At 49.9% G+C, this 115,343-nt stretch carries 112 protein-coding genes, 1 tRNA gene and 2 pseudogenes (2 of these 115 only partly in view); 71 read left to right on the forward strand and 44 right to left on the reverse strand.

Features of this window, described 5'->3' with window-relative positions; genetic code table 11:
- The 3 genes in view from MTP43_RS02200 to MTP43_RS02210 are tightly spaced (each overlapping or abutting the next) and all read right to left on the reverse strand, a layout consistent with a single transcriptional unit that may run on beyond the window.
- Nucleotides 1–258, reverse strand: the 5' end (the start) of a protein-coding gene (locus MTP43_RS02200; RefSeq protein WP_082419129.1) for a sigma-70 family RNA polymerase sigma factor. It extends 384 nt beyond the left edge of the window; the window shows 258 of its 642 coding nt (coding positions 1–258); the start codon lies at nt 256–258; its stop codon lies off the left edge, out of view.
- Nucleotides 239–1,066, reverse strand: coding sequence for a helix-turn-helix domain-containing protein (locus MTP43_RS02205; RefSeq protein ID WP_055149782.1), 828 nt, complete (start codon nt 1,064–1,066; stop codon nt 239–241). The genes MTP43_RS02200 and MTP43_RS02205 overlap by 20 nt, the downstream gene beginning before the upstream one ends.
- Nucleotides 1,066–1,275 carry a helix-turn-helix domain-containing protein gene (locus MTP43_RS02210; RefSeq protein ID WP_015538080.1) on the reverse strand — a complete coding sequence of 70 codons (210 nt, stop codon included), beginning with the start codon at nt 1,273–1,275 and terminating at the stop codon, nt 1,066–1,068. Before MTP43_RS02210 ends, MTP43_RS02205 begins: the two co-directional genes overlap by 1 nt.
- Nucleotides 1,276–1,506: 231 nt before the next feature.
- Here MTP43_RS02210 and MTP43_RS02215 point away from each other — a divergent pair, with 231 nt between their 5' ends.
- The 4 genes from MTP43_RS02215 (at nt 1,507) to MTP43_RS02230 (ending at nt 5,244) form a co-directional block, all read left to right on the forward strand.
- Nucleotides 1,507–2,124 (forward strand): CHC2 zinc finger domain-containing protein, encoded by a 618-nt coding sequence (locus MTP43_RS02215; protein ID WP_015538079.1) that lies wholly within the window; start codon nt 1,507–1,509, stop codon nt 2,122–2,124.
- The gene (locus tag MTP43_RS02220; RefSeq protein ID WP_015538078.1) at nt 2,099–3,472 is read left to right on the forward strand and encodes a DNA primase family protein; all 1,374 of its coding nucleotides are present in this window, start codon (nt 2,099–2,101) and stop codon (nt 3,470–3,472) included. Before MTP43_RS02215 ends, MTP43_RS02220 begins: the two co-directional genes overlap by 26 nt.
- Nucleotides 3,473–3,821: 349 nt before the next feature.
- The gene (locus MTP43_RS02225) at nt 3,822–5,090 is read left to right on the forward strand and encodes a plasmid recombination protein (RefSeq protein WP_249235031.1); all 1,269 of its coding nucleotides are present in this window, start codon (nt 3,822–3,824) and stop codon (nt 5,088–5,090) included.
- Complete coding sequence (locus MTP43_RS02230) at nt 5,080–5,244, forward strand: hypothetical protein (protein WP_165852585.1); 165 nt, start codon at nt 5,080–5,082, stop codon at nt 5,242–5,244. The genes MTP43_RS02225 and MTP43_RS02230 overlap by 11 nt, the downstream gene beginning before the upstream one ends.
- A gap of 237 nt (nt 5,245–5,481) precedes the next feature.
- On the opposite strand, the gene MTP43_RS02235 is transcribed toward MTP43_RS02230, so the two are convergent.
- The gene (locus MTP43_RS02235; protein ID WP_118626809.1) at nt 5,482–6,708 is read right to left on the reverse strand and encodes an IS110 family transposase; all 1,227 of its coding nucleotides are present in this window, start codon (nt 6,706–6,708) and stop codon (nt 5,482–5,484) included.
- 296 nt (nt 6,709–7,004) lie between these two features.
- Here MTP43_RS02235 and MTP43_RS02240 point away from each other — a divergent pair, with 296 nt between their 5' ends.
- The 17 genes from MTP43_RS02240 to MTP43_RS02320 all read left to right on the forward strand — a co-directional run bounded on the left by MTP43_RS02240 (nt 7,005) and on the right by MTP43_RS02320 (nt 27,654).
- On the forward strand, nt 7,005–7,994 hold the full coding sequence (locus MTP43_RS02240; protein WP_155220044.1) for a virulence RhuM family protein: 990 nt from the start codon (nt 7,005–7,007) through the stop codon (nt 7,992–7,994).
- A gap of 55 nt (nt 7,995–8,049) precedes the next feature.
- Nucleotides 8,050–9,726, forward strand: a complete 1,677-nt coding sequence (locus MTP43_RS02245; protein WP_156071538.1) for a recombinase family protein — start codon at nt 8,050–8,052, stop codon at nt 9,724–9,726.
- A 227-nt stretch (nt 9,727–9,953) separates the two neighbouring features.
- Nucleotides 9,954–10,862, forward strand: coding sequence for a DUF6017 domain-containing protein (locus tag MTP43_RS02250; protein ID WP_249235032.1), 909 nt, complete (start codon nt 9,954–9,956; stop codon nt 10,860–10,862).
- Between the two features lie 100 nt (nt 10,863–10,962).
- Nucleotides 10,963–11,433, forward strand: coding sequence for a PcfB family protein (locus MTP43_RS02255; RefSeq protein WP_249235033.1), 471 nt, complete (start codon nt 10,963–10,965; stop codon nt 11,431–11,433).
- Complete coding sequence (locus MTP43_RS02260; protein WP_249235034.1) at nt 11,430–13,238, forward strand: VirD4-like conjugal transfer protein, CD1115 family; 1,809 nt, start codon at nt 11,430–11,432, stop codon at nt 13,236–13,238. The genes MTP43_RS02255 and MTP43_RS02260 overlap by 4 nt, the downstream gene beginning before the upstream one ends.
- 62 nt (nt 13,239–13,300) lie before the next feature.
- A complete protein-coding gene (locus tag MTP43_RS02265; RefSeq protein ID WP_005922889.1) occupies nt 13,301–13,516 on the forward strand; it encodes a Maff2 family mobile element protein in 216 nt (71 codons plus the stop codon).
- 86 nt (nt 13,517–13,602) lie between these two features.
- Complete coding sequence (locus MTP43_RS02270; protein ID WP_112116565.1) at nt 13,603–14,466, forward strand: VirB6/TrbL-like conjugal transfer protein, CD1112 family; 864 nt, start codon at nt 13,603–13,605, stop codon at nt 14,464–14,466.
- A gap of 15 nt (nt 14,467–14,481) precedes the next feature.
- Nucleotides 14,482–14,907 carry a PrgI family protein gene (locus MTP43_RS02275; protein ID WP_249235035.1) on the forward strand — a complete coding sequence of 142 codons (426 nt, stop codon included), beginning with the start codon at nt 14,482–14,484 and terminating at the stop codon, nt 14,905–14,907.
- A complete protein-coding gene (locus tag MTP43_RS02280) occupies nt 14,834–17,236 on the forward strand; it encodes a VirB4-like conjugal transfer ATPase, CD1110 family (RefSeq protein ID WP_249235036.1) in 2,403 nt (800 codons plus the stop codon). Before MTP43_RS02275 ends, MTP43_RS02280 begins: the two co-directional genes overlap by 74 nt.
- Nucleotides 17,233–18,129, forward strand: coding sequence for a DNA cytosine methyltransferase (locus tag MTP43_RS02285; protein WP_249235037.1), 897 nt, complete (start codon nt 17,233–17,235; stop codon nt 18,127–18,129). Before MTP43_RS02280 ends, MTP43_RS02285 begins: the two co-directional genes overlap by 4 nt.
- Nucleotides 18,126–20,111: a C40 family peptidase gene (locus tag MTP43_RS02290; protein ID WP_249235038.1), complete on the forward strand. Its 1,986-nt coding sequence runs from the start codon at nt 18,126–18,128 to the stop codon at nt 20,109–20,111. Before MTP43_RS02285 ends, MTP43_RS02290 begins: the two co-directional genes overlap by 4 nt.
- 18 nt (nt 20,112–20,129) lie before the next feature.
- On the forward strand, nt 20,130–20,381 hold the full coding sequence (locus MTP43_RS02295) for a DUF4315 family protein (RefSeq protein WP_005935081.1): 252 nt from the start codon (nt 20,130–20,132) through the stop codon (nt 20,379–20,381).
- Nucleotides 20,371–21,093 carry a DUF4366 domain-containing protein gene (locus MTP43_RS02300; RefSeq protein ID WP_249235039.1) on the forward strand — a complete coding sequence of 241 codons (723 nt, stop codon included), beginning with the start codon at nt 20,371–20,373 and terminating at the stop codon, nt 21,091–21,093. The genes MTP43_RS02295 and MTP43_RS02300 overlap by 11 nt, the downstream gene beginning before the upstream one ends.
- Nucleotides 21,090–23,213 carry a DNA topoisomerase 3 gene (locus tag MTP43_RS02305; protein ID WP_249235040.1) on the forward strand — a complete coding sequence of 708 codons (2,124 nt, stop codon included), beginning with the start codon at nt 21,090–21,092 and terminating at the stop codon, nt 23,211–23,213. The genes MTP43_RS02300 and MTP43_RS02305 overlap by 4 nt, the downstream gene beginning before the upstream one ends.
- A gap of 94 nt (nt 23,214–23,307) precedes the next feature.
- Entirely contained in the window at nt 23,308–26,502 is a 3,195-nt protein-coding gene (locus MTP43_RS02310; RefSeq protein ID WP_249235041.1) for a YodL domain-containing protein, read from the forward strand.
- A gap of 3 nt (nt 26,503–26,505) precedes the next feature.
- On the forward strand, nt 26,506–27,450 hold the full coding sequence (locus MTP43_RS02315; RefSeq protein ID WP_442900581.1) for a hypothetical protein: 945 nt from the start codon (nt 26,506–26,508) through the stop codon (nt 27,448–27,450).
- A 3-nt stretch (nt 27,451–27,453) separates the two neighbouring features.
- Complete coding sequence (locus MTP43_RS02320) at nt 27,454–27,654, forward strand: transposon-transfer assisting family protein (RefSeq protein ID WP_249235042.1); 201 nt, start codon at nt 27,454–27,456, stop codon at nt 27,652–27,654.
- Nucleotides 27,655–27,772: 118 nt separating this feature from the next.
- On the opposite strand, the gene MTP43_RS02325 is transcribed toward MTP43_RS02320, so the two are convergent.
- From MTP43_RS02325 to MTP43_RS02350, 6 genes are all read right to left on the reverse strand, one after another.
- Nucleotides 27,773–28,747 carry a hypothetical protein gene (locus tag MTP43_RS02325; protein ID WP_129873279.1) on the reverse strand — a complete coding sequence of 325 codons (975 nt, stop codon included), beginning with the start codon at nt 28,745–28,747 and terminating at the stop codon, nt 27,773–27,775.
- Nucleotides 28,748–28,765: 18 nt separating this feature from the next.
- Nucleotides 28,766–29,611: a nucleotidyl transferase AbiEii/AbiGii toxin family protein gene (locus MTP43_RS02330; RefSeq protein ID WP_249235043.1), complete on the reverse strand. Its 846-nt coding sequence runs from the start codon at nt 29,609–29,611 to the stop codon at nt 28,766–28,768.
- A complete protein-coding gene (locus MTP43_RS02335; RefSeq protein WP_129873283.1) occupies nt 29,608–30,201 on the reverse strand; it encodes a type IV toxin-antitoxin system AbiEi family antitoxin domain-containing protein in 594 nt (197 codons plus the stop codon). The genes MTP43_RS02330 and MTP43_RS02335 overlap by 4 nt, the downstream gene beginning before the upstream one ends.
- 121 nt (nt 30,202–30,322) lie before the next feature.
- Nucleotides 30,323–31,651 (reverse strand): relaxase/mobilization nuclease domain-containing protein, encoded by a 1,329-nt coding sequence (locus MTP43_RS02340; protein ID WP_249235044.1) that lies wholly within the window; start codon nt 31,649–31,651, stop codon nt 30,323–30,325.
- Nucleotides 31,612–31,941, reverse strand: coding sequence for a plasmid mobilization protein (locus MTP43_RS02345; RefSeq protein ID WP_097793304.1), 330 nt, complete (start codon nt 31,939–31,941; stop codon nt 31,612–31,614). The genes MTP43_RS02340 and MTP43_RS02345 overlap by 40 nt, the downstream gene beginning before the upstream one ends.
- Before the next feature lie 191 nt (nt 31,942–32,132).
- Nucleotides 32,133–32,501, reverse strand: coding sequence for a helix-turn-helix transcriptional regulator (locus MTP43_RS02350; protein ID WP_097793305.1), 369 nt, complete (start codon nt 32,499–32,501; stop codon nt 32,133–32,135).
- Nucleotides 32,502–32,749: 248 nt separating this feature from the next.
- On the opposite strand from MTP43_RS02350, the gene MTP43_RS02355 reads away from it, so the two are divergent.
- The 4 genes from MTP43_RS02355 (at nt 32,750) to MTP43_RS02370 (ending at nt 37,794) form a co-directional block, all read left to right on the forward strand.
- A complete protein-coding gene (locus MTP43_RS02355) occupies nt 32,750–33,433 on the forward strand; it encodes a response regulator transcription factor (RefSeq protein WP_097785029.1) in 684 nt (227 codons plus the stop codon).
- Nucleotides 33,430–34,461 (forward strand): sensor histidine kinase, encoded by a 1,032-nt coding sequence (locus MTP43_RS02360; RefSeq protein ID WP_156071501.1) that lies wholly within the window; start codon nt 33,430–33,432, stop codon nt 34,459–34,461. Before MTP43_RS02355 ends, MTP43_RS02360 begins: the two co-directional genes overlap by 4 nt.
- Before the next feature lie 141 nt (nt 34,462–34,602).
- Entirely contained in the window at nt 34,603–35,265 is a 663-nt protein-coding gene (locus MTP43_RS02365) for an ABC transporter ATP-binding protein (RefSeq protein WP_156071499.1), read from the forward strand.
- A gap of 18 nt (nt 35,266–35,283) precedes the next feature.
- Entirely contained in the window at nt 35,284–37,794 is a 2,511-nt protein-coding gene (locus MTP43_RS02370; protein WP_156071496.1) for an ABC transporter permease, read from the forward strand.
- A 124-nt stretch (nt 37,795–37,918) separates the two neighbouring features.
- Here MTP43_RS02370 and MTP43_RS02375 read toward each other — a convergent pair whose 3' ends face one another.
- Nucleotides 37,919–38,083, reverse strand: coding sequence for a hypothetical protein (locus MTP43_RS02375; RefSeq protein WP_227618672.1), 165 nt, complete (start codon nt 38,081–38,083; stop codon nt 37,919–37,921).
- A 139-nt stretch (nt 38,084–38,222) separates the two neighbouring features.
- Nucleotides 38,223–38,372 carry a hypothetical protein gene (locus MTP43_RS02380; RefSeq protein WP_156071490.1) on the reverse strand — a complete coding sequence of 50 codons (150 nt, stop codon included), beginning with the start codon at nt 38,370–38,372 and terminating at the stop codon, nt 38,223–38,225.
- A 30-nt stretch (nt 38,373–38,402) separates the two neighbouring features.
- Here MTP43_RS02380 and MTP43_RS02385 point away from each other — a divergent pair, with 30 nt between their 5' ends.
- The 6 genes from MTP43_RS02385 (at nt 38,403) to MTP43_RS02410 (ending at nt 43,316) form a co-directional block, all read left to right on the forward strand.
- On the forward strand, nt 38,403–38,834 hold the full coding sequence (locus tag MTP43_RS02385; RefSeq protein ID WP_117506282.1) for a sigma-70 family RNA polymerase sigma factor: 432 nt from the start codon (nt 38,403–38,405) through the stop codon (nt 38,832–38,834).
- A 6-nt stretch (nt 38,835–38,840) separates the two neighbouring features.
- Nucleotides 38,841–39,086, forward strand: a complete 246-nt coding sequence (locus MTP43_RS02390) for a helix-turn-helix domain-containing protein (protein ID WP_117506283.1) — start codon at nt 38,841–38,843, stop codon at nt 39,084–39,086.
- A gap of 264 nt (nt 39,087–39,350) precedes the next feature.
- On the forward strand, nt 39,351–39,587 hold the full coding sequence (locus MTP43_RS14460) for an SHOCT domain-containing protein (RefSeq protein WP_015536580.1): 237 nt from the start codon (nt 39,351–39,353) through the stop codon (nt 39,585–39,587).
- A gap of 65 nt (nt 39,588–39,652) precedes the next feature.
- On the forward strand, nt 39,653–41,473 hold the full coding sequence (locus MTP43_RS02400; protein WP_249235045.1) for a recombinase family protein: 1,821 nt from the start codon (nt 39,653–39,655) through the stop codon (nt 41,471–41,473).
- A gap of 177 nt (nt 41,474–41,650) precedes the next feature.
- Nucleotides 41,651–42,769, forward strand: coding sequence for a GGDEF domain-containing protein (locus MTP43_RS02405; RefSeq protein ID WP_113620755.1), 1,119 nt, complete (start codon nt 41,651–41,653; stop codon nt 42,767–42,769).
- Nucleotides 42,770–42,806: 37 nt separating this feature from the next.
- Nucleotides 42,807–43,316, forward strand: a complete 510-nt coding sequence (locus tag MTP43_RS02410; protein WP_113620756.1) for a hypothetical protein — start codon at nt 42,807–42,809, stop codon at nt 43,314–43,316.
- A 172-nt stretch (nt 43,317–43,488) separates the two neighbouring features.
- Here MTP43_RS02410 and MTP43_RS02415 read toward each other — a convergent pair whose 3' ends face one another.
- Complete coding sequence (locus MTP43_RS02415) at nt 43,489–44,025, reverse strand: phosphatase PAP2 family protein (protein WP_113620757.1); 537 nt, start codon at nt 44,023–44,025, stop codon at nt 43,489–43,491.
- Between the two features lie 92 nt (nt 44,026–44,117).
- Complete coding sequence (locus MTP43_RS02420) at nt 44,118–45,104, reverse strand: carbohydrate kinase family protein (protein WP_113620758.1); 987 nt, start codon at nt 45,102–45,104, stop codon at nt 44,118–44,120.
- 185 nt (nt 45,105–45,289) lie between these two features.
- Here MTP43_RS02420 and MTP43_RS02425 point away from each other — a divergent pair, with 185 nt between their 5' ends.
- Nucleotides 45,290–46,591 carry an MATE family efflux transporter gene (locus MTP43_RS02425; protein WP_113620759.1) on the forward strand — a complete coding sequence of 434 codons (1,302 nt, stop codon included), beginning with the start codon at nt 45,290–45,292 and terminating at the stop codon, nt 46,589–46,591.
- Here MTP43_RS02425 and MTP43_RS02430 read toward each other — a convergent pair.
- Nucleotides 46,588–47,433 carry a helix-turn-helix domain-containing protein gene (locus tag MTP43_RS02430; protein WP_113620760.1) on the reverse strand — a complete coding sequence of 282 codons (846 nt, stop codon included), beginning with the start codon at nt 47,431–47,433 and terminating at the stop codon, nt 46,588–46,590. The genes MTP43_RS02425 and MTP43_RS02430 overlap by 4 nt on opposite strands.
- Before the next feature lie 124 nt (nt 47,434–47,557).
- On the opposite strand from MTP43_RS02430, the gene MTP43_RS02435 reads away from it, so the two are divergent.
- Nucleotides 47,558–48,673: an ABC transporter ATP-binding protein gene (locus MTP43_RS02435; RefSeq protein ID WP_015536587.1), complete on the forward strand. Its 1,116-nt coding sequence runs from the start codon at nt 47,558–47,560 to the stop codon at nt 48,671–48,673.
- A 192-nt stretch (nt 48,674–48,865) separates the two neighbouring features.
- Here the strand turns inward: MTP43_RS02435 and MTP43_RS02440 are convergent, their stop codons facing one another.
- The 4 genes from MTP43_RS02440 to MTP43_RS02455 are packed head-to-tail and all read right to left on the reverse strand — an operon-like array spanning nt 48,866 to nt 51,345.
- Entirely contained in the window at nt 48,866–49,756 is an 891-nt protein-coding gene (locus MTP43_RS02440) for a LysR family transcriptional regulator (protein ID WP_015536588.1), read from the reverse strand.
- Between the two features lie 12 nt (nt 49,757–49,768).
- Nucleotides 49,769–50,467 (reverse strand): tRNA (N6-threonylcarbamoyladenosine(37)-N6)-methyltransferase TrmO, encoded by a 699-nt coding sequence (gene tsaA / locus MTP43_RS02445; protein WP_113620761.1) that lies wholly within the window; start codon nt 50,465–50,467, stop codon nt 49,769–49,771.
- Between the two features lie 14 nt (nt 50,468–50,481).
- Entirely contained in the window at nt 50,482–50,700 is a 219-nt protein-coding gene (locus MTP43_RS02450; RefSeq protein ID WP_223450768.1) for an aspartate dehydrogenase, read from the reverse strand.
- A gap of 24 nt (nt 50,701–50,724) precedes the next feature.
- Nucleotides 50,725–51,345: a LexA family protein gene (locus MTP43_RS02455; RefSeq protein ID WP_005923114.1), complete on the reverse strand. Its 621-nt coding sequence runs from the start codon at nt 51,343–51,345 to the stop codon at nt 50,725–50,727.
- 192 nt (nt 51,346–51,537) lie between these two features.
- Between MTP43_RS02455 and MTP43_RS02460 the strand changes: the two genes are divergently transcribed.
- A complete protein-coding gene (locus MTP43_RS02460) occupies nt 51,538–51,801 on the forward strand; it encodes a hypothetical protein (protein ID WP_015536590.1) in 264 nt (87 codons plus the stop codon).
- Nucleotides 51,798–52,091: a hypothetical protein gene (locus MTP43_RS02465; protein ID WP_005923120.1), complete on the forward strand. Its 294-nt coding sequence runs from the start codon at nt 51,798–51,800 to the stop codon at nt 52,089–52,091. The genes MTP43_RS02460 and MTP43_RS02465 overlap by 4 nt, the downstream gene beginning before the upstream one ends.
- 105 nt (nt 52,092–52,196) lie before the next feature.
- Here the strand turns inward: MTP43_RS02465 and MTP43_RS02470 are convergent, their stop codons facing one another.
- The gene (locus MTP43_RS02470; RefSeq protein ID WP_015536591.1) at nt 52,197–52,364 is read right to left on the reverse strand and encodes a FeoB-associated Cys-rich membrane protein; all 168 of its coding nucleotides are present in this window, start codon (nt 52,362–52,364) and stop codon (nt 52,197–52,199) included.
- Between the two features lie 270 nt (nt 52,365–52,634).
- On the opposite strand from MTP43_RS02470, the gene MTP43_RS02475 reads away from it, so the two are divergent.
- The 4 genes from MTP43_RS02475 to MTP43_RS02490 all read left to right on the forward strand — a co-directional run bounded on the left by MTP43_RS02475 (nt 52,635) and on the right by MTP43_RS02490 (nt 56,694).
- Nucleotides 52,635–52,711: transfer RNA gene (locus MTP43_RS02475), tRNA-Val, on the forward strand.
- A 455-nt stretch (nt 52,712–53,166) separates the two neighbouring features.
- Nucleotides 53,167–53,484: a hypothetical protein gene (locus tag MTP43_RS02480; protein WP_117553755.1), complete on the forward strand. Its 318-nt coding sequence runs from the start codon at nt 53,167–53,169 to the stop codon at nt 53,482–53,484.
- Between the two features lie 275 nt (nt 53,485–53,759).
- Complete coding sequence (locus MTP43_RS02485) at nt 53,760–55,247, forward strand: recombinase family protein (RefSeq protein ID WP_249235046.1); 1,488 nt, start codon at nt 53,760–53,762, stop codon at nt 55,245–55,247.
- 289 nt (nt 55,248–55,536) lie between these two features.
- Nucleotides 55,537–56,694, forward strand: coding sequence for an XRE family transcriptional regulator (locus MTP43_RS02490; protein ID WP_113621524.1), 1,158 nt, complete (start codon nt 55,537–55,539; stop codon nt 56,692–56,694).
- A 142-nt stretch (nt 56,695–56,836) separates the two neighbouring features.
- Here the strand turns inward: MTP43_RS02490 and MTP43_RS02495 are convergent, their stop codons facing one another.
- A complete protein-coding gene (locus MTP43_RS02495) occupies nt 56,837–58,429 on the reverse strand; it encodes an AAA family ATPase (RefSeq protein ID WP_113621523.1) in 1,593 nt (530 codons plus the stop codon).
- Between the two features lie 181 nt (nt 58,430–58,610).
- Here MTP43_RS02495 and MTP43_RS02500 point away from each other — a divergent pair, with 181 nt between their 5' ends.
- Nucleotides 58,611–59,288 carry a DUF3990 domain-containing protein gene (locus MTP43_RS02500; RefSeq protein ID WP_181967373.1) on the forward strand — a complete coding sequence of 226 codons (678 nt, stop codon included), beginning with the start codon at nt 58,611–58,613 and terminating at the stop codon, nt 59,286–59,288.
- The gene (locus MTP43_RS02505; protein WP_113621522.1) at nt 59,269–59,928 is read left to right on the forward strand and encodes a helix-turn-helix domain-containing protein; all 660 of its coding nucleotides are present in this window, start codon (nt 59,269–59,271) and stop codon (nt 59,926–59,928) included. Before MTP43_RS02500 ends, MTP43_RS02505 begins: the two co-directional genes overlap by 20 nt.
- A gap of 105 nt (nt 59,929–60,033) precedes the next feature.
- On the opposite strand, the gene MTP43_RS02510 is transcribed toward MTP43_RS02505, so the two are convergent.
- The 4 genes from MTP43_RS02510 to MTP43_RS02525 form a co-directional block, all read right to left on the reverse strand.
- Nucleotides 60,034–61,314, reverse strand: coding sequence for a zinc-ribbon domain-containing protein (locus tag MTP43_RS02510; protein WP_113621521.1), 1,281 nt, complete (start codon nt 61,312–61,314; stop codon nt 60,034–60,036).
- Between the two features lie 79 nt (nt 61,315–61,393).
- A complete protein-coding gene (locus MTP43_RS02515) occupies nt 61,394–61,630 on the reverse strand; it encodes a hypothetical protein (RefSeq protein WP_113621520.1) in 237 nt (78 codons plus the stop codon).
- A gap of 84 nt (nt 61,631–61,714) precedes the next feature.
- Nucleotides 61,715–63,190: an ATP-binding protein gene (locus MTP43_RS02520; RefSeq protein ID WP_113621519.1), complete on the reverse strand. Its 1,476-nt coding sequence runs from the start codon at nt 63,188–63,190 to the stop codon at nt 61,715–61,717.
- A gap of 18 nt (nt 63,191–63,208) precedes the next feature.
- On the reverse strand, nt 63,209–64,924 hold the full coding sequence (locus tag MTP43_RS02525; RefSeq protein WP_113621518.1) for a hypothetical protein: 1,716 nt from the start codon (nt 64,922–64,924) through the stop codon (nt 63,209–63,211).
- 236 nt (nt 64,925–65,160) lie between these two features.
- Here MTP43_RS02525 and MTP43_RS02530 point away from each other — a divergent pair, with 236 nt between their 5' ends.
- The 12 genes and pseudogenes from MTP43_RS02530 (at nt 65,161) to MTP43_RS02585 (ending at nt 76,397) form a co-directional block, all read left to right on the forward strand.
- Nucleotides 65,161–66,546, forward strand: coding sequence for a hypothetical protein (locus MTP43_RS02530; protein ID WP_113621517.1), 1,386 nt, complete (start codon nt 65,161–65,163; stop codon nt 66,544–66,546).
- 245 nt (nt 66,547–66,791) lie between these two features.
- Nucleotides 66,792–66,989 carry a helix-turn-helix domain-containing protein gene (locus MTP43_RS02535; RefSeq protein WP_005924090.1) on the forward strand — a complete coding sequence of 66 codons (198 nt, stop codon included), beginning with the start codon at nt 66,792–66,794 and terminating at the stop codon, nt 66,987–66,989.
- A gap of 460 nt (nt 66,990–67,449) precedes the next feature.
- Entirely contained in the window at nt 67,450–67,704 is a 255-nt protein-coding gene (locus MTP43_RS02540) for a hypothetical protein (RefSeq protein ID WP_147321751.1), read from the forward strand.
- Nucleotides 67,673–68,299 (forward strand): relaxase/mobilization nuclease domain-containing protein, encoded by a 627-nt coding sequence (locus MTP43_RS02545; RefSeq protein ID WP_113621516.1) that lies wholly within the window; start codon nt 67,673–67,675, stop codon nt 68,297–68,299. Before MTP43_RS02540 ends, MTP43_RS02545 begins: the two co-directional genes overlap by 32 nt.
- A 27-nt stretch (nt 68,300–68,326) precedes the next feature.
- Nucleotides 68,327–68,830 (forward strand): AAA family ATPase, encoded by a 504-nt coding sequence (locus tag MTP43_RS02550; protein WP_242983847.1) that lies wholly within the window; start codon nt 68,327–68,329, stop codon nt 68,828–68,830.
- 226 nt (nt 68,831–69,056) lie between these two features.
- Nucleotides 69,057–70,232 (forward strand): IS110 family transposase, encoded by a 1,176-nt coding sequence (locus tag MTP43_RS02555; RefSeq protein ID WP_113620654.1) that lies wholly within the window; start codon nt 69,057–69,059, stop codon nt 70,230–70,232.
- A 242-nt stretch (nt 70,233–70,474) separates the two neighbouring features.
- A pseudogene (locus MTP43_RS02560) lies at nt 70,475–73,069 on the forward strand (DUF3427 domain-containing protein); the annotation flags it as partial.
- 6 nt (nt 73,070–73,075) lie between these two features.
- On the forward strand, nt 73,076–73,444 hold the full coding sequence (locus tag MTP43_RS02565; RefSeq protein WP_147323237.1) for a hypothetical protein: 369 nt from the start codon (nt 73,076–73,078) through the stop codon (nt 73,442–73,444).
- A gap of 14 nt (nt 73,445–73,458) precedes the next feature.
- Entirely contained in the window at nt 73,459–73,857 is a 399-nt protein-coding gene (locus tag MTP43_RS02570; protein ID WP_113621515.1) for a (deoxy)nucleoside triphosphate pyrophosphohydrolase, read from the forward strand.
- A 325-nt stretch (nt 73,858–74,182) separates the two neighbouring features.
- Nucleotides 74,183–75,118, forward strand: coding sequence for a DUF932 domain-containing protein (locus MTP43_RS02575; protein ID WP_249235047.1), 936 nt, complete (start codon nt 74,183–74,185; stop codon nt 75,116–75,118).
- A gap of 11 nt (nt 75,119–75,129) precedes the next feature.
- On the forward strand, nt 75,130–75,468 hold the full coding sequence (locus MTP43_RS02580; RefSeq protein WP_005924138.1) for a hypothetical protein: 339 nt from the start codon (nt 75,130–75,132) through the stop codon (nt 75,466–75,468).
- Entirely contained in the window at nt 75,465–76,397 is a 933-nt protein-coding gene (locus tag MTP43_RS02585; protein ID WP_015536603.1) for a YqaJ viral recombinase family nuclease, read from the forward strand. Before MTP43_RS02580 ends, MTP43_RS02585 begins: the two co-directional genes overlap by 4 nt.
- 239 nt (nt 76,398–76,636) lie before the next feature.
- On the opposite strand, the gene tnpA is transcribed toward MTP43_RS02585, so the two are convergent.
- The gene (gene tnpA, locus MTP43_RS02590) at nt 76,637–77,116 is read right to left on the reverse strand and encodes an IS200/IS605 family transposase (protein WP_055185423.1); all 480 of its coding nucleotides are present in this window, start codon (nt 77,114–77,116) and stop codon (nt 76,637–76,639) included.
- Nucleotides 77,117–77,320: 204 nt separating this feature from the next.
- On the opposite strand from tnpA, the gene MTP43_RS02595 reads away from it, so the two are divergent.
- The 7 genes from MTP43_RS02595 (at nt 77,321) to MTP43_RS14405 (ending at nt 81,807) form a co-directional block, all read left to right on the forward strand.
- The gene (locus tag MTP43_RS02595; RefSeq protein WP_249235048.1) at nt 77,321–78,031 is read left to right on the forward strand and encodes a Sak single strand annealing protein; all 711 of its coding nucleotides are present in this window, start codon (nt 77,321–77,323) and stop codon (nt 78,029–78,031) included.
- 112 nt (nt 78,032–78,143) lie between these two features.
- Nucleotides 78,144–79,817, forward strand: coding sequence for an AAA family ATPase (locus MTP43_RS02600; RefSeq protein ID WP_249235049.1), 1,674 nt, complete (start codon nt 78,144–78,146; stop codon nt 79,815–79,817).
- 25 nt (nt 79,818–79,842) lie between these two features.
- A complete protein-coding gene (locus tag MTP43_RS02605) occupies nt 79,843–80,025 on the forward strand; it encodes a hypothetical protein (RefSeq protein WP_005938715.1) in 183 nt (60 codons plus the stop codon).
- A gap of 104 nt (nt 80,026–80,129) precedes the next feature.
- The gene (locus MTP43_RS02610; protein ID WP_215675174.1) at nt 80,130–80,468 is read left to right on the forward strand and encodes a DUF3846 domain-containing protein; all 339 of its coding nucleotides are present in this window, start codon (nt 80,130–80,132) and stop codon (nt 80,466–80,468) included.
- 12 nt (nt 80,469–80,480) lie between these two features.
- Nucleotides 80,481–80,831, forward strand: coding sequence for an LPD28 domain-containing protein (locus MTP43_RS02615; protein WP_112145919.1), 351 nt, complete (start codon nt 80,481–80,483; stop codon nt 80,829–80,831).
- A 123-nt stretch (nt 80,832–80,954) separates the two neighbouring features.
- The gene (locus tag MTP43_RS02620; protein WP_249235050.1) at nt 80,955–81,695 is read left to right on the forward strand and encodes a recombinase family protein; all 741 of its coding nucleotides are present in this window, start codon (nt 80,955–80,957) and stop codon (nt 81,693–81,695) included.
- On the forward strand, nt 81,673–81,807 hold the full coding sequence (locus tag MTP43_RS14405; RefSeq protein ID WP_256466396.1) for a hypothetical protein: 135 nt from the start codon (nt 81,673–81,675) through the stop codon (nt 81,805–81,807). The genes MTP43_RS02620 and MTP43_RS14405 overlap by 23 nt, the downstream gene beginning before the upstream one ends.
- A 69-nt stretch (nt 81,808–81,876) precedes the next feature.
- Here the strand turns inward: MTP43_RS14405 and MTP43_RS02625 are convergent, their stop codons facing one another.
- Genes MTP43_RS02625 through MTP43_RS02650 form a run of 6 tightly spaced genes read right to left on the reverse strand, consistent with a single transcriptional unit; the run spans nt 81,877 to nt 87,753 of the window.
- Entirely contained in the window at nt 81,877–82,236 is a 360-nt protein-coding gene (locus MTP43_RS02625; RefSeq protein WP_113621505.1) for an SMI1/KNR4 family protein, read from the reverse strand.
- Between the two features lie 9 nt (nt 82,237–82,245).
- The gene (locus MTP43_RS02630; protein WP_173016319.1) at nt 82,246–83,382 is read right to left on the reverse strand and encodes a hypothetical protein; all 1,137 of its coding nucleotides are present in this window, start codon (nt 83,380–83,382) and stop codon (nt 82,246–82,248) included.
- A 35-nt stretch (nt 83,383–83,417) separates the two neighbouring features.
- Entirely contained in the window at nt 83,418–84,245 is an 828-nt protein-coding gene (locus MTP43_RS02635; protein WP_113621503.1) for a hypothetical protein, read from the reverse strand.
- A 53-nt stretch (nt 84,246–84,298) separates the two neighbouring features.
- Nucleotides 84,299–86,455 carry a dynamin family protein gene (locus tag MTP43_RS02640; protein WP_113621502.1) on the reverse strand — a complete coding sequence of 719 codons (2,157 nt, stop codon included), beginning with the start codon at nt 86,453–86,455 and terminating at the stop codon, nt 84,299–84,301.
- A gap of 17 nt (nt 86,456–86,472) precedes the next feature.
- Nucleotides 86,473–86,733, reverse strand: coding sequence for a hypothetical protein (locus MTP43_RS02645; RefSeq protein ID WP_113621501.1), 261 nt, complete (start codon nt 86,731–86,733; stop codon nt 86,473–86,475).
- Nucleotides 86,734–86,745: 12 nt separating this feature from the next.
- Nucleotides 86,746–87,753, reverse strand: a complete 1,008-nt coding sequence (locus MTP43_RS02650; protein ID WP_113621500.1) for a helix-turn-helix transcriptional regulator — start codon at nt 87,751–87,753, stop codon at nt 86,746–86,748.
- A 238-nt stretch (nt 87,754–87,991) separates the two neighbouring features.
- Here MTP43_RS02650 and MTP43_RS02655 point away from each other — a divergent pair, with 238 nt between their 5' ends.
- Nucleotides 87,992–88,333 carry a helix-turn-helix domain-containing protein gene (locus MTP43_RS02655; RefSeq protein WP_113621499.1) on the forward strand — a complete coding sequence of 114 codons (342 nt, stop codon included), beginning with the start codon at nt 87,992–87,994 and terminating at the stop codon, nt 88,331–88,333.
- A gap of 78 nt (nt 88,334–88,411) precedes the next feature.
- Here MTP43_RS02655 and MTP43_RS02660 read toward each other — a convergent pair whose 3' ends face one another.
- The 10 genes and pseudogenes from MTP43_RS02660 to MTP43_RS02705 form a co-directional block, all read right to left on the reverse strand.
- Nucleotides 88,412–88,597, reverse strand: a complete 186-nt coding sequence (locus tag MTP43_RS02660) for a hypothetical protein (RefSeq protein WP_242993163.1) — start codon at nt 88,595–88,597, stop codon at nt 88,412–88,414.
- 275 nt (nt 88,598–88,872) lie between these two features.
- Nucleotides 88,873–90,048 carry an IS110 family transposase gene (locus MTP43_RS02665; protein WP_113620654.1) on the reverse strand — a complete coding sequence of 392 codons (1,176 nt, stop codon included), beginning with the start codon at nt 90,046–90,048 and terminating at the stop codon, nt 88,873–88,875.
- Nucleotides 90,049–90,287: 239 nt separating this feature from the next.
- Nucleotides 90,288–90,857, reverse strand: a pseudogene (locus MTP43_RS02670) (NgoFVII family restriction endonuclease); the annotation flags it as partial.
- A gap of 222 nt (nt 90,858–91,079) precedes the next feature.
- Nucleotides 91,080–91,835 (reverse strand): CRISPR system precrRNA processing endoribonuclease RAMP protein Cas6, encoded by a 756-nt coding sequence (cas6, locus tag MTP43_RS02675; protein ID WP_113621498.1) that lies wholly within the window; start codon nt 91,833–91,835, stop codon nt 91,080–91,082.
- The gene (gene csm5, locus MTP43_RS02680) at nt 91,832–92,935 is read right to left on the reverse strand and encodes a type III-A CRISPR-associated RAMP protein Csm5 (protein WP_113621497.1); all 1,104 of its coding nucleotides are present in this window, start codon (nt 92,933–92,935) and stop codon (nt 91,832–91,834) included. Before csm5 ends, cas6 begins: the two co-directional genes overlap by 4 nt.
- On the reverse strand, nt 92,932–93,897 hold the full coding sequence (gene csm4 / locus MTP43_RS02685; RefSeq protein ID WP_249235051.1) for a type III-A CRISPR-associated RAMP protein Csm4: 966 nt from the start codon (nt 93,895–93,897) through the stop codon (nt 92,932–92,934). The genes csm5 and csm4 overlap by 4 nt, the downstream gene beginning before the upstream one ends.
- Complete coding sequence (csm3, locus tag MTP43_RS02690; RefSeq protein ID WP_113621495.1) at nt 93,878–94,552, reverse strand: type III-A CRISPR-associated RAMP protein Csm3; 675 nt, start codon at nt 94,550–94,552, stop codon at nt 93,878–93,880. Before csm3 ends, csm4 begins: the two co-directional genes overlap by 20 nt.
- Before the next feature lie 4 nt (nt 94,553–94,556).
- A complete protein-coding gene (gene csm2, locus MTP43_RS02695; RefSeq protein ID WP_113621494.1) occupies nt 94,557–95,099 on the reverse strand; it encodes a type III-A CRISPR-associated protein Csm2 in 543 nt (180 codons plus the stop codon).
- Nucleotides 95,083–97,473 (reverse strand): type III-A CRISPR-associated protein Cas10/Csm1, encoded by a 2,391-nt coding sequence (gene cas10, locus MTP43_RS02700; RefSeq protein WP_181967336.1) that lies wholly within the window; start codon nt 97,471–97,473, stop codon nt 95,083–95,085. Before cas10 ends, csm2 begins: the two co-directional genes overlap by 17 nt.
- A gap of 675 nt (nt 97,474–98,148) precedes the next feature.
- Nucleotides 98,149–98,517 carry a CRISPR-associated protein gene (locus MTP43_RS02705; RefSeq protein WP_117527099.1) on the reverse strand — a complete coding sequence of 123 codons (369 nt, stop codon included), beginning with the start codon at nt 98,515–98,517 and terminating at the stop codon, nt 98,149–98,151.
- A gap of 901 nt (nt 98,518–99,418) precedes the next feature.
- Here MTP43_RS02705 and MTP43_RS02710 point away from each other — a divergent pair.
- From MTP43_RS02710 to MTP43_RS02720, 3 genes are read left to right on the forward strand one after another with little or no spacing between them, the layout of a single operon-like run.
- Nucleotides 99,419–100,027 carry a TM1812 family CRISPR-associated protein gene (locus MTP43_RS02710; protein ID WP_117527101.1) on the forward strand — a complete coding sequence of 203 codons (609 nt, stop codon included), beginning with the start codon at nt 99,419–99,421 and terminating at the stop codon, nt 100,025–100,027.
- A gap of 6 nt (nt 100,028–100,033) precedes the next feature.
- A complete protein-coding gene (locus tag MTP43_RS02715) occupies nt 100,034–101,047 on the forward strand; it encodes a hypothetical protein (protein WP_117527103.1) in 1,014 nt (337 codons plus the stop codon).
- Between the two features lies 1 nt (nt 101,048).
- Nucleotides 101,049–102,494, forward strand: a complete 1,446-nt coding sequence (locus MTP43_RS02720) for a TM1812 family CRISPR-associated protein (protein WP_117527105.1) — start codon at nt 101,049–101,051, stop codon at nt 102,492–102,494.
- Between the two features lie 501 nt (nt 102,495–102,995).
- Here MTP43_RS02720 and MTP43_RS02725 read toward each other — a convergent pair.
- Nucleotides 102,996–106,151: a DEAD/DEAH box helicase gene (locus MTP43_RS02725; RefSeq protein ID WP_162789061.1), complete on the reverse strand. Its 3,156-nt coding sequence runs from the start codon at nt 106,149–106,151 to the stop codon at nt 102,996–102,998.
- A 27-nt stretch (nt 106,152–106,178) separates the two neighbouring features.
- Nucleotides 106,179–107,213 (reverse strand): sigma-70 family RNA polymerase sigma factor, encoded by a 1,035-nt coding sequence (locus MTP43_RS02730; RefSeq protein WP_113621487.1) that lies wholly within the window; start codon nt 107,211–107,213, stop codon nt 106,179–106,181.
- 270 nt (nt 107,214–107,483) lie between these two features.
- On the opposite strand from MTP43_RS02730, the gene MTP43_RS02735 reads away from it, so the two are divergent.
- From MTP43_RS02735 to MTP43_RS02760, 7 genes are all read left to right on the forward strand, one after another.
- Nucleotides 107,484–109,739: a DEAD/DEAH box helicase gene (locus MTP43_RS02735; RefSeq protein ID WP_113621486.1), complete on the forward strand. Its 2,256-nt coding sequence runs from the start codon at nt 107,484–107,486 to the stop codon at nt 109,737–109,739.
- 37 nt (nt 109,740–109,776) lie between these two features.
- Complete coding sequence (locus MTP43_RS14465) at nt 109,777–109,965, forward strand: DUF7695 domain-containing protein (protein WP_113621485.1); 189 nt, start codon at nt 109,777–109,779, stop codon at nt 109,963–109,965.
- Between the two features lie 382 nt (nt 109,966–110,347).
- Nucleotides 110,348–112,213, forward strand: a complete 1,866-nt coding sequence (locus MTP43_RS02740; protein WP_113621484.1) for a KAP family P-loop NTPase fold protein — start codon at nt 110,348–110,350, stop codon at nt 112,211–112,213.
- Between the two features lie 3 nt (nt 112,214–112,216).
- Nucleotides 112,217–112,906, forward strand: a complete 690-nt coding sequence (locus MTP43_RS02745; protein ID WP_113621483.1) for a hypothetical protein — start codon at nt 112,217–112,219, stop codon at nt 112,904–112,906.
- Nucleotides 112,906–114,261: a Qat anti-phage system QueC-like protein QatC gene (qatC, locus tag MTP43_RS02750; protein ID WP_147323026.1), complete on the forward strand. Its 1,356-nt coding sequence runs from the start codon at nt 112,906–112,908 to the stop codon at nt 114,259–114,261. The genes MTP43_RS02745 and qatC overlap by 1 nt, the downstream gene beginning before the upstream one ends.
- Nucleotides 114,261–114,983, forward strand: a complete 723-nt coding sequence (locus MTP43_RS02755; protein WP_113621481.1) for a TatD family hydrolase — start codon at nt 114,261–114,263, stop codon at nt 114,981–114,983. The genes qatC and MTP43_RS02755 overlap by 1 nt, the downstream gene beginning before the upstream one ends.
- Before the next feature lie 101 nt (nt 114,984–115,084).
- Nucleotides 115,085–115,343, forward strand: partial view of a hypothetical protein gene (locus MTP43_RS02760; protein WP_238057035.1) — the 5' end (the start) only. It continues 776 nt past the right edge of the window; only the first 259 of its 1,035 coding nucleotides appear in the window; it begins with the start codon at nt 115,085–115,087; its stop codon lies beyond the right edge, outside the window.

Below are 115,343 nucleotides of genomic sequence, written 5' to 3' on the forward strand. Positions count from 1 at the left end.
GGCAGCATAGGTCAAAAACTTGTTCCCGTAGTCGGGTTGAAAGCTGCTTATGCAGCCCAGAAGCCCCAATGAACCCTCCTGCACCAAATCGTTCAGTTCAATGCCGAGGGCAACGTTCAGCTCCCGCTGTGCGCTCCATATCTCGTATGCCGTCTTTCGGATAAACCGCAGATTGTTCTCTACAAGGGCGTTTTCTGCCCATTTGTCACCGCTCTGCGCCGCAATACAGAGCTGCTCGTTAGTTATCTTGTCCATCATCTTCCGGCAGCACCATCGTCTGCATCAGCCCCAGCAAGGCTTTGTTAAAGTTGTCCAGAGCTTCCTGATTGACTCCATCGACACCGGAAATGCTGCCTGTAATAGCATCAACAACTGCTTCCGGCGTGATGGTCGGATTCTGCATATCCTGCCCCTTGGTCAGCTCGGCAAACATCTTTTCGGTGGCTTCCTTGCTGATTGCCTTGGCTGCGACCAAATCGCTGCCTGCTTCTTTCTTGATTTCCTTAACCACCGTCATAAAGGTGTTTTGAATCGTGGTCTGGTCTGCCTGATAAGCGGGAATTTTCATGGCATTAGCGGTTCGGGCTGCCTGTACTGCTTCGGGAGCTTGGTTCTGTCCCAACAGCAGAGAGCCAACGGTAGCAAACATCTGGTTTTGTGCGGCATATCCTCTTGCAAGGGTATCATCCATATACTGTGCAATCATATAAGTAACCATGGCAAAGCGGGGATTTTCCAGCAGACGGTTGACTACATCATTGTTGACCTTTCCGGTATAAAGATTCTTTGCAGCTTCAACAGATAATCCCAGTTCTGAAATATCGTAGTTCTTTTTATCCGGGATTACGGTCGTACCCAAGATAAAGTCCGTGGACACATTGAACACTCTGGCGATGCGGATAACGCTTTCTTCGCTCAGCTTTTCGGTCTTTCCGCTAAGGAAGCGGCTGATGGTGCTTTCATTCACATCAATCCGAAGTGCCAGTTCTCGCTGGGTCATCTTGCGTTCTCTCATTACATCAACGATTCTTTTCCGAACATCGGCGGGTAAATAAGTATCAGCCATTATGCTTCCTCCCCTCTGTCTGTTTTCTGTTTGATATATTTTCCGCTTTTAATGCGGGCATCTGTCGGCTTTTCAGCGTCCTCCGGGATGATCCAGCGGCTTCCTGCCCGCTGTGCGCCCGGTATGCGGTCATTGTTGCAGAGGATACCAACTCTTCGGGGAGAGATACCCCATTTCTCGGCAACTTCAAATGTAGACAGGTATTTCATTTCTGTATCATCCCTCCTGATTCATATTAACTTCAATTATATTCTATTTACGGAACAATATCAACCAACTTTGTGTGAACACTGCCGTCTCGAAACTTGCATTTTTTCAAGTTTTCGGGGCGGCTTTTTGCTTTGCTTGCGGAAGTGCCTGATTTTTCGGTTGAAAGCGTTTTTCTGCGTATATTCAGGCAGATGAAAAAATCATCGAGAAAAATCAAGGAGGTTATGCAAATGAACATTTTTGAAACAGTCAAGGCGGCGGTCACGGTTAGGCAAGCCGCCGAACACTACGGGCTGAAAATCAATCGCTCCGGGATGATTTGCTGCCCTTTCCACGATGACAGACACCCCAGCTTGAAGCTGAACGAGGATTACTTCTATTGCTTCGGCTGCGGTGCCAAGGGAGATGTGATTGACTTTGTGGCAAGGCTGCTTGACCTGTCTGCCTATGAAGCAGCGCAGAGACTGGCTGCGGATTTCGGACTGGACAGGCCGCCGTCCGTGGTGGCACAGGTAAAGAAGTACCGTCCCCGTGTGAATCAGTCGAAACAGGACGAGCTTTTCTGCATGAATGTGCTGTCCGGGTATCTTCATCTTTTGGAGGACTGGAAAGAGCGATATGCTCCCGAAGCACCGGAGGACGAGCCGGATGAGAGGTTCGTGGAAGCTTGCCACAAGCTGGAATATGTGGAGTATCTGAACGATTTGCTCCTTATGAGCGATCAGGAAGAAAGGACTGATACCGTCAAGGAACTTTTGACAGACGGAACGATTGCAAGAATGCAAACACGACTGGACGAGCAGAAAAAGGAGGTGCGCTGCCATGTCAGAGAACAGGAAATTGCTTGAGATGAATGTGCCGATGTGGTTTGACGGCAAGAGTATCAATGAAGCTCTGTTTTGTGAAGATTTTCTGAGAACCCGTCAGATTATCTTTGCAAACGGAGCTTTTTTCACACCTGATGGTCGAGTGACGGACGACCTGCCGCTTCGTGGCGAAATCTTTGAAGAATTGAAATATTGTGCCGTGAACAACATTCCCCGCAAAATCAGCAACATCATTGAGATTATGAAGCTGGCGGCTCATGTGGAGGACTTCCCGCCGGAGCAGGACAGGATTCATCTGGCAAACGGTACGCTCATGCTGGACGGCACTTTTACAGAGGGGAAGCCGGATATTGTGAGAAACAGGCTCCCGGTTTTCTATCGCCCGGATACTCCGAAACCTGTGCTGTGGCTTTCCTTTCTGAATGGTCTGCTTTACCCGGAGGACATCCCTACCTTGCAGGAATTTATCGGCTATTGCCTGATTCCCTCCAATAAAGGACAGAGGATGATGGTCATTAAGGGCAATGGCGGCGAGGGTAAATCCCAAATCGGTGCGGTGCTGGGGCAAATGCTGGGCAGTTCCATGAAGGACGGAAGCATTGGTAAAATCTCTGAGAACCGATTTGCCCGTGCCGATCTGGAGCATATCCTCCTATGCGTGGATGATGATATGCGAATGGAAGCCTTGCGCCAGACCAATTATGTGAAATCCATTGTGACAGCTCAAGGGAAAATGGATTTGGAGCGCAAGGGCAAACAGAGCTATCAGGGCTGGATGTTCGCCCGTCTGCTGGCTTTCTCCAATGGAGATTTACAGGCATTGTATGACCGAAGTGACGGTTTCTACCGCAGACAGCTTGTGCTGACCACAAAGGAAAAGCCTGCCGGAAGAATGGATGACCCTGACCTCGCCCAGAAGATGAAAGCTGAGGTGGAGGGCATTTTCCTCTGGGCGTTTGAGGGATTGCAGCGTCTGGTTGCCAACAATTTCAAATTCACGGAAAGTGAGCGCACCAAAACCAACCGAGAGTCCGTCAAGCGTGACAACAACAATATTTTCGACTTCATGGAGTCTGAGGGCTATATCCGGCTGAAAGCGGATGCTTCCATCAGCTCCAAGGAGCTGTACGAAATTTATCGGATGTGGTGTGAGGAAAATTCTCTGCCGCCCCTGAAATCCCGCAGCTTTAGTGACAGTGTGGTGGCAAATTTAAGTCGCTACAATCTGGAACACACCAACAAAATCACAAACTCTGCCGGGCGCAGGGTGTGGGGATTCATGGGAATTGAAGCCGTAGCCCGTCCGAATATAAATGGGTTTTACGACGTTTCGCCGTGTACGTACGTACCGGAGGAATGGCGGGATTGATTTTTTGGTACGTACGTACACAGCGTACGAGCGTAAATCACTCCTGTATAAAACCTTCGTGACGTACCCAAATGACAGGAAAAAGTCAGTCTTTTTTCTGTCAACGGACGGGGCGGTTTCGCAAAACAGCAGCCGTCCGTGCCGGACATTGGAAAGAGGAGCAGACAACTTTCTGATGTTCGGCAGAGGTCGCCGCAGCGACCGCATTACCCTCGGAGAGCCCCTCGGGAGAGCCCACGGCACTTTGCAGCCAGTATGGATGAAAGTGTCATAGTGGGTTATTACACTTCCGCAGAAGTGCCTTTCCAAAGCTACCTGTCTGCAAATCCCAAAGAAAGGAAGGAAAAATATGGCAAGAAATGACGGAGTTGACCGTACCTGTGCAAGAAATATGGATGTCACAGATAATGACATCGGAGATGCACAGGCACACAATGAGCGTGAAAAAGAAATATACAGTAACGAAGATATTATCCCGGAAAGAAGTTCCCTCAACGTACACTTCAAAGAACCTACCGGGAGCTACGCTGAAATGTTTGAGCAGATGAAAGCTGACAACATCATTTCCACCAGAGGTCTGAAGGCGGATGCCGTCCATTTCAACGAAATGGTCTTTGATGTGAACTCTGCGTACTTCGACAATCACGGCGGTTATGAATACGCCAGACAGTTTTATGAGGAAGCCTATAAATCCGCTGTGGAGATTGTTGGCGGTGAACAGTATATCCTCTCGGCAGTCATGCACGCTGACGAGATTAACCGGGCGATGTCCGAAGCACTTGGCAAGGACGTGTTCCATTATCATCTTCATGTGGTCTATGTCCCTGTGGTGGAGAAACAGATTTTGTGGTCGAAACGCTGCAAGGATGAAGCTCTCAGAGGAACGGTAAAGGAAACCATTATGCAGGTCAGCCGCAGTAAAAAGTGGCTGTCCAAACCTGCTGTGGACAAAGATGGAAAACCAATTCTGCAAGTCAATGGTAAGCCTGTTCTCCGAAAATCCTATTCTGTTTTACAGGATGATTTTTTTCAGCACATGAGAGCTGCCGGATATACCGATGTGGAACGTGGAGAGCGTGACAGCACCGAGGAACATCTGACTGTGACCCAGTTTAAGGTGGCAAAGGAAAAGCAGCGACTGGAAGCTGTGACGGCGGAACTGAACCAGAAAGAAGCACAGCTTGACGATACTACACAGGCTGCGGAGAAGAAAAAGCAGGAGCTTAAATCCCTGCAAGCACAGACTAAGGCGGCAACCGGAATAGCGGTGACGGTTCAGGAGCTGGAGTCGATGGGTAAGAAATCTTTTACCGGGAACATCGTCTTGACACCCGATGAATGCCGTACTCTCAAAAATTATGCTGTCAGCAGCTTTGCTGAAAAAGCGGAGAAATTAAAATACCAGCAGAAATATGAAACAGCCAAGAAAGATGCTGGGGTATGGAAAAAACGATATGAGAAACTTCTGGAACAGGCTCAGCCGTATCTGGATGCTGTCAAGCTCGCACCTGAAAGGGTACGGGCTTTTCTTAATGCCGTTTTGACCAGAGGAAAAGAGAAACAGGACATTCCGCAGGAACGTGGACGAAAAAAAAAGGAGAGCACTATTGACAGATAAATGGAATGGTTTTGCCGATTTACTTGCAAATTTAATAGAAAAATATGCGGCGGTTCTGGATATTGATAATCTTCCAGAGCCGCCGTCTTGTTTGGAGGAAGAAAACACATCTGAAGAACCCAGTGACACTATTGAATTGATGGAAAAGCAATGATATAATAGTCGTGGAATAAGTGTCCAAACTCTATGCGAGAGCTACTGTTCTCAACGCATAGAGCTACATAGAATAAAAGCGCAATACCCCGTTGCACAATTAGAAATGAGTCCTGCAAACAAAAGTCAATAGCCAAAAAGAAAAAAGTCCCGCAAAATTTGCGAGACCGAAAAAGGGCATAACAAAACAGGCTGGAGAAAAGATGTATCGCCAGCCGGGATGGAATTGGCAGTTAGCTTAACTCTGTGCGGAGTTCTGCTGCGCGTCGAAATCCTCAAGGCACTCTTTCACACGAGCATAGTAGATGCGCAGGAACTTGTTCTGCGCGGCTGTCATGTAGACAAAATAAGGCTTGCCCTCCGCGCGTTTCTTATCGAGGAACTGGTACACCGGTTCGTCCTCTGGAGCTTTTCTCAGATATGTACAGACGATTTGGTACAGCGTTTTCCGTAGATGCGGGGAGCCGCGTTTGGTCGTAGGTGTGCTTTGCGCCGCATGCTTGCCAGACTGGTTTACAGCCGGATCGACACCCGCAAATCCCACAATGGAGCTGCGGCGCGGAAAACGGCGCACATCGCCAATCTCGGCCATAAGCTGCGCGGCAGTGATTTCGCCAACGCCGTACATGGCATGCACTGTATCGTACTCTGGCAGTTGCCGCGCAAGGCGTGCCATCTCGGCGCGCAAAGCGGCCAGCGTCATCTTGCCTGCAAGCAACTGCTGGGCAGCAGTCGTAATCAGCAGCTTTGTGTTGTCATTCTTCGGCAGCGTGGTGAAATGGCCACAGCTTCCCGCGTAGATGTCCAACGCCTTCTCTGCGCTGTAATGGTAGCCCTTGCGCTTGCACCACTTCTGATAGCGCTCGGTGAATGCCTTCTCGCTGACGCGGCAGATGCAGTCACAGTGCCAGAAGGTCATGACAAAATCCACCCATTTCTGGTGACCGTCGGCGCGCTCCGGGCTGGAGAACAGTTCGTTCACGCCGGGAAAGGTCTTGTCGGTCAGCGAAATGAGATTGTTTTGCAGCGATACCACCGTTTTCATGTAGAGGTTGTACTGGCGGCTGCACAGCTTCAGTTGTTGTCTTACCGTGTCCATGGGAGTATATTCCCGCAGATCTACCCAATTGTCAAGGCCATACTTGGCGATCTTCATGGCGTCCGCCTTGTCGGTCTTGACCTTGCGGATTGAGCCGCCCCCGCTCTGCTTGATGAACAGCGGATTCAGGACGCAGACATAAATGCCGTATTCGTGCAACGCCGCCGCTACCGGCTCATGGTAGCGACCGGTGGCCTCCATGATGACGCGGGTATCTTCCCCCAGCGCGATGATGGCGTAGGCCATCTGCTCCAGACCGACCTCGGTGTGGAGAAATTCCTGTGGCAGCAATGCCACTTCACCCATTGGCCGCAGGGCAGCCACCATGCTTTTCCCTTTGGAAACATCGATCCCTACTGCGTTCATTTAGTTCCTCCTTGTGATTGGATATGGCTTCCCGCCCTTTCCTCATTGCCTGTTCAATCTCCTGGGTGACACGAGCGCACATGGTGGCTCTACCTGCGCAAATCGAATGCTGCGAACGAGAGAGGCGGCTGACGGACTCATTTACGGGCGTGTTGGCCCAAGGTGAGCTATGTCAGGCCATTTACTCTCCCATTCTAACAGCTTCGGCTTTGAGATGGGAAAAGACGCGGCTGGCTGCCGCGCCTTAAACCGTAATTATTATTGTAGGAGGTGTTCCGGTGAACAATTATGATGATATGAATCAAAAATCCAATATGATTATTTACACAACAGAAGATGGATTGACAAAAATTGAAACCACATTTGATGAGGATACCGTGTGGTTATCCATTGACCAGATGGCAGAGTTGTTCCAGAGAGATAAATCTACTATTTCAAGACATATAAAAAATGTATTTTCCGAAGGCGAGCTGCAGCGAGAGTCAGTTGTTGCAAATTTTGCAACAACTGCGGCAGATGGAAAAACCTATCAGGTTGACTACTATAATCTTGATGTTATCATTTCTGTCGGCTATCGTGTAAAATCCAAGCGTGGCACACAGTTCAGAATCTGGGCAACTAACATTCTCAAAGAATACATGAAAAAAGGTTTTGCTTTGGATGATGAACGATTGAAAAATCTGGGCGGCGGTGGATATTTCAAGGAACTGCTTGAAAGAATCAGAGACATCCGTGCATCGGAAAAGGTGTTTTATCGTCAGGTGCTTGAAATCTATGCCACCAGCATTGACTACGACCCGAAAGCGGAAATCTCTATCCGTTTTTTCAAAAAGGTTCAGAATAAAATTCATTATGCCATTCACGGACAGACTGCGGCAGAAGTGATTTATACAAGAGCGGATGCGGAAAAAGAGTTCATGGGACTTACCACCTTTGCCGGTAATCAGCCGACACTCAAAGAAGCGATTGTTGCGAAAAACTATCTGAATGAGAAAGAGCTTCGTGCTATGGGACAACTTGTATCCGGGTATCTGGATTTTGCGGAACGTCAGGCAGAGCGTGAACAGGCAATGACGATGCAGGACTGGGCAGAGCATCTGGATCGCATTCTTACCATGAGTGGAGAGCAGCTTTTAATTGGAAATGGAAGCATTACTCATAAGCAGGCTGTTGATAAAGCGACTGGAGAATATCGAAAATATAAGACAAGAACGCTCAGCGACGTGGAAAATGATTATTTAAATTCGATAAAGATGTTGGAACAGAAAACTGACGGCAAAAAATAACAGACGATGAAAGCTGAATTATGCCACAGGCTGTGGCACAAATGAGGATGGCGATATGAAAGAAAAAACAAAAGTATATATTTATACGAGAGTATCTACTGCCGTTCAGGTAGACGGTTACTCCTTGGATGCTCAGAAATCAAGAATGAAAGCCTATGCTGAGTTCAACGATTTTGAAATCGTCGGTGAATATGAGGATGCCGGTAAATCGGGAAAGTCCATTGAGGGCAGATTGGAATTTAACCGCATGATGGAGGATATCAAGTCCGGTAAAGATGGCGTGTCCTATGTGCTGGTGTTCAAGTTATCACGTTTTGGCAGAAATGCGGCAGATGTGCTGTCTACCTTACAGGTGATGCAAGATTTCGATGTCAATCTGATTTGTGTGGAGGATGGCATTGATTCTTCCAAAGATGCCGGTAAGCTGATGATTTCCGTGCTTTCTGCGGTTGCCGAGATTGAGCGTGAGAATATCCGTGTTCAGACGATGGAAGGCAGAATCCAGAAAGCTCGTGAGGGTAAATGGAACGGTGGTTTTGCTCCCTACGGATACAAATTGGAAAAAGGTATGCTGTATATCAACGAGGAAGAAGCCGAGGCAATCCGCATTATCTTTGACCAGTATGTGCATACCGATATAGGAGCTAACGGACTTGCGAAATACCTTGCCAATCACGGTATCAACAAAATTCAGCGGCAGAATGGAAAAAATCCTCTGTTTGATGCAGCCCTGATTCGCAGAATTTTGAAAAATCCCGTTTACTGTGGTAAAATTGCTTACGGCAGGAGAAGAACAGAAAAGGTACATGGAACTCGCAATGATTACCGACTTGTGGAGCAGGAAAATTATCTGTTAGTTGACGGTCTGCATGAAGCCATTGTATCAGAAGGACTCTGGCATGAAGCCCAAGTAAAACTTCTTGCTCAGGCGAAGAAGTATGAAAAGGTCAACAACGGTAAAGACAACAAGGTACACCTGCTGACCGGATTACTTAAATGTCCTATTTGCGGAGCCGGAATGTACGGCAACAAAAGCATCAAGCACAAGCCGGACGGCACGAAATATAAGGATTTCTTCTATTATGGCTGCAAACACCGCACTATGACCCGTGGTCATAAGTGTGAATACAAGAAGCAAATCAATGAGGAATTGCTGGACGGTGCTGTTGCAGAGGTTATTATCAAACTGGTCAGCAATCCGAAGTTTGCGGCGATGATGCAGCAAAAAATCAATATGAAGATAGATACATCCGCCATTGAACAGGAGATTGCCAATTATGAAAAACAGCTTCGTCAGAGCTATGCTACGAAGTCCCGTTTGATTGATGAGATTGATACCCTTGACCCAGATGATAAGCACTACATCAAGCGTAAAGCAGACCTTGATGATCGCCTTTATAAAATGTATGATAAGATAGAGGATACGGAGAATCTGTTGATTGAAGCCAGAGCAAAGAAAATGGCAATAGAAGCAGAAAAACTCACTGCTGACAATATCTACAAAGTGCTGATTTATTTTGAAAAGCTGTACGCTGTCATGGACGAGCAGGAGAAGCGACAGATTATGGAATCGCTGATTTCTGAAATCCATATCTATGAGGAACGACAGCCAAACGGTCAGTGGCTCAAATCCATCAAATTCAAGCTTCCGATTATTGAGGAAGATATGGAAATGAGTTTGGACAGTGATACACATGTCGAAGCGATAGTTTCGCTACAAAGAGAAATCTAGTAGAAATCCTCCGTTTTACGTTATTTTCTCGTCACGTTGTGTTCGATGGCGAGGGCGATAAACTCCGCAATAAACGCATTGAAAATCACATCACCGTTTCGGTGGTAATTGATATGGAGTGCGGAAACACAAAGAATTGAATATCTAACAATCGGCATAGCCGCAGACTTTCACAAAAAGCCTGCGGCTTTTTCTTTGCCCAAAAACAGAAAGGAGGCATCCGTGAAATGGCAGTTTTTCGGGTAGAAAAGAACAGCGGCTATACGGTCATGTCGAACCATCACCTGCGGAACCGGGCCTTGTCCCTGAAAGCCAAAGGCTTACTCTCCCAAATGCTCTCCCTGCCGGAAGATTGGGACTACACCCTGCAAGGGCTGGCCCGTATCAACCGGGAAAGCATTGACGCGATACGGCAGGCCATCCGGGAACTGGAACAGGCAGGCTACATCCAGCGTTCCAGAGAACGGGACGAGAAAGGACGGCTGCGCGGTGCAGACTATGTGATCTTCGAGCTGCCGCAGCCTGTTCCTGCATCGGTTTCACCTACATTGGAAAATCCAACGTTGGAGAATCCCACGCAGGAAAACCCTACGTTGGAAAATCCAATGCAATTAAATAAAGATAAACTAATTACAGAAAAACAAAAGAAAGAGGGATTAAATACCGATTCCATTCCTATCCATTCCCCAAACCCCTTGCCTTTGGACGAGGCAGCGGCACCGCCGCCGGAACGGACGGAAAACCGAAAGGAAGCGGCCTATCAAATCTACCGGGACCTGATTTTGGAGAACATCGAGTATGACACCCTCACCCAGAATCCCCGGATAGACCGGGAGCAGCTGGACGAGATCGTGGACATCCTGCTGGAAACGGTCTGCACTTCCCGCAAGTCCATCCGGGTGGCCGGGGACGATTACCCGGCAGAGCTGGTCAAGGCAAAGTTCCTGAAGCTGGACAGCCATCACATCGAGTTCGTCATGGACTGCCTGCGGGACAACACCACCAAAGTCCGCAACATCAAGCAATACCTGCGGGCTATGCTCTTTAACGCACCCAGCACCATCAACAGCTACTATGCGTCCCTTGTGGCGCACGATATGGCGCAGCCCGATTGGGGCCGTCCACCCAACACCTGACCGAAAGGAGCGTCACCCTATGCGCACTACCTACCTGCGGCGACTGGTGGTTCCACCCTAGCTGCCGCTCTGAATTTTCTGCAACAAGGAGGGATTCATCTTGCAGGAAGAAGTCACCCAGAAAACCATTGCCCTGTCCATGAAAACGGGCAAGCTCACCGCCCAAGCGCTGCAAGCTGCACTGAAAAAATACTTGCAGCACCGGGCCAAGGGTCCAAAGCTGCACCACGGCAAGCAAAGCCTGAAACAGCTGAAAGCCCATGGTGCGGCCCTGACCAACATTGAAGTCACGGAGGCGAACATCGGGGCGTTCAAGCCCTGCGCCAAGAAGTACGGCGTGGACTTTACCTTGCGCAAGGACAAGACCACCCAGCCGCCCCACTACATCGTGATCTTCAAGGCCAAGGATGCGGATAATCTGGAACAGGCGTTCCGGGAGTTCACGGCCAAAACGCTCACTAAGGAGCAGCGGCCCTCTATCCGCAAGGTGCTGGCAGTGGCTAAACAGAAAGCGGCCCAGCAGCCGAAACGCGCCAAAGAAAAAATCAAGCAAAGGGGGCTGGAACGATGAAGCCTGAACTGAAAAAGCTGCTGGTGCTGAATCTGCCGTATCTGCTGTTCGTGTACCTGTTCGCCAAATGCGGGCAGGCATACCGTCTGGCGGCGGGCGTGGATGCTTCGGCAAAGCTGCTCCACCTGACAGACGGCATCTCCGCCGCCTTTGCAAACCCGCTACCCAGCCTGCATCTGTTTGACCTCTGTGTTGGCGTTGTTGGTGCGTTGGCCGTCCGGCTCATCGTGTACAGCAAGGGCAAGAACGCCAAGAAGTACCGCAAGGGCGAGGAATACGGTTCTGCCCGGTGGGGCACCGCCAAAGACATTGCCCCGTACATCGACCCCAAGTTTGAAAACAACATCCTACTGACCCAGACCGAACGCCTGACCATGACCGGGCGGCCCAAAGACCCCAAGACGGCCCGGAACAAGAATGTGCTGGTGATCGGCGGCTCCGGCAGTGGCAAGACGCGGTTTTACGTCAAGCCCAACCTCATGCAATGCTTTCCCACTTCCGACTATCCAACTTCATTTGTGGTCACAGACCCGAAAGGCACACTGGTTCTGGAAACAGGCCAAATGTTCCAGCGGGCAGGCTACCGGGTGAAAATCCTGAACACGATAAACTTTTCCAAGTCCATGAAGTACAACCCCTTTGTCTACATCCACTCGGAAAAAGACGTGCTGAAGCTGGTAAATACGCTTATTGCCAACACCAAAGGCGAGGGTGAAAAATCAGCAGAAGATTTTTGGGTGAAGTCGGAACGGCTGTTCTACACGGCTCTGATTGGCTACATCTGGTACGAGGCCCCGGCAGAAGAAATGAACTTCACCACCCTGCTGGAAATGATAAACGCCAGTGAAGCCCGTGAAGATGACCCGGAGTTTCAAAGCCCAGTGGACCTCATGTTTGAGCGGCTGGAACAGAAAGACCCGGACCACTTCGCCGTCCGGCAGTACAAAAAGTTTTTGCTGTCGGCCGGCAAGACCCGTTCCTCCATCCTGATAAGCTGCGGTGCCCGTTTAGCCCCATTTGACATCCGGGAGGTGCGGGAACTGATGGAGGACGATGAAATGGAGCTGGACACCATCGGGGATGAAAAGACCGTGCTGTTTTTGATTATGAGCGACACGGATACCACGTTCAACTTCATTCTCGCCATGCTCCAAAGCCAGCTTATCAACCTGCTGTGTGACCGTGCGGATGATAAATACGGTGGCCGACTGCCTGTCCATGTACGGCTGATTCTGGACGAGTTCGCCAACATTGGGCAGATTCCCAACTTCGACAAGCTGATCGCCACCATCCGCAGCCGGGAAATCTCGGCATCCATCATTTTGCAGAGCCAGTCGCAGCTGAAAGCCATCTACAAAGATGCAGCCGAAATCATTTCAGACAACTGCGATTCTGTTCTCTTTTTGAGTGGGCGGGGCAAGAATGCCAAAGAGATCTCCGATGCGCTGGGGAAAGAAACCATCGACAGCTTCAACACCAGCGAAAACCGGGGTTCTCAAACCTCCCACGGACTGAACTATCAAAAATTAGGAAAGGCGTTGATGTCAGAGGACGAAATCGCAATCATGGACGGCGGCAGATGTATTTTGCAGCTGCGGGGTGTGAGGCCGTTCTTCTCGGAGAAGTTCGACATCACCAAGCACCCGCACTACAAATACCTTGCAGACGCGGACAAGAAAAACACCTTTGATGTGGACAGGTTTTTATCCACTCTGCGCCGGAAGCGGCAGCAGGTGGTCGCACAGGACGAGCCGTTTGACCTGTACGAAATTGACCTGTCGGATGAAGATGCAGCCGCCGAATGAGGCGGCATTTTTTGAAAAAATTTTTGAGTGCCGCAGAACAAGCGGCAGAAAGTGAGGACCTTATGGAATTTTTCAACAGCGCAGTCGATACTTTGCAGACGATCGTGGTCGGTCTGGGCGGTGCCCTGTGTGTCTGGGGCGGCATCAACCTGTTGGAGGGCTACGGACAGGATAACCCCGGCAGCAAGAGCCAGGGCGTGAAGCAACTGGTCGCGGGCGGCGGCGTTGCCCTGATCGGTGTGACCCTTGTCCCGCTGCTGTCCGGGCTGCTGGGCTAACCTCAACTTATCCGAACATCCATCTTTGAGACCCCACCGCGCTCTCCCAGAAAAGTGGGAGGGCGCGGGAAAGGAGGTATCTTTGCTTGATTAGTGAGATCATCGAGAAATGGATAAAAGGCATTTTGATAGATGGCATCACGGGCAACCTCTCCGGCCTGTTCGATAACGTGAACGCCAAGGTGGGCGAAATCGCTTCCGACGTTGGCTCCACTCCGCAGGCATGGAACAGTGGTATCTTCAATATGCTGCGCAACCTTTCCGAAACGGTAGTGCTGCCCATTGCAGCGGCTATCCTTGCCCTTGTGATGTGCCATGAGCTTATCCAGATGATTACCGAAAAGAACAATATGCACGACTTTGACACCTCCATGTTCTTCCGCTGGATTTTCAAGTCTGCTTTTGCCATCCTCATTGTCAGCAACACATGGAATATCGTTATGGGTGTGTTCGATGCCACCCAGAGCGTTGTCAACCAAAGCTCCGGCGTGATCATCGGCGAAACGTCCATCCACTTTGACCGCCTGATACCCGGACTGGAATTTCAGCTGGAAAGCATGACCATTGGCAGTCTGCTCAGCCTGTGGTTCCAGACACTTGTGGTGGGCCTGACCATGAACATCCTGTCCATCTGCATTTTCCTTGTGACCTATGGACGCATGATCGAGATTTATGTTGTGACCGCACTGGGGCCTATCCCGCTTGCCACCATGGGCAGCAGCGAGTGGCGCAGCACCGGGCAGAACTACTTGAAGTCTTTGCTGGCACTGGGTTTCCAAGCGTTCCTGATTATGATTGTCGTGGGCATTTACGCGGTGCTGATACGCAACATTTCGGGCGCGGCGGACATTGCCGGGGCCATCTGGGGCTGCATGGGCTACACCGTGCTACTCTGTTTCTGTCTGTTCAAGACCGGCAGCATCAGCAAGTCCGTATTCGGTGCCCATTGAGAAAGGAGCGTTTGAATGGCGTATGTGACCGTTCCCAAAGATTTGACCCATGTAAAATCCAAAGTCTTATTCGGGCTGACCAAGCGGCAGCTGGTCTGCTTCGGCGGTGCGCTTTTAACGGGCGGACCGCTTTATTTTTTGGCCCGGAACTATCTTTCCAACAGTGTAGCGGCCCTGCTGATGATTTTTGCCATGCTGCCGGGGCTGCTGTTCGCTCTGTTCGAGCGGCACGGCCAGCCCCTTGAAGTAGTGATTCAGCAAATGATTCAGTGCTGCTTTATCCGTCCCAAGGAAAGGCCCTATCAGACCAACAATGCTTACGCCGCCCTTGTGCGGCAATACCAAATGGAACAGGAGGTAAAGGCCATTGTCCAGAAAAACGATACCCCGCGAAACCGAAAAGCCCAAAAAGCTCACCCGCGCCCAGAAAAAAGAAATTGATGCCGTTATCCGCAAGTACAAGGGTGACGGCAAGCCCCGCACGGCGCAGGCCACCATCCCGTATGAGGCCATCTACCCGGACGGTGTGTGCCGCATTGACCGACGCACATTCTCCAAGTGCATTGCCTTTGAGGACATCAGTTATCAGCTGGCCCAGCCGGAAACAAGAACCGCCATCTTTGAACACCTGTGCGACCTCTACAACTATGTGGATGCTTCCATCCATGTGCAGCTTTCGTTTTTGAATCGCAAGGTTGACCCGGTGCAGTACGCAAAAAGTTTTGAGATCGCACCGCAGGGAGATGATTTTGACGACATCCGCGCCGAGTACACCGCCATCCTGCAAAAGCAGCTTGCCAGCGGCAACAACGGCATTGTGAAAACCAAGTACCTGACGTTCACCATTGAGGCCGACAGCCTGAAAACTGCGCGGGCTCGGCTGACCCGCATTGGCCTTGACCTGCTGGGCTATTTCAAGACCATGGGCTGCGTGGCGCACGTTATGGACGGGCAGGAGCGTTTGGAAGTTCTGCACGGCATCTTCCATCCGGACGGCGAACCGTTCCGCTTTGACTGGGACTGGCTGGCACCCTCCGGCCTGTCCACCAAGGACTTTGTGGCTCCATCCTCCCTCTGTTTCGGTACGGCCAAAACCTTTGGTTTGGGCGGCAAGTATGGAGCTGTGAGCTTTTTACAAATCCTTGCGCCGGAACTTTCGGACGAAATGCTGGCCGATTTTCTCAAAACGGAAAGCGGCATTCTCGTCAATCTCCATGTGCAGGCCATCGACCAGACCGAGGCCATCAAAACCATCAAGCGGAAGATCACAGACCTTGACGCCATGAAGATTCAGGAGCAGAAAAAGGCTGTCCGTTCCGGGTACGACATGGACATCCTGCCCAGCGACCTTGCCACTTACGGCGAGGATGCCAAAAAGCTGCTGAACAAATTGCAGACCCGGAACGAACGGCTTTTCATGCTGACTTTTTTAGTGCTGAACGTGGCCGACACCAAGCAAAAGCTGGGCAACGATGTGTTCCAAGCGGCGGGTGTGGCGCAGAAGTACAACTGCTCCCTTGTCCGGCTGGACTACCAGCAGGAGCAGGGCCTTGTGTCCAGCCTTCCGCTGGGCATCAACCAGATAAAGATTCAGCGCAGCCTTACCACCTCCAACGTGGCGGTGTTCGTGCCCTTTGTGACGCAGGAGCTTTTCCAGAGCGGCGCGGCCATGTACTACGGCATCAACGCAAAATCCCACAACATGATCATGCTGGACCGCAAGCAGGCCCGGTGTCCCAACGGCCTAAAGCTGGGTACGCCCGGCAGCGGCAAATCCATGAGCTGCAAGTCTGAAATCGTCAGTGTGTTTTTAACGACTGCTGACGATATTTTTATTTCAGACCCAGAAGCCGAGTATTATCCGCTGGTCAAGCGGCTGCATGGGCAGGTCATCAAACTTTCGCCCACCAGCAAGGACTATGTGAATCCTCTGGACATCAACCTGAACTACTCCGAGGATGATAGTCCGCTTGCCCTGAAATCGGATTTTGTGCTGTCGTTCTGTGAGCTGGTCATGGGCGGTAAAACAGGTCTGGAAGCGATTGAACGCACCGTGATAGACCGTGCCGTGAAAGCCATCTACCGCCCCTATCTGGCGAATCCCTGCCCGGAGAATATGCCGATTTTGTCTGACCTCCACCAAGCCCTGCTCGACCAGCACTTGCCGGAAGCGGACCGGGTAGCGCAGGCATTGGACTTGTATGTGTCCGGCTCGCTGAATGTGTTTAATCACAAAACGAATGTGGACATCCACAACCGGCTTGTGGCCTTTGACATCAAAGAACTGGGCAAACAGTTAAAGAAATTGGGGATGCTCATTATCCAAGACCAGATATGGGGCCGTGTCACCCAGAACCGCAGTCAGGGCCGCGCCACATGGTATTTTGCGGATGAGTTTCATTTGCTCCTGAAAGAAGAACAGACCGCTGCTTATTCCGCAGAAATCTGGAAGCGCTTCCGCAAATGGGGCGGTGTGCCCACGGGCGCCACCCAGAATGTGAAGGACCTTCTTTCTTCCCCGGAGATCGAGAACATTCTGGAAAACAGCGACTTCATCACGCTGCTGAATCAGGCATCCGGCGACCGCAAAATCCTTTCGGAACGGCTGAACCTCTCCGCAGACCAGCAGAAGTACATTGACAATTCCGAACCGGGCGAAGGACTGCTGATTTTTGAAAATGTGGTGCTGCCGTTTTCCAATCCCATTCCGAAAAACACCCAGCTCTATAAGATCATGACCACCCGGCTCAGTGAGGTAGTGGAGCTATGAGCCTAACACATTTCAGCTTGTTTTCCGGCATCGGCGGCATCGACCTTGCCGCAGAAGCAGCGGGTTTCACCTCCGTCTGTCAATGCGAGTGGGCGGCCTTTCCCGCCGCTGTGCTGGCAAGCCACTGGCCGGAGGTGCCCCGTTTTCAGGACATCACCACCGTAACAAAGGAGGCTTTCTTTGAAAAAACAGGACTTCGCACCGTCGCCCTCATTTCAGGTGGCTTCCCGTGCCAGCCGTTCTCCACCGCAGGGCGGCAGCGCGGCTTCCACGATGAACGCTACCTCTGGCCCGAAATGCTGCGGGTCATCCGGGAATTGCGGCCCCGTTGGGTGCTTGGAGAAAATGTTGCTGGCTTCCTCCGTATGGGGCTCGACAAAACGCTCATTGACTTGGAGCAGGCAGGTTACGATGTTCGGGTTTTCGTATTACCTGCTGCTGCCGTTGGCGCGTGGCACGAACGGAAACGGGTATTCATCATCGGCTCCGCTGCTTCCCACACCCCTTGCCAGCGACACCGGGGATGTGGGCAAGGGACTGGACATCCAAATCTCTGCAAATGGCAGCTACCGCAAGATGAACAAGGATGGCAAGGCGTGGACGGCGCGGCTTTCCCATGTGGTCTACCGCATGACCCCCACCACGCTGGAAAAGCCCTACCTCAACCCGGACTGGGTGGAGTGGCTGATGGGTTTCCCGCGCAAATGGACGGGCATTCCCTTTGGGCCAAAGAACCCGCCGACATCCCGCGTTTGACCGAAGAGGTGCCGAACCGCAGCAAGCGGATGAAAACGCTGGGCAATGCAGTTTCGCCGCCGCAGGTATTCCCGATTCTCAAATACATTGCGGACATTGAATCGGGCCGCTGTCCGATGGGAGGTGAAGAGCCTTGAAAGAATTGCAGGCAAAAGCCAAAGTCACCCAGACTATGACCCGTGACGGTCTGGTGGTGGAAAATCAAGCGGACGGCACTGTGGAGAACGTTTCCAGCCGGGAAGCGGAACAGGACTACTCCACGGATGCCGAGGGCAAGGCCGAAAAAATTCTGGAGCGGGCCGAGGACATCAAGGACGGGCATAAAAATAAAAAGAAAGCGAAAAAGGCAGCAGAAACAGCGGCCACCGCCGAAAGTGAAGACGGTCTGCACCGTTCCGCCGCCCGTCTGGAACTGACCGAAGAAGAACGGGCAGACCCGGCGTTGCAGCCGTACATCCAAAAGGCGGAAGCGAAAGCCGACAAGCTGGATGCGGCCCGCGCTGCTCTGCCCAAAAAGCGTGTCCCGGTCAAAGAAAAAGTCTACGATGTCGCCAGCGGCAAGGCGAAATCCACCCTGCACTTTGAACAGCAGGACAAAGGCCCGCCCAGCTTGAAACCAAACCCGGCCAGCCGCCCACTGTCGGAAGCATTGCTGTTTGCTCACGGAAAAATCCATGAAGTCGAACACGAAAATGTGGGTGTGGAGGGCGGCCACAAGGGTGAAGAACTGGTGGAGCATCAGACCGCCAAGGTCATCCGCAGCGGCATCCGGCACCACAAGATGAAACCCTACAAGGCCGTGGAAAGGGCAGAACGGGAATTGCGTTCGGCTAACGCCGAGTATTTCTATCAGAGGTCTTTGCGGGACAATCCGCAAATTGCACAAACGGCCAGCAACCCCATTTCCCGGATGTGGCAGAAACGGCGTATCAAACAGCAGTATGCCAAAGCTGCACGGCAGGCCGGACAAGCCGCCGCGCAGGGTGCAGCCGCCACCGCAGAGAACGGTTTCCGGGTAACAAAGCTGGCGGCCGAGGGCGGCGAACGGGTAGCCGAATTTGCGGCCCGGAACTGGAAAACCATTCTGATCGTGGCGGTGTTCGGTCTGCTGGCTCTGCTCTTGATAACGGGGTTGCAGTCCTGCACCGTGATGGCGGGCACCGCTGGAACCGGCGTGACGGCATCCTCTTACTTTTCCAAGGACAAGGATATGCTGGGTGCGGAAAAAGCCTACGCCAAGCTGGAACAAAAACTGCAACGGTATCTCGACACCTACGAGGCCACCCACAACTACGATGAATACCATTTTTATCTGGACGAAATCGAGCATGACCCCTATGTGCTGATCTCGATTTTGTCCGCGCTCCATGATGGCGTTTTTACATTGGCCGAGGTGCAGGGCGAACTTGAAATGCTCTTTGAAAAGCAATACATCCTGACCGAGACCGTGACCATGCAGATACGTTACCGTACAAAAATGATGGTCATTATTGGCCCGTATGGTGTGCCGCAGGTTATCACCTACCAAGAACCGTATGAATACTACATCTGCACGGTCAAGCTGAAGAACAAGGATTTATCCCACCTGCCCGTGGAAGTGCTGACCGAGGAACAGCTTAGTGCCTATTCGCTCTATATGCGCACGCTGGGCAACCGGCCGGATTTGTTTGGCAAAGCGCAATACCCCAATGCGTCCACCATCAAGCAGCCCTCCTACTACGATATTCCCCCGGAAGCACTAAAGGATGATAGGTTTGCCGCCATGATGGAGGAAGCCACGAAGTACATCGGCTACCCGTATGTGTGGGGCGGCAGTTCGCCCAGCACCAGCTTTGATTGCAGCGGCTACATTTCGTGGGTGCTGAATCACTCCGGCTGGAACGTGGGCCGCCAGACCGCACAGGGTCTTTACAACCTCTGTACTCCTGTTTCGACGGCGCAGGTCAAACCGGGCGACCTTGTGTTTTTCAAGGGGACCTACGATACCCCCGGCGTGAGCCATTGCGGTATCTATGTAGGCAATTCCATCATGCTGCACTGCGGCGACCCGATCTCTTACACAAACCTCAACTCAAAATATTGGCAGGAGCATTTTTACAGCTATGGGCGTTTACCGTGACGCCAGAAAGGATTTTGTATGGCAAAAAGACTTTCCCGCATTGAGCGCGACATCGAACGGCTCAAAGAAAAAATCTCTGAATATCAGCAGCAGTTGAAAGAACTGGAAGCTGCAAAGACCGAACAGGAAAATTTGCAGATCATTCAGCTGGTGCGCAGCATGAACATGAAGCCGGACGAGTTCGCGGCCTTCCTGCGCAGCGGTGCGCTGAACGCCGCGCCTACCGTCACCCCGTACCACAAACAGGAGGATGCCGCCAATGAAACCTGATTGGAACTGCCGTTTTGCAGCTGGGCTGCTGGCTATCCTGCTCTGCCTCTGCGCCTTTTCCATGCCCGCTTTCGCAAGCGGTACTGACCCTGCCCCGGAACCTCTGCCGGAGATTATCGAAGAAGAACCCACTACGGGCGGCATGGAGCCGGAGGGTGTGCCCATCACGCCCAAGGGCAATGCAACACTGGTGGATGACTTTTACGGCGACAAGCAGCTTATCACGGTGACCACCAAGGCCGGGAATTATTTTTACATTCTCATTGACCGTGCCAACGAGGACAAAGAAACCTCTGTCCACTTCCTGAACCAAGTGGACGATGCCGACTTGCTGGCCCTGCTGGACGAAGAACCGCAGGACACTGAGTTCTGCATCTGCACCGTGAAATGTGAGGCCGGGAACGTCAATGAAAACTGCCCCTTGTGTGAAAAGAGCCTGCGCAACTGCACGGCCCCGGAAGCTGTGAAAACCGACACCGAAACGCCGCAGGAAAAGCCCAAGTCCAACATGGGTAGTCTGATAATCCTGCTGGTGCTGGCTCTGGCGGGCGGCGGCGCGGCCCTCTATTATTTCAAGTTCCGCAAACCCAAGGCCGACACCACCGGGCACGATGATCTAGACGAATACGATTTTGGCGAGGACGAAGATGCAGACGAGGAACCGGCTGAAATCGAAATTCATTCAGAGGACGGACAGGAGGACGAAACATGAGCTTTCAGCTGGTGATCGCCGAAAAACCCAGTGTAGCCCGCAGCATTGCCGCCGTGATCGGGGCCGATGAAAAGCAAAACGGCTACTGGCAGGGCGGCGGGTATCTTGTCAGCTGGTGCATCGGGCATCTGGTGTCCTTTGCGGAAGCGGGCCAGTACGATGAAAAATACTGTAAGTGGCGGTATGAGGATTTGCCCATTCTGCCCCAGCCGTGGCAGTTCATTGTCCCGGACGAAAAGAAACAGCAGTTTGAAATTGTGCGCTCTCTGCTCAACCGCCCGGATGTGGACAGTGTGACCGCCGCGACCGACGCAGGCCGGGAGGGAGAACTGATTTTCCGTTTCGTCTACCAAATGGCCGGCTGCACAAAACCTGTGAAGCGGCTCTGGATTTCCAGCATGGAGGATGCCGCTATCCGGGAGGGCTTTGCAAACCTGCGCCCGGATTCGGATTATGATGCTCTGTATCAATCGGCCCTCTGCCGTGCAAAGGCGGATTGGCTGGTGGGCATCAATGCAACTCGACTGTTTTCGGTGCTGTATCACAAAACCCTGACGGTAGGCCGGGTGCAGACCCCGACACTGAAAATGTTGGTGGACCGGGACGCAAAAATCCTGCGCTTCCAGAAAGAAAAGTATTACACGGTCGGCATCCAGTCCGGCAGCCTGAAAGCAGACAGTGGGCGCATTGCGGATGTAGAAACCGCAAATTCTCTCAAAGAAAAATGCACAGGCACAACTACCGTTTGTACTTCTGTCAAACGGGAGAAAAAGACAGAACAGCCGCCCAAGCTCTATGACCTGACCACCTTGCAGCGGGAGGCAAACCGCTTGTTCGGCTTCACGGCAAAGCAGACCCTTGATTATGCCCAGCAGCTTTACGAAAAGAAACTGCTGACCTATCCCCGCACCGACAGCCAATATCTGACCGAGGACATGGGCCAGACGGTACAACATCTTGTGTCTGATCTGCTGGGGCTGCTGCCCTTTGCCCAAGGACTTGCGCTGACTGCGGAAGTGGGCCGGGTGCTGAACAGCAAAAAGGTATCGGACCACCACGCCATCATTCCCACTGCTGAATTTGTAAAACAGGGCTTCGCTGGTCTTGCCGAGAGTGAATGCAAGCTGATGAACCTTGTCTGCTCCAAACTGCTCTGCGCGATAGCCGCACCCCACGAGTACGAAACCGTGACTGCGGTATTTTCCTGTGCAGAAAATGAGTTCACCGCCAAGGGAAAGACCGTGCTTGTCCCCGGCTGGAAAGAGATCGACCAACGGTTCCACTCCACCATGAAAGCAGACGGCGAAGAAGAAGCGGAAAGCCTGAACACCCTGCCAGAACTGGCCGAGGGGCAGAGTTTCCGCGTAACTTCTACCGTATCGGAACACTTCACATCCCCGCCGAAAGCCTACACCGAAGATACGCTCCTGTCAGCAATGGAGCGGGCCGGGGCCGAGGATATGCCGGAGGACAAGGTGAATTGCTCCGCAGGAGCAAGAGAGGGTGGCCTGGGCCATGCGGAACGTAAGGGGCTGGGTACTCCGGCCACCCGTGCGGCGATTCTGGAAAAGCTGGTGCAAATGGGCTTTGTGCAGCGCAAGGGCAAACAGCTTGTCCCCACCAAGGACGGCATCAATCTGGCGGTGGTTCTGCCGGAAAGCCTGACCTCTCCCGTCCTGACCGCCGAATGGGAAAACCGCCTGACCAAGATTGCCAAGGGCAACGCAGACGCGGACGAGTTCATGGCCGAAATTGAAGCGCAGGTGCGCCAGCTGGTCAAGACCTATTCTTGTATCAGTGCAGATAAGCAAAACCTGTTCCAGTCGGAACGGGTTATTATCGGCAAGTGTCCCCGGTGCAGTGAAAACGTCTATGAGGGCAAGAAAAACTTCTACTGCGGGAATCGCAGCTGTCAGTTCGTGATGTGGAAGAATGACCGCTTCTTTGAGCAGCGCAAAAAGGCGTTCACGCCGAAGATCGCCGCTGCTCTGCTCAAAAACGGTAAGGCAAAGGTTAAGGGCCTCTATTCCGAAAAGACAGGCAAAACCTATGATGCAACGGTGCTTCTGGCAGATACGGGAGGCAAGTACGTCAATTACCGGGTAGAGCGTAAGGGATAAAGAAAACGAGGGCCGGTTATGGTAAGGTGAAGCATTCATTTTGCCATAACCGACTCTCTCTATCCGTAGGATAGCAAAAAAGGAGTGTGACCAAATGAGCGAACTATTTTCCATCCAGCTGCAAAATCGACAGCAACAAGGCGGAGATGGCGTCTGGCTGGACCTGCCCACCACAACCGAACAGGTACAAGTGGCCCTGCGGCAAATCGGCATTTCGTCCGATAATCCGCAGGGCCTTTTCATTTCTGGCTACTTTGCCGAGGAAGAAAAACGCTTTGCAATTTCTTATAACATGGTGCTGGCATCCAATGTGGACGAACTGAACTTTCTGGCATCACGACTGGAAACCCTCTCTACCGGGGAACGCGCAGAGCTGAACGCCGCCCTGCAAGCCCCGCAGAGTGAGCTTTTCAGCATCGGGAGAATCACCGACTTTCCCGAAAACGTGGACTACTATGTGCATCTGCCGGATGTGCACGGGCCTGCCCAGCTAGGAGATTACTACCTGAATCGCTCCGGCATGGTGAATATGCCGGAAGAATGGAAAGGCGGCATCGACACGGCACAGTTTGGCCGGTATGTGGCTCAGCAGGAACAGGGTGCGTTCACCCAGTACGGCTACCTTGTCAAAAGCGGGGACGAGTGGCAGAAAGTCCACGAGGGCCAGCCTGTGCCGGAGGAATACCGGGTACTGTCCTTTCCTGCGCCGGAAGTTTTGCGAGATTCGGCCAACATCCCGCCGCCTGTTCAGCCTGAAACGGAACCGCAGAAAGTTATTCCCATTATCCTAAACGGCAAGGACAGCGCGGAACGCATGAAAGAAATCACGGACCGGCTGGAAACAGGCATTCAAGAATTATTCGACAGTGACCGCTACAAGGCCTACCTCACCACGATGGCGAAATTCCACAATTACAGCTTCAACAACACCTTGCTGATCGCCATGCAGGGCGGGCAGCTGGTGGCGGGCTTCAACAAGTGGAAAGACACGTTCCACCGCACCGTAAAGAAAGGCGAAAAAGGCATCAAGATTCTGGCTCCTGCGCCGTACAAGGTCAAGCAGAAGATGGAAAAGCTGGACGAACAGGGCAAGCCGATTCTGGACAAGGACGGCAAGCCGCTGACCGAGGAAAAAACGGTACAGATTCCGGCGTTCAAGGTGGTGTCCGTGTTCGATGTCAGCCAGACCGAGGGCGCACCTCTGCCCTCTATCGCGGTGAATGAACTGTCCGGCAGCGTGCAGGACTACCAAGATTTTTTCAAGGCATTGGAGCAGGCATCCCCGGTACCCATCGGGTTTGAGGACATCGAGGGCGGGGCGCATGGTTACTTTCATCTTCTCGACAACCGCATTGCCATCCAAGAGGGCATGAGCCAGTTACAGACCATCAAGACGGCCATCCACGAGATTGCCCATGCCAAGCTCCACGCCATCGACCCCAACGACCCGGAACAGACCAACCGCCCGGACAGCCGCACCCGCGAGGTGCAGGCCGAAAGCGTGGCCTATACTGTCTGCCAGCACTACGGGCTGGACACATCCGAGTATTCCTTTGGTTATGTGGCCGGGTGGAGTTCGGGCCGGGAACTGGCCGAGTTGAAAGCCTCTCTGGAAATTATCCGCAATACGGCCCATGAACTGATCTCCGCACTGGACGAACATCTGGCAGAACTGCGCCAGCAGCGGGAAACAGAACTTTCCACTGCACAGGAGGCTGCATTTGCGCTGGACAACGGCAATACGCTGTTCATCCAGACCTGCGATTCCGGCTATGACTACACCCTGTATGGCCCGGATAATAAGGCTCTGGACGGCGGCCAACTGGACGCACCCGGTCTGACCCTGCCGGATGCCGGAGAGGAAGCTCTTGCTCTGCTGGGGCAGACAGTCAAGGTGTCGGAAGTTTTGTTGGGCGACAAGCTGGCAGCGTTCCAAGAGGCAGCAGAAAAAGCGAATGAAATTCCCGCACCCGTTAAAATTCCAGACCCCGCCGCAGAGCCCACGGTCACAATTCTGTGGAGTGAAAGTGACAAGCTGCAGGACGACGAAACCATGCCACTGTCCGTGGCAAACCGCGTCTTTGAAGAACTGGACACCACCCAGCACACGGAACGGGAAAAGGACGGCTACACAGGTGGCTGGTACGACAAGACCGCATTCCGCATTGATTTTACCCTGAACGGCCAGCCAGACAACTACGAGGGGCGGCAGGATTTTGGTGACGGAGAGGGTTCTTTGGTTCAACACATCCAGAACTACCACGAATACTACGCCAAAGATGAAAACTGGAAGAATTTTGTTCTGCACAACAAAGGCCCGGAAGCGTGGGAACAGGACAAGGCAGAGCGGGAAATGGTACTGACCGAGTTTATCCCGTACCTCAAACAGCATTGCAATCTTTCCGCTATGGAGCAGACGGCTACCGCCGCTTTGCGAGAGGGACAGAACATTTCGCCGGAACAGGCTGCCTATTATAACACTGTTGTGGCCTATGTGCAGGACTGCCGCCCGCTGCTTAACCAAGGCCAGTATAACTTGCCGGAACCGCCCAAGCTGGCTGACTTTGACCAGAGCTTACAGGATTACAAGGCACAGGTGCAGGCAGAGATCGCGCAGGAAGCGGCCGCTGCTGGAATGACAGTAGAGGAATACGCAGCGGCAGGCTTTGAAGCACCGCAGCAGGACAGCTTTTCCATCTACCAGCTGCGCAATGAGGATTCCACCCGCGATTACCGTTTTGAGCCCTACGACCGCCTGCAGGCTGCCGGTTTGACCGTGGACAAGGCCAACTATACGGAAGTATACACCGCGCCGCTGACTGTTGGCACCACGTTGGAGGACATCTACCGCACATTCAATGTGGACTATCCGGCAGATTTCAAGGGACACTCACTGTCTGTTTCGGATGTGGTGGTGCTGCACCAGAATGGGCAGGACACCGCCCACTACTGCGACAGTGTGGGCTTCCAGCGGGTGCCGGAGTTCTTGCGGGAAAATCCGCTGCGCACCGCAGAACTTTCCACCGAACAAAACGAAAACATGATTGACGGTGTTCTGAACAACGCGCCCTCTCTGGGCGAGTTGGAGGCCAAAGCAAAAGCCGGAGAACAAATCTCTCTGACGGACCTTGCCGTCGCAGTCAACGCCGCAGAAAAGGCACCGAAAGCCAAGAAGTCCCACACGGCCAAGCCGAAAAAGCCATCCATCCGGGCACAGCTGGATGCCGCAAAAAAGGAGCAGAGTAAGCAAACGCAGCCACGAGAAAAGACAAAGGAATTGGAGGTATAAGCCGTGCAAAAATTTGAAAATATGGATGTGATCGCTGCGTTGGAAGCCATTATGCACCAGAACACCGCATACTATCAGAGCGATTTTGCGTATGACATCAAAATGCTGCGGGAGGCCGCCCGCAGCGACCAGCCGGAAGATAAGCTGCTGTTGTGGCTGTCCCGGCCCTCTGGAACATTCTGTTTCCGGGAACGAGACGTGCTGCTCAAAGATACCCAAGCCTACAACACATGGAAATTCTGCGGCGAACAGACCCACGACAGGATTCTTGCCTATGCAGTGGAGTTGACCGGTGCGGCCAACGGAACCGTGCAAGGCAATCTGTATGAACTGGACTACCAGCAGCATTTCCAGCATATCCGGGATGCCGCTCTGCCCGTGGGTGCCAATCGCCTGATCTACGAAAGTGGGATGCGGGAAATTGGCCCCAAAGAGCATTTCAACAGCCGCTCGGACAAATATTTTGGAGAGTTCGTGCGGTATGAAATGCAGCCCCGTGACCCGGAACTTCTACAAGCGGCCATCCGGCAGGAGCAGCGCAGTCGGGAATCTGCACAGCCCGGTGACTTCAAAGAACACCTTGCGGCATTGCACACCGGGCTGATCGAGGCCGAGGCCCAGCGTATCGTAGCCGATATGAAGCGTCTGGCTGCTCCCAACAGCCCGGACAAGAATCATTTCATGGTGGAGGTGTCACCCTACTTCACCAAGCTGGCATCCAGCCGGGACACGGATCAGCTGCTTGCCATGCTGCCGTATAAATCTTTACATCTGTCCAGCGTAAAAGACCGTTTTGGCATCTACGCGCTGGTTGGCAAAAACGAAAACCGGGACAAGGGCATCTGCAAGCCCCGCACTTCCGTCCGCAAGCAGCTTTCCGAAACAAAACAGGCCGCCAGCCCAAAAAAGGCAGCGGCCCGCAGCAAGCAACACGAAATGGAGGTCTGACGCATGAATTTCAGCGTAGAAGAAGAAAATTTGATTTGTATGTACCACGCTTCTGACCGCCGCCGGACGATGGCGCGGATGCTGGCCGCCCTGCCGGATATGGATACCGAAATGCGGCGGCTTGCGAATGGCACCATTGCAAAGTTGGAGCACATGACTGATGCGGACTTTGACGGACAGAGGTTCGATTTTGCGGGTGAGTGATACCGCCAGCTCGACAATGACACATTATTTTTAGAGAAAGTAATGTGCCATTGGCAAAACAGAAATAGCCGGACACGGTAGCCTTGTGGCTGCTGTGTCCGGCTTTCTTGCATCATTATCAGATATTTATGTTGCCTTCAAGGTTACTGTGCTCTACCCGAATAGTTGCCTTTATATCTCCACTGATAGGGCTACTTTCAATTACATCCGTAACCTTTTGCTCAAAATCGCCTGTACACCAAGGACTAAGAACAACTGTCAGTTCTCGAAAAATTTCCTCTTTTAGTCTTAAATCAATATACTTCCATTTATTAAATTCAGGAAGTCCAAGGCTGCACAATATCCGACTTTCGCCTTCATTTTCCCATGCGTTATTTTTTTGTTTACCAAGTTTTCCAAGATAACTAACTGGCACATTTTGTGCAACAGTCGAACTTGCTGAAGCTGCTGCAATTTTTGAAAAATCAACACTTACTGTTGACTTATAACTCTTTGAAAATGCTTCGTCACAAGCTGGTAAATACTCAACATCGAAAAATTCCATTCTACGAATACAGTTATCCCAGTCAGAATCCAAATTTATCGGTGTACATCCAAGATGTTGTCCGATGCCATTCCGATTAACTGTTCTTTCATATTCTGTGCCGGAGAAAAACACTTTTTTCTTGTCAGCAATAAAGGCATAATCTGTATAAAAGGCTCCGCTAAAATTATTAGCAAAATTTTTGAATTTCAGTAATATCTTTGTTGCGCGGTCTGAACCGCCATAGCTTATCCAAAATGGAACTTGCTCATGGTCAATATGAGAAAAACAAACTATAAATTTGCTTCCAGCATAATTAGTAATTCCTACGCGTCGTTGCTCCTGCGGGTCATTTAGATTTGCCGAACACAGACTACTGCTCCGTAGTGTCAAATCGCGCATAATGAAGCAAAATGCCTGAAAGTCAGTTGTGTAGTACATTCTTGGGTATGTTTTCACTTCATCAGAAACATGCATCTGAAAACCTGCAATATTTTTCAATGCATCGGATTCTCTTGAGTTTTCAGTTTCTTCGCTTTTGACTGTGCCATCAGTAAAAATATCAGACATATTTCCTCCTTTGATATTTTATTGCGAAATTTCTTCCATGATTTTTTGAATCGCATTGCAGGTATCATCAAAAGAAATATCCTTTGCATAGTCGTATTCCCTGCTATACTTGTTCCATTGCCTGCGGAGTGTATCGCTATCCCGGATTTCCTGCATGATCTCCGGGTATTGCGTTATAATTTTAGCACTGCCACGTTTTTCCGTTGTCCGTTCCAGTGCCCGCCGCAGGGTTGCCTTGTCGCACTCGGCTCCACGCAGAGCATACAGAATATAGATGTCATAGTAATCTCTCGGACGGGTGTTTGCAATGTTGCGGGACAGCACGGTTTCCAGTTTTTCGGCCAGAACTGTTTCAAGATTGTAGGCCAGAACGCTGATCGTGCGGTCATCGAACAGCATTGAAAAGGTGTACTCAATCTCACGGGGCGTTATCATATCACCGGTGGTGACATCCACCGTCAGCGGGACGCTGATCGGCGGGTAGTTGGCTTTCAGCGATACCCGGATTCCGGGGTAATCGTCCGTTTCCCGGATGTCTGCAACGCCCAGAACTTCAAACTGCACATCATCGTCAATCTGGACTGCGCACACATCTTTGAAAATGGAAAGGATGGCTTCATGGGTCAGCGTAAAGCCCTTGATGGTCGTGTCCAAATCCATAGTGGCCCGTGTGTCCAGACCAACGATAGCCGACACCAGAAAGCCTCCTTTGATGATAAAGTTATGCTTATACGGTGAAAGCGAAATGCGTTCCAGCAGTCTTTCCAGCATATAGTTCTGCATTACAAGCTGTGCGGAAATGTGCTTCTCGGCAGCTTTCTTTTTGATATAGGCTTTTAACTGCATCGGATTTTTTGTAATCATAGTAAAATCTCCATGTAGCGCAGAACCTTGGGCTTCACGCGAAGTCGTTCTGCGTACTGCATCAATTTGTGAATGTCTTTGTCTTTGGATGCGGCATAACGCTTCATAGCCGCGCCCACAATTTGTATATCGCTCCCGCTGCCGCGCAGGATGTCACACAACGTCCGTTCCAAATCGTAAACACGAATCGGGTTGCCGGATGGCGATTGGATTTCAATAATACCAAAGTCATAATTTTCTGGAATGGCACGCTTGACGATCAAATCTTCCTGCTTCAAAGACAGTGCGTTGTAACCCTTGGGAAAGGTCATAGTGTACCTTGCCGGAGTGCGGTCAGAATAGCCCAGCAGATAGAGAGCGGTATCATGTGAATAGATGCCGCGACTATACTTCCGCTGCAACAGGTAAAAATCATCTTCCCATGTGCTGCTCTGCACATACAGGCCGCGTCCAAAACGGTACAGTTCCCCGCTCTCGACAAAATCATGCAGATAGCCCCGATGTAAGCCGGCTTTCGTCAACTGTGCGGCCGTAATGATGCCATTGGGGGCAGACTGCACTATTTTTTCTACTTTGCCCATGTTGTTCATGCTATCACCTCACTTGACATTCACACATTATATTATATAGAAATAATGTGTGCTCGTCAACAGTGAATTGACAATCGCACATTATTTCAGTCAAAAGTAATGTGTCGTTGTCAAGCAATGCTCACAGGGTCTTGTCCCTCTCCTGCCTGTGATTTGGGAATAGGACACCGTCCACATTCTGCTTGATGATGCCATACTCCTGCATCTGGCGTTTGACTTCGGCGTACTGCTGTTGCAGTTGCTTTTTCTGCTCGGCCAATAGCTTATACTCGGTTTTCAGCGCGTAAAGGTCGGGTGGCTTTTGGAGGCCCTTCTCTTTCAGGGCCTTGGCCGCCGCTTCATAGAGAATCAGGGTGCTTTCATGCTTGCGCCGGAACTGCTTTTTGTCAGCGGCCCGCTGGTATTCCTGCACCAGTGGACGCAATTCTTTACAAGTGGTGACATCCTTTATCAGCACGGCCATTTCTGCAAGCCGGCGTTCGGCCGCTTTCAGCGCGGCGGCAGCTTCGGTGTTGGCGGCGGTGATCTCGGCCACACGATTTTCCAAATCCGGGTAACTATCAATTTCATGCTCCGTCAGGAAGTTCAGCGTCCGGGCAGCCTGTTTCAGATTGTGGAGTTTTACCCACTTCTCATACCCTGCGGACTGCTGGGCCTTGATGCTGTTTTCCAAATCAATCCGCAGCGAAATTTTACGGGTTTCTTTGGGCTTCCGCTCCGCGAACCGCCCTTTGATGCGCTCGGTGATGGCTTCTTCGGTGTAGGCTTCGCCCAGCGTTTTGCAGCGGGTAAACCGCCCCTGTCCGGGCGCACGGAACGACACATACTTGCCCCTCTTGACCTCATAGCTTTGCTCCTGCAGGAGCCGTAGAAAATCGTCAAAATCCTTGGCCTGCGGGATGGTGGTATCTATGGTAGCTTTCAGCTTCGCCTTCCAGCTCGTGCCTTTTCGGTGCGCGTCCCACTCGGCATAGCTCTTGCCCCGGTCTTGACCGGGCATTACCACGGATAGGTTATGTTCCTTGCACAGCCGGTCACTGGTGCGCCGGATGTAGGAATAGCTCTGTCGGTTGGAAACATACTTTCGTTGGTTCACCATGTCCACGGCGCAAAAGACGATGTGGTTGTGGACGTGCCCCTTGTCAATGTGGGTGGTCAACACATACGGGTATTTGCCTTGCAGTACTTCATCTGCAAGCTGTCGACCAATCTCGTGGGCCTGCTCCGGCGTGGTTTCGCCCGGCGCAAAAGACTGTATCAAGTGGTGGGCCAGATTGTTGCCTTTCTGCATGGCCTGTGACAGCAGCAGTTCAAATTCGATGTCGGCGGTTTCATAGGAGCAGGCAAAGGAGGACACCAGCATTTTTTCGTCCGTCTTGGCCGGATTCTCGATGTAGTCCAATGCCTTTTTCAGCGTTGACTTGATAGGATGTATCTTTGTAACTGCCATATCTGCGCCAATGCTCCCTTGATGTCCGCAACGTCTTGTGTGTACAGCGGCCCCATGCTGTTCAGCCGCCGCGCGATCTGATTGACGTTGACACCAATCTTTTGCAGTTCGGCGGTTTGCGCCCGGATGTCGGTGGTGTCGATGTGGACAACATAACCGTCTATCAGCATCTTCCGGGCGTATGCAGAAAAGTTCCGGGTATGCAGCAGAGCCATCTTCTGCCGGATAAGTTCCCGTTCCTCCGGCGTCACGGGAACACGCAGAACAATTTTTCGGGTTCGGTTCGTCATAGTTTCACCTCGTTTCTTGGGGGTCTGGGGTACTCCCCAGCAAGCATTTCTGCCGGGAGTGGCTACACTCCCTATGCTTGCTACGTTACCTTTCCCCACTACTATGACACCACAACACCCCCGTTCTGCTCGCAAAATGCAAAAAAATAAGAGGACGCTTTTTGCATCCTCTCAATGACCATGCGTGGCAATCAGACACACGCATGTTCTTTTTCCTGTTCATGGATTCGCAGGGCACCGTCAATGGCACCTTCTACGATGGGCAAGTATTCTTCCGGGCAAAGCTGCAGCTTGTGGCTGACCCGCTGACGCTCTGCACTTTCTTCCCGCATAAGTTCCGGGTTGAAGTACCGTTCCACCGGCAGACCACATATTTTTATCAGCTGAATCACCACCGGCAAGCTGGGCAACGTGCCTTCGTTTTCGATGTTCGCAAGATACCGGCTGTCACAATGTATCATGTCGGCCAGCGCACTGCGGGAAAGCTGTTTTGCCTTTCGTGCTGCCTTGACATCCGCTCCGAACGTTTCAAAGCCGGGACAGTCCTCAATTTTTGCCATTCTGCATCACCCATATACATTTTATAGTTCATGGACGACACATGGAATGTTGTAAAAGCTATTCTGATTACACTTTATATTTCATCCTTCTGCGTTGCTATTATTAGTGCAGCCATATATAATGAGGCTGGACCGTTCTTTGCAAGAGAAAAGGCACGTTTCCCGTTTTAATTATCAGAGAAAATCACTCCATCGTGAGGTTTCTGTGACATTTGGGCGCTACACTGAAAATGAAGGAGTGTTATACCATGCGAATTTTAGTAGTCGAGGATGATCGACTTTTGAATAATACTTTATGCTATAACTTGAATACTGCGGGCTATGCGGTTGATTCTGCACTGACAAAATCAGCGGCCAGTAGTTTCTTGACGAAGCAGGACTATGACCTGATTGTGCTGGATGTAAATTTGCCGGACGGGAACGGTTTTGACTTCTGTCGGGAGGTAAAAGAACGCCGCCCCGATACCGCTATTATTTTTCTGACCGCAAATGATATGGAAAGCGATATGCTCAAAGGGTATGAACTGGGCGCAGAGGATTATGTGACAAAGCCTTTCCCTATGAGCGTCTTTCAAAAGAAACTGGCGGTGGTGCTGGGGCGGCTGACAAAACAATATGGTGGTGATACTTATGAGGATGGCACACTGACCATCAATTTTTCAGAGATGAGTGCTGCCCTGTCAGGAAAGCCACTTACATTCACCCCACTGGAATATCGACTTTTGAAAATCCTGATGAAAAATCCACAGATCGTTTTGACGCGGCAAGTCTTGTTGGAAAAACTGTGGGACGCAGACGGAAATTTTGTGGATGAACACGCTCTGACTGCGGCTATCAGCCGGGTACGAAACAAAATCGAAACACCCGACCGTCAGTACATCAAAACGGTATATGGTATGGGCTATATGTGGATCGGAGGGGCGCTGAAATGAATGTGCGAAAGCTTTCCGTCAACAAAGCCTGTATCTTTTTAGCTGTTCTCCTGCTGGCGGCAATGGTGACGGTTTCAGTGGCTTTATATGCGTTGACCCAAGATATAACCGCTGTTTGGTATGTACTATTGTTCGGCATCTTTGTGCTGTTTTGCTCTATTTGTTTTATGGTGCTGGTTCGCCGCAAATTGGCGATGTTCTCCGATGCTTTTTGCAGTTTGATGGATGATATGTTGTCCGGGAATATGCAGCCGAAACAGACTGTGGAAGAAGAAAGTCTTTTCTATAAAATTGAATATCGGTTGAACCGTTTGTATGAAATCATGCAGGAAAACAAGAACAGCATTGCACAAGAGCGGGCTGACTTGCAAGAACTTATTTCCGATATTTCTCATCAGGTCAAGACCCCGATTGCGAACTTGAAAGTGATTAACAGCACCCTGCTTGAAAATGAAATCCCTGTGCAAAAGCAAAAAGAGTTTCTTACAGCACAGGCCACCCAACTTGATAAACTGGATTTTCTCATGCAGGCTATGATTAAAACCTCGCGTCTGGAAACAGGTGTCATTTCTCTGGAAAAGAAAAGCCAGCCGCTTTATGACACGCTTGCCGCCGCATTGGGAGGTATCCTTCTGAACGCCGAGAAAAAACAGATCAATGTTCAAGTGGACTGCCCGGAGAGCTTGATCGTTTCTCATGACAGAAAATGGACAGGTGAAGCGCTGTTCAACATTTTGGATAATGCGGTGAAATATACGCCGGAGGGCGGTCAAATCCGGGTTTCGGTTGAAAGTTGGGAAATGTATGTGAAAATTGACATTACTGATACAGGCATTGGCATCTCAGAACAGCATCAGGGGGCAATTTTCAAGCGGTTCTATCGGGAGGACATCGTACATGATGTAGATGGAATTGGTATTGGTCTATATCTGGCTCGTGAGATCGTAACCTTGCAAGGCGGTTATATCCGGGTAATATCCGAGGTTGGGAGGGGTTCAACTTTTTCCGTCTTTCTGCCTCGACAATAAAATAAGTACGCTAAAAAACAAAATGTCACAGGCCTATGACATTTGAGATTTAATTAAACAGAGGTATTTTGTTTCCCGTGACATTTCTGTGAGGTTTACCTTTTATGATAGAGCCATCAAAAAGGAAGGGTGGTGTTCTATATGAACATATTACAAACGACAGATTTGAAGAAATATTACGGCACCGAACCGAACATTACAAAAGCATTGGATGGCGTGACCCTATCCATTGAGGAAGGTGAATTTGTTGCCATTGTTGGTACTTCCGGCAGCGGTAAGTCTACTTTGCTGAACATGATGGGCGGGTTAGATACGCCAACTTCCGGCAGTATTAAAGTAAAAGGGAAAGAATTATCGAAACTCAAGGATGAACAGCTTACCATCTTCCGCAGACGTAACATCGGGTTTATCTTTCAGAATTACAATCTTGTTCCTGTGCTAAATGTCTATGAAAATATTGTCCTGCCGGTGGAGCTGGATGGTGATACCGTGGACAAGCGGTTTATGGATGAAGTCGTGAAAATGTTGGCTCTCGATGGGAAGCTGAACAGTATGCCTAACAATCTGTCCGGCGGCCAGCAGCAGCGTGTAGCGATTGCCCGCGCCCTTGTTTCCAAACCAGCTATTATACTTGCAGATGAACCGACAGGCAATTTGGATAGCCGGACAAGTAGTGATGTTCTTGGTTTGCTGAAAGTTACAAGTCAGAAGTTCCATCAAACGCTTGTAATGATTACCCATAACAATGAAATTGCCCAGCTTGCCGACCGAATTATCCGTATTGAGGACGGAAAAATCGCATAGTGACAGGGGGTGACATTGATGGATGATATTTTATTTGGGAACAATAATCAGGCAACAATCAATCGTCTTGCCAAAAGAAGCTACCGCGCTAATAAGCAGAGAAATGTTTTCGTTACCATCGCATTATTCTTGACCGCCTTTATGATTACATCTGTGTTTAGTTTGGGGTGCAGTTATTTTGAAACCTATCAAATGCAGCAAATTCGTGCGATGGGCACGACTGCGGATGTGGCAATTACAAGCCTCTCAGAAGAACAATATGAAGAATTGAGCCAATCCGGCTTGGTATCCGTAGTTGGTGTCAGTCAGAGATTGGGCAGCATTGATACATCTGGAATGGACGATGCCCTGCTGAGTATTACTTGGATAGACGAAACAGAATGGCAAGAACACCGTGTACCAACAATTTCGGATATACACGGAGATTATCCGCAAGCAAAAAATGAAATTATGCTCCCTACATGGGCTTTGCGTGCAATGGGGATTGATGATCCACAGATAGGGATGAATATTTCCCTTTCCTATCAGCTCGGAACAGATTATCAATACAGCTCCGATGAATTTGTTTTGTCAGGCTATTACACAGATTATTCGGCTTCGCGTGCAGGCAACCGTGGTGCTGCTTATGTTTCGGAGCTTTTTGCAACACAAACAGGGCTTCCCTTTGATAGTGTGTCTACCGCAATGATTTCTTTTTCTGATGACAGTAATGCCCTGCGATCCTGTGAAAAACTAAAACGGAAGATTTCGTTTACAGAAAGCCAGTCCTTTGAAATTGTACCTATTGCTCAGAGTAATTCCACCACCATTGTTCTTCCACTGGCTGCTATTATCGTCTTTATCATTATCAGCGGCTATTTGCTGATTTATAACATTCTGTATATCTCAATTTCAAGAGATACACAATTCTATGGACAGCTTAAAACGATAGGCACGACAAAAAGACAAATCAAGCGAATCGTGCGTTCTCAAATATTCAGAACGGCGGTGATCGGTATTCCCAGCGGCCTGATTGTCGGTGGTATTGTTTCGCTTGGACTTGTTCCGTTTGCCATGAATATAATGTACTCAGGCGATACAGACCTTGGGGAGATAGTGTCCTTTTCCCCCATTATTTTTGCGGGTGCCGCAATCTTCACATTTTTTACCGCAATCATCGGCAGCATGAAACCAGCGAAAATAGCTGCAAGTATTTCTCCTGTTGCGGCTTTACGCTATACGGAGGCAAATACAAGGAGTTACCGAGATCATAAGAGCCATAGAACAAAATTATCCAGGATGGCACGAGATAATATTTTTAGAAACCCTAAAAGCGCTGTCCTTACTTTTGCGTCCTTATTTTTAGGCTTAATATTGTTTTTGGTTTCTGCTGGTTTACTATCAAGCCTAAGTCCAGACAATTTTGTAAATCAATGGGGAGAAAGTGATTTCGCATTGACTTACAGCATTTTCGAAGAAGGAAACCTGCTCTCTGATGAAATGTTGCAGCAAGTTGCAACAATGCAGGGAATTGAAAATCTGCGCGTCACTTATTCCGCTTCACCGTGGCCCACTATGGATGTCATTTACAGCGAAAATGTATTCGGGAAATATATTGATTCCTTGGATGGCGTATCGGGTCTTGATTTTTCAAATGCGGAAACACGGAAAAACTATACAGATAATTTTTGGAGCGGCGTTTACGGAATAGATTCCAGATATATCGAAGAACTTAATAAAACGCTTGATAAGCCTATTGACTTAACAGCCTTTGAAAAGGGAGAGTTGGTGGTTTTGTCCGCTATGACGGATGCTGAGGGAAACCCATTGATTCAGCCAGGGCAAGCAATCACCGTTGTCGGTGAGTCCGGAGAACTGGCCTTTACAGTGGCAACTGGCTTTCTGGACGCTGATTTTCAAAGTGGTCGAGGAAATGAGAGAGGTACTGCCCCTGATTTGTATATCAGTGAGCAGGCATTAGAGAAGTTGTCTGGAGAAACTAAAATCTTTCGGATTGCTTTTGATACTATTGATAGCAGTTATGATAAAGGGATTATGGAGCAGCTTCAATCCATTACTGCTTCGTCACCGGGCATTACGATTCTGTCACGATATGAAAAGCAGCAAGAAATGGCCGGATATTTGCTGACCTCAAGGATTATAGCCGCAGGGTTGTCCACTGTATTTTTGCTGATAGGAATTATGAATTTCATTAACACAATGGTTGTTAGTGTAAATACTCGGAAACATGAATTTGCCACACTTGAAAGTATAGGAATGACGAAAAAGCAAATTAGAAATGTATTGCTTTGGGAAGGCGGGTATTATTGGAGTATTTCTTTCCTACTGCTTGCCACACTGGGAACAGCGATATATATTCCGATATACTCAGCCTTTAGAAAAATGGTTCCTTATGCAGCTTTTCACTATCCTGTATTTTCTCTGTTGGTTGTCGCAGCTATTGTTTTACTGGTCTGCTTGGCAACTCCCGTCATAACTTTCATGCAAAATGTTAAGCAAAGCGTTGTAGAGAGACTGCGGCAGAATTAAATATTTGCGATGAAAACCGGGAGATTATTCTCCCGGTTTTTCAAATCTCACAGGTTCGTGAGATTTCAGCCCATTATTCTGTCGAAACAGCGTGTGTCGGTGACATTTCTGTGAGGATTGCTTGTTAAGATAAACGCAAAAGGAACAAGCTGCCGCACGACGGCAAAAGAAAAAAGCCGTCGTACAGCAGCCTATCAACACGCCCATTTGAAGCGGCGGCTTTTGAGAAAATCAAGGCCGCCGGTTCTTTTTGCGTATCAGAGCGTTTCATCGTCTGTATGGCGGCCATAGGAGGATGCCGCCATGCGCCTGATATTCTATCGACCGTTCAATCTTGACCTATCAAAAAAAGCCTTGCTCCCGCACAGGGTCAGCAGGGCTTTTACTATGTACTATACAATGTAGCTGCTACGCGTTTAATACTGCCATTATGCCCGGTTGGCCGTTTTCGGTTTGCTGGGCTTTTCTGTTGCCACCTGAAAATCTGCCTGCTTCAAAAAATATTTTTGGAAATTTTCAAAAAAGCGGGCAGAATCGGGTGTTTCAGGTGTCATATTAGCGGAAAGGGAAAAATCCACCCGACATCCCCACGGAAAGGGGGTGAGAAGATGGAAGCTATCCCTCGCAACGATGGCGAACAGTACCGATTCGATGCGTTCTGCAAAGCGGTACTGCGAAATGAGGCCCGGAACTATCACCGAAATAAGAAACGCTTGCTTGACCGTGAAAAGTCATTCAGCGTTCTTTCGTTGGAAGAACTGGGGCAGCTCACGAGTGTAGACCATTATCCGAGCGAAGAATTTATATTTTCGTCCTACGGCTGTGATCTGCACCTCGACAATGAGCTTGTTGCCAATGCGTTTGCCGCCCTGCCAAAGCAAGAACAAAGCATTCTGATTCTGTTTTGCGTTCTGGAACTGGGCGATGGCGAGATTGGCGACCTCATGGGAATGTCCCGGAGTGCTGTACAGCGCCACCGGACAAAAACGCTGAACGAGCTGCGAAAAAAGCTAAAGGCGCACTTGCCGGAGGGAGGTTAGGCGTAAATGAACTCCTATGAACACACGAGCAGAGATTTTTTGCCGCTCTCGGTGATTCGCTCTGCCTGCGCTGGGGACACCGATGCAGTTGAACAGGTTTTGCAGCATTACAGAGGTTACATCAACAAGCTCTGTACAGGCATTCTCTACGATAAGCACGGCCAGCCCCATGTGTGCATAGACGAGTACATGAAACGCCATCTGGAAATCAAACTGATTTCTTCTATTGTAACCAAAGCCGAAACGGTCTGACCCTTTCCACGTTTCGGGACAGCACCTTGAAAAATATGCCCGCAGGATAATGGTGGTGCATCATAGGGCAAACGGATACGTTGCTGTCTGTATCGAGCCGGACGGCGGGTGCGCCATGATGCTTTTCTTTGAAAAGTGGAGCGATCATCACCATGCCGCAATGCAAGCGCGGCTGCTTGTGGGCCATGACATACAGGCAGGCTGATACTCCCTTACCGTCAAAGTCCGAGCGTTCAGAGCGTCGCAGGCAATGAGTAGGGCTGCATGAGGAATGCAGGGGTGAGATTCCCGTGGGTTGCTGCCAGCAGCCGTCCGTTGGCTCATTTTTTATTTTGTGAAAGGGGGATATTTTTGAAAGAACAAAATTTGATACGTTATAGCATTCAGCTTGCTTTTTTGAAGCAGCTGTTAGAAAGAAAGCTCATAACCGATAGAGAGTATTCCCTTATCAAGCAGCGCTTAATGAAAGATTATCGTGTGGTTTCCGAACTATCCTCTTGATTTTGTGTTGCATTGGCGTTATGATTAACGCAATGAAAGGAACACATTCAACAAGGAGGTCAAGCATGAAAGATGTTGAAGTCATTAAAGCGCGAAACACGCTCTCTCCACGAGCGCGCACAAACTTTGAAAAAAGGCTGCGCGTAGCCGCCTATTGTCGTGTCAGCACCGATACCGAAGATCAGCTGAACAGCTACAAGTCGCAGGTCGAATACTATACCGAACTTATAAAAAGTAAGCCGGAATGGTCTTTGGCAGGCATCTATGCTGATGAAGCTATCACAGGTACGCAGGTGAAAAAGCGCGAGGATTTCCAGCGGTTAATCAACGACTGTATGAACGGTGACGTGGACATGGTGATTACCAAATCCATTTCGCGGTTTGCACGAAACACGCTTGACACTCTGAAATATGTTCGGATGCTCAAAGATAAAGGTGTGGCTGTGTTTTTTGAAGAAGAAAACATCAACACCCTTACTATGGACGGTGAACTGCTCCTTGTAATTTTAAGCTCTGTTGCACAGCAAGAAGTCGAAAATATTTCTGCAAATGTCAAAAAGGGCTTGAAGATGAAGATGCAGCGCGGTGAGCTGGTCGGGTTTCAGGGCTGTTTAGGTTATGACTACAATCCAGCGGACAAAACCATCACCATCAACGAAGAAGAAGCGGCTGTTGTCCGTTACATTTTTCAGCGATACACGGAGGGTGCCGGTGGTTCGGTTATTGCCAAAGAACTTGAAAACTTAGGCTATAAAACCAAACGCGGCAGTCCCAAATGGGCAGACAGTACCGTAATCGGCATTATCAAAAACGAAAAATACAAAGGCGACATTTTGTTAGGAAAGACATTTACCGTTGACCCTATTTCAAAACGGCGTCTGTACAACTTCGGCGAGGAAGATCAATTTTATATTCGTGAGCACCACGAGCCCATTATTTCGGAAGAAGTCTTTGAAGCCGCACAGGAAATTTTGCGGCGGCGTGCAAAGCCCCGCAGCCTTAACGTGGACGGCAAACGTGAAAAGTTCAGTCGGAAATACGCTTTTAGCTGCATGATAGAATGTGGTTTCTGTGGTGGCACCCTGACAAGGAGGAGTTGGCATAGCAGTTCACAGTATAATAAAGCTATCTGGCAATGTGTTGTTTCCACCAAAAAAGGAAAAAAGTTCTGCCCGGAGAGCAAGGGCGTTGACGAAAGAACGATTGAGCGGGCTTTTGTAGAATCTTATCGCCTCTTGTGCCAGAATAACAAGGATGTTCTGGACGAGTTTATGAAACGGACAGAAGAAACTCTTTCTGAAAGCAACGCGGGCAAGCGTCTTGCGAAAGCCGAAAGAGATATTCACGCTCTGGAAGTCAAGAAAAACAAGCTGGTTGATATGCGTCTTGAAGATACCATCGACAAGGAGACCTACGACCGAAAGTATTTGGACCTGTCCAGCCAGATTGAGCAGTTGCAGAAAGAGTGTGAAAGCCTGCAAGATGCAGCCGAAACCGAATCTACAATGCGCAAGCGTGTTGCCACGTTTCGGCAGACCCTTGAACAGAATGAGGTTCTGGACACCTTTGACCGACATATTTTTGAAAGTATAGTTGAAAAAGTAATCGTGGGCGGTTATGATAGTAATGGGAACAAAGACCCCTACATGATTGTCTTTGTTTACAAGACCGGGTTCAAAAACAGTGTGGACGGCAAGAATTTCAAGCCGCTTCGCAAGAATAGCAAGGAGAACCACTCCCCTGCTGTTTTGTGTTCCCATGCTTCTAACGAGGCTGAATCCATGTGTTCCGATTCTAGCGACGACACACGTCGAGACGGTATGTGCATTGTCCAAACTGGAGATCCACCGCAAAAAGCCGTCCGGGAAGCGCTGAAGCATTTTTAGCGTGTCCTCTCTGCCGAGGACTTTTATGCAGAGAAAAGAACGTTTTGCAATTTTCCCTGCAAATGGACTGCGAAGGTAAATCCGCAGCTCCCGGTTGAGAAAAGCTTTGTGGAGTGATACAATAATATTGTATGTGCCCTGTCCGGGGCATCAGTTCACAGAACGGAATAACTTGCAATGGATAGATATTTTTTTATTTTAACGACCATTGATCTTTTTGTGCTCGGCTTTATGTGTCTTCTTACAAGGCTGAGCGAATCTTTAAATAAAAAGCAGAAGCGCGGGTTCCTTCTGGCCTTTGCGCTCATTGCGTGCATCTCGGTGCTGGAGGTCATCACCATCGTGGTGGACGGCGCACCGCCGGGCTACCGCTGGCTGAATATTTTGTCCAACTATCTTGGCTTTGGACTGACACCGGCGGTGCCGCTGTGTCTGGTATATGTGCTGGATAAAAAATCCATCATCCGGCGTGTATTCAAGGCGGCGGTATGCTGCGAGGGTGCGTATCTGCTTTTTCTGGCGGCAACGCTGCCCTATGGGCTGGTGTTCTCGGTGAGCAGGGAAAACCTCTACGCCCGGGGCGCGTACTTCTATATTTATGTGGCCATGTACTATGCCGCCATGCTGTACCTTATGGTGGCTACGGTGCGCACGGCGGCGGCCTTTCAGAACCGCAGCCGCACGCTGATCTATCCGTTGACCCTGTTTCTGGGCGCGGAGACCGTGATCCAGCTCGCGCTGCCGGAGCTGCACGTTACATGGCTGTGCGTCACCTTGCTGTCGGTGCTGTACTATATTTATTGCAGCGAAATGTGGAACCAGCTGGACGCGCTGACCGGGCTTTTGAACCAGAACAGCTACCTGAACCGCACCGCCGAGATGCGCCGCAGCGGCGGGGTGCTGGTGGTGTTTGATGTGGATGACTTCAAGCAGATCAACGACCGCTACGGCCATTTGCAGGGAGATGTCTGCCTTGCCGAGATCGCGGACTGCATCAAAAAAGCCTATGCCCGCTGCGGCTACTGCTACCGCATCGGCGGCGATGAATTCTGCGTGCTGCTGAAGGACGAGGAAAGCGAAGCCCGCTGCGCAAAAACGCTGCAAGCTTTGCTGGCAGAGCGGCGCAAGGTGTTTGCCATTTTGCCGACGGTCTCCCTTGGCTCTGCCGCCTTTTCCGGGGAGGACGTGGTTGCAGTGAAGGACCGCGCCGACCGCGCGCTCTACTGCGCCAAAAAGGAACAGAAGGCCCGCGCCGCAGCGGAAAAGCACGGAGACGACAGCGAGCGGACAGTTTGAAATTCTGCCCGCACAACGGATAAACGGAGGAACACCGATGAACACAGATTGGAACAGCCCGCAGGGCGATTTTGATACCGCTGAAAAGCAGGGAGAACTGCTGATGCTGCTCAGCCGGCAGCAAGTCACCGTGCACACATGGGATGACCCGGACTTTGACTATATGGAGGAGCAGGATCTGGCACTGGTGGTGCAAAGCCCCTCCGGCACAGAGGATCTGCTCATTGAACTGTGCGGAGAGTTCTCGGTGTTTTTTGAAAAGTGGCACGGCGAGTACGCCGCCACCGCCGAGGGCTACACGCAGCTGCAGCAGGACATCACCGCCATTCTGGATGGCAAGGCGGGCGCACTGAGCCTGTACACGGAAAACGGCTGGCAGGGCACGGTGCTGTGCACCGAACTGCCCGGCGCAGAGGATGCCGCTGCGGCGCTCAAGCGCTGCTGGCAGGCGGCAAAGCCGGACGCCGCCCTGCCTGCGGGCAGTCGGCTGGAGCTGGTGTGCTGGGATCCGGCACAGAACCGGAAAGTGCAGCTCCCGGAGGAATAATTTTAAGCGGGACGATTTGGAATATCCGCCGCTTGTGCTCTGGATATTTTCAGCGGAAAAATTATTTTAAATAGAGCAATGCCGGAGCGTCTGCGGACGCTCCGGCATTGCATTTTCACGGGAGGGGTCGTAGAGGGGAACGGCAGCTGGAATAAAAAGAGCACGAAAATTTTTATACAATTTGTTGTTTACTCTTGAGATTCGCCATATAGTTTGCAAATGCGGAGGCCGCAGTGCCCAGTGCGATGCCCAGCACCGCGCCGCCAAGGACATCGGTGGGGAAGTGCACATAGAGGTACAGCCGGGTAAAGGCGATAAAGGCTGCCAGCACCAGCGCGGGCGCGCCCAGCTTTCGGTTTTGCAGCCAGAGCGCGTAGGCAGCCGCCACCCCGGAGGCGGTGTGCCCGGAGGGGAAGGAATGCCCATGCGGACGCGCCACCAGCATGGTGATGGAGGTGTTGATATCGCAGGGGCGGGGACGGGCGAACAGCGGCTTGAGGAAGAAGTGCCCTGTCGCCATGTACAGCACCAGCGCCACCGCCATGGCAAAGCCCGCTTTGCGGGTGCGCCGGAAGAGCAGAAGCAGCAGGGTGAACGCGATCCAGATCTCGCCGTGAGCACCGGCGTAATCAAAAAAGATGGAGATCGTGTTCATTACCGGGTTGCGGAACTGGTATAGCCAGTCCAGAAAAACAAACTCAAAGGGCATGGATTCCTCCTTTTGGGTGGTTGGAAAGCAGATTTTCTATACAATATAGCATATAAATATTAAAAAATACAAAATGTGCTGTAAATTTGCCCTCAAGGCAGGGGAAAATCGGTTTCTGGCTGCTCCATCTGTGCCAAGGTGGGGTAGCTGTCGAGCGCACCGTGGTGCTGCACGCTGAAGGCGCAGAAGCGGTTGGAAAAGGCCAGATACTCGGTCAGGCGCTTGCGGGAAAGCTTTGGCAGCTCGGCGGCGGTCACGCCGTCCCGCTGCAGCTGCCACAGAAACGAGCCGATAAAGCCGTCCCCCGCGCCGGTGGTGTCCACCGCTGTTACCTTGGGGCTGCGGGCATGGGCACTGGCGGTGCGGGTATAGGCGCGGGCACCCTTGCTGCCGCAGGTGAACAGCACCAGCTGCACATCTCCGGTAAAGAGCGCGGGCAGCGCGGCTTCAATATCCTCGGTGCCGGTGAGAAAGGGAAGTTCCTCGTCCGAAAGCTTCAGGATATGGGTCAGGGGGAGAAACTGCCACACGGTCTGACGCAGCTGCTCCCGGTCCGGCCAGAGGGGAAAGCGGAGATTGGGGTCAAAGCTGAGGATGGCGCCCGCCTCCCGCGCGGCAGTGATGGCAGCCAAATGGGCGTAGCGCATGGGGCTGTCCACCAGCGAGACGCTGCAAAAATGCAGGGCAAAGGCCTGCGAGAACCAGCCCGGGTCGATCTGCTCCGGGGCGTACAGCAGGTCTGCGGAGGGCTTGCGGCAGAAGCTGAAGGTGCGCTCGCCGTTTTCCGCTAAGCTGACGAAGGCCAGCGCGGTGCTGGCTTTACTGGTAAATTCCAGATGGGAAAGTTCCACGCCGCATCCAGCCAGCGCCCGGGCGATCTTGTGACCAAAGGGGTCGTCGCCCAGCTGGCTCAGCAGCGCGCTGCGGCCGCCCAGCCGGGCAACGGCGGCGCAGACATTGGCCGGGGCGCCGCCCACCCGGGGGCTGAAGGCGGGCACTTCGTCAAAGCTGCACCCCACCCGGGAGGGGATCATATCGATCAGCGCTTCGCCGATGGAAAATAAGATCCTGTCGGACATAGGGCTTCTTCCTTTCTGCATACAGGTGTGCCGCAAGGTGCGGCAGTGTTCAGTATACACCCGCAAGGCGCTGTGCGCAACTGCTTCTTTTATACGGTAATGGGCGGGTTTTGCGGTTGACTTGCGGCGGCAGATATGCTACAATTTCCAGACGTATGCAAAAACAGGAAAAAAGGAAAAAGTGTATGGCTCTGACAAAACAGTTCTTTAAATATGTCTCGCAGAATATTTTTGGCCTGCTGGGCACCTCGTGCTATATTCTGGCCGATACCTATTTTATTGCGCAGGCCGCCGGTACAGACGGTGTTACTCTGCTCAATCTCTGCCTGCCCATTTATAACTTTATTTTTGCCATTGGCTCCATGATCGCGCTGGGCTCGGCTACCCGCTACGCCATTGCCAAGGCGCAGAACGATGCCCGGGGGCAGCGGTATTTCTCCAACGCCATCCTGTGCGCCGTGCTGGCGTCCATCCCGTGGATGCTGGCGGGTGTCTTTGCGCCCGGGGCGCTGCTGCGGCTCATGGGCGGCGATGCGGGCATCGTGGCGCTGGGCATCCCCTACGCCCGCATTTTTCTGCTGTTCACCCCGTTTTTTATGTGCAACTACATCGTGTCGGCCTTTGTCCGCAACGATGGCGACCCCTCCCTTGCCATGGTGGCGACCTTGAGCGGCAGCCTGTTCAACGTGGTGTTCGACTATATCTTCATGTTCCCCATGGGTCTGGGCTTGGCCGGTGCGGCGCTGGCAACGGCGGTTTCGCCCATCATCAGCATCGCCATTTGCAGCCGCCATTTTCTTAAAAAGGAAAACACCCTGCAATTCGTGCGGCAGCTGCCCTCGGCAAGGCTGCTGGCGCAGAGCTGTCAGCTGGGCATCTCCGGCTTTGTGGGCGAGCTTTCCTCCGGCGTGACCACCACGGTGTTCAACTTTCTGCTGCTGGGTCTGGCAGGCAACGTGGGCGTAGCAGCCTACGGCGTGGTGGCAAACTTTGCGCTGGTGGCTACCGCCATCTTCAACGGTGTGGCACAGGGCGCACAGCCGCTGGTGAGCCGCTGCTACGGCCAGAACGACCACGCCGGGGCGCGGAAACTGCTGCTGCTGGGCAGCGGCACGGTGCTGGTGCTGGCGGCGGTGCTGTACGCCGCAGTGTTCGGCCTGACCGATACCCTTGTAAGCTGGTTCAACAGCGAAAACTCGGTGCAGATGGCGCAGTACGCCCACACCGGGATGCGGATGTACTTTGTGGGCTACTTCTTTGCAGGCTTTAACATTATGGCGGCGGGCTATCTGAGCGCCGTGAACCGCCCGGTGGAGGCCTCCATCACCTCCATCTGCCGGGGTATGGTGGCCATTGTGGCCTGCTCGCTGGTGCTCAGCGCGGTGTTCGGGATGCCGGGTGTATGGGCAGCCTTCCCAGCCTCGGAACTGCTCACCGCGTTGCTGACCCTGTTTTTGCTGCGCAGAAAAGAGAACGGAAAAGCTTAAATATACATCTCCTGCTCCCGCATGGTCTCCTCGGGCGTAAGCCCGGACTGTGCGGCGCGACCGGTCAGTGCCCGCCATTGTGCAGGGGACTGGCCGGTTTCTTTTTTGAATACCCGGCACAGGTAGTTCGCCCCGGAAAAACCGCACAGGCTGGCCACCACGTCCAGCGTGTACTCCCGGTGCAGCAGCAGCCGCTGTGCGGCTTCGATGCGCACGGTGGTCAGGTACTTGCCCGGCGGTACGCCCACGGAGGCGGTAAAGGTGCGCACCAGATGGCTTTTGGAGACGCCCAGCCGTTCGCTGAGCTCCTCCACGCCGTACAGCCCGGCGTAATTGGCGCGGATGTCCTCAATAGCGGCCTGCACCAGCGGCGGCAGGGCTGGCGCGGCGCTGTCTGCATCTGCCAGTTCGCACAGCAGGGCAAAGGCCAGCTGGCTGCGGGCGCGGCTGTGGGCGGGCTTTTCCTCGGCAAGCCGCCCCATCAGTTCGGCGGCGGCAGGGCAGGTCTCGCCTTTGGCAAGGTAGGGCAGCTCCCGCAGGCCGTTTAAAAACTGCGTGCTGGCCTGCCCGGTCAGCTGGACGCACAGCAGGTGGCAGCTATCCTCCGGGGTCAGGGTGAGCGGGGCGCGGCTTAAGATCAGGTGCCCCGCCGCTGCGGACTGCGGCGGCAGTACCAGCACAGAGCCGGCGGGCGCAGCCGACGCCCCGGGCAGGGAGGCTGTGCATCTGCCGCTGGAAACAAGGCAGACCCACAGCCCCTCGCCGGTCAGGGTGCGGGGCGCGGAAAGCTGCACGTCCAGCAGTGCAGCCGGTGCGGCGATGGTGTTCCAGTCAAACAGCAATATCTGACACCTCTAATCAATAAAATGCTATTTTATATCACAAAATTATCTGTTATTATAGTACCAACGAAACAACACGCCGTCAAGGGCGTGAAACACCAAATATTTACGGAGGATAACGATTATGGCTTCCATTAGCTGCCAGCACATCTACAAGATCTATCCGGGCGCAACTGCCCCGTCTGTTACCGACTTCAACCTGGAGATCCAGGATAAGGAGTTCATCATCTTCGTCGGCCCCTCTGGCTGCGGCAAGTCCACCACCCTGCGTATGATCGCCGGTCTGGAGGAGATCTCCAAGGGCGAGATGTACATCGGCGGCCGTCTGATCAACGACGTTCCCCCGAAGGATCGTGATATCGCCATGGTGTTCCAGAGCTACGCTCTGTACCCCCACATGACCGTTTACAAGAACATCGCTTTCGGTCTGGAACTGCGCAAGACCCCGAAGGACGAGATCGACAAGCGCGTGCACGAGGCTGCTAAGATCCTGGAGATCGAGCACCTGCTGGATCGCAAGCCCAAGGCTCTGTCCGGTGGTCAGCGTCAGCGTGTTGCTCTGGGCCGTGCAATGGTTCGTAACCCGGCAGTCTTCCTGCTGGACGAGCCCCTGTCCAACCTGGATGCTAAGCTGCGTACCTCCATGCGCACCGAGATCATCAAGCTGCACAAGAAGCTGGCTACCACCTTCATCTACGTTACCCACGACCAGACCGAGGCTATGACCATGGGCGACCGTATCGTGGTTATGAAGGACGGCATCATCCAGCAGGTCGATACCCCGCAGAACCTGTACGATATGCCCTGCAATATGTTCGTTGCAGGCTTCATCGGCAGCCCCCAGATGAACTTCCTGGACGGCACCCTGATCAAGAAGGGCGACCTGTACGGTATTGACCTGGGCGGCGACGTGATCCCCCTGCCCAAGGAAAAGACCGCCGACGGCAAGCTGGATTCCTACGTTGGCAAGAAGATCAAGATGGGCATCCGTCCCGAGGATATCGACGACGAGCCCGAGTTTATGGCAAAGCACACCGACTGCCAGCTGGATGCTAAGGTCGATGTTTCCGAAATGATGGGTGCTGAGATCTACCTGTACCTGGAGTACAAGGGCAACAAGATGACCGCTCGTGTTGCTCCCACCTCCAAGGCTCGCAACGGAGACACCGTCCGCGTTGCCTTCGATCCCCATAAGGTGCACCTGTTCGACATCGAGACCGAGCAGACCATCCTGAACTAAGACTTAGCAAAGATCATTTTTGATCCTCCTATCATACGAAAGACCGCCGAAGGAAAACCTTCGGCGGTTTTTCGTTTTGGAAAACCCTCCCGTGAAAATGGGGTTCAGAAACGCCTACAGGCGTTTCTGAACCCCGAAATAAAATAATTTTTACGCTGAATATGCCCAAAGCAACGCGGCGGGCATTCCCAATCATTTTGTCTGTGCGCCCTGCCGCACCAGCTCGATGAATACATTCATCTGCGGGGTCACCCATTTATCGCGGTGGTAGAACAGCTGCCGGTGCATCATGACGGTGCAGTCCGGTACGTTCAGCCGCGCCAGACGCCCTTCGGCCAGCGCGCTGCGCACGATGTACTCCGGCAAAAAGGAAAGCCCCATGCCCTGCTCCACCATCTGGCACAGCAGTGCGGCGCTGCCCAGCTCCAGATAGGGGTGGATGGCAAGGCCGTGCGCCGCCATGCACTGGTCCAGTGCGTCCCGGTAGCTCATGCCCCGCTCGGTGAGCAGAAACTCCTGCCGGGGCAGAATGTCCAGCGGGAGCACGCTTTCCTGCGCCAGCGGATGCTGCAGCGGCGCAATGAAGCACACCGGCTCTGGTACATCTGCCGCCAGCACCAGTGCAGGCTGCAAAAGGGGCTGATCCAGCGTGTAGACAAGGTCTACCTGATTGGTGCTCAGCAATTGCAGCATCTCGTCCGAGCTGGCGGTGTGCAGCACCAGCTCCACCTGCGGGCAGCGGGCATGATAGCGCTGCAACAGCCCCGGTAAAAAGGTGCTGCACACGGAATCCGCCAGCGCGATGCGCAGACTGCCCCGCACCTGCTGGGCGGGCTGCAAGGCGGCCTGTGCCTGCTGGGCAGTTTCCAGCAGGGTGCGGGCGTAGCCTAAAAAGGTCTGCCCGGCATCGGTCAGGCGCACCGTTTTACCCACACGGTCAAACAGCGGGGTGCCCAGTTCGGCTTCCAACTGTGCGATTTGGGAGGACACCGCCGACTGCGAGTAGCCCAGCTGCCGCGCGGTGCGGGAAAAGCTGTGCAGCTCAGCGATGTGCAAAAAGGTATTGACAGTCCGCAGTTCCATGAACGGCTCCTTTTATAACAGGGTGATATCCTGCACGGTGAGCTGAGCACCGTCCACGCTAAAATGCACCTCCAGCCCGGCAAACTCCATGCCGTACACCCGCTGCGGGTCGTGCTGGTAGGAGGGGCGGGGGTCGCTGGCCAGCACGCCCTGCAAAGCGGCGCGGTCGGCCTCCGGTACGGTTTGCCACAGCGTCTCCGGGCAGGAGACTTCCAGATGGTGGGTGCGGGTCTGCCCGGTAAAGCCCTCGGCGGCGTCCGGGTGGCAGTCCGCATAGGGGATGTAGGGCTTGATATCGTAGATGGGGGTGCCGTCCATCAGGTCGGCACCGCGCACGATGAGCACCGGCCCCACGTCCGGGCGCTGCTCAATGGCCTCCAGCTTTACGCTGGAAAGCCCCAGAGGGTTCGGTCGGAAGGGGGAGCGGGTGGCAAACACGCCCACCCGGGTGTTGCCGCCAAGGCGCGGCGGGCGCACGGTGGGAGACCAGCTTTCCCGCACCGCGCCGGAAAACTGCCACACCAGCCAGATATGACTGAAATCCTCCAGTCCGCGCAGGGCGTCGGGGTTGCGGTATTCCGGGGTGAAAACGATCTCGCCCCGCAGCTCTTCTACCAGCCCGCTCTGGCGCGGAATGCCGAACTTGGTGGGAAAGGCGGTATGGATATGGGCAATGACCTTCAGGGTCATGGCTTCGGGTGCCTGCTGCATGATGAACTCCTTGCTCAATAGATCTTTTCAATGGGGCAGTCGGCGGGGATGCCGTACCGGCTGCGGAAGGCCTGCAATTCCTGCGGGCTGCGGATCAGCTGTACCTCGGTAAAATGGCCAGTGTGCAGATCCTGAAACCCGGCCACCTGCTCCCCGGTGCAGATGCTGCACCGCAGCACCGGCTTCTGGGCGGCGGGGTCGTAGGAGGGGGACATTTTCTTTTTGCCGAACACAGGCTGCTCCTTTCTCTCCTTATCTTATAGGCCGCGGCAAAGCCCCACGGCCTTGCCCTCGATGTGCAGCTCCGAAAGCTGCTCTCCAGCGTAGAACATGGGCGGGCAGACGGCGGCGTTATCGGCCAGCAGCATCACGGCATCGCCCTGCCGGTGGAAGTGCTTGAGGGTGGCTTCCTCGCCCACCCGCACGGCAGCGATCTCGCCCTGCTCCACCTCGGGCTGGCAACGGATGCATACGATGTCTCCGTTGCATATCGTGGGAGACATACTGTCGCCGTGGCAGGTCAGGGCGAAATCCGCGTGCCACGCGGCGGGCACTCCGATATAGCACTCGATGTTCTGCTCGGCGGTGATGGGCGTGCCGCAGGCGATGGAGCCGATCAGCGGCACCTGCACCATGGTGGGCAGCGGCTCAAAGCCCGGGGGACAGGCGCAGGGCGCGTCCAGCCCCAGCAGAGCGGCGGGAGTGGTCTCCAGCGCCTGTGCCAGCTCCTCCACTTTGGACTGGGGCAGATCGTTGATGCCTTTTTCCAGCTTGGTGATGGAGGAACGGGAGCGGTAGCCCATGCGCCGGGCAAGCTCCTCCTGCGAAAGACCCAGCTGCTCCCGGCGCAGACGGACACGGGTGGACAGATCAGACATGACGGTTCTCCTGAAAACTATGTGTTGTGGTATGAAATGCGGTTTTCTATTCTGAGTATAGCAGAAAATTTCCTGAAAATCAACAATTACAGCGCGTTTTGGAAATAATAGGTTGACAGATAATCAACAACGGAGTATAATACAACCAATGATTGTTTCAAATGCAGCGAACTACAAAAAAGGAGAGAAGCCATGGCAAACACGAATCTGATCTACACCTACATTCAGGACAGCGGCTACAAGCTGCAATATGTGGCCAGTGTGCTGCACATCAGCAGCAACACCCTGCGGCACAAGCTGCTGGGCGAGACCCAGTTCAAGCTGGACGAGGCCGAGCGGCTTTCCACCATGCTGGGCCTGACGATGGCCGAGCGGGACGCCTGCTTTTTCGATGCCGAGAACCGGTTCTCGCGCAGTGCAACGCTGGAGCTGCCCAAAAGGGGGAAGCGCCAGTGACACCGGAGCAGCGCGATGTGACCCGGAACGCCCTGCGCAAGTATGGCGAGCGGCACTGGGCGCGCACGCCGGAAAACCGCCGCTGGCAAAGCGCCATTGATGAGGGCCTCGACTACTATCAGGCGCACGACCCCATGCGGGCAGACCTGCTGCGAATGCGCTTTTTTGAGCAGCGCCCGGAGGACGAGATCTTGGAGCAGCTGCACATCGGCCGCACCACCTACCAGAAGGCGTTGCAGGACCTTTTGAGCACCATCGCTGTCTACGCCGCCCAGCGCGGCGCGTTCTGAGCAAACAGCCGTGAAAAGTGCCCCAGAAACGCTCGCGGTCGTTTCTGTGGCACAACCATAAAACAGGGCTGCTGCACCGTGTTTCGTGCAGCAGCCCTGTTTTGGTTATTTCTTCCTGGTGTCCGGGTCCTCGCAATGGCTGTGGCAGGAGGCGCAATTGCCGTTGCAGCCCTCGCCCTTCCAGCCGCCCTGTCTGGAGATCCAGACCACAGCCAGCGCAAACAGCACAGCCAATATTACCAGCGTGATGATCCCGCGAAGTGTCATATTCATCCCTCGATTTCTTTTGTACGGCTTTCTGCCCCAAGTATACACGATTTACAGGCAAAGAGCAACAGCCTGCCGCACATTTTTTGTGCAGGGTGCAGCCGATGCGGCTGCCCGGCGGTAATGTTGCACGCCCGGCGGTCGGCGCACCATTTTTGCAGCCGGAGAAAGCGTTTCGAGAAAAGTAAAATAATTTTAAATTAGGGCTTGCATTTCTGCAAAGGCCGTGCTATAATAATCACGTTCCAGTTCGGAACGAACAACACAAGCAAATATGGAGGATTAGCTCAGCTGGTTAGAGCACCTGCATCACACGCAGGGGGTCTGGGGTTCGAGTCCCTAATTCTCCACCATACAGTTCGTACTCGAACCCGATTTTTTACGAAAAAGGGTTCGGGTATGTTTTTTGTTTATCGGAGGTTCTGCGGAAGGACTACTCGGAACGGTAAACGAGCAAAGGCAGGGTATCACTATGATAGTGGTATCCTGCCTTTTGCTTTGCGGAATCAAGTTCGCTTTGTGCGAACTTGGTTGTCACCCTATATGACGCATTGGGGCAATCGCTGTGTACGTGCGTACCGGGAGAGCGTGTACACCTCTGGCAAGGTGTAACACACTAGACTTTGTTCCAAAGTCTGTGTGCCAAGGGGCATAGCCCCTTTGGAATCCCTGCGGAGCGTGTACGCACGTACGCAGGAAAATGGCAAAATTTCACTATATCGGGGGTGTTCTTTCATTGGAGAGTATGGTATACTCGGCTTAGCCCAGTAAATTGGAAGTTGTGAACTTAGAATTAGAGGTGTTGAAAATGAAAATAATAATTATATTTATTGATTTACTGATGGCAACTGTTCTCTTTTTTGTTGGAAGATTTTTTATCAAATCAAGGAATACAGAAAGAAGTGTGCTGTTTTTATCAGGAGATTATACTGGATTAAACACAGAGAAAATATGCAGAGTTACTGGAAAACGGATTAAGACATGGGCAATGCTCTTTTGTCTTGGCGGTATAATTGATTTTATCAAGCCGGGCGCAGGAATAATAATAGTTTCCGTTATTTTTATTATCTTACTTGTATTTCATTTGGTTGATATGACTATAAATCGAGACAAGTACCGGGTATAAATTCCAGTTTGTCGTACTCGTTCCTAGCAGGGTTTGGGGCAGGCACGCCCCAACAAGAGCACTTCGGAAACTCACATGAGTTGAAGAAGTGAAGTCCCGGATGGACAAGAAATTTTCAAGAATTGAAAATTTGTGGCTACGGGACGATTCTTGCTCTCAGCTTTTTCGCTGCGTTTCGCAATTTTCACATTTCAATCTGCTCGCAGATTGTTGACAAGCTGCGCTTGACCCGATACTATAAAGGCAAGTCGAATACACGCCAAGGAGGTGCAACCATGACCGCCGTGATCTACGCCCGCTATTCATCCGACAGCCAGCGTGAAGCGTCCATTGAGGGACAGCTGCGCGACTGCAAGGACTACGCCGAGAAGAACGGCATCACCGTGGTCGGCACTTACATTGACCGTGCCTACTCTGCCAAAACGGATGACCGCCCAGACTTTCAGCGGATGATCAAGGACAGCGGAAGGAAAATCTTCGACGTAGTTCTGGTCTGGAAGCTGGACCGCTTTGCCCGGAATCGGTTCGATGCCGTGAACTACAAGTACCAGCTGGAAAAGAACGGTGTCCATCTGGTGTCTGCCATGGAACCCATCTCGCAGGGGCCTGAAGGCATTATGGTGGAGAGTATGCTGATTGGCATGGCGGAATACTATTCCGCCGAACTCGCCCTGAAAGTGGCGCGCGGTGAGCGCGAAAACGCCCTCCAGTGCAAGTACAACGGCGGTGTGGTGCCGCTGGGCTTCACCATCGGCAAGGAGGACAGGCTGTACCATATCGACCCGGAAACGGCTCCCATCGTGCAAGAGATCTTCACCCGGTACGCCGACGGCGAACCGGCTGAGAAGATTGCAGCATCCCTGAATGAGCGCGGCCTGCGTACCCGCACCGGGAAGCCGTTCGTAAAGAACAGCTTCTTCCAGATCTTCCGCAACCGCCGCTACATCGGCGAATACCGCTACAAGGACATTGTGACGCCGGGCGGCATTCCGGCTATTGTTGACCAGGATTTGTTCGACCGGGTGCAGCAGCGTTTCGAGCAGAACAGGATCGCCCACGGTCGGCCTGCAAAAGAGGATGTGAGCTATCTGCTGACCACTAAGCTGTTCTGTGGCAAGTGCGGCACCCTGATGGGTGGCGAAAGCGGCACCAGCCACATGGGAAACACCTACTATTACTACAAGTGCGGCAACGCCAAGCGCCACGGCAAGGCGCACTGTGACCTGAAGGCTATCCGCAAGGAGCCGCTGGAACGGTTCGTGGTGGACACCGCCATTAAGGTGATCTTCAGCGATGAAATTATCGAACGGCTGATAGATTTGGTCATGGAAGCCCAGCAGCAGGAGAACACCCGGCTGCCTGTCCTGAAAGAGCAGCTCCGGGACACGGAGAAGCGGCTGGCAAACCTTCTGGAAGCCATTGAACAGGGCATCCTGACCCCGACCACCAAGCAGCGGTTGGACGAGCTGGAAGCCCGGAAAGAATCCCTGAACACCAGCATTCTGGAAGAAGAGCTGAAAAAGCCCGTCCTGACCCGTGAGTGGATTCGGTTCTGGCTTGAAAAATTCCGCAAGGGTGACGTGGGCAGCACGGAACACCAGCGGCAGATCATTGATACCTTTGTCAACTCGGTCTACGTCTTTGATGACCGGGTCGTACTCAATTTCAACTTCACGGATGATGCCAAAACGGTCACCCGTGAGGAAGTGTTGGGTTCGAGTGCTGTGGACAATGCTCCACCAAACGTAAAGCCGTTTACCTGAAAGGGTAAGCGGCTTTTTCTTGTATCTACGTGCTTTTTGACGCCTAAAAGTGAAACGAATTCACTTTTGCATATTGATAATGAAACGTGTAGGAGGCCCCCTTTTCAGTCGTTTGTAGCAAGTTTGTAGCAGATCTGTAGCAAAATTCGGGGAGGAACGGCAAAATGACCCCGGAAACCCGATTTTTGTGGTTTTTGGATATAAAATTTTATCCTTGAATTTTGTGCAGAATGACGACGGTGCTTTTCATTCGGATTCTGATGCCGTACAATAAAGGAAAAGATCATGGATGAAAGGAGAAATCGCTGTGCGCTACACCATCCGGCATTTTGATTTGCCGCTGTTTACCTTTGAAGCAAACATGGACAGTGCAGATACTGGCCTCCATATTATAAAAGTCTACAAAGAAAACCGTTCTTTTCTACCTTTGAATCTGACTGTATCAGAAGATGGTGTAGAACGCTGGCTGCGGCATCGCACAATTCCGAAGAACCGAGCGTATGTAGATGCTCTGCTCTCTAAGGTGGGGCTTTCTTTGAATCGACCGCTTGGAATTATTGCAGCCAATAAAGGTCTTTCACTCAATGATTGCTTTTGGGTGGATGCAGAGGGTTCCGGGGATACTTTTGAAAAAGTAAATCTTTACGATAACCGATTCAGTCAGGTGCTGGCAGTAATCGCCTTTACAGGATATTGCAGCAGCATACGAACTTCGCTTGCATCCTGCCCGGAGTTCTCGACCAACGGGATGCTGCCCAAATGCTGGCGCAGACAAAACGGAAAAATCTATCTTTATAAAGGTGGCACGTCAGGGTTCAGCAATCTGGGGTTTGAACCGTACTCGGAACTGTATGCTTATCAAGTTGCGCAGGTGATGGGCGTGAATGCGATTCGCTACACCCTGACAAAAGATCTGAAAAAGACGCTCTGTTCCAAGTGTGAGCTGTTCACCAGCAAAGAGTATTCTTATATTCCCATCGGACAGCTTGTGTCCAAAGGTGGAATAAAAGCAATTTTTGCGTATTATCAGACGTTAGGTCAGAACTTTGTGGATGCGCTGGAAGATATGCTGGTCTTTGATGCAATCATCTGCAATACAGACCGCCACTATGGAAACTTTGGCGTGTTGGTGGATAATAAGACCAACACGATTGCGGCACCCGCACCGCTGTTTGACCACGGAAACTCGCTGTTCAGTCTGGGCGGAACGGATCTTTGGGACAACCAGAAAGCATTTGATGAATATGCCCGCACACTGCTTCCGCTTGCATACGATGATTTCTTTGCAGCTGCAAAGAGTGCAATAAAACCTCGTCACCGTGCAATGCTCCATATGCTGCTGGATTTCCATTTTGACCGCAGAGCGACACGTTATAATCTGCCGCCAAATCGCTTGAAGATGATCGAAAAAGAGGTACAGCGCAGAGCAAGAGTACTTTTAGGGTAAAAAAGAAAACCGTCAAACGTGAGAGATTTCTCTCATGCGTTGACGGCTTTTCTTGTCAGTGGAGGGGATGGCTCTTCTTGAAAGTGGCGAAAATTTTATTGAAAGATTCCAAAGAGAGACAACGAGTTAGATGTGGAAACGGCTACTTTTGAATTTTCTCGATGAGACACTCGTGTTTTTTGGTGGCTTTATCATAGTTGATGCCCACTAGCAGAATGTTCCCTTGATAATCTTTCAAGGCGTTTCCATAGTGTTTCTCCTTGATTTGAGCAAGTGCACCAGATGCACTCTTGTTCCATTTCAGTTCGATTACTACTGCAGGTTTGTCTAGATGCATCCTGTGAGGAATCATACACACATCGGCAAAGCCTTTACCTGCAGGCAACTCCCGCACTATCGTGTAATACTCTCGTGCAAAATAGAAAGCCAGATTGATGATACAACTCAACGAATTTTCATCGTTATATTGAAGAACTGACACTTCTTCATGTGCTTTGTCAACTCCGGCGGCTACAGCATCCGCATCCATCGCCCATAGTGCTTCCAGCAGCCTGCGAGACGCTTCTATGGAATCCATTACACCGTGCCAGTTCATCGTGCTGAGGGCATTGACATATTCCTGCGAGACTTCCTTGTTGGGAATAGTCACGGCTTCATCTATGCTATTGTAGGTCAGATAACCCAAATGCACCAGCAGGGTCAGAACATCGTCTTTGCTGGCAAAGGTGGTCATGTCATTGCTGAAAGTGCCCGTGTTGATTTTTATGGCTTCGCCTGCCAGCATTCGGACAACCGCATCCTGCAAGCCATCCATATCCATCTGGATATAAATTTTCAAGGCTTCATAGGTTTCGGTTTGATTCCAATAGGTGCCGAATTTGTGCCGCAGCATCGCATCCACAACAGATTTAGGGCTGTACATGGAATAATGCTCATCTCCGGACCGCCGATGCGCAATCAGGTCATAGCCATCATACCATGCTTTGGCCTCCTCAAAGCTCATCTGATACTTTTCGCAAAGAGCAGACACTTCTGATTCGGTAAAGCCAAAATACTCTGCCAGTTCACCGGGATCGGTCATGGAATACTCAGTAAACATATTTAGTGCAGAGTGGGAGCCGTACTTTTTAATGGGTAAGATGCCTGTCATGTAGGCCAATGCAACGTAATCCTTGTCTTTGAGCCAAGCTCGCAGAAAGTCAAGATATTTCTTCTGCGCATCCTGATTTTGCTGGTATTCCCGAAACAGGCAATCCCATTCGTCAATCAAAATCACGAAAGAACGATTTGTTTTTGCATAAATGTCTTTCATGACCTGAATGAGGTTGTTTTTATCCCGAAAACGGACATTTTGAAAATGGTCCGTTAAATCAAATACAAGATATTTTTGCAGCATTGTTAGCATTTCATCCATGCTATGCGTCATGCTGAGAAATTCCTGCATGTTGACTTTAATTACGTCATATTGGTTGAGGTGCTGCTGATAAGATGACACATAGTGGATTTTCAAGGAACTGAACAACGATGCGGAATTCTCACCACGGTCATAGTAAGCGGCTAGCATATCGGCAGCCATCGACTTGCCGAAACGGCGAGGACGACTGACACAGATGAACTTCTGTCTGGTGTTCAAAACGGCATTGGTCTTTTCGATCAATCCGGTCTTATCTACATAGATTTCGGAGTTTAGGCTTTCCTGAAAGCCCTTGCTGCCCGGATTCAGATAGCTTCCCATATGATGCCTCCTATCCTGAAAATATCATTGTATTCATTATACTCTAATCCATCAGGAAGCACAAGAACGGGTTGATCAAAGCGAAAAGAAAACATCTTGTGTTGTGCATAGCGTAATTCTCATATAAAGCTCTTGCGTGTATACTCCTGCGGGAGTATAATTAGAGCGAGGAGGTGGTTCTGTGGAAAAAACAATTTATCACGGTTCGGATCATATTATTGAAAAGCCAAAGTTCAGCTATGGCAAGCCCTACAATGACTATGGCATCGGCTTTTACTGCACTCAGAACCCCAACATGGCCAAAGAGTGGGGCGTTGGCATCGACCACAATGGCTACGCTAACCGGTATAAAATCGAATGCGACGGTTTGACCATTCTGGATTTGAACGCTCCCGGTTACACGATGCTGCAGTGGCTGACGATTCTTTTGGAGAACCGCGAATTCGATACTTCTGCCCCGCTGGCCGCAGAAGCCAAAGAATACCTGATGAACACTTTTCACCTCGACTATAAGTCTGCTGATATCATCATTGGCTACAGGGCAGATGACAGCTATTTTTCCTTTGCATCCGATTTTATCAACGGTGCAATCTCTTACCGCCAGTTGTGCAATGCCATGCGCTTGGGCAAGCTGGGGCAGCAGTTCGTGCTGAAAAGCAAAGCGGCCTTTGAACAGCTGGAATTTCTCGGCTATGAGACCGCAGACTCTAAAGAATGGTATAAGAAAAAGGCCTTCCGTGACCAGACAGCCCGCCGCCAATATTTTGACGTGGAGCGCAACCGCCGTCAGAGGGGAGACCTTTATATTACCACGATTCTCGACGAGGAGATGAAGCCCAATGATCCACGCTTACGATAAAAGCTATCTTTCTGCTGCACAGAAAAATCTTGCCCGGATGTTGGATTATCTTGTCAACGATCTGCATTATCCGTTGGAGATGGCATGGCAGTGGTTTGTGACCAGTGAACTGTCTGCCCGGTTCGAGCAGGGGGATTGTTCTGTGTTGGTGGGCTTGTCCGGTGTAGAACTTGCCCGTGCTGTATTGGAGCAGGCGGGCGAAGTCGTGCCTATGCAGAAACCCTCGTATGCCTACGACCGCAGCCCGGAATACTGGACAGGCTGGGCTCTTGCCTATTACCAGTGGCTGACCAGTTTGCGCTTTGCGGAGATTGAACAGGCAGTGCCTATCACGAAAGTGCGGCTGCTGTATACGCCCTACCACGAGATGGATGTACGGCAGTTTGCAGACAAGATGAACGAGTTGTACCGTGCGGCAAAGCCGGAAACAAACCTGAAAGCCATGCGCACATTGGCCGGATTGAGCCAATCGGAACTGGCAGGACAGGCTGATGTGCCTGTGCGTACCATCCAGCAGTACGAACAGCGACAGAAGGACATCAACAAAGCACAAGCAGAAACGCTGCTTCGCCTTGCGCGTGCGCTGAATTGCAACGTGGAGGATCTGATGGAGAAAGTTCCACCGCTGAATTTTAAATAAGAATGAAGCGATGAGACCTGACACAGATTGTGCAAACAAAAAAAGAAAGCTACCATCCATGAGAGAAAAATTCTCACAGATCGGCAGCTTTTCTCTTTGAAGTTGTTATGCCTTCGTTGTGGTCAGAACTTCATCATTGACCAGCTGATTGGCCTTATCAAAGGCTTCGATCATCTGGGTCGCTTTCGGATGGAGATAGACTTCATCCAGCGTTTTGGATTTGGGCGTGTGCCCGACAGCACGTTTCAGGATATCTTTGTTGACACCCGCACGGTCACAAAGGCTGGCGTATGTATGCCGGGTGGTGTAGGGCGTATAAGTGGCGAGCTTCCCGGCAAACTCCGGTTTACGTTTGCCGTTTTCGTCGTAAGGATTTGGCTGGATGCCGATTTCCTCCAAGAACGGATAGAATTTGCGATTACGCCAGTTCTTTTCGTTCCAGAATCCACCTTTTCCGTTGGGAAAGAGTGGGCCGTTTTCCACAGAGGTGGCATACGCATGTTCAAAAATCGGGATTCCGAAGTCAAGAATGGGAATGATACGGTTGCGTCCGGCCTCAGTCTTGCAGCCGCCAATCAGATAAGCACCGGATTCCGTGCGGTGAAAATCTTCGTGTTTGAAGTGCAGCAGCTCATAGATACGCACTCCACAGGCCAGAAGAGCAATTACCATCTGTCCGGTGGGAGTGTTCTTTTGGTTCAGGATCAGCGTCACCTGTTCGTCCGTGAAGATTTCGCGTTCCGGCGATTTACGCCCCTCAACTTTCAGGACAGATGCAAGGTTGGCATCCACGACACGCCAGCCAATGGCTGTGCGATACAGCTTGCTGATAAGAGTACGCTCTTTTTCCAACATGCTCTGAGACAGGCCATCATCGGCCATTTTATCAAGGATGTTTTGGAAGTCCTGTGCATAAAGGGCTGCAATTTTGTAATACCAAAGTGGTTTTAGGTATTTCCATGCCAGATCATACAGTTCACGGGCCTTATCAGAACGGCCTTTGTACTCACGAGATTCCAGAAAGATCTCGTGAATTTTTGCTAAGGTGGAATCTTGATATGGTGTAGCAGGGCGTTTCATCATTTCAGCACGAACCGCTTCGGCTTCTTCACGGGTGACATAAGTGCCGACAGTTTTTACAACTGTAATACCTGTGTGAGGGTCAGGGATTGGCATACGGAGCAGCCACGGCTTACGGCGTATCCCGGACATTCTAGAGATGCTTCCATTACCAGACGATGCTTTCAGCCGGGGCGATTCTCGCTTGGCTGGAACAGTAGGCGGTGCTCCTACACCGGGGGATGGTGCTGTGCCAACAGGATGACCGCAGGCAGAGCAGAATTTGGCGGTATCGGAGATTTGATGACCGCAATTTTCACAGAACATAGATTTGAACCTCCAATTGATCTAAATTTGCTTCAAAAAATGCCCTCGGCATCTAGGATACCGAGGGCGGACTGTTGGATTAGCTTCGACTACGGGAAAGCTGATATGCTCGACTTTGTTCGGCAGTCACACCGTTCTTTATCAGATTGGCTACGTTTGGATAGTATACTAAAATATGGCTACCATTGGGCACGTGTGGAATGAATCCTTCGGCGACAAACCTCCGCAGGCAGGAATAGCTGAGTTCCAGCCCTTCGCTTCGAGCGCGGCGGACGGCTGCGGTCAGACTGATAAAATCGCTGTTGTTGTTTTTCATAGGTGTTTCCTCCTGAAAATATTTGTAGTTTGAAGCGTTCAACGCTTCATAGTAATTATACTTGTTTGAATTGACGTAAAATTTTTATGGTTTGATATTTGGAGTGAAGACGAAGCGTTTGTCGTCTTTTCGTACAAGGGAGCTAAAATCTGCGTGGCTAAAATCAAATTCCACACAGGAACTATCAATGGGTTGCGTTTGTGGCCATGCAGGACTATAATAATCATAACAAGAACGAGGCCGGTTCGATGAAGCGATGGATGCGATAATTTGCTCAGATGTGGGCAAGTCTTGCTTTGGTGGCTCGGAGACCTCTTTACTGGGCGATATTGAGGCAGAGGAAAGCTCACAAGATGAACTTGGCAAGGGAGGATAGACATCCTCTGTGACTGGCTCAAACTCATTGTTTTGAGTGGAATCTTCATCATTGCAATCGTCGCAACCGTCAAGTTCATCCAGTGGTGGAAGAAAATCGATCTGTGCTGGTGGGAGAATTGGCTCGGTGTCAGAAGGCATCGGAATCGTCGGTGAATCACTGGCAGGAACGACATCCTCTGGTGGCTTACTATGGACGACCAGCGGCTTGGTGGTCGGTGTGTCAGAATCGCCTACATAAACCGGGCCGGAGACTAGGAACTCGCCAACCTGAAGACTCTTTAGCATGGAAGTCAACTTGGTTCCACCTGACGAACTAATGAAACGGGCACACATACGAATCTCATCATCAGCAGGTTGGAAATACATAGCATACTTGCACTGCTGAAGCAAAATCCGTTGCCCAGCCTTAAAATTACAGATGCTCTGGGCAACCAGCAAGCAGTACAAACCATATTTGCGACCCTCGTTGAGAATTTTTCCCAGTGCACTTGTTTGGTGCAATGGGAAGTTACTCAATTCATCCAAGTACAGGAAAGTGGGTGGGAAATCCTCGCGAGTGGCTTCTCGTAACAGTGCTGCAAAAACCACCTCTTCAACGATGTGTTGCGTGGATGGCGGAAACGAATCTAATTCCAGCAAGGTGATGCCGGAGAAAATCTCGAAATCGCCATTCTCGAAAAACTTCTGTCCCCATAAAGGAGTCAAGGCTTTTTCCAAACCGGGTGCAGCGAGTGACCGGGAATTCTGGATTTCTAGGTGTAATCGTTCCAATGCCTCATTCGGGGCAGGTGAATCACGGAGAACCTTTTCTAGTAGGGATAGCAGTAACGGCTTTTGCCCATCTGATAGCCTGATGACGGATGCAACCGTATCAACGAAAGATGCAGAGGCATCTGCGGGATTTGCTGATGTTCCAAACAAATGCAGCTTGAGTGGCTTTTGAGACACGTCCTGACGATGCACATAAGGCTCTAAGTCTGCTGGCAGAGACACAGCGTGACGATGATCTATGACTACGATTCGAACACCTGACTCTAATAAATTCCTTATAATGATATCGGAAGAAAGGGTGGTCTTACCGGTTCCGCTTTTTCCACAGATAAAAATGGAAGCGTTCCCCTCCTTGAGTTTTTCGATGATTGTAACAGCCTTTTGGTAAGTAGAGCCTATTTTTAACCTCATGGTTCCGTCCCTCCTGTTTTAATCAGAATCTTCATATTCGGTCAAGCAACTGCGTTTCAAGGTCAGAAGTCGAGCATCTACATAGGTTCCGTTGTCAATACGAATCTTTTTGGCAGTGCTGAACTCAGAGAGCAAATGCTCACTTTGCAAATTCGAAATAATGGCAGATGCACTATAGCCCTGTGCATATTCGCAAATCAGATATTTTAGTAAGGAACCTTTCAACAGAAAGTCACCTCCTTTTTGTACGATATCCCGGTCAGGATCATAGCTAGAATCGACCTCTCCATAGCGGAGAAGACGAATGTCCCCGGCTTCTTGTGCGGAATAGAGTACCCTGCGTAAAATCTCTTTGGCGTTGCAATCCAGAGAGCTGTCCCACTCGGATAAACAATTATTTATGTATGCCTGACAGACCTCGTGTGCTGTTTGTGCTAAATCCGGTTGTTTAAGGAGCTTTAATGCCCAGCAAAGAACGGCAGAAGAAATGCTCAGAAGCCCAATCTCGTGCCGGAAAGCGCACTCTTCATCCAAGGAATCTAAGGCAGCAGTATAAGTCCGCTCAACGATACGTTCAAACGCATCTGGGTTGTGCTCAACAAGGGCACACAGCTTGCTAAAGATTTCGGACAGCGGCAGTGCGGCTGTATGATCTTCCTCACGAGGCAAGAATAGACAGTACTTCCGCTGCAAGTCGGTAATGCCGTTCGTAGATACGATAAGGCACAGTGGAAACCAGGGTTCTGTCATAGTCCTTGTAAGCAGAGTGGCAAAATTTGTCGTTGAACGGTAGTTACCAACGGTAGCGGCAATTCCTGGATTGTCACCGTAGACTGATAGTAAGACATCCGGGCCGTGCTGATCGAGCATTTGATTGAAGTGCTTTGGTATGTCGTCAACCGTCATTCTTGTTGAAGTAGAAACATCATTGTCTAAAAGAGCAAAGAAACGATGAACGCCCTCAAATTTATCAGAAATTCTAGTTTTGATGATCCCTAAAATCCTGACCAAAGCCAAGGGCAACTTCTCTAAGTCAGTGGTGTTCAACAACGAGGTAGCCAAGGTGTCCTTCATTTGCGGCGTATAGAGCCAGCGACCATCCTCTAGTTGATACCATCCAACAGGAGGCAGCAAGTATGGGTGTTCAGTGTCCAAAATTGCACTGATGAAAGCCGCCAACAAATCAGCCCACCGTTTACTGTCCTCGGTATAATGGATCTGGCCACCCGCAGCCATGAACTTCTTCAGCAACGTCTTCGGACTAAAATCGCCTTTCTCCAGCCAGAATGCTCCGGACGGTTTGTTGGGAATACGGAACGATACATAAATCCATTCGGTTGTTTTGTCGCGCTCTATCTTCCTTACAACAATAGCCTTGAAATCATAGCAAGATGTGAATGACCGCCGGATTGGTCGAGAGTCGTTCGGGGCCCGCTTCTTAATGATCCAAGGGCGTTTGTAAATATCTACATCGAATCCAAAATTATCGAAGTGATTAAACTCGGCCAGGAACGCTTTTAGTTCAGCTTTTTGGGCAGGATCACTCTGTTGCCGAACTAGTCGATTGTGTACTTCTTGTCGGTAGGCCGCATCTCTGGCATCTATATCTATTTGATGCGTTTCCATATCAATGAACTCCTGACCACTGCTGTTGATAAAGGTACAGGCAGGTACAGAAGTAAAATCTCTGGGTGGATCGTGAACTCGATTTGAGACTATGAATTTGCTACTCATGGTAAAAACCTCCTTTTGCAAATATGTTTTTTGTGGGCAGTCTGACCGTTCCATTGGCGTATGCTACCCACTATGAAATTCTCAATGTGCGATGCAGTGGGCGGTTACCCGTGAGAGGTGTCCGTCACTGTGATGCGAAGTATACCAAAAAACCAAAATTCGCAGAACAAAAAAGATGTCACAAAATTACGTTTTTGTGACATCTTAAAATGTGACGATATGACGGAGAAAATCAAATGATTGGACTGGAACGTTTTTCACTGTACCAAAATGAGGATGAACTTAAAGCGGACTTAGAGCAGACAAATTTAGTAAATTGCCTAAGTTGGAATTTTTTGATACAGAGGGACAGAAAGGGCGAGGATGGAAAGCTCACAGACAAGTTTATGAATGAGATGCTTTTCTATGCCGTAAAAGAAGAAGAGCCGTGGGAAGGATTAAATTGCTTCATATACGATTATAGACCTGTTTTTTATAGCAATGCGCTTGCATGTGCATTGTTGACGCTCAAATACTTATCAGCAGAAGAAGTACCTTTTAAGGAATTGATGTGTGACAAGCAAAAAGGTGAGACCACAAAAAACAATCACGGAATAGATGCAGACGTACAGAGATTGAAAGAAAAACTCGATAGTTTTTTGAAGTATGAAAATGAAATCCTCATGAGTGAGGGCAAGGAAAATGGATATATCCAAACGATGTATCCGTGCAGATATATTCCATCAATAAATCAAGAAAGCGTAAAAGATTTTTTAGCACCAGTGATTAGAAAAATAGCAAAAGATATGATAGAAGATGAGGGTGGAGAAGAAGACGAATACATCGAGATCAACCGAACGATGGCATTAATAAAAAATCAATTAAATGTATATCAGATAAATAGAAAAAAGAATAAAAAGAACGAAAAACATGAAGTGGATTCCGAGTATGACATAATAGATGATGAAAATGAAAGCACTGACCAAAGACAACGAAAAACTCGGTTGAAAAAGTTGTATAAGAGTTTTTTCAATGAATTGCTTGAAATCGAGAAAAGTGATTATGCTGAAGCAAGCTGGAGCGAACGTGTCATGAATCAGTTTGTTAAGGAAATGATTTATCATTGTAGAGAAGTCATAGAATTGGAAAACTATTTGTCAATAATTAAATTTATTCCGAAAGGGACGAGCAAAGAAAGAAAACGATTGATAGAGGAAGAAATCAATATGAGACTATTTGATTTCACAGAAAAACGCTGTGTTCCGATTGTGTTTTATTCAGATAAGCTGATTATTAGACCGGGAACATTGAGCAACAAAAACTATATTTGTTTTTTGAAAAAGGTGACAATGATTCTTTATATGTATGCGGGGATGGATGCAAAGAGCGCATACAAAAGACTTAGCGATTATGTAAATCAAAAACCGTATTTGATAAATAAAGATGATGGCGAAAGGATGAATCTTTTTGAATTTAAACCCATTGAATATATAGGAGATCAAGAAGAAAGAAAATCGTTCTTGATTTCTACAATGAGCCATATTATGAGAGCGTTTTATGATAGAGAGCCTTATGAGCCAACGGGCGAACCACAGAGTTTTTGGGCAAGTGTCATAGATTCAACTGTGCTAAGCACACAGTAGGACGGATTGGTCAATCATCTGATTTCGACACTTTCAGAAAAAACTGAACCTAAAAAGAGCTAAAACTCCAGACAAAAGCAGAATTTCAAAGCGGATTTTTTCAAAACTGTCGAAAATGGCATAGAAGGAAAGCGCATAAGACATAGTCTAAGGGCAATCACGCAAGTGGTTGCCCTTTCTCTGTATCTGGTGTGATTTGACATTCGGCAACAGTATAGTAACCCATCAAAGGAGGATTGGCCGTTATGTTTGATTATTACGACACCCTGATAACCCCGGAAGAAGTTGCTGATATGCTGAACTGCGGTATGAACACCACCTATAAACTTTTGAAGACAGGAAAAATCAAGGCGATGCGAATTGGAAGAGTATGGAAAATTCCAAAGAGAGCAGTACAAGAATATATTGTGCAGGAAGCTCATATGAAAGCTGCTGGATGGTAATACGAAAAATGCCCACATGGATAATGACTCCATGTGGGTTTTCTGTTGCTTGAAAATAATGCTTGATAATGAGGTGTACATAAAAATAATCTTGGTGTTAATGCTGGATAATGTGTGGAGAGGAAAGAAGGTGAAATTTAATCTTTATTAACAGCACTAACATTAAGATAAATAGCTGAATGACAGTAGGCTATTTCGGGTCGAGCGAATGATGTGGGACACACACACATTTTGCCACACCTGTTGGGAGCGGAGCTCCCTTTGTTTTATAAGATAAGATAATATAAATACAAGATATTATTATTAAAAATAATATAATTATTATTAACATTAGATAATAGTATATATTGTTTGAAAATGGCTGAAAGCTGCACCGATGTTATGATTCTTAATAGGTATTCTTGTGTGAAAATTATCTTATCTATCTGAAAATTGTATCAATAGAAAGGAGCACTTGAAAGTGGAAAAAAGGCATAGAGTAACCGTATATCTTTCAGAAGAAGAATATGAATTATTAGTAGAACGTGAAAACGAAAGCGGAAAGCCGAGATCAAAAATTCTAAAAGAGAGCTTGTACAGAGAGCAGAATATAATGGATGCTAAGTTCTCTGACAGCATTTTTAAGATAGCATGTTGGATTGATCAAAAAGAATACGATAAAATCAGAGAAGAGGTAAAAAAATATGCCGATTATCAAATTCGTGAACGAAAGTGAGAAGATTGAATATTCTACGGAGCAAGACGTTTGCAGTCTTCTTTGTTATGCGTTTGATCCTCAAAAGACAATAATGAACGACAATCAATTTGTTGGGTGTAAACCTTTCGGTTTTCCATTTTGGTATATGAGAAATCCTTTGGCAGTACATCAATTTATGGAATTCAATCATAAGAGACAATTCAAGCATTGGAAAGATTTAGCAAAACATAGAGTGATCTCATTTTCTAAAGAAGAGAATTCTTTAGTAGCGACATTAAAGATAATTGCTGAACGGATAGTGTCTTTTTATGCTAACAATGGTTATATTGCTGCGTATGCAATTCATTTCGGCACAGAAAACCCACATATCCATGTTATCGTAGATACTATTTCCTATCAGAATCTAAATAAGTTCCACATGAGCCGTAGGTATGAGTGGAATCAAATCCATGAAATACTGAATGATTATAGTGTGCAGTATATCACAAGGTCTGTATCGAAAAGAGTGCGCTGCGAAAACCGGGAATATTCGGTTGCTGTATATCTTCCGAAAAAACCGAGAGAGCGGATGGAAGTCTTAGGTATCGAATATGACGAATGTCCAGATTATTAAACGATGAACCAAAGGAGGTCTATAACAATGGACAAGTTTGATGAAAAAATCATCGGATATGAATCTACTAAAAACATCCTACGCCAGATACTGGATACACTGAAAAGGCCAGAACTTTATAAAAGTAAAGGAGCTTCTATCCCCAGAGGGCTTCTGATGGAATCCGACCCCGGCCTTGGTAAAAGTTTGCTGGCAACCGTCTTTATAAAAGAATCAGGCCGCAAGTCTCTTGTCTTTCGGAAAACCAGTCAGGAAAACAGTTTTCTGGATGAATTGAGGGCTGCTTTCTTGGCTGCAAAGGAAGCCGCACCTAGTATACTGCTCTTGGAGGATTTGAACCTCTATGTAGAATCCAACTCTCCCTATGCGCCAGAATGGGCTTGCTTACAAGCCTGTATTGACGATGCAAAGAGCACAGACCTTTTTGTGATTGCCACAACGAATGACACAAAGTATATGCCGCCATCGCTGTTGAGGCCCGGCAGATTCGACTACACGCTTTATCTTGACCCTCGTATTATAAAAGAGTAGTATTTATAGACCGCTCTCCAGCGGTATGCTACAATGTTTAGGATGCTGTGGATTGGTAATTTTCACCTACCGTAAAGACGGTTTATTGGAGGCTCCAACCACAGCCTCTTTGTTGAAATGTTAATCAGTTAGATACCGCCAGACGGTTTATTTAGAACGAGGTTACAAGAGCAAAGAAGTCTGTGGTCCTGAACAGCATCGAAATAAATATGCCGGAGGTATCAAAATGGTTTGTGTTGGAATTGATGTTGCCAAGGATAAGCATGACTGCTGTATTCTTGATTCAGACGGAATGGTTCGTGCTGACTGCTTTACCATCCCCAACAACATGGATGGATTTAAGCAACTGCTTCAAACGATTCGAAACTGTACCCAAAAGTCAGACAAAATAAAAGTAGGACTTGAGGCTACCGGACATTACAGCTACAACATTCTTGGATTTCTTCTTGACAAGGACCTGGCCGTCTATGTCATGAATCCTTTGCACACCAACCTGTACCGAAAAAGTCTCAGCCTTCGCAAAACTAAAACCGATCGTGTGGATGCAAGAACGATTGCAACTATGCTATTGTCCGATGTAGACCTCAAGTCCTACACGGATACAGCATACCACAACGAAGAGTTAAAGTCACTAACAAGATACCGATTCGATAAGGTTCGTGAAAGAGCCAAGCTGAAGCAGTCAGTGTCCAGACTGGTCACGATTCTGTTTCCAGAACTGGAGAAGCTCGTTACCTCTCTCCATATTGCTTCGGTTTATGCGCTCCTCAGTGAATATCCCGGTGCAAAACAGATTTCAGAAATTCATCTCACCAAGCTGACAAATCTTCTTGCAACAGCGTCCAAGGGACGCTACGAAAAAGAAAAGGCCATCCAGATTCGAGAGGCCGCCAGAACTTCCATTGGTTCTGTCATGTCTGCCAAATCTCTAGAATTGAAGCACACCATTAAACTCATTAAGGAACTCACCTCCGAGATTGATGAAATTGAAGATTCGATTCAGCAAATCATGGATGAATTGCATCCACCGATTCTTTCTATTCCCGGAATGGGTGTTCATTCCGCTGCCATGATTCTTGCTGAAATCGGCGATTTCTCCAACTTTGATTCTCCTGACAAAGTCCTTGCTTACGCTGGCTGCTCTCCGTCTACATACCAGTCAGGCAAACTCACAAACTGCTATGCTCACATGGAAAAACGCGGTTCTCGCTATCTGCGATACGCTCTCTACAACGCAACCAAGTACGTCTGCCACTGGAATCCCGTCTTTGCTGAATACCTTGCCAAGAAACGTTCTGAAGGAAAACACTACAATGTTGCCCTGTCCCATGCCATGAAGAAACTCGTGCGGCTGATCTATGCCTTGCAAAAGTCTGGAAAAGCGTATCTTACGGCTGCTTGATTTTCTCCAGAGCCTGAGCGAAATCCAAGAACAACTTAGCTGGCGCAGCGAACCCTTGACAAACCGAAGCATTCAAATGCTATCCTGTTTTTGCGAGGGTTAGCTGGGCTTGCTTTGCTATTCTCTCCGTCGCCCTCGCTGTCCCAAGACCAGCATTTGAATGCTGTTTGTCATGGGCAGCGAATGGTTGACGGATTTTAGGGGATTTTTTCATTTTGGGGCTTGACTTTTAATAGTTAGTCTCTTATATGGGCGCTACGGACGTGAAAGCCATCGAGGAGCTGCGCGCACTGCCCAATACGAAGATCAAGGTCAGCTACGACACCAAGCGTACCCGGCTCCACGCAAAAACCTATGTGTTTTACCGGGACACCGGTTTTACTACGGCGTATGTAGGCTCCTCCAACCTGTCCAATGCGGCAATTTCCAGCGGTCTGGAATGGAACGTCAAGGTGACCCGAAAGGACCTGCCGGAGACCATCGAAAAGATCGCAGCCACCTTTGAAAGCTACTGGAACTCCAGCGAGTTTGAATATTACGATGAAGGGCAGCGGGAACGGCTGACCCGCGCCCTGAAGGCTGAAAAATACAGCGAGACCGACCACAGCGGGATCTATACCCTGGATATTTTGCCCTATTCCTACCAGCAGGAAATTCTGGACCGACTGGATGCCGAGCGCACCGTTCGGGGTTACAACCGCAACTTGGTAGTCGCCGCCACCGGCACCGGCAAAACTGTGATCTCTGCACTGGATTACAAGCGCTTCTGCAGGCAGTATCCGGGGCAGCCCTGCCGTCTACTGTTTGTGGCACACCGAGAGGAAATCCTGAAGCAGAGCCTGTACACCTTCCGGGCGGTACTGAAGGATGCCAATTTCGGCGAACTGTATGTGGGCAGTCACAGAGCCGACAGCATTGATCATCTGTTTGTTTCCATCCAGACCTTCAATTCTCAGGAGCTTGCCGCCAAAACGGCAGCAGATTTTTACGATTACATCGTTGTGGACGAGTTCCATCATGCAGCTGCACCCACTTATCAGAAGCTGTTGGAATATTACCAGCCGAAGATCCTGCTTGGACTGACCGCTACCCCGGAACGTATGGACGGCAAAAGCGTTCTGGACTATTTCGGCGGGCGCATTGCCGCCGAGATCCGTCTGCCGGAAGCGATCGACCGGAAACTGCTCTGTCCCTTCCAATATTTCGGCGTCACCGACACCGCAGATCTGAGCAGCCTGAAATGGCGTACCGGCGGCTACGATAAAAACGAGTTGTCCAACCTGTACACCCTCAGCGGCATGGTGGCGGAGCGCCGCGCTGACCTTGTGGTGAACTCCATCCTGAAATATGTCACCGATATCGACGAGGTAAAGGGTCTGGGCTTCTGCGTTTCCATCGCTCATGCCCAATTCATGGCGCGCTACTTTAATACCCACGGCATTCCATCTATGGCACTGACCGGCGACTCTCCTGACGAGGAGCGCAACGCCGCCAAGCAGCGGCTGGTTTCCGGGGAGCTCCGTTTTCTCTTTGTGGTGGACATTTACAACGAGGGCGTGGATATCCCCGAGGTGAACACGGTGCTGTTCCTGCGTCCTACCGAGTCGCTGACCGTGTTTTTGCAGCAGTTGGGGCGCGGCTTACGTCTGGCAGAAAACAAGGATTGCCTGACCGTTCTGGATTTCATCGGACAGGCCAACAAAAAGTACAATTTTGAGGAGAAATTCGCAGCACTGCTTTCCAACACCACCCGCAGCGTCAGCCGGGAGCTCAAAGAGGGCTTTGTCTCTGCACCTAAAGGCTGCTATATTCAGTTGGAGAAATATGCCGCAAAATATGTGCTGGACAATATCAGCGCCTCCTATGACCGCACCTCCGGGCTTGTGGCGCGGGCGGCTACCTTTACCGAGGATACCGGTCTGCCCCTGACACTGGGGAACTTCCTCGACTACTACCATCTTGACCCGCGTGCGATTTACAGCAAAAAGATCTGCTTCAGCAGGCTGTGCGTCCGTGCAGGGGCGGCATCCGATTTTGCAGAACCTTTGGAAGAAACTATGACCAAAGCCTTTGCACGCTTTGCGGTCATCGATTCCCGCAGGTGGATTCGTTTTTTGCTGGGGCTTCTGCCAAAATTGGACAACACCGACTTTGCGGCTCTATCACCAGTAGAGAAGCGGATGCTGCAAATGTTCTATGTGACTCTCTGGGGTAAGGCCGCAGAAAGCTGGGAGGATGAAGAAGTTCTCGATAACCTGTATGCTCTCTCAGACAGTCCCGTTTTGCTGGGGGAGCTGCAGGCACTTTTGCAGTATCAATATGACCGCATTGATTTTATCGACGAACCTGTGGATGTAGGCTTTGATTGTCCGCTGGACCTGCACTGCACCTATACCCGCGACCAGCTGCTAGTGGCACTGGACTTTTTGAAGCCTGCCACTGTCCGCGAGGGCGTGAAGTGGCTGCCGGAAAAGCAGCTGGACGTATTCTTTGTGACCCTGAACAAAGCGGACAAAGATTACTCTCCCAGCACCATGTACAAGGATTATTCCATTAACGAAAGCCTGTTCCACTGGCAGAGCCAGAGCACCACCGCCGAAAACTCTGCCACCGGGCAGCGCTACATCCATCACCGGGAAAAAGGAAGCCGCGTGCTGTTATTCGTGCGTGAGTTCAAGGCAGATGCCCGTTTTGGCGGGGCAGGAGCGTATACCTATCTGGGCACGGTGAACTATGTGAAGCACGAGGGCTCCCGCCCCATGAACATCACATGGAAGCTGGACCGCCCGATCCCTGCAAAGTTCCTCAAAAAGACCAACAAATTGATCGTGGGGTAACATACTATGGACGATATGCTGGCTCGCACCATAATTGAAACTCTTGCAAAAGGTATTAATCCTTTAACCGGTTGGATTCTGTCTGAAAATGATAGTTGTGCTCAGGAAGAAATTCAAGAAGCATTAAAAATCGTATTGGAACATTGCTCCATTGAATCTACCGCTGAATATCTGAAGTCTCTTCCTCGAAACAAAAAGGCAGAGCGTTATTCTCGCGCTGGAACAGCATGGTCGCAAAAAGAAGAACGTGAATTATTGCGGCTCCACCAGCAGGGGAACAGCGTCAAACGAATTTCTTTGATTCTAAAACGTTCTACAGGAGCAATCGAATCCAAATTGAGAAAACTGGGTTGTCCGCTCTATTATGAAAAATAATTCAGGAGATTTTCATGAAAATGATTCGCGTTGTTGCAGCCGTGATCTGCGACGATATTCAGACGAAACATAAAATTTATGCCACTGCCCGCGGCTACGGCGAGTACAAGGGCGGATGGGAGTTCCCGGGCGGCAAAATCGAGCCGGGTGAAACCCCGCAGCAGGCACTGAAACGAGAGATCCGGGAAGAGCTGGATACCGAGATCGCGGTAGGCAACCTCATCGACACCATTGAATACGATTATCCGACCTTTCATCTTTCCATGGACTGTTTCTGGTGTGAGGTAGTCTCCGGCAAACTGGTGCTGAAAGAAGCCGAGGCTGCACGCTGGCTGACTAAAAAGGAGCTTGATTCTGTTCCGTGGCTTCCGGCAGACCAACTTCTTTTAGCGCAAATTCGTCCTGCATTATAATTTTTTATGATAAATCCCTTTCTTTAGCTTTCTCAAATTTCCATTTTTCACCCAGATATAATAATCATGATCCAAAGCCTCTGAGTCGAAAGACTCAGGGGCTATTTTTATGTCTGGAGGTGAGCATCTTGTTATTCCGCACCATCACTATCATTATTACTATCGTATTTTAACGCGCAGCTGCGCAGAAAGGAGAAAGCATTATGAACTTTTGGTCCGAAATCGTCAAAGAGGTTGGCACCGTCCTGGTGGAAGTCCTCGTCCGCATCGCTGAAGAAATGGAAAACAACAATTGATCACAGTACACTGAAAAGGAGATTTTACTATGCCCGCAAATGTTGAAACGATGTTCTCTGTCCGTGAGACCCCTTGGCACGGCCTTGGCCGTATCATCATGGATGCCCCTGCAAGCCGTGAAGCCTTGGAACTGGCCGGTCTGGATTGGCAGGTGGAAAGCCGTAATATCTATTCCGGCACGGGTTCTATGATCCCCGGCTATCGCGCAAATGTCCGCAGCACTGATGATGCTGTTCTGGGTGTAGTATCCGACCGCTACCGCATTGTGCAGAACGAAGAAGCATTTCAGTTCACGGATGACCTGTTGGGCGAGGGCGTTACTTACGAAACTGCCGGTTCTTTGCAGGGCGGCAAGAAGGTCTGGATGCTGGCAAGGCTTCCGAGGAAATATCTTATCGCTGGAGATCAGGTAGTACCATATCTTGTGATCTTCAACAGTCATGACGGAAGTTCTGGTGTGAAAGTGACCATGACTCCGATCCGTGTAGTCTGCCAGAACACGCTGAACCTCGCGCTGAATACTGCAAAGCGCAGCTGGACTGCACGCCACACCGAAAATGTTCTGCTCCGCGTGCAGGATGCCCGTGAGACCCTGCAGCTGGCCAGCAACTATATGATTGAACTCGGCAACCGTGGCGAAGAGCTGGCTCGCATCGATTTATCCGATCACAAGGTGCAGGAGTTCATCAATGATTTTTTCCCGATTTCTGAGGACCTGTCCGATTGCCAGCGGAAGAATAACCTGCGCTTGCAGGAAGATCTGAAGACTCGCTACTACAACGCACCGGATCTGGAATGGGTCGGCAAGAACGGTTGGCGCTTTATCAACGCAGTCTCTGATTTTGCCACCCACGCAGACCCTCTCCGCAAGACCAAAAACTACAACGAAAACCTGTTCCTGCGCACCGCAGAGGGTAACCCCATGATCGACAAGGCTTACAAGATGGTGCTGGCAGCAGCATAAAGGAGCAAGCCATGAATGATGTAAACAACCGCATTTTCAGGGAATTCACGGAATTTTTTGACAACGTTGAGAAGAGTGCTTCTGAAATCAGCGTTACCACGGCTTATGAGATCACGATGAAAAGTACCATCAGCACCGCCATTATTGTTTTGGAATCCGAGGGTAGACTGGAGGAGCGCTACTGGAACCATCTCAGGGTGCAAAATAATATTCTGGATTTTCTTTATGACCTGTGGGTTGGCTCTTGCCATTCGTTAGCTGCCGACTTTTCCACCATCATGAAAGACTTGGTGGAATATGACTTCATTCTTGCCGAATCTATTATGAAAGAAAGGATGCAAAGCGCATGAAAAGATTGATTTCAACTTTGAACCTGTCCAAAGAGGATTGGCTCCGCTACCGCAAGTGCGGTATTACCGGCACCGATGCAGGTGCCATTCTGGGTGTAAATCCCTATCGTTCTGCTTTTCAGGTTTACTGCGACAAAAACAGCGAAACTATTGAGAACATCGATAATGAGGCTATGCGCCAGGGACGCGATCTGGAAGATTATGTCGCGCAACGCTTCACCGAAGCAACCGGTCTGAAGGTACGCCGTGCAAATGCCATTTACCAGAGCGAGAAACATCCGCTGCTTCTGGCAGATTTTGACCGCCTGATCGTTGGGCAAAAAGCTGGATTAGAGTGCAAAACGGTTTCGCCGTTTTCTGCGGACAAGTGGGCTGATGGAAAAATCCCTGCACATTACATGGCTCAGGTCAATCACTATCTGGCTGTCAGCGGTTTTGACTGCTGGTACATTGCTGCTCTGATTTTCGGGAAAGAACTGGTGATTCACAAGATCACAACCGACAAAGAAGTTCTGAACAACCTCATTGCAAAGGAAGAGCACTTCTGGAAATACAACGTAATGCCCGAAATTCCACCTGTACCTACCGGAAGCGAGGGGGATACACAGCAGATCAATCAGCTATACTCTGCAGATGATCGAAACAAAACTGCCGATCTAAATCCCATCCGTAATCTGTTGGACAAGCGGCAGGAGCTTTCTAATCAAATCGAGCAGATGGAACAGGAGAAAACGGCTATCGAGCAACAGGTCAAGCTGCAAATGCAGGATGCCGCTTATGGCACAGCACCGGGTTATAAGGTATCGTGGGTATCCTCCGAAAGCAAGCGTGTGGATTCCCAGCGTTTGAAGAAAGAACAGCCCGATATTTTCAATCGGTACAGCAAGAATGTGAGCAGCCGCAGGTTTACCATTATCCATGCAGCATGATTTTTGTATGTCTGCTGGCATACAAAATTGCCTGTTTTTCCAATTTTGTTTAGTACGGCAATACAAAATTGCCCGTTTCTCTAACTTTGTTTAGTACAGCAGTCAAAACCACCGGCTGAGCCGGTGGCTTGAGTAAGCCCTAGAAGGGCATAATACTAGCAAAGCCCCTTAAGGGGCCACGAATGGGTCTGCCAACTGCATTCCTGTCTCGTGGCAGGCCCCTCAAGGGGCCCTTTTATTTACGCCTTAGTTTCCTTGCTACCCGTAAACGGGTCCACGAACTCCTTAAGGCTCAACTGATCGGCAATCTGGTCCTGTTGCAGTTGATTTTTAATGTACTCTTGGATTTTCTTTTTGTTCTTTCCTACCGTATCCACGAAGTATCCCCTGGCCCAGAAATGCCGATTGCCATACTTGTACTTCAGATTTGCATGTCTGTCGAAAATCATGAGACTGCTCTTTCCCTTGAGATATCCCATGACATAGGAAATGCTGTACTTCGGCGAAAAACTTATCAGCATATGGATATGGTCAGGGCAGGCCTCCGCTTCAATGATTTCAATACCTTTTTGTTCGCACAACTGGCGCAGTATCTGCCCTATATCCTTTTTGATCTGACCGTAAATTACCATTCTCCGATATTTCGGTGCAAACACTACATGGTATTGACATCTCCACGTGGTATGGCTTAAACTATCTACGTCTTTGTTATCTTTCATTTCAAAGATAAACCTCCCTGTTCCTAGAATGTGGTTGGCAAACCCACACTCTATTCTACGGGGAGGTTTCTCTTTGTCTAGGGCTAAAGCCGTTTTTATTCCACCAGCAAAGCTGGTGGTTGTCGCTCGCTCAAGCTACCCAATACAAAACCCGGCGCAGCAATTCATTTGTTGCGCCGGGTTTTTATCAGAAAGGATGCTATCATGGAAAATCCATTCGTAAAATTATTTGCTATTGACTTCAAAGATCATCTGGAAGTCAAAAAGTCCGGCAATACCGAGCTGAAGTATGTGAGCTGGGCGTATGCTTGGGCAGAGGTGAAGAAGCTGTATCCCGCTGCCAGCTATGAGGTCAAGAAATTCAACGGTCTGCCCTATGTTTATGACCCCATAACCGGCTTCATGGTGTATACCTCGGTCACGATTGAGGGCGTTTCGCATGAAATGTGGCTGCCTGTACTGGATGGCGCAAACAAAGCCATGAAAGCTGTGCCTTACACCTACTCCACCCCGAAATGGGACTACAATCCGCAGACCCGCCGCCGTGAAAAGGTCGGCATGGAAGAGCGCACCGTAGAAGCAGCCTCTATGTTCGATGTGAATAAGGCTATCATGCGGTGCTTGGTGAAGAACCTTGCTATGTTCGGTCTTGGTCTCTATGTCTATGCTGGAGAAGATTTACCGGAAGATGCCGCACCGCAGCCTGAAGCAGAGCCTCAAAAGCAGCCGAAACCGAGATCCGCTAGCCCGAAGCAGGAACAGCCGCCTGTGCCCTGCATCTGCGCCCGGTGCAACCAGCCCATCAAGAGGGTCAAGCTGAAGGATGGCTCCATCATGCAGGCCGCAGAGTTTGCCGCTACCCATGAGGGAATGTGCGCCGACTGCTACAAAGCCACCAGATTGAACGTAGCATAATAAAACTGCTCTATTTCGATGTCACTTGATTCTTGTATGATTCTATATTTCATGGTACACTTACAGTAGTGAGTTCTGAAAGCTCTCCTCTGTGAGCGGAAAGGAGCATTGCATGAAAGATTTGCAGTTTCCTGTCGGAATCTCGAATTTTGAGAAGATTCGAGAAGGCGGGTATTATTATATCGACAAGACCAATCTGATTTCTGAACTTCTTAGCGGAGGTATCGCTGAAGTAACATTGATTACTCGCCCTCGTCGCTTCGGAAAATCCCTTGGTATGAGCACTCTCGCAAATTTTCTGGATATCCGCAAAGACAGCAAGCAACTGTTTGAGGGATTGGCAATCTCCAAAAATACAGAGCTTTGCAAAAAATGGATGAACCAGTGTCCTGTGGTATTTTTCTCTTTCAAGGACACGGACGGTCTGACCTTTGAAAGTGCCTATGGAATGCTGTGCATGAAGCTGGCATTTGCATTTCAGGATTATCAGTTTCTTTTGGATGACGATGCTATTTCCGACGATGACAAAGGCATCTTTAAGCGGATTCTGGGACGCACTGCATCCATGGATGAAACCAAAAACTGCTTTTTGCTGTTGACCCGGATGCTGGAAATCCATTTCAAAAAGTCGGCGGTCGTCATTCTGGATGAGTATGATGTTCCCATTGCAAAAGCCAGCAGCAACGGATATTATTCGCAGATGCTGGACGTGATGCGGGCTATGATGAGCACCACGCTCAAAGACAATATCTCCCTCGACTTTGCTGTTGTTACCGGCTGTCTGAAAATTGCTAAAGAAAGCATTTTTACCGGGACGAACAATTTTGTTTCGGACACGATTCTTTCTCCCCGGTTGAGCGAATCCTTTGGTTTCACACAGACAGATGTAGATCAAATGCTGAAAGATGCTGGTCTTGAATCGCAGTCTGCTGAAATCAAGGCATGGTACGACGGTTATCATTTTGGCGATGCAGACATTTATTGTCCGTGGGACGTAATCAGTTATCTGCGGGATTTCCAGTATGGTGTAGCACAGAAGCCGAAAAGCTATTGGAAAAACACCAGTGATAACGCCATCATCCGTTCTTTCATCGACTATGCAGGCGACAATATCACCACAAAGCTTGAAACTCTGATGGCTGGCGGCTCTATTGTTCAGCATATTGAAGAAAACCTGACCTACGATTATCTGCACTCCTCGGAGGAAAATCTTTGGAGTGTGCTGTATCTGACAGGCTATCTGACCAAAGTGCGTGATAAAGATTTGCCGGATTCGCTGCCGGATGGCTGCTCTGCGTTGATGATTCCCAATGCAGAGATTCGGGAAATTTTTGAAACCACTGTAAGCAAATGGTTTGACGACAGTGCAAAGGCATGGAACCGCAGCCCTTTGTTTGATGCAGTCTGGAGCGGAAACAGCGAAGCTCTGACAAAAGAAATGACCAAGCTGCTACGCATGACCATCAGCTACCACGACTACCGGGAGGATTTTTACCACGCTTTCCTTGCGGGCATCTTTACTGGTGCTGGCTATGTGGTGGAATCCAACAAAGAGCATGGCGAGGGTCGCAGCGATGTCATTGTAAAGGATATCCGCAATGGCCGTGTGGCGATTTTTGAAGCCAAGTATGCCAAAACTCTGGATGCTCTGCCGGATGCCTGTGATGCTGCCATTCAGCAGATCAATGACCGGATGTATGCAACGGACTTCCGGGATGACTATGATGACATCCTCTGTTATGGCATCGCATTCTTCAAAAAGCGTTGTATGGTACGCAAAAAATAAACACTATACTGGAGGCCCACACAATATGTGCGATGTGCTTGATAAAGTGGAAAACCGTGGCATTGCAAAGGGAAAAGCCGAAGGGGAAGATACGCTGGCTTTGCTGATGAAGAAGCTGTTCGATCAGAACCGTATTGAAGATGCAAAGCGGGCTTCTGAAGATAAGGAGTACCGTGCTCGGCTGATGAAAGAGTTTGGCATCAGCTGAGCAAAAAATTATATGTACAACTGGGAGAGTGTCTTCGGATGCTCTCCCTTTACTTTTGCAGGACAGTCCGCGTGGATTGTCCTATTTTTATTTGGAGGCACACAGTGAAAGACGAAAAAATCAAAGTCCTTGCGCTCCTGCCAATGGAGCTGCCAAAGGAGATTGAGCTGGACAACACCCTTGAAGCCATGCAGAAATTTGTAGGCGGGCTGATCGAATGCATCACATTGAGTGATACCGGTTCAGAGGTCACACTGGTCTGCAATGATGAAGGCAAGCTGCTTGGCCTGCCGCTCAATCGTCCGCTGTGGGATGGAGCCGATGTTCTTGCTGGGCCGGGATTTCTGGCCGGATGTGACAACGAAGGGAATCTGACTTCCCTGCCGCAGAGTACAATGGATTTCTACAAAGAGAAATTCAGAGCTTTTATCATTGAAATCTAAGGAGGACAGATTATGACCTTTAATGCAATGACCGAACACTACGAAGAGATCACGGTTTGCGGAAAGCCTGCGCTGTTCACCAGCATCCGCATCAAGAGAGATACCATTCCGGATGGTCTGTACGCCTACGATGTTCGGCATGATGACGAGTGCCGGGGCATCCCTTGTGAGATTGCGCCCTTTGTGATGGTCAACCACTGGGGCACCATTATTCTTGCGGAACCGCTGGAACTGCCGGATGATGGGCGGCGATATATTGACGAGGACACCGACTGGAACTACGCTCCTTTGGATGGCGAGGACACCGCCAATCACAAACCGTGCACTACCATTTCTGATTTTATGACTGCCTATGCCCACTAAAACTGTATTAAAAATACCGTATATTCTGTTTTGTATTAAAACCAGCCATTTTCAGGCCATTTCAAGGTGCAAAACACAGTCTTAAAAATGTCGCTCGTTATCTTTGAGCCAGAAAGGAGACGCATGAACATCTATGGCTATTGCCGTATCTCTACGGCAAAGCAGAGCATTGACCGTCAGATCCGCAACATCAAGGCCGAATACCCAACTGCCCATATCGTGCAGGAAGCCTATACCGGCACATCCATTTTTCGCCCAGAGTGGCTGAAGCTCTACCGGATTCTGAAATCTGGGGATACGGTGGTGTTCGATTCTGTGTCCCGGATGTCCAGAAATGCAGAAGAAGGTTTTACTCTGTACGAAGACCTTTACCACAGGGGCATCCGGCTGGTGTTTTTGAAAGAGCACCACATCGACACCGAAACCTACAAAAAGGCTTTGTCCGGCAGCATTGCCATGACAGGGACAAATGTGGACTTCATCTTGAAGGGCATCAACGAATATCTGATGGCGTTGGCCAAGGAGCAGATCAAGCTGGCCTTTGAGCAGTCCGAAAAAGAAGTTGCCGATCTGCACCAGCGCACCCGTGAGGGCCTTTTGACCGCCCGGCTGAACGGCAAGCAGGTTGGCCGCAAAAAGGGTGTTGGCTTTGAAACGAAGAAAGCCAGAGAAGCCAAGCAGATCATCCGCACCCACTGCAAGACCTTTGGCGGCACACTTGACGATGCCGAGTGCATGAAGCTCACCGGTCTTGCCCGGAACACCTATTATAAATATAAGCGTCAGATTCGTGCCGAACTGATAGCAGAGCAGGATTTGCCGAAAGGAGCAAGCATCTTTTATGAACCGCCAAAATCATTCTGAGCCAGAAAACAGGTTCACCCCGGAGGAACAGCAGGAGTTTTTGGAACTTCTGGCCCAGCTTACCTCGGAGCAGCGTGAAGCACTGAAAGAAGTGCTCAAATCCTTTACTTAACAAAAATGTGCAGGGCGGCGTTGCTGCTACCCTGCACATTTTATTTTTTTACTTCTACTCGAAGAACCGTTAATCAATTAAATCCAAGAACGCTGCGAAATTCTCTGCCATCAGTTCATCTTTTATTTTGCGTGTCCCATGACAACAGGTATATATCTTTTTATCGTATACATATATTGGATCTCCATTGCAAGTCGCAAAAACGAATCGCTCTTTGCCCATAGAATAATCGGATTGAATTGTTTCCAACTCATCTGCCGGAACGAATCTCACCGCATTACCATCCATGGTCACTTCAACATCCACAGGGTTCGCTTGTTGATAAAATTCTTTCAAAACCTCTGGGCAAGTGGAAAGCAGCTTTGTTTTTTCAAAAACGTTCCGCTTATCTTGCTTAATGGCACTTCTGACAAAGTCATCTATCAACATAAGGACCTCCTAAGCAAATATCGGTTTGCATTTTTCAATCATATAAACACGAAGTTTTTCCGAATAATTCCGCTGATGAACAGTATCAGCTATCGTGTAGGTTACGAAGATGATTCCAACTCCGACAGACACAATGATTCCACTTGGGCCGCCAAAAATACCTTGTGCAGTAATGGATACCACTAGTAGTGAAAGCGAGAACAACGCCTGCTTGCCAACTTGGATAGCCGCTGTTTTCAACGATTCACCCTTGCAAACCAGCTTTACAAACTGTACGGTTGAAAAGACACCTATTGTTATAGCTCCAACAGCACCCATATTACACATTTTAGCTATATTTTCCGTAATTTCAAGTCCTACATTGGAGAAAACTCCCGTCAATGCTTGAGATGCTAGTTGTCCTACGGTTCTTCCTATCCCGTATCCAATGGTGGATTGAATACCCGATGAAAGTCCAGACTTACCGCCATTGATTAAAGCATACTTAATGGAATCAGGGGTAACACCCGTTTGCGCCAACGAAACTGCAAAGCCAATAGTAAAACCAACACCAATACCTATTGCAGCAGCTATCCCAATGCCCTTTATTTCATTTCTAAAGACTCTCTTGCTATTTGTTTTCTTAAGCATTTTGTCTTTGTCAATTTTAGGTGCATCGCTTGAATTGTGAAAGTCACCGTTATGCCCTTTTTCAAGATGTTCTTTTCTCGATTTATAAAATTTTATATTGTCGGGATCTCCCTGATCTTCGGGATGATCTGCTACATTCTTTTGGTGATGGCCTTCAGCACCTCTAACTTTTCCGGTTTCTTTTATTTCCTGACATTGAGCATCATCCCAATCAGATGAACCTCGACCACCCATTTCGACATCGGCTTTTTCATAATCCCACGCAAGCTTAACTGCATCATTTCTTGCACCTGTATATTCTGAATCTTTTGCTAATCCTTCTGCTACTTTATTTGCGATTCTTTCTCTTTCGGCATGGAAAGCATCTAAAAAAGCATTCAGTTGATTATTGAACTGCGTTGTAACCGTAGCAGTGGTGTATGCAGTAGATGAGATAGCTGTTGCTGTTATTCCGCCTGTATAAGAAGAATCCACGCTGAACTTTGGTCTGAATTCTGTGGTTTGATAGAATGTCAAACTTTTATTGTTCCTTAGTGCTGTCAGCATAAGTTTCACCTCAGCTTTCGTTCACACTCAATCGAATACCTTGTTAGCTCTAGTTTTCCGTTATCATCTAGCTTGCTAAAGATATAGGAATAGACATGATTATAGAAAATCAGGGTTTCATTAAATAACCGTCCTGCATCATATGCAAACAGCGTCGTGGAAACAAGGCCAAAAAGCTGGCTCTTATCTTTATACCGCGATTCATTATTCTTGAAACTTGTAAAAGCAGAGTTGTATGCATTAACAGCCTTTTTGTTGTAGTCGATATTATCTTTGTACTCCAACTGGCGCATCTTGGCACTGATGGTATCAGTGCAGCTCTTGTTCAACTGGTCATAATGTGTTTTCTGCTCTGACGTTAAGTTATCATGGTCAATTTCAGCATCCACAGCACTAATTTCCTGCAAGAGCTTGTCAAACTCTGCATGGGTCTTGGCATTTTCCAACTTCTGCTTTATGGTATAGAGCTTTTTGATTTGCGTGGTGTTGGTGGCCTCGATTGCTCTTTTCTGTTTTTCGTATTCTTCCTGTTCGAGCTGTGCAATGTCCGTAACTACTGCACCAAGTCGATTATGGTACACATGAATGTCGTTGATGATGTCATCCGTAAGATCTGCATTTTCTTCATAAAAAGAGAGAACAAGATTTGCTTGGTCTGCAAAACTCTTACGTTCATCGGTACGAGGCAATTTTTCAGCCAGCATCAGCAGGAAATCCAAATAGGCATTTACGCACTCCGAGTCTCCCGGAGCTTTATTCACCATGTTGCGTCCAATCAGCAATGCTTCCTGAATTTTACCGGCATCCTTGTATTCATTGAACATCGGATTCATAGCAATTTCCTTTCATTCCAAATCCCAGTTGTAGAGGTCACAAAACCATTTCCTTACAATGGGATATGCTCGAAAAAATTCTGAATACCTTTCGCCGCAGTAAGCGAAGTTTCAATTTGCTCAATATCGTAACTATCGACAGTTGTCTGCAACCGTTCCACATAAGCAGTCCACGCCTGATCGAGCTGCTCGGCTGCTTGGTCAAATGCAGTTTCCGTCTGCGCCCAATATTCATTGATGGCTTTTCTGTACTGGTCAGTAACACCTTTTTCTTCATAAGCATTCACCAGCTTTTTAGCGACACTCTTTTCCCAACCGCCGCCAAAAAGTTTCATAATGCCCAGTCCGGCACTAATCAGCGCACCTGCCACAATACCAATCGGGCCAAGGAAATTGGCAAACAACGCAATCTGACCACCTATGCCAAAGAGGAAAGCCCAGCTTCCAAAAGCAAATGCTGCATCAGCAGCTAGAAAAGCTCCCAGTCCTCCGATAATTCCGATTTTAGCAAGTGAAGATGCAAACGCATAACCAGCATCAAAGTCTGCATTAAGATTTGCTTCTTGAAACGAAGCCTGAACACCCTCCTGATAATCGCTCACATATTCTTTGACTTTCACAGACAACTGTTCCGATCTCTCTTTCAGCAAATCGGAACATTTACTTTGCATTTCATCCTGCAACTGGCTTGCAAATTGCTGAATGTCCTCTTTTTTATTTTTGATACCCTTGGATTTGATTCTTCGTGTAATCTCATCAACGGTCAGCACCGATGTGCAATACTTTGTGCATTCATTCAGAGATTCCCCGCTGAGAGAATGAATCAAATCTTTGATTTCACGCTTTTTGTTATCGTTCTCAGCAGTTCGTTCCAAATCAGAATCCTGAATATCTTTCAAAAGCTCAACGTATTTCTGCCGATCTTCGACAAGTGCCTCGTACTTTTGGATTTCAGCTTCCAAATTCGGCTCTTTTCTGGCAACATACGCCCGAACCGATTCTTTGCATTCCGTATCAACGATTTCGGGAATTGTCTCCAGAACAGCTTCTAGGTTATTTCTAAATTTTTCGCAGAGCGCAGGAATATCAGTTGTATAAGTAAAGAAGCGGCTCTGAATTACAGCGGGAGAATAGTCATAGCCAGATTCTTCTGCACGGCTTTTCCAATAGCTGTCCGACAGCGTAGACATATATCGCTCACAGCCACTCTTCAAAATATTGGCAAGAGAAATTTCATTGCCATTATCAACAGAATCTGCATGAGAAGCTACAACAAACAGGTTTGCCAACGGTTTAAGACCATTTTCGCCTTTTTTCTCTAAAACAGGGAGCGTACGGACATTGTTCTTCAGATATTCAATATCTTCAATTCTCAAAAAACCACTTGCCAGCGATAAGTAAATCAAAACATCTGCGTGTGCCGCAGTCTTTGCCGTAATAACATCATCACTTGCAGTTTCCGTTCCATAGCCCGGCAAGTCGATAATATCACAGTTCAAAAGAATCGGAGCATCAACGAAAACAACTGCGGAACCAGCCTCCGTCTTTAATCCACCGCCTTGGCGAGTAGAATAGGTTTCCAGAAGGCTTAAATCTCCTCCGGCAACCTTCCACTTTTCGCAGTATTTTTCATCATAAAGTCGTTTAGAATTCCAAAACTTCTCGTTGCCGCATTCTCTTTTGAAAATCCATGCTTCATCATGGATGAACGCAGGACGATCTTTAATGTGCTTTACATAAACTGCCGTTGAAGTAGTCGGTGTCCATTTCGCTGGCATTTTTTCAGCACCAATCAGTGAATTGATGAGAGTGCTTTTCCCGGTGTCCGAGCGGCCCACGATAGCCACAGTAGGTTTAACGAACTTCGACATGATGCCGATTTCAAGGTCGTCTATGTAATTTTTTTGCATATCATCGGGAATATCCATCTGTTCCAGCGCAGAATTAAGATAGCCTGACAAACTCTTTTTGGTAAAGTTCGTTTTCTCCCAAGTATCTTTTGCACTGATAGGTTTGACCCGCGGCTTTTCATAAGAAAGGATCGTATTGAAGTCCAACCCAGACTTGGTTGCTATTTTGACAATCAAGTCCATATCAGGTTTCCCGGTCTTATCGAGTTCCTGAACTTCCTGAATACTGATTCCGTAGAGATTTGCAAATTCCTCCTGCGTAAGTTTGAGCTTATCACTCCGTAATGATTTGAAATCCATATCGAGGCTCCTTTACGTTATTTTTCTCGTTCAATTACAAGCTTTCCCGGCGTGTAAAATTGAATTTTATACCAAGACAGTTCTTCGCCTATCGGGTTCATAAAGTGATTCACAACTGGCCCAAAACCCGTTACAAGCATCTTTCCAAGTGGATTTGCTTTCAAATCCAATCCATATTTTTTCTTTACCGTATCCGCGTACGATGTTACAATCGTGATTTCCGGTGCCTTTTCTTTCAGAGCATTGCGCAGTTCAGTCTCATTTGCAACCATCTTCATAAAACAACCTCCTTAGTATTGGCCGTTCATACGTTCGATTTCCTGCTTCATCTCCTGCACCAGCGTTTCCGGTGCAGTCACCTTAACTTTACTGCCCTGACTGAGCAGCCACATTTTCACGCCTGTGCCAAAGACTTCGGCTTCAATGGAGCACACACCCTCTTTTTCATCTATGACTTTTGCCATGGGGAACTTGTCCAGCACAGCTTCCACCGATGGACCATAGTAGTTGAAGCTGATCTTCTGCGGCTCACCGCCGAACATGAACTGAGTGCGGTTCTTATACTCGCCCTCTTTGAAGCGGTCTTTGTAGGGAACAGAGAACTTTTCACCGGTTTCCTTGATGGAATGCATCCTATCAAGCCGATAAATGGTTGGATAAGGATCGTTCTTTTTATGGAAAGCCTCTCTGGTGGAGTGGTCTGTGATAACAGCCATGAGATAGAAATAATACTCTGAGAACATCAATCCCACCGGCTCAACCATCCGTTTTACGATTTGACGGTCTTTCAGCTTCTGATACTCAATTTCCAGTACCGACTGATTTCGGATGGCCTGTGCCACCATCCACAGATTGTCCGGGTCAACGGTTGCATGAGCCGGGTCGTGATAGTGGAACAGTTCATTGCTGATAAACCACTCAATGTCGCTTTTTTCTTTCTGAGACACACAAAGGTTCAGGATGATTTGCAACTGCTTCTCGACCTGCTCTTTGGTAAAAGCTCGGCTTTCCAGCAGAATCTTGCATAGGGCCAACACTTCACCTTTGGAAAGCTGCTCGATCTCCTGTGTGACCAGACGGTAGCCATTTTCTTTCTTGTCGTACTCGATTTTTCGTACGATTCCTTCTTTGGCACACTGTTCCGAAAGAAAATCCCGGATGCTGTCGATGTCTCTCTGGATAGAACGGACGTTCACATGGTACTGCTCTGCGGCCTGTTGCTTATTGATGAGCTTACCAGAAAGAAAATCCTGATAAAGTTCCAAAACACGGGTCGTTTTTAAGGTGTCTGCTGTCATTGGTTTGCCCTCCTCTTCGGTTCAGCCCCATTATAGCAACCGTGGTGGACAGGCATTGTCTATCTTCTTCTTTGTCTATCAAAAAGTTTTTGGTTCTAAAATCTGTGCGAGATTTCTAAAAAGGGTTTGATTGCTACGATATATACTATTGAAAGTATACGACTAATGCAATTAACGGTCAAGCCTTGGAACAATAAAATCGTAAGTAATCACTACGATTTGTACAAGGAGGTCAACCATGGAACGAGAGAAGCCCACATTTGATATTCTGGGCCGCATAGAGAAAGAACGTGCTGCCCGCAACTGGTCTGAGTATGCCCTTGCAGAAAACTCTGGCCTGACCCAATCCACCATCTCAACATGGCGGAGAAGAAATCTCCAACCCAATGTTGCTTCCATCGAGAAGATCTGTTCGGGCTTCGGCATCACGCTTTCCCAGTTCTTTCAGGAGGAGGACTCTGTTTATCTGACGAAGGAGCAAAAGAAGCTTCTTGATCTCTGGGCTAAGCTCTCTCCTGTTCAAAGAGAGGCAGTTACTAAAATGCTGTGTGCTTTCCTGTATATAGAGGAAGAACCCTGAGTTTCAACTGCATATTGCCAGATAAAAGCGGCCAAGCCTCAAAAAGCTTGACCGCTTTATCCTTTTGAATAATAGGGTTTAGATACAGGATTCCCGGATTTTTGCCAGATCACTGTTCAGCAGCGTTTCATGTTCCAGAAGCTCTTTCTGGACAGCAAGTAGGAAATCTCTGTTATCATAGAGGATTTTGTAGGCTCTGCGGTATAACTCTTCCATCTTAGCTGCTTTTATAGCTTCGCTACTGAAAAGTCTTGTCTCCGACATTCTATTATCCTCTCCGCAATCTTTCCCATTGGAGACTAACTATTAAAAGTCAAGCCCCAAAATGAAAAAATCCCCTAAAATCCGTCAACCATTCGCTGCCCATGACAAACAGCATTCAAATGCTGGTCTTGGGACAGCGAGGGCGACGGAGAGAATAGCAAAGCAAGCCCAGCTAACCCTCGCAAAAACAGGATAGCATTTGAATGCTTCGGTTTGTCAAGGGTTCGCTGCGCCAGCTAAGTTGTTCTTGGATTTCGCTCAGGCTCTGGAGAAAATCAAGCAGCCGTAAGATACGCTTTTCCAGACTTTTGCAAGGCATAGATCAGCCGCACGAGTTTCTTCATGGCATGGGACAGGGCAACATTGTAGTGTTTTCCTTCAGAACGTTTCTTGGCAAGGTATTCAGCAAAGACGGGATTCCAGTGGCAGACGTACTTGGTTGCGTTGTAGAGAGCGTATCGCAGATAGCGAGAACCGCGTTTTTCCATGTGAGCATAGCAGTTTGTGAGTTTGCCTGACTGGTATGTAGACGGAGAGCAGCCAGCGTAAGCAAGGACTTTGTCAGGAGAATCAAAGTTGGAGAAATCGCCGATTTCAGCAAGAATCATGGCAGCGGAATGAACACCCATTCCGGGAATAGAAAGAATCGGTGGATGCAATTCATCCATGATTTGCTGAATCGAATCTTCAATTTCATCAATCTCGGAGGTGAGTTCCTTAATGAGTTTAATGGTGTGCTTCAATTCTAGAGATTTGGCAGACATGACAGAACCAATGGAAGTTCTGGCGGCCTCTCGAATCTGGATGGCCTTTTCTTTTTCGTAGCGTCCCTTGGACGCTGTTGCAAGAAGATTTGTCAGCTTGGTGAGATGAATTTCTGAAATCTGTTTTGCACCGGGATATTCACTGAGGAGCGCATAAACCGAAGCAATATGGAGAGAGGTAACGAGCTTCTCCAGTTCTGGAAACAGAATCGTGACCAGTCTGGACACTGACTGCTTCAGCTTGGCTCTTTCACGAACCTTATCGAATCGGTATCTTGTTAGTGACTTTAACTCTTCGTTGTGGTATGCTGTATCCGTGTAGGACTTGAGGTCTACATCGGACAATAGCATAGTTGCAATCGTTCTTGCATCCACACGATCGGTTTTAGTTTTGCGAAGGCTGAGACTTTTTCGGTACAGGTTGGTGTGCAAAGGATTCATGACATAGACGGCCAGGTCCTTGTCAAGAAGAAATCCAAGAATGTTGTAGCTGTAATGTCCGGTAGCCTCAAGTCCTACTTTTATTTTGTCTGACTTTTGGGTACAGTTTCGAATCGTTTGAAGCAGTTGCTTAAATCCATCCATGTTGTTGGGGATGGTAAAGCAGTCAGCACGAACCATTCCGTCTGAATCAAGAATACAGCAGTCATGCTTATCCTTGGCAACATCAATTCCAACACAAACCATTTTGATACCTCCGGCATATTTATTTCGATGCTGTTCAGGACCACAGACTTCTTTGCTCTTGTAACCTCGTTCTAAATAAACCGTCTGGCGGTATCTAACTGATTAACATTTCAACAAAGAGGCTGTGGTTGGAGCCTCCAATAAACCGTCTTTACGGTAGGTGAAAATTACCAATCCACAGCATCCTAAACATTGTAGCATACCGCTGGAGAGCGGTCTATAAATACTACTCTTTTATAATACGAGGTGGTGATGATGCGCAACTCACCGCCGCTTTGCGCAAACTGCCGCAGCTCGTCCATGATGAGGCGTAAGCCGCTCCACTTGATAAAGGAGACCAGCATATCAATGCGGTCGGCGGAAACGATCTCCTTTTTCAGCTCCGTGTACATCTGCGGCTCATGGATAGCGCCGGTAAACAGGGAACTTTGCGCAATAGAGGTCTCCGGGCGGTCAAGGTCTTTTGCGCTTTTTCCTGTAGCAATGCGCGGGTCATTCTGCTGCAAAAGCGCAAGAAGCTGCTCTGCCCGCTGGTCAACACCGAGCGCGGCAAAGTCAGCTTCCTGTGTGGTGTTCTGGATGGTGGTCACGATCTGATTTGCCAGCTGGATCTGCGCCTCGATGCCGCCGCCGTTATCCTGTACGTTCTCAAGACCCTTCTGCACCACATCGGTCAAATACTGCGCCAGCACTTTGGCAGCCTCCGCCGTGTCGATAGGCGCAGTGGACTTGCGGGCTTCCGGGATCTCTGCGAGCTCGCGGTTCAGTGCGTTATTGATGACCTGTTCGTACAGACCGGGGTAGAGCATAGGTGCACTTCCTTACCGTTTTCTTTTATTATAGCGCCCGTTAGAAGAATATTCAATGATCGAGGATAAACCGCATCTGATTGAAAAAGAAGCTCTTGATCTCAGAAAATATACTGTAGCTGCATTGCTTTTATGAAAAATAATAGAGGTCGTGATAATTTGTATGATGCTACAATAAAAAGAGACTGATGCAGTGCAACAGTCTCTCGATAGCAATGAGGCTTATATAACGGGTGTTTTTTTATAAAAATCCGTAGCAGCGCCTCCCATTCCAAGAGTGGTTTTGATGCCAACTCCGCCATGGGATGCAAAAGAGAGCAACGCGTTCCAAAGTTCCAGAAGCGGTGGTGCAAGGCGCGCCTCGATGGTCACATTGCCTTGAAAGGCTGGAATGCGCGTTTCTTTCAACAGATAACGTGTGGTATGGAGATTATAATCCACTATATGAAGCCCCTGCTGTAAAGCTTGCAGTGCATCAGGATCGATAAGGGCATATTCTGGAAAGGCAGCGTTCCAATGCGCAATCAGACTTTGCAAAAGCAGAGCTTCCTGCGGGAAAATAGTATAGCGGCCGGACTGCTTGAAGGCGCAAGGCGACAGAAAAGCAATTTTGGCACGGGTTTCGCTGCGGGAGCGCCCAGAACGGATCAGTTCTTCAGCGGAGACTGCCGGAAAGGTGCGGACCTCTGAAACCGGGAGTGTCAATTCATGCAGAGGGATTTCCTTTGCAGATTCCAAAACGGGAGAAACTACCTGTCGAGCAGCGTCATTCAGCAGGTTGACCGTCCAGATCAAAGACTGCTTTTCCGGTGAAAAGCATAGAAAATGCGCAATGGGATGTTCCCCTTGCAGATGCATCTGCTCTCCAAATTCAGAAGAGATCTGTGACATCAGCCAGCCATACAGACGATAGGACCACGACTGGGGGATCCGCACATCAGTGGGCGGAGATAAAACCAGTTGAATCTGCTGGATCATAAGATACTCACCCCGCAATATCCATAGGGATAAAGCCGACCACGAAAGCGAGCATATTTCATGGTGTGCGGGGAAATGCCATTTTCGGCATCACGCTCATGCTTGTGGTTGCGGAACATTTGTTTCATTTGTTCTGCCGTCCAGCGCAGCCCCTCTTCTTCACCCAGATAGGGATATGCCAGCGACTTGGCAAAAAAGCCGGAGCCGCCGCCAAGGATCAGGTGTGGCTGCTGCGGCAGGTTGACTGCACCGCTCGGCGGAGTGAAGCGCCTGCTATACGTCTGCGCGTAATAAGTATCAAACTGCTGAATGGCCTTCAGAAGGGACTCTTTGGTGATGCGCCCCTTCAGCACCGACTGATCCAGCGTCAGCTTGAAGCGTACCTTAGTGCCGGACGCTACGCATTCCCGACACATGGGGATGCCGCGATTACTGCCCTTCGCAAAGGAACCGTTCACAAGTGCATCAAATTTTCCGACAAGGACCATCTGTGCATCCGGGATGGGGGCACTGTCGGAAACCTGAATGCCACGGAAAATGCTGTTGACAGCGTCCGGAGCGATGCTTCCATCTTTCAGAGTGCGCAGATGCAGCTGGTTGACATATTTCTCTTCCGGAAAGGTGGCCCGGCGGTTTGGTGCAAGGCTGTGTCCGGTACTGCGGTCAGCCAATACCGCACTCAGCAGCCATGCGGTACGCAGCGCACCCTTGATGCTGCTGCCGGGAATGTAGGCATGGCCCTGCGCATCACGCTGAAAAGCATGGATCTCTTTCAGCGAGTGCTCCGCATCCAGAGCATCACCTACCTCGATCTGATAGCGCGTCAGCGTTTTCAGTTCTGCATCGGAAATGCCGCAGTCTTTGCTCAGAAATGCCCAGAGATTGGACTGCTCGCTAAGCATAAACTGTCCGTACTTGTCCACCAGATCGTGCTCGACTAGAAAGCTGAAAAATTTTTGCTCGTCCAGAAAGGAGACTTTGCCATTGCGGGTGTTGTACATGTACTCTTTTTTGGTATAGCTGCTGCCATTGCCAACAAACAGAGGTGCCCATACATTCAGAGTAAGGTCAAAGATCTGCAGATGATCCTGCTGAATCATAATGTCACCCCCATAAAGATCGGTTTGGAATAGCGGTATACCGGATGCACATCCGACAAACCAACATCATACAAAGCACCCTGATAACGATTTTGCAGGACAGAACCTGCCGAAAGGGCATACTGCGTTTTTTTCTTCAGTGGAGTTTCCACACGATCGGATGCCATAAAGCCGCTGCGGCGTACCAGCTGGAAGGAGGCACCCTCTAATGCATTATCCAGTTCATCTGTCTGCGGCAGGCTGGTACTCAGCAGCAGATAAGGAGCATGCTCGGCAGAAAGAGCGTGATACATCCACTCCGTCTGCTCGTCAAAAGGTTCATTCAGATAAATCTTGTCTACAACATGGAACTTTCCATAACCAGAGCTGACTTTGCCGCCGATGCCGGTAGCGCCCAGCCAATCCAGCAAATACTCCAGATCTTCATCCTGACCATCTTCGGTAAATCCGCAGATGAAATACAGGCCGTAGTCCGGCGCAAAACGGAACAGTCCAACCTGATACGGCATGGTATCCCCCTGCATGGGAACGGCTGCCTTGGTCTGCTCATAGTGGGTGCCAAAACTTTCCGGTTGCTCGTCAGGGGTAAAATGACCTTCATGCAGGCTTCTGGCGTAGCGGTCAAATGCCAACACAGGGATCCAGGCTAGCTTTTTTACCTTTTTACGCAGGGTGGTTTCCACTTCCTCAGTGGATTCCGATGCGGCAATGGGCTTTGGCAGGTAAAACGTTTCGCCATACCAGGGCATTGTATCGCTGAGCAGGAATTTTCCCTGCCGGACCTGCGCACAAAGCTGTTCTAGGGCTTCTTCTCCATGCTGGACGAGGGTCTCATGGCAGAGGGCAGAAAACAGGGTATCTGCCCGCAGGGTTTCTTCGGAGGTATAAAGTGACAATGCAGAGTCGGCTCCTCCGAAATGAACAGCTGTGTCAAACTGAAGCTTAAACAGAAAATAGTTCATAACTATCCACCTCATCAAAGAGGGATTTCAGGTGGCTGAGATCCACCTGCGCGCCATAGCCTTCCAGCGCAAAGTTTTTCAGGCTGACACGGCCGCTGCCGCGGGAACCATGGCCGCCCAGATAATCCATCTGCAGCAGTTTCATGCCTTTGGCCAGAAGAGAAAGATCCTCCTCGACCTGTGCCGGGTCGGTCACATCGTAAACGATGCTGACACCGAACTTTGCGCCGGCGATCACACGCTCAATCTGGCGGGGATTGGCCACGGAGTTTGCACGGGAAATTGCGTTCTCGGTCTTGACCTCGGTCACACCCACATTGGAAAGCTCTTTGGCATTGGACAAAAAGGCATCCGCAAACTGCAGGCGGGAACGACGCACCGGTTCCGAGGAACCGAACAGGCGGAGGATTTGCTCGGGGTCTTTGTCGCAACTTCCGGCTTTTGCCATTGCTTCGATATCCTGATATGTGCTGCGAGCCAGCAGGGTACGCAGCTTGCCTTTCAGACTGCTGCCGGGTACGATGGGATAACCGGTATAGGGGTCGCGCACCACCGGGCTGTCCACAGCACCAATGGCAGAAAAGGCAGAGGAACCGCCGATGTGCATACCAGTGCGCACTTCCAGATCGCACCGGATCAGAATTTTTCCATACATATAATTACCCTTCCTTGCTGCTAAAGTAGCAGTGAAAAGCCACCAGCGCTTCCATGTAATGAGCAAAACGGATCAGATCCGCACGGTCATCGGAAATGCCTTTGAGGTATTCCAGCAGGTTTGTCTGCCTTACAAAGGTCTTTACAGTATCATCACGATTGTCACGTCCACACTCGTAAGCCACCCGCACACGCATCAGGTTGAGCTTGACCACACTTTCGGGTCGCAGCTTCTCCTCGGTGCGGATGTTTTCCTCGTTATAGATATCTGTCACAAGGCTCAACAGGTTGCGGATCTTGCTGGTGGTCACTTTTTTGGGCTGGCTCATCAGGCTGCGCATAATACGCTCGGCTTCGTCTACATAATCTTCCGGCACCTTTTTCGGCGTGATCTCCGGCGGCAGCTCATTCTGCTGTCCATAGCTGCTACGGCTGTTATAGCTGCCGGAACCGCTGCGGTTTCCGCTGTAGCTGTTGTTATATCCGCTCCGGTTGTTGTTATAGCCACCGCCGCCATAGCTGTGGCCATTATCATTCCATCCTGCCATCTGTGTCGCCACCCTTTCTGTTCTGATAGACATAAATATAAATTGCGGTGATGAGCTGGTGACGCTGTACGGCATCCAATGCCCAATCCATCATGCTGTGAGAGAATTGCTCGTAAAGTTTATAGTCCGGTGCATTCTTTTTTGGGGAAAGCCGCGCCAGCAGGTAAGCATACCGCGCAAGGTTGATGCGGTCGTTCTCCGCTTCCCGCAGCAGTGCCAGCAGGTTGTAGAGCAGGGCGTTTCCGTGCTCAGCGTTATCCTTGCCAAAGAAGCTTTGCAGGCAGCCGACCTTTTCGGTCAGGACCTTTGTGCGGAACGTATCCCACGCATAAATATGCCCCTGCTCCGGCTGCACCAGCAGATTGCCCTTTGCATCCCGGACCGCTTTGCGTTCCGGCGTAAACAGTGCCACTGCATTTTTGCCGGACAGATGCTTGGCGGCTTCTTCCAGTGCGGCGGTTTCCTCGGCGGAAAGCCGGATGGGGTAATGGTCATCAAAGATGCCGATGCCTGCGCTGAGGGTCAGTGCACCGCAGGAAAATGCACGGAAATTGTTCTGGATGCGCTGCGCTGCTTCCAGCACATCGTTCCATGCGCCCACAAGGAACACATCATCGCCGCCGGCGTAGACGATACTTACATGCAAGCCCTCTAGAATGCCATTGATGTAGCACTTGAAAAACAGCGACATCTGCCGGGAGAATGCCGAGGTGCGGGACAGGGTAACATAGTGCATCCGTTTGACCGGGTCTTTCTCGGTTTCCTGCTCGAAACCGGAGATGAAGGCGTGCCCGAGGTTGTCCACATCCATACGGCAGACCGCAATGCGGCGCACGCCCTCGGACTGCTCTGCCAGCTCATCCATGCTATTTTTGTCTTTGGGGGTGTAATCGCCCACATACAGGTTGGTGCTGTAAGTAAGGCCGGTGGACGGTACATTTTTGGTATATACACGCGCGACCGGCTCGCCGGAAGCCAGCCGTTTGCGGGCAGAGAACTGATCCGTCAGGGACAGATATTCGCTGCCGCCGTCCAGTGCAGGCAGCGTACAGTCATCGGCAGCCGAGGGCTGACGGCTTACCACCAGAACGCGCTTGTTCTGGATCTTAATGGAAAGATCTACAAACAGTTTGCACCAAGGGCAGAGATCATCCTTCAGGTTGGCACTGGTGCCGCACACCTTGCATTCCCGGCCATCCGGGTAAGCGGCGGTACTGTTCAGCTGCCGCAGATCCTCTGCGGTATAGCGGTGGAACTTGTGCTGCTCCAGCAGACGGTTCACCCGGCGGAACAGCTCTTTGTAGGGGCTTTTTTCAGCCGGGGTATTGGTCAGGTCGTTGCCGGAGCAGGGTGTCCATGCGTTGGCCAGAAACAGCTGGGTGCCGAACTGCAGCTGCAGCCAGCGGTTGAACTGCCGGTTCCACCGGGTCAGGGTATCGGCCACAGCGGCAGTGTTGGGCAGCAGCACATAGCAGTGTCCGCCGCCGCTGTAGATCAGGTTGGCGCGGGACACGCCGCACCCGGCCAGAAGCTCGTCCAGATAGTGCTCCATGAGCAGCTCCAGAAAGAACGACCGGCTGCGCAGGGAGCGCAGGGCGTTTTCGGTATGGACGGTATAAAGAAACTTCTGGATGCGGGAAAAATCAGCGGTATAGAGCAGAAAAGCGTCCTTCTGGCAAAAATCCTTCTCCTGCTCAAAAAGTGCCTTGCGCAGGTCGGTGATGTTGTTTGCCTGCACATATTCGCTGATACACGCCGCAATGGCTGCGGTGGTCTTGGCGTGGTCAAACAGAGAAACATCCGGGCTTTCGCCGGTAAAGGTGCTGGACGGAAAACAGCTGAACTGCGTTTCCAGCAGACCCAGCAGCGAGTTGATCCACTCCGGCTGCGGCTGCAGATCCGGCAGGCACTCGCTCAGCTTGCGCACGGCATCTGCATAAACGGAAGCGGAAAGCGGCGGCTGCTGCCGTGGCAGCTTCAGGCTGCCGTCCTGCGGCTGCGCAGGCATCGTCCAGCCGGGGTGCGTACCGTTCAGGTGGGTGAACACCGCGTCCAGCGGAAGATCCCGCCGGAAGGAACTGCTTTCGCCTTCGACCTCCCGGCGGTCTGCGGCGGCAGAAAGATCATCTGCCAGATAAACGATATAGGCCGGGGAATCGGCTGGCAGCGCCTTTGCTGCACCGCGCAGCGCGGCGGCGTGGTGGTAGCGCACACAGTCCAGCGCCGGTGCCCAGCCTGCACCGGGCAAAACGCCGTGCAAAAACTGGTAGCCCTGTTCACTGTGGCTGCCGCGCTGCCCACCGGCACGGTACACCGCTTTGCCGGTGTCGTGCAGCAGCCCGCCATAGGTGGACTGCAGGGTGAGAACGTTCAAAATACCATCTCCTTTACGAGTTGTGGAAGAATTGCACAATAAACGGAAAACGTATTTGTTGTTTTTGTAAGAGATGCTTGGAATTGGCTTTATTATAACACATTTTGTCGCTATGCAAAAGCCGCAGCAGAGAAAATATCACAGCAGCTGCAATCGTTCCGTTCATAGAGGAACAGCCCACGGAAAACAAGAAGTTAAGGTTTGCAAAAGAAAAACTCCGCATCTTTTTTTGATGCGGAGTTTTTTGTCCCCTTGCGGGGAGGGTACCTACTACGTGCCGCAGTTTGCAAATCTGGGCGAGTTTTCGCCCCCTTACGGGGATGGTACTGAGAACGACTGGAACGACAAAGAAGCACGGCTGTTTTCGCCCCCTTGCGGGGATGGTACCGTCAACATTAACCAGATTGTGCAGACATCAGGGTTTTCGCCCCCTTACGGGGATGGTACTGTCTTCCAGAATATACAAGCGCTCTCCGGTTCAGTTTCCGTCCCCTTGCGGGGATAAGTTGAAATTCACCGCAAGACAGTTGTCGTAAAACATCGAGATGTTTCCGTCCCCTCTCGGGGATAAGTTGTAATCATCATGCGCAAGTATTTTATCACCCGCAAGTCATTTCCGTCCCCTTACGGGGCAGCCCCATTATACCACGGCAGTAGAACAATTGAAATCCCTTTTCAGGGCGAGCCATAGCGGCGGAAGCCTGCAAAGGTGAAGATGCTGCGCTTCAGGGTACTGCCGTCCGGGTAGGTGGTCTCCTGGCTCTTACGGCGGGAGCAGGCGGCCAGCGTGGGGATGCCTGCGGCTTCCAGACGCTGGACTACCCGGTACACAAAGGTGCACTCGCCCTGACAGAGCACGGCGTCCGGGTTAAGGTGCAGGATGTGGTCGGCATATACCGCGGCAAGGGAGTCCAGCACGGCCTCGTTGGTGGCGGGGTCGATGGCAGGGAAGGCAAGGTCTATCACCTTGCCGTAGACCTGTGCCGCAGCCTTTTGCTCGGCACTCCACAGGGCAGAAGGATGATTGGTAAAGTTGATGAGCATAGGGCATTCCTCCTTGACATTGCAAAGAGAAAAAGCCCATGGAATGCGGATAGTTAAGCAAGAAACTTAAAATTACTTTTCTTGCTTTGGTTTGCCCCCTTACGGGGATTGTACATTTTCCTGCATCCTGTTTTTCTTCTGGTTTTTGTTTTCGCCCCCTTACGGGGATTATACCAAGAGCCGTGAGAACCTGTCCAAAGAGGTTGTGTTTTCGCCCCCTTACGGGGATGGTATCCATTGAATGTAAGGGATTCTCTTTTGGAGAAGTTTTTTCGCCCCCTTGCGGGGATGGTATCTACAATGAAAGAGTACGCAATCTTTATTGCCTGTTTTTCGCCCCCTTACGGGGATAGTACTGAGTTGGTACAACATGAAAGCGTGCGAAGTGTAGTTTTTGCCCCCTTATGGGGATTGTACCGAAGCGTGGCACGACAGCTACAAGGCTATTTTGTTATCGCCCCCTTACGGGGATGGTACCATGCTGTCCATCATCGACAAGGCCTATCCTGTGTTTTCGTCCCCTTACGGGGATTGCATCCGAATGACAACGCCTAAATATCCAGTTATGGAGCTTTCGCCCCCTTACGGGGATTGTACGTCGAAAGAGCAAATTATTATTACTCCAGAGGTGTTTTCGCCCCCTTACGGGGATTGTACTGCAATCGAAAACGCAATCCCGATGGAGTGGGTTTTTTCGCCCCCTTGCGGGGATAGTACCCTAAATATATCACAAAACACTGCAAAACTGAAGGGCCGGATGGCTAGAAAACATTCACTTTATTACAATGATGTACTTTTGCGCTGAAAAGAACGGCGATAAATTCATTCAGCCTGCCTTGTGCGCGGGGCGGTTTCATGGTATGATGCAGATAATGGATCTTATAAAAAGGAGTGTTGCCCTGTGCTAAAGACTTATATCACCACCGTGCCTTTGCAGGGAAAGCTGGACCCCATGCTGTACCAGCGGGAGCGGGCAGGTGCGCCCACGGCCACCTGCTTTCCCATCGTGCAGGTAATGCGGGATACCCTTGAACCCGGGGACACGGTGCAGCTGCTGGCCATCCGGCAGGAAAATGCCGATACCGCCCGCAATTATCAGCGCCTGCTGGAAGAGCTGGCGCAGCTGGGCATTGCAGAAAATCAGGTGCGTCAGCTCCACCTGCCCGAGGATCAGCGCCCGGAAACGCTGATCGGCCTGTGCCGGGATCTGGTGGATGCCCTGCCGCAGGTCACCCGGGTGTATGCCTGTATCACCTACGGCTCCAAGAGCATCCCGGTGGTCACGCTGACGGCATTGACCTGCGCCGAAGCTACCCATACGGAGCTGGAAGTAGGCGGCGTGTATTATGGTGAGGTCAAGCGGGAAAACGGACAGGTGCTCAGCGCGCGGCTTTACGATATGGCAGCGCTGTATCAGCTTGCCGGGCTGGTAGGCACCATGCGTGACAGCAAGACCGCCGAACAAGTGTTCCATCAGCTGATCTGGATGAACGAGCATCGGGAGGACTAAGCAGCGATGAATGATGTGAAAACATGGGCGGACATTGACGCTTCGCCGCTGCTGCAGCTGCCGCCGGAACAGCGCAAAAAGCTGCACGATGCCAATGATGAACGGTTCCGCGCTTTCTGGGCGGAATGCTTTCTGACCACACAGGCTCCCGGAAGGGGAGAGGAGGCATGGAATAGCGCGGATTTCTGCAAGGCGTTTCTGGATGCGTTTGATCTTTGGGAACCGAAACCCGGGCAGACCTTCAGTATGTATCTGCGCACCGCTGTCCGTCATGCACAGTCACACGACCAGCAGCAGGAAGAAATGGCTGTGATGGGTTTCGGACGCGAAACGAACCGCAAGATCAAAAAAGCGCTGGAGTACATGGAAAAGAACGGAATTACAGAGAGTATGCTCTGTCGTGACCCGGAAAAAGAACAGGTGATCGCCGATATTGTCGGGGTGGGTGTAAAGACCCTGCGGGAAGCACTGCGCAATAAGCAGTCGGTACTCAGTCTGGACGACACTGGCGGAGAGGATTCGGCGCTGGGCGACCGGGTTGCTTCCCAAGAAAAAAGCGTGGAAGAGCAGGTGGAGCAGAGCAGTGAAATGCTGGCATGGCTGCACCGCGGCATAGGGCTGATGAACCTGCAGCAGAAGGAAAAATACGGCAAGACAGCTGGCCCGTTGTGGAGCAGCGTGCTGATGGGCTTTCTGCGCAACAATGACGCGCTGGACCCGGCAGAGGATGCGCCCGCGCGGCTGGCAAACTGCGATGACCTGCGTCCGCTGGAACAGGACAACTGTCTGTGGGATATCCTGCTGCTGCACCGGTATGTGGAATTTACGGTTCAGCCGCCCTATGCACCCAAGGCGCTGGAATGCGCTGCCGTCCATGCGCTGCTGGAGCCGGGGCGCAACCCGGCGCAGGATAAAACCGTGGCAGAGTTTCTCGGCGTAAGCAAAGCGGCTGTATCGCAGCGGCGCAAAACATGGCAGCAGAGGCTGATGCAGATGCAGGCAGAACAGGAGGAGGTATAAGATGGAACGCAGTGTATTGCTTTTATATATGAGCCCCTTCGGCAAAAATCCGAACATTCATACCCAGACCAATGAAGCGGCAGTTTTGAAGCTGAAAAAGCACAAGGAAGGGCCGGATTGTATTCTGGCACTGTGCAGTGAGCTGGTGCGCACCAGCCCTACCGTGCATCTGCCGGACGGGAAAACCTGCACCACCGTGGAGTATTTCCGTGATGTATTCCTGCCTTCGGCGGGTATTCCAGCAGAGCGGCTTGTGGTGATCCCGGTGCCGGACAGCATGGACGACAAGGCGCAGTTCCGGGCAATCTCTCTGCTACTAGGAAAAATTGAAGCGGAAGATACCCTCTCCATTGATCTTTCCGGCGGCATGCGGGACACGGCGATGCTTCTGGTAACGGCAGCGCGCTGTATGCGCGACCTGCGCAGTGTGGAGACCCGCAGGGTGATCTACTCCGAACTGCTTTCGGATGGTACTTCCCGCATCCATGACAGCAGTCAGCTGTACAGCCTGTTCGACCTCATCACGGCGATGGACGAGTTCTTTTCCACAGGTACTGCACAGAAGCTGAAAGGCTACCTGTGGAGCGAGGGCGAAAGCGACCCGGCTCTGCACACCCTGCTGGCCCGCATCAACCAGTTCTCGGATGATCTGGCGCTGTGCCGGGTGCAGGCGCTGAATGAAGACCTGAGCCAGATCGCACAGGCACTGCAGGCACCGCCCAAGGAGAGCAAAAATCTGACCAGCCTGTTCTTCCACCTGCTGAATGACCGCTTCCGCACGGAATTTGAAGGTCTGCTGGCTTCCCCAAAAAACAATCTTCCTGCGCTGGTAAGCTGGTGTGCAGAACACAGGATGTATCAGCAGGCACTGACCCTGCTGTGCGAGCAGATGCCGGCCTATGTCTGCCGTCATCTTTTTGTGCAGCCCACAGAAACCGGCTGGGCATATCTGGCGGCACAGAATCAGAATAAGGGCAAGGCATGGGTGTACCCGCTGTTCCACTTCCATTTCTGCCGCCTGACTTTGATGCAAAAGGAGTATCCCTATACAACGGATCTGCGCCTGACCCACAGCAAGGACGATGCAGATGGCAATATGCTGTTTGGCGTGGCAAATTCGAAAGAAATGCACGCCTATATGGATACCGTTCTCGCTTCCGGTCAGCTGGTGATCGACCCGGAGGTCCGGTGGCAGATCGAGGACGCGGCACTGTTCTACCAGCGTGTGATGCAGTACCGCAACCAGATCAACCATGCCAGTGATACGGCTTTTGGTCTGCAAAGCGACCGTATTCTTCCGCTGGACACGGCCCATATTGAGCAGACCCTGCAGGATGTGGCAGATTATCTGCAGGAGATCCGCCCCATGAAGCCGGATGTTCCGGAAGGCGTCAAGGCGCTGCCTGTTACAAAGACGATTCCGGCTGGCACAGCTTCCAACCTGTAAAATAGAATTGTAAGAAAAAGCAAAGCACCTCCGCTACTGGCAAACGCCAGTGGCAGAGGTGCTTTTTTGTCCCCTTGCGGGGATAAGTTGTAATCTGAGAATGGGGATATTGTCATGAGAACAATGTCGCTTTCGTCCCCTTGCGGGGATAAATTGCAATGTTGCCGTTTGAGCGTTTGCCCCGTGTGTGGTAAGTTTCCGTCCCCTTACGGGGATAAATTGCAATCGGTTACCAGGAGGCTTGGGCGGATTACCGCATGTTTCCGTCCCCTTGCGGGGATAAATGCAATGCATGGAACAGATTATCACCTTAAAGGTAGATCTGTTTTCGCCCCCTTGCGGGGATATATTGCAACCGGTGCGATGCGGCGAAAGCCATTGACACGTTCCGATTTCCGTCTCCTTACGGAGGATAGTTTTACTATACCACACATTGAGCCAAAAGAAAAGAACTATACACCGGAGAAGCACGGATGGAGCAGAAAAGATAAGGCATAAAGATCACCTCGATTCGGCAGAAGGAGCGTCAAAGCCCTGAATGGGCAGGCCGAGGAAGTATTCCTCGATGCGGTCCCAGAGCTGCTCGCTGGAAAAGCCGCTGGTAAACAGCCAGCTCATCAGCCGCACAGCATCGGTGTGGCGCTGGGCAATGCGCTCCAGCAAGTGGTTGCGGTAAAAGCCGCGGTCAGCCAGTTCCATGGTCTGGGTCTGGTTGATATAGAGGTACAGGCGGCTGTTGGAGCCGCCCAGCAGGGCAAAGTGGAGCAGGTCCAGCTCCTCCAGCACGCCCAGAGCCGGGGTCAGACGCTCACTGCTCTGGGCAGAATCGTTCACCGGCAGATAGCGGCAGGTCTCGCCGCTGTGCAGAACAGCAAAGCTCTGCTCCAGCCAGTGGAAAAACTCGCTGATGAACGGGTCCACCACACTGTACTCTGTGCCTTCCTGCGTAGTGCCGCGGCGCAGCACACGGGTGCGCTGTAGGCGGGGCGAATGCTGCTGCCAGGACTGCACAGCCGCCAGCACTACGCGCACTGCACTGGTGGCACGGGTGCTGCTCAGACCCGTGGCCTGCGCCAGCCGGGCAGCGGCATCCCGGTCGTAGAGATACTGGCCGCTGCGGGCAGCCTCGAAGAAGATCTCCTTCAGGGCGCGCAGCAGTACGGAAAAACGGGCATCCGCATTGGCGTGCCACTCCAGCGTCAGCTGCATGGCGGGGGTCAGGTGCAGCTGGGCATTCAGCGGCAGCTTGTCGCTGTGGGTGTACAGCAGATACTTGAACTGCGGGAAGGAAAAATCGTTCTGCCAGCGGCTGCTCCACAGGCGGGCAAGGTCTACGTCGTAGACCCCGGCAGCCTCATCCTGCAGGGTGGCAGCACCGGTACAGATGCAGTTGACTGCGGCGGCATCGGCGCTGCTGAGCAGAAAATACCCGTGGGTGAACAGAGGAGAGGGCCGCATGATGAAGGGCGCATAGCCGCGTGCTTCGCTGTCCTTCTGGATCAGCAGCATGGCGGTCTTGACCTTGGCCAGTGGGTCCTGCTGGTGCTCGCCGTTAGGGCTGGCAAAGATGTAGGCAAAGCTCTCGGCGTCCACCAGAAGTTCGTTGCGGTGCTTGGTGGCGGTGGCCGGCTGGCTGGCGCGGTGCTGGCGGTACAGCTGCAGCACCTTGCGCATCACCTGCACCAGCTGCCAGGGCTGAATGCTGGAAAGGCCGTGCAGGCGGTTGATGTGCTTGAAGTCGTTGGCCATGTGCTCGTACACGGCACGGCCCTGAATCTCCGGGTCACGGGCGGCGCGACCGATCTCCTGCGTGTAATCACACAGGTTACCGGTGGGGGCAAAGTGCAGCACAAGGGCAATGTCCGGGATGTCGATGCCCATGCCAAAGGCCTTGGTGGCCAGCATGATCCGGCGCTTGCCGCTGCGGAAATCCTCCAGATCCTCCGCTTTGGCTTCGCCGGAAAGCTGCGCGTGGTAGCGGGTCACAGTATTGCCAAGCCGCTGCGCAAGGCAATGGGTGTAGAAGCGCTCCAGCAGACTGACGGTGGGAAAGTAGATCAGGGTCTTCTGCCCCTGCTCCAGTGCGGTGGTGATCTGCCCGGTCAGAGCCTGGAACTTGTCCAGCTCGTACTCCCGGCGGCCGGTCACGCGGGGAACCTCCCGGATGCACAGCTCGATGTTGCGGCGGCGCACGCAGCCCAGATAAACGATGGGGTCCGGCGACATGTGCAGGCTGCGCAGGGTCTCGCGGTACATGTCCTCCTCGCCGCCATAGGTGGCCGTGGCCGTAAAGGTGGCGGTGACAAAGGCATGCTGGTGCGGACCGTTCAGCTGCTGTTTGCGCAGCTTGTTCACGTAGTCACCCAGAAACCAGTAGTCCGGGCGGAACTGCTTGCCCCAAGTGGTCACAATATGGGCCTCGTCCACGATCAGCAGGCCGATGGCACGGTCACCGATTAGGTCGGAGATATCGCTGCGGCTCAGCAGGGATTCCGGCGAAAGATACAGGATGTCGCAGCGGCCTTCCTGCACCTCCTGCGCAATGGTCTTCTTGACCATGGGCGGGATGTCGGAGTTGATGGTGCGGGCTTTGGCGTAGCGGTGCTTCTCCATGCCCTGTACCTGATCGTTCATCAGGCCAATCAGCGGCGAGATCACCAGCGTGACCATCCCGTACTTCTCGGCCAGATCAATGGCCGGGATCTGGAACATCACGCTTTTGCCCGCACCGGTAGATGCGGTAACGAACAGGTCGCGGTAAGTCTGCCCTGCACGGCAAAGCTCTGCCTGCTGGATGAGGTCATCGATGATGTCCTCCTGGGTGATGGTGCGTAGCTTCTTCTCGCCGCGATGCAGAGCGTCCAGGTCGTAGACATCCAGCGGGAGAAAATCTGGGTAACCCCAGTGCTGCTGCAGAAGGGTGCGCGCCTCCGGGCAGACGGGGCGCTCTGGCTGCATCGTCTGCGCATGCGCTCTGGAAAGCTGACCGGGAAAAGCGCCAGCCAGCGCCGCAAGGCTGGCGGCAAGACCAGCTTCATCGCCGATGAAGCTGTCGGCTGAAACGCAGAGCGTTTTGCCGCGACGCAGCTGCTGCACGAGGCAGAAATAATCGGCTTCTCCGGTAAGCGCAAAGGCAGAGCTGATGGCGGAAGTTTCGGGAACCGTATGCGGTGCTGCACCAAACGATACGCGCTCGACCTGCGGGTACTGACGCAGCAGAGCGTCCAAAGGAATGCAGCAGGCAATGCCTTCCTCCGTATGCAGCAGGTTGGAGTAGACACGCAGGCAGGGTTCAATGCCGGGCAGCGGAGTATCCTGCGGCGTTTCCGGGTCAAAGTGGCTCAGAAGGCCGGACTGCATCTCCGGCGTAAGCGTCACAGACACGGGCAGCAGCGTGCGGTAGCAGGTGTTCTGCACCAGAATGATGTGCGGGAACTCCTGCGCAAGGGTATCGGCGTGCAGGGCAAACTCCTCTGCGGTGATCACACAGGGGTTCTGCTGCAGCAGACTGCTCAGGTAGCGGGACAGGCGCTGCTGCAGCAAAGCATCCAGAGAAGGACGCGCAAGACCGGCATCCTCCGAAGAAAACCCCCACAAGACAAACAACGTATCCTCAGCAGCATGGGTGGAAAGATAAGAACGAAGCAATGTATTCATGGCAAAATCCTCCATCAGGTCAAAAAATCAGGCAGCAAAAAGGGCGAATGAGGAGCGGCGCTTCAGCATCTCCCGCAGATGGCGCTCGGCACGCACCTGAATTTGGCGGACACGTTCCCGCGTGACGCCCAGCTGCGCACCGATCTCGTCCAGCGTGCGGCAGCGGTCATCCGGGATACCGTAGCGCAGCCGGAGCACAGTGGACTCGCGTTCGGGAAGCTGAGAAAGAAGCAACCGGACTTCCTGAACGGTCTCGTTCTCGCTCACAGTGTCCACAGGATCGGGGCTGACGTCATCCGCCAGAAGTTCCGCAAGCTCGGTGTCGTGGCTCTCGCCGACCATAAGATTCAGGCTGGTAACGTTGAGGTAAACGAGCATGTCGCTCAGGTAGCGGCGCGCCTGCTCCACCGTGCAGGGGTGACCGCTGCTGGCTTCAGCCTCGGCAATGGCATGCCAGAGATCCGGACCATCTAGCTGCATGCAGGTGCTGCAGACGACACGCACCCGGCAGAGCGTGTCAAAATAGTGTACCGGGATGCGTACCGTAAGGCCGGTGCTGATGGCTTCGCGCAGGATGGACTGGCGAATCCAGTAGGCGGCGTAGGTCAGGAAGCTGCAGCCCTGCAGCGCATCGAACCGCTGGACCGCAGTAAACAGTCCCAGAATGCCGTTCTGGAAGTTGTCCTCCTCGGTCAGGCAGCTATGGGCGAGCAGTTGCGGAACTCTGCGGGCCATCAGGTGGACAAAACCGGCGGTCTTGCGCACGAGGATATCCTTGGCGCTCTCGTCACCCTGCTGTGCCAATACGCAGAGCTGCTCGTTGGTCATAGACCAAAGCTGCTTGGAGGTAAAGTCGCTGCGGCAGAAAGAAGTGGCCTTTCTGCTGCTGGGTATAGCGGCGCTGGTATCCACTAGGATGCCGAGCCCCGCCAGCTCGGCCAGCAGATACTCCTGTTCCTGCTGAGAACAGGAACCAAACAGCGCATCAAAGCCTTGCGCAGACAGGTGATTGCCGTTCGTCAGCATCGGGCGTACACGATTCAAAACTGCATTATAATCCATGGTAAAACCCCGCTTTCACTTCCAACTGTAAGTGTCTTCGCTTAGTAGAAGCCCATGGATGCAGTAGAGTTAAGTCTTTTGAGAAAAAATTTATGGTTATTTTTTGGAAACGTCAGTCAAATAAAAAATCAATGAGTTCTCTTATAAAGGTATAGAATTAAGCAGCAAGGACAGAAAACCTTGCCAAAGAAACAAACTATACAGAGCTTTTTGCGTATGATATAATAAAATTATAAATCTTAATTGGGAATATCGTTTTAGGAGGCCACCATGGAGCCAATGAAAGCAACCAGTGTCAACAGCCGTGCGGAGGAGCTGTTTGTGCAGCTTTTCTGTGAGGCTTTTGGCCCGGAAAAGACCGAAAATTTGCAGGTCCAGTACCCCTGCGTGGACATCTATGGTAGGCATCGCTATATCGACTTTGCGCTGGAATCGCCTGAATCCAAAATTGCAATCGAGATTGATGGTGAGACCTACCACAACCCCAGCAAGGTGTCCGAAAACAAATACGCTGATGACCTCCTGAAACAGAACAGCCTGATCTATGACAACTGGAAAGTATATCGCTGGATCTACAGCCAGCTGGAAAAGCAACCGGAAAAGGTAAAGGACGAGCTGATTACTTTCTTGGGCAGCAGTCCCATGTTCAAGGCATTTGAAGCAGACCTGCCGGTTCAGATGGGGCAGACCATTGAACTTCGGGACTACCAGCAGGAAGCCACCGAGAACCTGCAGAAGATGCGTGAGGACGGCAAGACCATTGCGCTGCTGTACCATGCAACCGGCGTAGGCAAAACCATCACGGCAGCAACGGATGCCAAGGCAGTGGGCGGACGCACGCTGTTTCTGGTCAACGCCCTGAAGCTGGCATCTCAGGCAAAAGAGACTTTCGCCAAGGTCTGGCCGGAAGCGACCTTGGGAGAGTACACCGGAAGCCAGAAGGATATGACCCAAACGGTCATTTTTGCAACGGTACAGAGCATTTCCAAAGATCTGGAAAAGTTCTCGCCTACGGATTTTGACTACCTGATCGTGGATGAATGCCACCATGCTGCGGCCAATACCTACCAGAAGATCTTCACCTACTTCCATCCGAAGTTTATTTTGGGGCTGACCGCTACCCCGGAACGCAGCGATGGTGAAGATATGCTGGAGCTGTTCCAGAATGTCGCCCACAAAATGGATCTGAAAACTGCTGTGGAGCGTGGCATACTGGTGCCGATTCGTTGCATCCGGGTCAAGACCAACATCGACCTGACCGATGTGCGGATCAACGGCATCAAATACAATTCGCAGGATCTGGAAAGCAAGCTGTTCATCCCGGAACGCAATCAGTTGATCGTTGACACCTATTTAAAGTACGTCAACGGCAAAAAGACAGTAATTTTCTGTGCCAGCGTAGACCATGCAGCCGAAATTGCAAAGTTGCTGCGAGATAGCGGCGTGAAGGCAGAAGCAGTTTCCGGGCGGGATCGTATGGAGGTTCGGGAAAAGATTCTGAAGGACTATGAAACCGGCTCGACCAATGTTCTTTGCGCCTGCGACCTTCTGAACGAAGGCTGGGACAGCCCGCATACCACGGTGCTGTTCATGGCGCGCCCGACCATGTCCAAAACGATTTATTTGCAGCAGCTTGGTCGTGGCACACGCCGCTGCCCGGGCAAAGAGGATCTGCTGGTGGTTGACTTTGTGGACAACGCCAATATGTTCAATATGCCCTACAGCCTGCACCGGGTGCTGGACATTGCAAAATATCAGCCTATGGCGTATGTGCTGGCACCGGAGAACAAGCGCAAGCTGGATCAGGATATGCTGTTTCAGGGCGAAAAGCCGGAAGCGTGGCTGGATGTGCCAATCGATGTGTCCGACTATGAGATCATCGACCTTTTCAACTGGCAGAACAGCGTCAAGGATATGATCTCGCAGATCGAGTTCGTCCGGATGGTGGATGTGCAGTCCGAGACGGTGGAGCGCTACATTAAGGACGGAAAAGTCAAACCGGACCTTTCGATTCCCTTTGGTGATAAGCGGATGTTCCACTATTTCCGGGAGGAAAGCATCCGCAACATTGCGAAACAGTATGGCTGGGATCTCATTACGCCGCAGAATATGGCGGACAAGTTCATGAAGTTTATTGAAACGATGGACATGAGCTATTCCTACAAGCCGGTGCTGCTCAAAGCAATCTATGAGTACATGGACACCAGCGGCAGAGCTGCCCTGCCGGATGTGGTGGACTACTTCATCGACTTCTACGAGGACCGCAAGGCGCACGGGATGATCGCAGAGAAATCCACCAGCATTTATCAGAAGGGCGGTTATACCCGGAAGGATGTGGAGAAGAACATCCTCTCCAACCCCTTCAAGCGCTTTGAGGATATGCGATTCCTGATGCGCTGCAAGGACGTGGAGACTATCGAGGTGAACCCGATCATCTTCCGCAAGCTTACACGGGAAGATTGGCTGCATATTGTGGATGTCTGCGATAAGAGCCTTGAAAAATACTATTTGCGGCTCAAAAAATGATATGAACTTCGATAATTGACTGCGGGTGACGTGCATGATGAAAATAGTGAGAAATATGATCCGGTGTAAAAAGTGCAGGGACGTTATTGAAAGCTGCACTGTATATGATTTCAAATTTTGTTCTTGCGGATCGTGTGCAGTCGATGGCGGGCATGAGTATCTCCGTAGGTGTGGAAACCCGGAAGACTGGGAAGAATTATCTGAAACGCAAAGTGTAGATGATTGAAAATTAAGCTGAACACAATCTTTGAAGCAGCAGCTCAGCGGCAAGCAAAAAAAGCTCTTGGCCTTTAATATAGGGGCCAAGAGCTTTTTTACATCTTGTCTTGGAACATAAAAGAAGGTACAATGGTAGAAAAGAGAACGTGCATCAGTCAAATAAGGTGGTGGAGGCGATGGGCGTACATTATGCACACGGAAAGATGTGTAGCACATGTGAGTACAGTTGGTGAGTGTAAAATTTATTTTGAAGATTTCATGCCCTACGGTCTGGTACTGAAAGAAGCGAATGACTTTGATGCTCGTGTGATCAGCTTCTATTCTAGGGGCATTCAAGAGTATTGCCAGCAACGGTGCAAAGAGTGATTAGATATTGGAGGAATTTGAAAATGTGGTTGGATAATGCTTCAGAAGTAGATATCTTGTTTTATGAACCATATGCAAACGTCATTGCAGACATTTCTCAGAATCCAAATTACAAACCATTAACCATCGGAGTATTTGGAGTCTGGGGTGCTGGAAAATCAACCCTTCTTAAATTGATAAAACAGAAAATTGATGAGAAAGCACAGAAAAAGGAAAAAACATTATGTATTAATATTAATGCTTGGATGTTTGAGGGATATGAAGATGCAAAAGTGGCTTTGATGGAGGCACTTTTGCGTGAAATTAAAGAACACAAAGACATTCCCTCTAAAGTAAAAGACGGCATATCAAAATTATTGAAAAAGCTTGACTTATTTAAACTTGCGACAAAGGCCGTATCGGTAGGGGCACCTCTGATTGCATCGGCTGCAACGGGAAATCCAGTGCCTTTTATGATCAGCATTTCTACGAATGCTGAAGCAATTGGCGAGAGTGTTAAGAATACAGCTAATGCTGTTCAGTCGATTCGGGATGATTATATTAAAACTGACGAAGTAAATGATGAAAATAGTGTTGTTAATAATGTCAGAAAATTCAGAGAAGAATTCCAAAAGGCTCTTGAAGATGATGCAATTGAAAATATTATTGTCTTAATCGATGACTTGGACAGGTGCCAGCCAGATCGAATTATAGAGACATTAGAGGCAATTAAACTTTTCTTGTCAGTAGAAAAAATGACTTTTATTATTGCAGCAGATGAAAATGTTATTCAGTATGCCATAAGAAAAAAGTATCCACCAATTGAAAATTACACAGTGAATTTGGATAAAGAATATATCGAAAAAATTATTCAATTGCCAATTTATATACCAGAACTGTCATCAAAAGATATAGAAAATTATTTGATGTTCTTGGTTGTACAAGAGTACTGCCCAAAGGAGCAGTTTAAAGCTTTTTTAGAAAAGATAAAAAAAGAAAAGCTTCTCATATCAGATGATGCTATCGATGTGCAGAAAATAAAGGAAAAAGCGATGGAGTTTATTGGAGATGAGAATAAAAGAAAATTTGAAGAAACAGTAGATGTTATTGCCGGAATAAAAGCCATTGTTGCAGGAAATTTAAAAGGTAATCCTAGACAAACAAAACGATTTTTAAATACCTATATAACAAAAAAGAAATTGGCAGAATTGTATTTTGGAACTGATGAAGGCGCTCTTGACACACGAGTATTGGCCAAACTCCTTGTTCTTCAAAAGCTGGATAATGACTTGTTTATACAGTTAAATGAGTGGAACAAAAGATTTACAACGGAAAATGAAGAATTTAAAGCAATGCTTGAGTGCATAGAATCGCCTGATAATGAAAATGAGAAATTTAAAGCATGGAATGTTCCTTCGATAATTAAATGGGTTGAATCTGAGCCAAAACATTTGGAGAAAATACGTTTGGATCGGTATTTCTACTTGACAAGGGAATCTCTAAAAAAGGCAGATGTTGATATTTCAACGCTTTCGGCAGCTGCAAAGGATGTCCTGGAACATATTGGAAGAGCAGCGCGCGGATTGATGCCTCAGATTGTAGAGAAGATAGCGGCTTTGAACGCGGTTGATCAGTCAAAGGTTTTCGAGGTCGTCACTCCTAAAATCAAGAAGGGTGAAATTGAGTTTTATATTATAAGAAGCTTGTTTGTGAATTTTGAGGCGTATAGAGATAAAATCTGTAATGCATTGGAAGGATATTCGAAAAAGATAACGCTTGGAAGTGTACCGGCGATTAGAGAAATGAGAGCAGCAGATTTAAAAAAGGTAGATGATCTTCTTGCTACTTGGGAAAAATCGGGGATACTTGAAAAAAAGATTATAGAAGAAATAAAAAAAGAAGGAAAATAAAAAATGGGAACTTCTAAAGGATATATTCCGCCGACTAAACCAGAATGGAGTAATGCCAAAAGGGCTATATCATCTTTTTTACGAAATCGGGATGCAGATTCAAGAGTAAACGCTATTCAGAAATTTGGTGAGGCAATGAGTTCTGGAGCTGCAGTTGGCACTACATCATTTGCCAACGCTGCTGGTAATATTTTGGGGTTTGCCTATGATATTAGACAGCAGGGCTTAGAACAAGGTTTGATCGATTTTGGTCGATCAGATTTAATTGGAAAATCTTCGAATGAAATATTGCATGAACTACTTTATCAATTTACAAATAATTCCTCTTCGCTAGAAGATTCATTAGCGGCAGATTCACTATCTCAGGCTCTTGATAATTTGCAAATAGATTCCGTAGATCAATTGGGAAATGTGGATTTGGACAGTTTGTTAAGAGAAATGGTTACCTCATTTGTGCAGATCAGTTTCGATGTGAATTTTGAAGAGAAAATAGGAAAAGGTCGTACAAGTAACGAAAAATTTGAGATATTAGATGAAATGCATTCATACATAGCTGATGCACTACATGATTCATTGTCTGATAAGGAAATAAAGCAAATTAATCTTAAGGACATCGGTGCAGCAAATGTTGTTAAAGAGGCATTGAACGAAGCATATGATGTATGCGCGCGTTTTTATGGGGGGACAGCCTAATGAAATTTTGGATAAAAAAAGAAAACGATGCGGACCCGGACATTGAATGGAATGACGCTTATATTCTTACATTAAACAGGGACTCAAAAAGCACTATCTATTCTGGATTGCCCAATATATGGTATCATTTGGGTCAGCAAAGAATGAATTCGATTTACGAAGACTTATTTGTAATAGGACTTAGTGTGTTTGCCTTAGATAAAAGGATTTCGAGAAGTCTATTTTTGGATTCATGGACACGAAAAATAGAGGTTTCTATTCCAGTTTTAGAGCGGGACAAATGGGATAATTGTAAAATCCAATGGAGCAAGATTCTTTCTTTTTTGACAGGAGATGAGTGGAAGGTTTCTTTTCGGCAGGCGACTACGGAATACGGTTCGCATAAGAACAAAAATAGAAAATATATAGATTTATCTGGATGCGATTGTGTTAGCTTGTTCTCTGGAGGTCTGGACTCATATTGCGGTGCGATAAAACTATTGCAAGAAGGACACTCTCCAGTATTGGTTGGGCATAATGAATATCCAAAGCTTCGTTATATTCAAGAACAATTCTGTGAAAATTTCAACGAATGCTTTCCTTCCCAAAAATCAGTTTTTCTTGGCTTTACCGCTGGAGCAAGAGCGCCATTTAAGACGGATGAGCAGTTGTGCAGAGTGGAAAATACTTCTAGAGGACGTTCTTTACTGTTTTTATGTGCGGCGGTTTCTATTGCTGGCATCATGGGAAAACAAGTTCCGGTGTATATACCTGAGAATGGATTCATTGGCTTAAATGTGGCTCTTACAAATGGCCGAAAAGGATCCTGTAGTACTAGGACAACGCACCCTTATTTTTTAAATTCACTAAATGAGCTGATTGCAAGTGTTGGAATTCAAAACCATATTTCTAATTTCTTTGCTTTTAACACCAAACGAGAAATTGTGAATATGGTTTCCGAAACAGATGCATTTAAAAGGTGCTATAAAAATACTATTTCATGCTCGCATCCATGTGTAGCTAGATACAATCGTGTGGGTTCTAGAGAATATCCTGTAAACTGTGGATTTTGTTACCCTTGTATTATTCGGAAGAGCTCTTTACAAGATGTTGAGTCGAAAGAAAATGAGGTCAGAAAGGCATCGGAATTCATTGAAGCAGAAGCGGATAAAAACAAATCTGCAGATCTATTTGCGGTTTTAAGTAGTATTCATAGATACAAAAATTTTTCGGATAAAGAGATTGAACGATTGATTCGTTGTACGGGAAAACTTGATTTTGAAGAAGTTCAAGCATTTAAACGAGTCTATAAACAAGGTATGAATGATTTGATTGAATATTTTTCAGATGATTCGAAAATAGAAGCATATATGTAATGATGAACTTAATAGATACACATTTCCATTTGGATCATTATAAAAACTATCTGGAGATGGCCAGAAATATTACAGAACTAAAACAGTATACAATCTGTGTAACAAATTCACCTGGTGTTTTTTGGACGTGCAAAAATCAAATTACAGAGACAAAATATTTAAAGTTTGCTATAGGCTTTCATCCGCAGGAGTCGACATTAGATGAAAATGATATAAAAGATTTTATGAGACTTATAATGTTGACTAATTATATTGGCGAAGTAGGATTAGATTATTCGGCGAAATCGTATATGGACAAACAACTTCAATTAAGATTTTTTGAACAGATTGTGGAGCTTTGCGCTTCGGAAAATAAGTTGATGACGATACATATCAGGGGAGCAGAAGAAGATGCTATTCGTATTTTGGCAAAATACAATCCCCAAAAAGCAATTGTGCATTGGTATACGGGAAATCGCGACCATATGTTGAAATTAGTGGATTTAGGTTGCTATTTTTCGATAAACACAAACATGGTAAATAGTTGTAATGCGGAAAAATATCACTTGTTGCCTTTAGAACGGCTTTTAATAGAATCTGATGGCCCGTACACGAGAGTTAATAAGAAAAAGTATGTTCCTTCTCTTCTGCGGGATGCTTATGATGAAATATCAGTCTTCTATAAGAACTTTGATATGATCAGTAATATTTATGAAAACTTCAAAAGAATACTATCGGTTTAGATTAATAAAGATAGAATATATTCTAATATATTGCTATATAGAAGTTACAGCAGGAATGGTATGATACAAGAAAAATAGATGTGTGAAACTGGAAGAAAGTAATGAATGAGGTAATAGTCTATCATATCATGCACACGGAAAGATGTGTGGCACAGGTGAGCACGGCTGGTGAGTGCAAAATTTATTTTGAAGATTTTATGCCCTACGGTCTAGTGCTGAAAGAATCGAATGACTTTGACGCTCGAATCAATAATGTGATCAGCTTCTATTCTTGGCGTGCATCCAGACTGATACCGTACGACCGTACTTATGCAAAGGAAATCTTGAATAGCATTGGTGTATCCCAGAGCAATACGGATA

Origin of the sequence: Faecalibacterium sp. IP-1-18, assembly GCF_023347355.1 — a bacterium.
GTDB classification, from domain to species: domain Bacteria; phylum Bacillota; class Clostridia; order Oscillospirales; family Ruminococcaceae; genus Faecalibacterium; species Faecalibacterium prausnitzii.

Coding starts and splice junctions, on each gene's coding strand:
- MTP43_RS02310 (WP_249235041.1), top strand. CDS start 23,308: ATGAGCGAACTATTTTCCATCCAGCTGCAAAATCGACAGCAACAAGGC.
- MTP43_RS02320 (WP_249235042.1), top strand. CDS start 27,454: ATGAATTTCAGCGTAGAAGAAGAAAATTTGATTTGTATGTACCACGCT.
- MTP43_RS02205 (WP_055149782.1), bottom strand. CDS start 1,066: ATGGCTGATACTTATTTACCCGCCGATGTTCGGAAAAGAATCGTTGAT.
- MTP43_RS02325 (WP_129873279.1), bottom strand. CDS start 28,747: ATGTCTGATATTTTTACTGATGGCACAGTCAAAAGCGAAGAAACTGAA.
- MTP43_RS02355 (WP_097785029.1), top strand. CDS start 32,750: ATGCGAATTTTAGTAGTCGAGGATGATCGACTTTTGAATAATACTTTA.
- MTP43_RS02300 (WP_249235039.1), top strand. CDS start 20,371: ATGAAACCTGATTGGAACTGCCGTTTTGCAGCTGGGCTGCTGGCTATC.
- MTP43_RS02550 (WP_242983847.1), top strand. CDS start 68,327: ATGGACAAGTTTGATGAAAAAATCATCGGATATGAATCTACTAAAAAC.
- MTP43_RS02600 (WP_249235049.1), top strand. CDS start 78,144: ATGAAAGATTTGCAGTTTCCTGTCGGAATCTCGAATTTTGAGAAGATT.
- MTP43_RS02705 (WP_117527099.1), bottom strand. CDS start 98,517: ATGCTCATCAACTTTACCAATCATCCTTCTGCCCTGTGGAGTGCCGAG.
- MTP43_RS02410 (WP_113620756.1), top strand. CDS start 42,807: ATGAACACAGATTGGAACAGCCCGCAGGGCGATTTTGATACCGCTGAA.
- MTP43_RS02275 (WP_249235035.1), top strand. CDS start 14,482: ATGGCGTATGTGACCGTTCCCAAAGATTTGACCCATGTAAAATCCAAA.
- MTP43_RS02390 (WP_117506283.1), top strand. CDS start 38,841: ATGAACTCCTATGAACACACGAGCAGAGATTTTTTGCCGCTCTCGGTG.
- MTP43_RS02215 (WP_015538079.1), top strand. CDS start 1,507: ATGAACATTTTTGAAACAGTCAAGGCGGCGGTCACGGTTAGGCAAGCC.
- MTP43_RS14460 (WP_015536580.1), top strand. CDS start 39,351: ATGAGGAATGCAGGGGTGAGATTCCCGTGGGTTGCTGCCAGCAGCCGT.
- MTP43_RS02565 (WP_147323237.1), top strand. CDS start 73,076: ATGGACGATATGCTGGCTCGCACCATAATTGAAACTCTTGCAAAAGGT.
- MTP43_RS02665 (WP_113620654.1), bottom strand. CDS start 90,048: ATGGTTTGTGTTGGAATTGATGTTGCCAAGGATAAGCATGACTGCTGT.
- tsaA (WP_113620761.1), bottom strand. CDS start 50,467: ATGCAGCAGGCACCCGAAGCCATGACCCTGAAGGTCATTGCCCATATC.
- MTP43_RS02580 (WP_005924138.1), top strand. CDS start 75,130: ATGAATGATGTAAACAACCGCATTTTCAGGGAATTCACGGAATTTTTT.
- MTP43_RS02650 (WP_113621500.1), bottom strand. CDS start 87,753: ATGACAGCAGACACCTTAAAAACGACCCGTGTTTTGGAACTTTATCAG.
- MTP43_RS02440 (WP_015536588.1), bottom strand. CDS start 49,756: ATGGAACTGCGGACTGTCAATACCTTTTTGCACATCGCTGAGCTGCAC.
- MTP43_RS02340 (WP_249235044.1), bottom strand. CDS start 31,651: ATGGCAGTTACAAAGATACATCCTATCAAGTCAACGCTGAAAAAGGCA.
- MTP43_RS02490 (WP_113621524.1), top strand. CDS start 55,537: ATGAAAGGAGAAATCGCTGTGCGCTACACCATCCGGCATTTTGATTTG.
- MTP43_RS02335 (WP_129873283.1), bottom strand. CDS start 30,201: ATGAACAACATGGGCAAAGTAGAAAAAATAGTGCAGTCTGCCCCCAAT.
- MTP43_RS02605 (WP_005938715.1), top strand. CDS start 79,843: ATGTGCGATGTGCTTGATAAAGTGGAAAACCGTGGCATTGCAAAGGGA.
- MTP43_RS02285 (WP_249235037.1), top strand. CDS start 17,233: ATGAGCCTAACACATTTCAGCTTGTTTTCCGGCATCGGCGGCATCGAC.
- MTP43_RS02225 (WP_249235031.1), top strand. CDS start 3,822: ATGGCAAGAAATGACGGAGTTGACCGTACCTGTGCAAGAAATATGGAT.
- MTP43_RS02345 (WP_097793304.1), bottom strand. CDS start 31,941: ATGACGAACCGAACCCGAAAAATTGTTCTGCGTGTTCCCGTGACGCCG.
- MTP43_RS02545 (WP_113621516.1), top strand. CDS start 67,673: ATGCCGATTATCAAATTCGTGAACGAAAGTGAGAAGATTGAATATTCT.
- MTP43_RS14405 (WP_256466396.1), top strand. CDS start 81,673: ATGAACCGCCAAAATCATTCTGAGCCAGAAAACAGGTTCACCCCGGAG.
- MTP43_RS02460 (WP_015536590.1), top strand. CDS start 51,538: ATGGCAAACACGAATCTGATCTACACCTACATTCAGGACAGCGGCTAC.
- MTP43_RS02595 (WP_249235048.1), top strand. CDS start 77,321: ATGGAAAATCCATTCGTAAAATTATTTGCTATTGACTTCAAAGATCAT.
- MTP43_RS02250 (WP_249235032.1), top strand. CDS start 9,954: ATGGCAGTTTTTCGGGTAGAAAAGAACAGCGGCTATACGGTCATGTCG.
- MTP43_RS02640 (WP_113621502.1), bottom strand. CDS start 86,455: ATGGATTTCAAATCATTACGGAGTGATAAGCTCAAACTTACGCAGGAG.
- MTP43_RS02375 (WP_227618672.1), bottom strand. CDS start 38,083: ATGGCCGCCATACAGACGATGAAACGCTCTGATACGCAAAAAGAACCG.
- MTP43_RS02425 (WP_113620759.1), top strand. CDS start 45,290: ATGGCTCTGACAAAACAGTTCTTTAAATATGTCTCGCAGAATATTTTT.
- MTP43_RS02420 (WP_113620758.1), bottom strand. CDS start 45,104: ATGTCCGACAGGATCTTATTTTCCATCGGCGAAGCGCTGATCGATATG.
- MTP43_RS02615 (WP_112145919.1), top strand. CDS start 80,481: ATGACCTTTAATGCAATGACCGAACACTACGAAGAGATCACGGTTTGC.
- MTP43_RS02720 (WP_117527105.1), top strand. CDS start 101,049: ATGGAACGCAGTGTATTGCTTTTATATATGAGCCCCTTCGGCAAAAAT.
- MTP43_RS02525 (WP_113621518.1), bottom strand. CDS start 64,924: ATGAGTAGCAAATTCATAGTCTCAAATCGAGTTCACGATCCACCCAGA.
- MTP43_RS02435 (WP_015536587.1), top strand. CDS start 47,558: ATGGCTTCCATTAGCTGCCAGCACATCTACAAGATCTATCCGGGCGCA.
- MTP43_RS02405 (WP_113620755.1), top strand. CDS start 41,651: ATGGATAGATATTTTTTTATTTTAACGACCATTGATCTTTTTGTGCTC.
- csm4 (WP_249235051.1), bottom strand. CDS start 93,897: ATGAACTATTTTCTGTTTAAGCTTCAGTTTGACACAGCTGTTCATTTC.
- MTP43_RS02570 (WP_113621515.1), top strand. CDS start 73,459: ATGAAAATGATTCGCGTTGTTGCAGCCGTGATCTGCGACGATATTCAG.
- MTP43_RS02485 (WP_249235046.1), top strand. CDS start 53,760: ATGACCGCCGTGATCTACGCCCGCTATTCATCCGACAGCCAGCGTGAA.
- MTP43_RS02620 (WP_249235050.1), top strand. CDS start 80,955: ATGAACATCTATGGCTATTGCCGTATCTCTACGGCAAAGCAGAGCATT.
- MTP43_RS02735 (WP_113621486.1), top strand. CDS start 107,484: ATGGAGCCAATGAAAGCAACCAGTGTCAACAGCCGTGCGGAGGAGCTG.
- MTP43_RS02520 (WP_113621519.1), bottom strand. CDS start 63,190: ATGAGGTTAAAAATAGGCTCTACTTACCAAAAGGCTGTTACAATCATC.
- csm2 (WP_113621494.1), bottom strand. CDS start 95,099: ATGGCAGGATGGAATGATAATGGCCACAGCTATGGCGGCGGTGGCTAT.
- MTP43_RS02660 (WP_242993163.1), bottom strand. CDS start 88,597: ATGTCGGAGACAAGACTTTTCAGTAGCGAAGCTATAAAAGCAGCTAAG.
- MTP43_RS02715 (WP_117527103.1), top strand. CDS start 100,034: ATGAATGATGTGAAAACATGGGCGGACATTGACGCTTCGCCGCTGCTG.
- MTP43_RS02625 (WP_113621505.1), bottom strand. CDS start 82,236: ATGTTGATAGATGACTTTGTCAGAAGTGCCATTAAGCAAGATAAGCGG.
- MTP43_RS02555 (WP_113620654.1), top strand. CDS start 69,057: ATGGTTTGTGTTGGAATTGATGTTGCCAAGGATAAGCATGACTGCTGT.
- MTP43_RS02330 (WP_249235043.1), bottom strand. CDS start 29,611: ATGATTACAAAAAATCCGATGCAGTTAAAAGCCTATATCAAAAAGAAA.
- MTP43_RS02530 (WP_113621517.1), top strand. CDS start 65,161: ATGATTGGACTGGAACGTTTTTCACTGTACCAAAATGAGGATGAACTT.
- MTP43_RS02260 (WP_249235034.1), top strand. CDS start 11,430: ATGAAGCCTGAACTGAAAAAGCTGCTGGTGCTGAATCTGCCGTATCTG.
- MTP43_RS02585 (WP_015536603.1), top strand. CDS start 75,465: ATGAAAAGATTGATTTCAACTTTGAACCTGTCCAAAGAGGATTGGCTC.
- MTP43_RS02725 (WP_162789061.1), bottom strand. CDS start 106,151: ATGAATACATTGCTTCGTTCTTATCTTTCCACCCATGCTGCTGAGGAT.
- MTP43_RS02360 (WP_156071501.1), top strand. CDS start 33,430: ATGAATGTGCGAAAGCTTTCCGTCAACAAAGCCTGTATCTTTTTAGCT.
- csm3 (WP_113621495.1), bottom strand. CDS start 94,552: ATGTATGGAAAAATTCTGATCCGGTGCGATCTGGAAGTGCGCACTGGT.
- MTP43_RS02480 (WP_117553755.1), top strand. CDS start 53,167: ATGAAAATAATAATTATATTTATTGATTTACTGATGGCAACTGTTCTC.
- MTP43_RS02515 (WP_113621520.1), bottom strand. CDS start 61,630: ATGAAAAACAACAACAGCGATTTTATCAGTCTGACCGCAGCCGTCCGC.
- MTP43_RS02240 (WP_155220044.1), top strand. CDS start 7,005: ATGAATCAAAAATCCAATATGATTATTTACACAACAGAAGATGGATTG.
- MTP43_RS02730 (WP_113621487.1), bottom strand. CDS start 107,213: ATGGATTATAATGCAGTTTTGAATCGTGTACGCCCGATGCTGACGAAC.
- MTP43_RS02210 (WP_015538080.1), bottom strand. CDS start 1,275: ATGAAATACCTGTCTACATTTGAAGTTGCCGAGAAATGGGGTATCTCT.
- MTP43_RS02265 (WP_005922889.1), top strand. CDS start 13,301: ATGGAATTTTTCAACAGCGCAGTCGATACTTTGCAGACGATCGTGGTC.
- MTP43_RS02510 (WP_113621521.1), bottom strand. CDS start 61,314: ATGTTCTGTGAAAATTGCGGTCATCAAATCTCCGATACCGCCAAATTC.
- MTP43_RS02455 (WP_005923114.1), bottom strand. CDS start 51,345: ATGTCTGATCTGTCCACCCGTGTCCGTCTGCGCCGGGAGCAGCTGGGT.
- MTP43_RS02245 (WP_156071538.1), top strand. CDS start 8,050: ATGAAAGAAAAAACAAAAGTATATATTTATACGAGAGTATCTACTGCC.
- cas6 (WP_113621498.1), bottom strand. CDS start 91,835: ATGATCCAGCAGATTCAACTGGTTTTATCTCCGCCCACTGATGTGCGG.
- csm5 (WP_113621497.1), bottom strand. CDS start 92,935: ATGATTCAGCAGGATCATCTGCAGATCTTTGACCTTACTCTGAATGTA.
- MTP43_RS02365 (WP_156071499.1), top strand. CDS start 34,603: ATGAACATATTACAAACGACAGATTTGAAGAAATATTACGGCACCGAA.
- MTP43_RS02575 (WP_249235047.1), top strand. CDS start 74,183: ATGCCCGCAAATGTTGAAACGATGTTCTCTGTCCGTGAGACCCCTTGG.
- MTP43_RS02655 (WP_113621499.1), top strand. CDS start 87,992: ATGGAACGAGAGAAGCCCACATTTGATATTCTGGGCCGCATAGAGAAA.
- tnpA (WP_055185423.1), bottom strand. CDS start 77,116: ATGAAAGATAACAAAGACGTAGATAGTTTAAGCCATACCACGTGGAGA.
- MTP43_RS02535 (WP_005924090.1), top strand. CDS start 66,792: ATGTTTGATTATTACGACACCCTGATAACCCCGGAAGAAGTTGCTGAT.
- MTP43_RS02385 (WP_117506282.1), top strand. CDS start 38,403: ATGGAAGCTATCCCTCGCAACGATGGCGAACAGTACCGATTCGATGCG.
- MTP43_RS02645 (WP_113621501.1), bottom strand. CDS start 86,733: ATGAAGATGGTTGCAAATGAGACTGAACTGCGCAATGCTCTGAAAGAA.
- MTP43_RS02505 (WP_113621522.1), top strand. CDS start 59,269: ATGATCCACGCTTACGATAAAAGCTATCTTTCTGCTGCACAGAAAAAT.
- MTP43_RS02740 (WP_113621484.1), top strand. CDS start 110,348: ATGTGGTTGGATAATGCTTCAGAAGTAGATATCTTGTTTTATGAACCA.
- MTP43_RS02495 (WP_113621523.1), bottom strand. CDS start 58,429: ATGGGAAGCTATCTGAATCCGGGCAGCAAGGGCTTTCAGGAAAGCCTA.
- qatC (WP_147323026.1), top strand. CDS start 112,906: ATGAAATTTTGGATAAAAAAAGAAAACGATGCGGACCCGGACATTGAA.
- MTP43_RS02350 (WP_097793305.1), bottom strand. CDS start 32,501: ATGGCAAAAATTGAGGACTGTCCCGGCTTTGAAACGTTCGGAGCGGAT.
- MTP43_RS02470 (WP_015536591.1), bottom strand. CDS start 52,364: ATGAATATGACACTTCGCGGGATCATCACGCTGGTAATATTGGCTGTG.
- MTP43_RS02745 (WP_113621483.1), top strand. CDS start 112,217: ATGGGAACTTCTAAAGGATATATTCCGCCGACTAAACCAGAATGGAGT.
- MTP43_RS14465 (WP_113621485.1), top strand. CDS start 109,777: ATGAAAATAGTGAGAAATATGATCCGGTGTAAAAAGTGCAGGGACGTT.
- MTP43_RS02295 (WP_005935081.1), top strand. CDS start 20,130: ATGGCAAAAAGACTTTCCCGCATTGAGCGCGACATCGAACGGCTCAAA.
- MTP43_RS02415 (WP_113620757.1), bottom strand. CDS start 44,025: ATGCCCTTTGAGTTTGTTTTTCTGGACTGGCTATACCAGTTCCGCAAC.
- MTP43_RS02755 (WP_113621481.1), top strand. CDS start 114,261: ATGATGAACTTAATAGATACACATTTCCATTTGGATCATTATAAAAAC.
- MTP43_RS02635 (WP_113621503.1), bottom strand. CDS start 84,245: ATGAATCCGATGTTCAATGAATACAAGGATGCCGGTAAAATTCAGGAA.
- MTP43_RS02220 (WP_015538078.1), top strand. CDS start 2,099: ATGTCAGAGAACAGGAAATTGCTTGAGATGAATGTGCCGATGTGGTTT.
- MTP43_RS02235 (WP_118626809.1), bottom strand. CDS start 6,708: ATGAACGCAGTAGGGATCGATGTTTCCAAAGGGAAAAGCATGGTGGCT.
- MTP43_RS02305 (WP_249235040.1), top strand. CDS start 21,090: ATGAGCTTTCAGCTGGTGATCGCCGAAAAACCCAGTGTAGCCCGCAGC.
- MTP43_RS02370 (WP_156071496.1), top strand. CDS start 35,284: ATGGATGATATTTTATTTGGGAACAATAATCAGGCAACAATCAATCGT.
- MTP43_RS02400 (WP_249235045.1), top strand. CDS start 39,653: ATGAAAGATGTTGAAGTCATTAAAGCGCGAAACACGCTCTCTCCACGA.